This is a genomic window from Stenotrophomonas sp. STEN147, from assembly GCF_056757995.1.
The window spans coordinates 166,672-274,556 of sequence record NZ_JBRRCG010000003.1 but is presented as its reverse complement, the minus strand read 5'-3'; the positions used below and the strand labels follow the sequence as shown (position 1 = coordinate 274,556).

Here is a 107,885-nt window from a genome sequence, read left to right as displayed (position 1 = left end):
GTGGGGGGGGGGGGGGGGGGGTGGGGGGGCGGCGCCCTCCCCGCGCCCGCGGGGGCGGGGCGCCGCCCCCCCCCCCCCCCCCCCCCCCCCCCCCCCCCCCCCGCCCCACCTTCGGCAGAATGCCGCGATCTGATGGATTCACGCCACGTGTGGATGAAATCTGTCAGATATCGGAATAGATGGTGGGTCGGATCGTTCCGACAGATCGCAGGAAACTGTCGAAGGCGGGGTGGGTCCGGTGGCGGGAGTGTCCGCGGCATGGATGCCGCGGCCAAGCCCCCATGGATGGGTTTACGGCGCCTCCCGCCACCGGACCTACCCCGCCATCCCTCAGTAGTCCAGCTCTTGACGTTGACGTTGCCTCTGCAGGTGCAGGGCGGCAGCCCTGCATGGAAAACCCACCCCCTACCAAGGTAGGGCGGAACGCGCGGCAGCGCGGCACTATGCTCGAACCCATGACTTCGTCTGGGAGGGCTGCGTCATGAACTACGAGGAAACCTACCGCCGCTCGATCGACGAGCCGGAGGCGTTCTGGGGCGAGGAAGCCAAGCGCATCCATTGGCACAAGCCGCCGCAACAGGTGCTCGACTACAGCAACCCGCCGTTCCGGCGCTGGTATGTGGGCGGCGAAACCAACCTCTGTTACAACGCGGTCGATCGCCATCTGGACACTCGGCCCGACCAGCTCGCGCTGGTGGCCATTTCCACCGAAACCAACAGCACCCGCGAGATCACCTACCGGCAGCTGTACCGAGAAGTGAACGACTTCGCTGCCGTGCTCCTGCGCCTGGGCGTCGGCCATGGCGACCGCGTGGTCATCTACATGCCGAACATGGCCGAAGCCGTGTTCGCGATGCTGGCCTGCGCGCGCATCGGGGCCGTGCACTCGGTGGTGTTCGGTGGCTTCGCCGCGCACAACCTTGCCCTGCGCATCGACGATGCCAGACCCAAGCTGCTGATCGCGGCCGATGCCGGCATGCGCGGAGGCAAGCTCATTCCCTACAAGCCGATGGTGGACGCCGCCTGTGCGGAAGCCGGGCATCCACCGCCGCACGTGCTGATCGTCTCGCGCGGGCTGGATCCGGCCGAGCCGCGCATCGAGGGCCGCGACGTCGAGTACGCGACGCTGCGCGCGGAAGTCGGTGACGTCGATGTTCCGGTGCAGTGGCTGGAAGCGAGCGAGCCGAGCTATCTGCTGTATACCTCCGGCACCACCGGCAAGCCCAAGGGCGTGCAGCGTGATGTGGGCGGATACGCGGTGGCGATGGCACAGTCGATGGAGACCGTCTTCGACTGCAAGCCGGGGCAGGTGATGTTCTCCACCTCCGATGTCGGCTGGGCCGTGGGACATTCCTATAACGTGTATGGCCCGCTGATCGGCGGTTGCACATCGCTGTTGTACGAAGGCCTGCCGACCCATCCGGATCCGGGCATCTGGTGGGCCCTGTGCGAGCAGTACAACGTGCGCACGATGTTCTCCTCTCCCACCGCGATCCGCGTGCTGAAGAAGCACGACGCGGATTTCATCCATCGCCACGACCTGCGCGCGTTGAAGTACCTGTTCCTGGCCGGCGAACCGCTGGATGAGCCGACCGCGCACTGGATCAATGAAGCGCTGGGCAAACCGATCATCGACAACTACTGGCAGACCGAAACCGGCTGGCCGGCCTTGACCCTGTTGCCGGGCCTGGAGATGAAGCCGGTGCGCTTTGGTTCGCCGGGCTTCCCCAACCTCGGTTACCGCATGAAGGTGATCGACGAGAACACCGGCGAAGAAGTCGCACCCGGGCAGAAGGGAGTCCTGGTGGTCACCCCGCCATTGCCGCCGGGCTGCATGAGCACGGTGTGGAACGACGACAGCCGCTTCCTGCAGAGCTACTTCAGCCATTTCAAGGAGCTGCTGTACAGCTCGCTGGACTGGGCGATCCGCGACGATGACGGCTACACCTTCATCCTCGGCCGTACCGACGATGTCATCAACGTCGCCGGGCATCGCCTGGGGACACGTGAGATCGAGGAAGCCATCTCCAGCCACCCGCGTGTGGCGGAGGCCGCAGTGATCGGCGTCAAGGATGAACTGAAGGGACAGGTGCCGCTGGTCTTCGTCACCCTCAAGCAGGGGCTGGGGGGCGAAGACCCTGCACCGGTGGTGGCGGAGATGATGGCAACGGTGACCACCTCGCTGGGGGCGGTTGCACGGCCGGCGCACGTGCACGTGGTCAACGCATTGCCGAAGACGCGCTCGGGCAAACTGCTGCGGCGCTCGCTGCAGGCGCTGGCCGAGCAGCGCGATCCCGGCGACCTGTCGACCCTGGATGACCCGGCCGCCCTGGAGGAGATCCGCCGCGCGCTGGGACGCTAGACCGGTCCTGTATTGCCGGGGCCGCGTGCAGCGGGCCGAGGCAAGGAATGCAGCGGTGCTGCACCGCAGCGTTCACCGTACCAGCAGTGCGTTAAGCTCGATGCCGGGGAGCGCGTCCGTCAGGGCGCGCAGGCATGCGCATCATGGAACGGGGGAGCTATGGCACTGCTGCACGCCAAGACGGCCGCTGGCCGCCAGGAAATCGAGGATCGTGCGCGGCGCCTGCCGGCCGCGCTGCGCTCGATCCTGCTGATGGTCGATGGTCGCCGTGATGACACCGAACTGCGCAGCCTGCTGGAGGGACTGCGGGCGCCGTCCGATGCGCTGGAACAGCTGGCCGCAATGGAGCTGATCGAAGTGGTGGGGGGCAGCGCCGATGCGGTGCCGGTCGGCCTCAGCAATGGCCGCGAACAGGACCCGGCGCTGTATCAGCAGCTGTACGAGGCGATGAGCGAAGCCGTGCGGCGCCACCTCGGGCTGAAGGGCTACTTCATGCAGTTGAAGATCGAGCGCTGCACCGATGCCTCCGCCCTGGAGCGCCTGTGCCCGGAACTGCTGGCGGCGGTAGGCAAGGCACGCAGCCCGGCACTGGCACAGCGCTGGTGGCAGGAAACGCAGGCATCGCTGGCAGCCGGCGATCGCGGAGTCGTGCAGGCCTGACGCAGCGCGTAGAGTGGAGGGTTTCATTCCCATCAGGAGCCTCTCGTGCAGGACGACCACGACGACACCGACACCCCGGGCTGGGACGCGATCAATGCGGCGCTGGCGCCGCTGTACGCGGGCCAGGAGCCCCTGCATTTCGGAACGGCATTGCCGTACACGCTGGGCGGCCAGGATCCCCTCGATGGCATCAGTGTCTACCGTGCGGAGGCGCCGGTACCGCACTGGCACTACATCACCTATGGCCTGTCCGAGCTGTACGCCAAGGAGAGCAGTGACGCCGAAGCAAGTGGCTACGGATTCGAGCTGACCTTCCGTCTGGCAGCAGGCGAGGGCGTGCACGCCGAACAGGCACCGCCGACATGGCCGATGAACCTGCTGCAGAACCTGGCGCGCTACGTGTTCGGCAGCGGCAACGTGTTCGAGGATGGCCACCACCTTGACGCGAACGGCCCGATTGCACTCGAGTCCGACACCCGCCTGTGCCATCTGGCCTTCATCGCCGACCCGCAGTTGCCGGCGCGCGAGACCGCCAACGGTCGCCTGCAGTTCCTGCAGCTGGTCGGGCTGACGGATGGGGAAATGGCTGCAGTGAAGCGCTGGTCGACCCGCGGGGTGCTGCACGTGCTGGAGCCGGCGATGCCCCTGTGGATCACCGATCTGCATCGGGGCGACCTGCTGGATGATCCGGCACTGGCGGCGCAGGTGCAGGCGGGCAGTGCGCGGGAGGGTTCCAGCACCGGCATGTTGTTCATTGAAACGCTGGACTGGCGACAGGTCTCGGGCGTGACCACGCTGGTGCTCGGCGCCGGCCAGGTGCCGAGCGTGCGCGAGCTGCTGCCGCTGCGCCTGCACCATGGCGCATCGCTGGTGCTGGTCAGCCGTGAGCGCCAATGGGAGTTCACCCCGGCTGCGGGCGGCGGCGCCAACGACGTCGATGCCGACAGCGCGCGCTGGGCATTGGATGCACAGGGGGTCCAGGCGTGGCAGGACGTGCGTGCCGAGCGCGGGATCTACCCGTTGGGCGGCCAGCTGCAGGTGGAGGTGGTGCCGACGCTGCTGCGTGACGCCAAGGGTGCCGTGATCCGCGAGATCGGTTGAACGGTGGACACGGGGCGCCGGCGATGCCCGGCGCGGGGCCGGGACGCCGGATCGGAGCCGCCTGCGCTGCCGGCGGCTCCGTGTGAGGTCAGGCCAGGCCTTCGGCCTTCAGTGCGGCCTGCACGCCGGCATCGGCGTCCATGCGCGCCTTGTAGGCGGCCAGATGATCCAGCCCCGCCAGGTCGACCTTGGCGCCGGCTGCCCAGCGCAGGGTGATGTAGAAGTACGGATCGGCGAAGCTGCGGAATCCGGCCAGCCACGGCTTGTCCGCCAGCTGCCGGTCGGCCGTCTCGAACAGGCCACGCAGGCGCTTGCGGGCGGCCGCGCGGATCGCGTCGTACTGGCTCTCATCGCCGATGAACTTGCCCGGCGCGAACAGCGGCGAGAACGCCGGGTGCACATCGGAGTTGACGAAGGCCAGCCAGCGGGTGGCCTCGGCACGCTGGCGCGGGCTGCCGTCGCCGGCCAGGCCGGCCTGCGGGAAGCGGTCGGCGATGTAGCCCATGATGGCTGCGTTCTGCAGCAGGATGAAGTCGCCATCGACCAGCGCCGGAACCGAGCCGGCCGGGTTGATCTTGAGGAATTCCGGCCCCTTCAGGGTGTCCTTGTCGAGCAGTTCGACCTCGAACGGCTGGCCGGTCCACTGCAGGGCGATGTGGTCGGCGGTGGAGCAGGCACCGGGCTTGCTGTACAGCTTCATGGGAACTCCAGGCGGGGTGTGCGGGAATCGCCCACTATCCCAGAGCCTGCCGGCGCGCGGCAACGCTGCCGCCGGCAACAGTTCGTTACGACTGCCGGGGCTTGAGGTTCTGCACCTTATAGAAGGTGTGATCACCGATGGTGGCCACCTGGTAGGCATTGCGCCAGTTCGGGCTGGCGATGGCCAGGGCGGCGAAATGGCTGGCACCGGGAACGATCTCGCGGCGCTCGCCGGCCGGCAGCGCCCAGTTGCGCTCCGCATCGAAGGCCACGCTCATGGCCTCGCTCCAGGCCGCGTCGTTGCCCAGCTGGGTGCCGGGGGAGACGATGGTCGGGGCGAACTGCTTGCGTGCGGTCACCACCTGGCACATCGAGTCGCCCCACAGGCCGCTGTCGAGGCGGCGCAGTGCCACTTCGGCCACGGCCTGCTGGCCGCGCAGGGTCTGGTCGCGGGCTTCCAGGTACACGGTGGTGCTCAAACACAATGAATCAGCCGCCGGCTGGGGCAGCAACTGCGACAGCCAGAGAATCCAGGCCAGTTTCATATAACTCCTTGCTCCGTATGGGCCGCACCACGGGGTTCCGGCCGAAGGGAGGGCAGGAGGCGGGGTACGACTTGGCGTCATGGGGAGGCGGCCATCGGGGCCGCCCCGTGGGCGGCCCGGGAAAAGAGGATCGATGAACGATCCGGGAGGGCCGCACCGGCTCACCGGAAACTGGGTGGTGAGCGGAAAGTTGGCGCAAGGTAGGGGGGGCTGGCCGAACGCATCATGAATCGCCCGGCTTGACATTCAGCTTTGAGGTGGGTGACGGAAATCACAGTCCCGCCGCCCATTCAGGTGTGGATCAAAGGGCGGCCGCCACCCGGCTGCCCTGATCGATGGCGCGTTTGGCGTCCAGTTCGGCGGCCACATCGGCGCCGCCGATCAGCTGTGCGCTGATGCCCGCCGCCTGCAGTTCGGCCTGCAGCGCACGGTTCGGTTCCTGCCCTGCACAGATCACCACATGATCCACCGGCAGCAGCTGTTCGCTGCCCTCCACGCGGATGCGCAGCCCCTGGTCGTCCACGCCGAGATACTCGACGCCGCCCAGCATCCGCACGCCCTTGGCCTTCAGCGTGGCGCGGTGGATCCAGCCGGTGGTCTTGCCCAGGCGCGCGCCCGGCTTGCCGGGGCTGCGCTGCAGCAGCCACAGCCGGCGCGGCGAAGCGTCCACCTGCGGGCGGGCCAGCGAGCCGCGGGCCTCGAAGGTGGCGTCCACCCCCCATTCGGCCATCCAGCGCTGCGGGTCCAGCGACGGCGATGGGCCCTCGTGGCTGAGGAATTCCCCGACATCGAAGCCGATGCCGCCGGCACCGATGATGGCCGCGCTGGCGCCCACCTCGACCCGGCCCTGCAGCACGTCCAGGTAGCTGACGACCTTGGCGTGGTCCGCGCCGGGGAAGTCGACCCGACGCGGCGTGATGCCGGTCGCCAGCACGACCTCGTCGAAGCCGGCCAGGCAGGTCGCGTCTGCCCGGGTACCCAGGCGCAGCTGCACGCCCGTGTCCTGCAGCTTGTGGCGGAAATAGCGCAGCGTCTCGTGGAACTCTTCCTTGCCCGGGATGCGCTTGGCCACATTGAACTGGCCACCGATCTCGTCGCTTGCGTCGAACAGGGTGACCTGGTGACCGCGCTCGGCGGCTACCGTGGCACAGGCCAGGCCGGCCGGGCCCGCGCCCACCACCGCCACCCGCTTCGGTGTGGACGTCGGGCGGTAGACCAGTTCGGTTTCGTGCGCGGCCCGCGGATTGACCAGGCAACTGGCCAGCTTGTTCTCGAAGACGTGGTCCAGGCATGCCTGGTTGCAGGCGATGCACGTGTTGATGGTGTCGGCACGGCCGGCGCGCGCCTTGTTCGGCCACTGCGGGTCGGCCAGCAGCGGGCGCGCCAGCGACACCATGTCCGCACCGCCGTCGGCGAGAATGCGCTCGGCAACCTCGGGCATGTTGATGCGGTTGGTCGCCACCAGCGGCACCGCCACATGCGGCTTCAGCTTGGCGGTGACCCCGGCGAAGGCGGCGCGGGGCACCGAGGTGGCGATGGTGGGAATGCGCGCCTCGTGCCAGCCGATGCCGGAATTGATGATCGTCGCGCCCGCGGCCTCGATGGCCTGCGCCTGCTGCACGATTTCCTCCCAGTTGCTGCCGTCCTCAACCAGATCCACCAGTGACAGCCGGTAGATGATGATGAAATCCGGGCCGCAGGCTTCGCGGATGCGGCGCACGATCTCCACTGCGAAGCGCATGCGCTGGGAGGCATCACCGCCCCAGCGGTCCGTGCGCGTGTTGGTGCGGGGGGCGATGAACTCGTTGATGAGGTATCCCTCCGAGCCCATCACTTCGACACCGTCGTAGCCGGCTTCGCGTGCCAGCCTGGCGCTGCGTGCGTAATCGGCGATGTGCCGTTCGACGCCGCTGGCCGACAGTGCGCGCGGGGTGAACGGATTGATCGGCGCCTTGAGCTTCGAGGGCGCCACCGACAGGGGGTGGTAGGCATAGCGGCCGGCGTGCAGCAGCTGCAGACAGATCTTCGCACCATGCTGGTGGGCGGCGGCCGTCAGCTGCCGGTGCGGACGCACTTCCCAGGGCCAGGACAGCTTGCCGCCGAAGGGTTTGAGCCAGCCGACCACGTTGGGGGCGAAGCCACCGGTGACGATCAGGCCGACGCCGCCTTCGGCGCGCTCGGCGAAGTAGGCGGCCAAGCGCGGGAAATCGCGCGCGCGATCTTCCAGCCCGGTGTGCATCGAACCCATCAGCACCCGGTTGCGCAGCTGGGTGAAGCCCAGATCGAGCGGGGCGAACAGGTGGGGATAGGCGCTTTCATTGGCTGGCGACATGGTCGATACGCTTGCGTACGGAAGCGCGAAGCGTGCCGCGAAACGGCGGTCGGGGCAAGGGGCGGGCGAATCGGTAGCGCCGGGCCATGCCCGGCGACGCGGCTAGCCGTGACCGCGCTGCGCGCTCGTCGGGCGTGGCCCGGCGCTACCCGTCGGCAGGGGCCGGCCGATGCCGAACCAGCCCAGCGTCACCCCGCACAGCGGGCCGATCAGCAGCGCAAAGGCCAGGGTGCCGATGCCCACGTTGCCTCCCAGCCACCAGCCCAGCAGCAGGACGCTGCCTTCGATCAGGCTGCGCACCTTCCAGATCGGCCAGCCGGTGCGGGCATGCAGGCCGGTCATCAGCCCGTCGCGCGGGCCGGGGCCGAGCCGCGCGCCGATGTACAGGCCGGTGGCCAGTGCCACCAGCAGCATGCCGGCACAGAACATCGCCACCTGCCAGACCAGGCCGACAGCCGGCGGCAACAGCCACAGGCCGAACTGCGCGGATGGACCGATCAGCAGCACGTTGAGCACGGTGCCGACGCCCGGCTTCTGCCGCAGGGGCCACCACAGCAGCAGGACCAGCGCGCCGATCACGTTCGTGGCCAGGCCGAAGGACAGCGGGGTCTGCGCCGCGACGCCCTGCGACAGCACGTCCCAGGGCGCGACACCGATCGCAGCACGGATCATCAGTGAGGCGCCGAAGCCATACAGGAACAGGCCGACGATCAATTGCAGCAGGCGCAGGGGCAGGGCAGTGGGCATGGGAGCGCTCGGGGGGAGGGAATCTGTCTCCACCGTAATCCCGAATCGCCAGCTTCCATAGATACAGATCCCGGTGAATCCCGCGCCACAGCGCGCGCGTCAGTCGTCCCAGCCTGCCAGTGCCAGCTTGCCCAGCGTGCGGCCGCTGGCCAGCCGCTCATGCGCCGCCTGCAGGTTGGCGGCATTGATCCTGCCGAGTGTCTCGCTGAGCGTGCCACGCAGCTGGCCTGCATCGATCATGCTCGCGGCGCGGCTCAGGATGCGGTGCTGCTCGATGCGGTCGGCGGTACCGAAGCGCGATCGCGCGAACATGAATTCCCAGTGGATGCCGATGCACTTGGCCTTGTACGGGTCGCCGATGCGCAGCGCGCCGCGGGGTTCGACGATCAGCCCGACATGTCCCTGCGGCGCCAGCAGCTGGCCCAGTTCATCCCAGTAGTGATCGGTGTCGGCCAGGTTGAGCGCGATCTGCACGGCGCTGACGCCCAGTGCCTGCAGCTGCGGCTGCAATGGCTGGCGATGGTCGATCACGTGATGGGCGCCCATCTGCCGGCACCAGTCGGCCGACTGCTCGCGGGAGGCGGTGGCAATGACCGTGAAGCCGGCATGGCGGGCCAGCTGGATGGCCATCGAACCGACGCCGCCGGCGCCGCCGATCACCAACAGGTGCTGCCCGGCGTGGCGGCGGTCATCCAGATGCAGCGGCATGCGCTCGAACAGCAGCTCCCATGCGGTCAGTGTGGTCAGCGGCAGCGCCGCTGCCTCGGCAAAATCCAGCGTGGTGGGCTTGCGTGCGACCAGCCGCTCATCCACCAGCTGATACTGGGCATTGCAGCCGGAGCGGGTGACATCGCCGGCGTAGTAGACCTCGTCGCCGGAGGCGAACAGGCGGGCGTCCTCGCCGATGGCCTCGACCACGCCCGCCGCATCCCAGCCGAGCACCCGTGGCGTGTCCAGCGTGGCCGGATCGGTGGCGGCACGCTGCTTGCCGTCGACCGGATTGATCGAAACCGCCTGCACGCGGACCAGCAGATCGCGACCGGCTGGCGGCAGCGGCGGCGGCAGCCTGAGATCCTGCAGGGCGGGGGCGGATTCACGACTCAGGGCGACGGCTTTCATCTCGGCTCCGGCTCGGTTTCCCGTTTCATCATAAGGTTCCTCACGTTTCCGGGGGCGCGCTGAATCTCCTTCGCCCCGCGTTCCGCAGAATGTCGCCTGCGTTGCCTAAACACCGTCAAACCCTTATGGGGTGAGGGTCTTGCGGATTTTCATCATCCTGTATAGGGTTTCAACGTCGGACCGGTGGCCGGTCGGGCGCAACACTTCACATGTTACGGGACTGTTAACATGGCCTTCACCCGCCTGAGCATAATGTTCGCGGCGGTGGCGTGCTGAATCGGCTGTCTGAACATCGACGCAGTAGTGCTGGCCCATGCCTCTACCGGTTTCATACCCCCGAAATAGGAGCTGTACTCAATGAACAAGAAGATCCTTACTGCCGCGCTGCTGGGTGGTCTGGCTTTCGCCCAGGCTGCTTCTGCGCAGGAGTTCGATGACCGCTGGTACCTGACCGGTTCGGCCGGCTTCAACTTCCAGGACAGCGACCGTCTGACCAACGACGCTCCGTTCGTGACCCTGGGCCTGGGTAAGTTCATCAGCCCGAACTGGTCGCTGGACGGTGAGCTGAACTACCAGAACCCGAACTTCGACAGCAATCAGGACCTGAACTGGTCGCAGTACGGCATCTCGCTGGACCTGCGTCGCCACTTCATCAAGGAAGGCCGCGGCTGGAACCCGTACATCGTCGGTGGCCTGGGCTACCAGAAGTCGGAAGAAGAGTACCCGGCCAACAGCCTGAATGGTCCGCGTGAGCGCAAGGACGGCAACGTTGCCGCCAAGCTCGGCGTCGGCCTGCAGACCACCTTCGACAAGCGCGTTGCTGTCCGCGCCGAAGTGGCCTACCGCGCTGACTTCGACGACAAGAGCTACCACGCTGCCAGCGAAGACTGGTTCGGCGACGTGCTGGCTTCGGTCGGCGTCGTGATCCCGCTGGGCCCGGCTCCGGTCGCGGCTGCTCCGGCTCCGGCTCCGGTTGCCCCGAGCTGCGCCGACCTGGATGACGACGGTGACGGCGTCAACAACTGCGACGACAAGTGCCCGAACTCGCAGCCGGGTCAGACCATCGGTCCGGACGGTTGCCCGGTGCCGGTCTCGATCGACCTGAAGGGCGTGAACTTCGACTTCGACAAGTCGAACCTGCGTCCGGACGCCGTGGCCATCCTGAGCGAAGCCACCGAGATCCTGAAGCGTTACCCGGATCTGCGCGTTGAAGTCGCCGGTCACACCGACTCGAAGGGTACCGACGCTTACAACCAGAAGCTGTCGGAGCGCCGCGCCACCGCGGTGTACAACTACCTGACCAAGAACGGCGTGGACGCTTCGCGTCTGGTCGGCCCGATCGGCTACGGCGAGAGCCGTCCGATTGCTCCGAACACCAACCCGGATGGTTCGGACAATCCGGAAGGTCGTGCCAAGAACCGTCGTACCGAGCTGAACGTCCAGAACTAAGTTCTGACGTTTCGCCCGCAAGACACAGCAGGACCCGGCTTCGGCCGGGTCTTGTTGTTTCTGCGGCGGGAAAAGCCGGAACGGGCCTCGATGGACCGACCGTTTGTCGGCTTTTTGTCCAAAAAACCAATGAGTTGGCGCATTCATTGAAAGTGGCGCTTGAAAGCTGTCGCCGCATTGCTACACTCGCCGCGTCACCTTCCTTCCGTGGATGCCTCTCATGCTGCGCTCTGCATCGGCCGCCGTCCTGGCGCTGGCCCTGGTTCCTGCCGCTCACGCTGCGGTCGATTGCTCGGTCAACACCAGCGCTTCGCCGCTGCCGCTGCCGGCCACGACCATCGCGCCGGTGGCCGACGAGCTGTACATCCGTGGCAACCAGCTGGGCATGCCGGCCGGTGTGCTGAGCAGCAGCTACGATCCTTCGCAGTCGCTGGACCAGGTGCTGCAGCGCCTGCGCATCGACGGCTGCCAGAACATCGCCAAGGCGATTCCGAGCGCGCCGGCGGTGAAGCCGAACGATCCGGCGGCGTACAAGCCGCAGACCGAATTCGACAACACGCCGTGGCGCTTCGACATGAGCCAGAACGGCAAACGCATGACCGCCGAGGAGTTCGATGCCTGGATGAAGGCGCGTGGCGTCCGCGTGGTCAAGGCGCGCCCGGCACCGGTGGCCACCCCGGCCGCGGCCGAAGTACCGGCTGAGACCAAGCCGGTCGATAAGAAGTAACCGTCGCGGGGAGCAGAGGCTTGCGTACGCGCCGCCCACCTGCCGCCCCCGCCGCCCGCTCCCACGTCCTGCGTGGGCGCGCGGGTCCGGATGCATCCAAGGCTGTGCGCCATGGTCTGGCGCGTGTGCTGTCCAAGGCCGGCGTGTGCTCGCGCAGCGAAGCTGCGCGCTGGATCGCCGAGGGTCGCGTGCGCGTCTCCGGTCGTATCGTCCGTGACCCGGAGTTTCCGATCGGCAGCCCGGCACCTCCCATCGAGGTCGATGGCCTGCCGCTGGCACCGCCGCAGCGGCTTTACCTGATGCTCAACAAGCCGCGCGGGGTGGTGACCACCGCGCAGGACGAGCGCGGCCGTGACACCGTATACCGCTGCTTCGACGGCGCCCGCCTGCCCTGGATCGCGCCGGTCGGCCGGCTGGACAAGGCCAGTGAGGGCCTGTTGCTGTTCAGCAACGATCCGCAGTGGGCGGCGCGCCTGACCGATCCGCAGACCGGGCCGGACAAGACCTACCACGTGCAGATCGATCGCCTGCCCGATGCGGCCACGCTGGCGGCGCTGCAGGCCGGGGTGGACGACGAGGGTGAGTTCCTGGCCGCCCGGGCCGTGCGCGTGCTGCGCAGCGGCGACAAGACCGCGTGGCTGGAGGTGGTCCTCGACGAGGGCCGCAACCGCCACATCCGCCGCCTGCTGGCGGCCTTCGACCTGCAGGTGCTGCGCCTGGTCCGGGTCGCGATCGGCGACCTGGCGCTCGACGATCTCGGCAAGGGCCAGTGGCGGATGCTGGAGGTCAATGACCAGCAGCGGCTGGGGGCCGCTGCACCGGGCTGAGCGTCATGCCCGCGGCCGGCGGATGCCGGTCACCGTTCCAGGCGTAGGGGGCGTCTGGTCGTCGAAATCCCGAACGGAGCCTGCCCATGTACCACTTGTCCCTCAACCGAACCCTGCGCTGTGCCGGCCTGCTGCTGCCGATCGTGCTGCTGGCCGCCTGCGGTGGCCACACGAAAATGGCCAAGACGGAAACGCCTGCCGAAACCCCGGTGGTGGAAGTGAAAACCCCGGAACTGGATGGTCGCGGCAGTTACCGCTTCCTGATGAGCGACGGCGACAGGAAGATGACCGCCGACGAGTTCGATGCATGGATGAAGGCCAATGGCATCCGCGTCGCCCGTGGCAATGGCCAGGACGCTGCCGCCAAGCCGGTCGTGGTGGCCAGCAAGGATGAGCCGAAGGACAAGAAGAAAAAGAAATGACGCGCATTGCGCGTCATTCCGGTAGCGCCGGGCCGTGCCCGGCGAGCGCATGGCGCGGCTGTCGGGAAACCGCCGGGCATGGCCCGGCGCTGCCCCTCGGGGCGATCAACCCTTGATCACGCCCAGCTCGACGCCGATGCGGGAGAAGGCGTCGATCGCGCGGTCCAGCTGCTCGCGGCTGTGCGCGGCGCTGATCTGGGTGCGGATACGTGCCTGTCCCTTGGGCACCACCGGGAAGAAGAAGCCGATCGCATAGATGCCTTCCTCGAGCAGGCGCTCGGCGAACTTCTGCGCCAACGGTGCGTCGTACAGCATCACCGGGCTGATCGGATGCACGCCCGGCTTCACGTCGAAGCCGGCGGCGGTCATCTTCCCGCGGAAGTACGCGGTGTTCTCGGCCAGCCGGTCGCGCAGGTCGTCGGCGGCAGCCAGCATCTCGAAGGCCTTGATGCCGGCGGCGACCACATGCGGCGGCAGCGAGTTGGAGAACAGGTACGGGCGCGAGCGCTGGCGCAGCAGTTCGATCACTTCGGCGCTGGCGCAGGTGAAGCCGCCCAGTGCGCCCCCCATGGCCTTGCCCAGAGTGCCGGTGATGATGTCGATCTTTTCCAGCACACCCTTCACTTCGGCCGAGCCACGACCGGTGGCGCCCAGGAAACCCGTGGCATGGCATTCGTCGATGTGCACCAGCGCGTTGTACTTCTTCGCGAGCGCGGTGATCTCGTCCAGCGGGGCAATGAAGCCGTCCATCGAGAACACGCCGTCGGTGGTGATCAGCTTGGTCCTGCAGCCGGCGGCGTCTGCGGCCTGCAGCTGCGCTTCCAGTTCGGCCATGTCGCAGTTGGCGTAGCGGAAGCGCTTGGCCTTGCACAGGCGCACCCCGTCGATGATCGATGCGTGGTTCAGTGCGTCCGAGATGATCGCATCGTTCTCGCCGAGCAGCGGCTCGAACAGGCCGCCGTTGGCATCGAAGCAGGCCGCATACAGGATGGTGTCCTGCTTGCCGAAGAAATCGGCGATCTGTTTCTCGAGCTGCTTGTGCAGGTCCTGGGTGCCGCAGATGAAGCGCACCGAGGCCATGCCGAAGCCGTGGGTATCCAGAGCATCCTTGGCGGCCTGGATCAGGTCGGGATGATCGGCCAGGCCCAGGTAGTTGTTGGCGCAGAAGTTCAGCACCTTGCGGCCATCGGCCAGCGTGATCTCGGCCGATTGCGGACTGGTGATGATCCGCTCGGACTTGAACAGGCCCTGGGCGCGGATGGCGTCCAGTTCCTCGGCATAGTGGCGGGTCAGGGCGGAGGAGGCGTCGGTCATGGCGTGGGCACGGCTCAGCACGGGAAACCGACGATTCTACCGGGCATCGATGGCTGGCGACCGGCGGCAGGCAGGCCCCGCCATGGCTGGCACATGTTGCAATGCAATAGCAAACGGGTTAAAAAATCGTGAACCGGCCCGTTCTGGCTCCGGTTCCCGCAACTGCCCTGCACGCCACCGCCCCCCACCGGAGACGACCATGAAGCACGCTCGTGCCTGCCTCGCCCTTGCCGCCGCCCTGACCCTGGCCCCGTTTGCCGCCAGCGCCCAGGAAAGCGAATCGCCGTACAGCTGGAACGTTACCGCCGTGTCGGATTACCTGTTCCGTGGTGTGTCGCAGACCGATGAGGATCCCACCCTGCAGGCCGGTTTCACCTATACCAGCCCGGTCGGCCTGTATGCCGGTGTCTGGGGATCGGGCGTGGACTTCGGCCCGGGCGACCCGAGCGTCGAAGTGGATTACCAGATCGGCTACGGCGTTGACGCCACCGAGCGCGTGAACTTCGATGTGCTGCTGAACCGCTACACCTACCCCGGCGCCAGCGAGCTGAACTACAACGAGCTGATCACCACCACCACGCTGGATGACACCTACAAGCTGACGGTGGCCTACAGCAACGACGTGTGGAACAGCAGCACCGATGGCTGGTATTACGCGCTGGGGGGCGAGTGGGGCCTGCCGCAGGACTTCACGCTGAGCGCCAGCGTCGGCCGCAGCACCTTCGAAAAGGGCATTGCCAAGGATTACACCGACTGGAACGTTGGCGTGGCCCGTACCTGGGGTCTGTTCACCCTCGGCCTGGGCTACTACGGCACCGACGGCAACGGCCGCGACAACAGCGGCAAGCTGGCCGACAACCGGGTGGTGTTCACGGTGGCGGTAGGCCAGTAGCCGGCACATGACATCGAACGAAAAAGGCACCCCTGGAGGTGCCTTTTTCGTGTCTGGCGTCGGGCACTGTGTGGGCCGGCCAACGGCGCGGGGACAAGGTGAAACGCGGGGGAATTAGGCGGTCGCGCCGGAGGCGCGAGTGATCAGTTCCAGCTCAGTACCACCTTGCCGGCCTTGCCTTCTTCCATCAGGTCGAAGCCCTTCTGGAAGTCGTCGATCGGCAGCTGGTGGGTCATCACCTTGCCGAGCGGGAAGCCGGACAGCACCAGCTGCGTCATCTTGTACCAGGTCTCGTACATCTTGCGGCCGTAGATGCCCTGCACGGTCAGGCCCTTGAAGATGATCTTGTCCCAGTCGCAGCCGGCACCCTTGGGCATGATGCCGAGCATGGCGATCTTGCCGCCGTGGTACATGCAGTCGAGCATGTCGTTGAAGGCGCGCGGATTGCCGCTCATTTCCAGGCCCACGTCGAAGCCCTCCATGTGCAGTTCCTTCATCACGTCCTTCAGCGAGGTGTTGGTGACATTGACCACGCGCGTCGCGCCCATGTCGGCGGCCAGCTTCAGGCGGAAGTCGTTGACGTCGGTCACCACCACGTTGCGCGCACCGATGTGCTTGCAGATGCCCGCGGCGATGATGCCGATCGGGCCGGCGCCGGTGATCAGCACGTCCTCGCCGATCACGTCGAACTCCAGCGCGCAGTGCGCGGCGTTGCCGTACGGGTCGAAGAAGGCCGCCAGCTCGGACGGAATCTGGTCCGGGATCGGCCACAGGTTGCTGGCGGGCATCACCATGTACTCGGCGAAGGCGCCATTGACGTTCACGCCGATGCCGACGGTGTTCGGGCACAGGTGCGGGCGGCCGCCACGGCAGTTGCGGCAGTGGCCGCAGACGATGTGGCCTTCGGCCGAGACGCGCTGGCCAACCTCATAGCCGGTCACCGCCGAGCCAAGCGCGGCGATGCGACCAACGAATTCGTGGCCGATGGTCAGGCCCGGCTTGATGGTGCGCTGGCTCCACTCGTCCCACAGGTAGATGTGCAGGTCGGTACCGCAGATGGCGGTCTTTTCCAGCTTGATCAGGACCTCGTTCGGGCCCGGGGTCGGCACCGGGACCTCTTCGAGCCAGATACCCTTGGCCGCTTCGCGCTTGACCAGGGCCTTCATCGTTTGCTGCGCCATCGGGGTGGAACTCATCAGGGGGAAAGCGCGGATTATAGAGGTCTGCGCGGAATTCCAATGTTGCGCTGCGGGCGCGCTGGCGGAACGAAAGGCGTGCGCCGGCGGGCGTTTCGAACGTGACCGCCGTGCTCGCCGGGCATGGCCCGGCGCTACCGGGAAATCGGGCGGCTCGCGCTCGCGGGGCATGGTCCCGCGCCATCGGGAAATCGTGCGGGTAGCGCCGGGCCATGCCCGGCGGGCCGGGGGCCATGACTTCCGGGGTTCGGGACAGGGCAGGGGGGCGGGCTACAATCGAAGGTTCCACTACCAGGGGCCGCTCCATGCGCTCGAACCTGCTTGCATTCTCCGTCGTCGCCAGCCTTGGGCTGGTCCAGGTCGCCCATGCCGCCGAAGGCATGTGGGTACCGCAGCAGCTGCCGGAGATCGCCGGCCCGCTGCAGAAGGCCGGCCTGAAACTGTCGCCGGAACAGCTGTCCGACCTGACCGGCGACCCGATGGGCGCGGTGGTGGCGCTGGGCGGCTGCACCGCCAGCTTCGTCTCCCCGCAGGGCCTGGTGGTCACCAACCACCACTGTGCCTACGGCGCGATCCAGCTCAACTCCACCGCCGAGAAGAACCTGATCAAGGACGGTTTCAACGCGCCGACCCTGAAGGACGAACTCAGCGCCGGTCCCAACGCCCGCGTGTTCGTGCTGGACCGGATCACCGACGTCACCGACCAGGCCAAGGCCGCCATCGCCGCCGCCGGCAAGGACCCGCTGGCCCGCACCCGCGCGCTGGAAGCGTTCGACAAGGCCCAGACTGCCGCGTGTGAAGCCGACGCCGGTTTCCGCTGCCGTCTGTACAGCTTCTCCGGCGGCAATACCTACCGCCTGTTCCGCAACATGGAAATCAAGGACGTGCGCCTGGTCTATGCGCCCCCGGGCAGCGTCGGCAAGTTCGGCGGCGACGTCGACAACTGGATGTGGCCGCGCCACACCGGCGACTTCTCGTTCTATCGCGCCTACGTGGGCAAGGATGGCAAGCCGGCCGCGTTTTCGGCCGACAATGTGCCGTACCAGCCGAAGCACTTCCTGAAGTTCGCCGACCAGCCGCTGGGCGCGGACGACTTCGTGATGGTGGCCGGCTACCCGGGCCGCACCAACCGCTATGCGCTGGCCGGCGAATTCAATGAAACCGCCGAGTTCACCTACCCGACCATCGCCCGCCATTACAACGAAGTGCTGGCGCTGATCGACAAGGCCGGCAAGGCCGACGCCGACGTCAAGGTCAAGTACGCCAACACGGCGGCCAGCATGAACAACGTGGCCAAGAACTACGTCGGCCAGCTGGAAGGCTTCAAGCGCATCGACGCGGCCGGGCAGAAGCGGGCCGAAGAGGCCGCCGTGCTGGCCTGGCTGAAGCAGCAGGGCGCAGCGGGCAAGCCGGCCCTGGCCGCTCACGCCCAGCTGCTCAAGCACCTGGACACCAGCAAGAGCACCCGCGAGCGCGATCTGTTCGTCGGCCAGTTCAACAACACCTCGGCCGTGGGCGCCGCGCTGTCGCTGTACCGCCTGTCGATCGAACGCGCCAAGCCGGACGCCGAGCGTGAAGCCGGTTATCAGGAGCGCGACCTGCCGACCCTGGAAGGCAATCTGCGCCAGATGGACCGTCGCTACGTCGCCAGCATGGACCAGCAGCTGCAGCAGTACTGGCTGGACCAGTACGTCGCGCTGCCGGCGGCACAGCGCAACAACGCGGTTCTCAACCAGTGGCTGGGCGGCAGCGATGCCGGGGCCGTCAACGGCCTGGTGAAGAAGCTGGCCGGCACCGGGCTGGGCAGCCTCGATGAACGCCTGAAGTGGTTCAAGGCCGACCGTGCCGCCTTCGAGGCCAGCACCGATCCGGCCATCCAGTACGCCGTGGCCGTGATGCCGGCCCTGCTGAAGCAGGAAGAACAGAGGAAGATCCGCGAAGGTGAATCGCTGACGGCCCGTCCGCTGTACCTGCAGGCGGTGGCGGACTACAAGAAGAGCAAGGGCGAGTTCGTCTATCCCGATGCCAACCTGTCGCTGCGCATCACCTTCGGCAATGTCATGGGCTATGCCAAGGACGGTGTCCAGTACACCCCGTTCACCACGCTGGAAGGTGTGGCGGCGAAGGAAACCGGCGTCGATCCGTTCGACTCGCCGAAGGCCCTGCTGGATGCGGTCAAGGCCAAGCGGTATGGCGGCCTGGAGGACAAGCGGATCGGCTCGGTGCCGGTGAACTTCCTGTCCAATCTGGACATCACCGGTGGCAACTCCGGTTCGCCGGTGCTCGATGCGCACGGCAGGCTGGTCGGCCTGGCCTTCGACGGCAACTGGGAATCGGTCAGCTCCAACTGGGTATTCGACCCGGTGATGACCCGCATGATCGCGGTGGACAGCCGCTACATGCAGTGGATCATGCAGGAAGTGGCCCCCGCGCCGCAGCTGCTGAAGGAATTGAACCTGGCGCAGTAAGGTTCATGCTGGCGCCGCCGGGCCATGCCCGGCGGAATCCGTCTGCAGTACCGAAACCCCGCGATCCCCGTCGCGGGGTTTTTTCATGTCCCGACCGGCGCGATGCGCCGAACAGGTATCATCCCTGTTCCGCGTACTTCACAGGATGTGAACGAAACGCGGCCCTCTCCTCCCCCCAGGACTCCTTGCACGCATGCGCATCCTGCTTGCCCGCCACGGCGAAACCCCGTGGAACGCCGAAGGCCGCTACCAGGGCCAGATCGACATCCCGCTTTCGCCCATCGGCGAAGCCCAGGCCCAGGCGCTGGGCGCCCGCCTGGCATCCGTGGACATCACCCGTGCGGTGGCCTCGCCGCTGTCGCGCGCCCAGCGCACCGCCCAGCTGGCCCTCGGCGCCGACCGTGCCGGCACGCTGCAGACCGAACCGGATCTGCAGGAAATCGCCCATGGCGAGTGGGAAGGCCTGCTGGCCAGCGAGATCAACGAGAAGGACCCGTCGCGGTTGAAGGCGTGGCGTGAGGAACCCGATACCGTGCTGATGCCGGGCGGCGAGTCGCTGCGCCTGGTGCTCGAGCGCAGCTGGCGCGGCCTGGCACGCGCCAGCGAGGGCCTCGGCGAGCACGACACGCTGCTGGTGGTCGCCCACGATGCCGTCAACCGGGTGATCCTGTGCAGGGTGCTGGGCCTGCCGCTGTCGCGGCTGTGGACCTTCCGCCAGGCACCGACCACGTTGAACCTGCTTGAAGGTCCAGACCTGGAGAGCCTGGAGGTCGTGCGCCTCAACGACTGTGCCCACCACACCCCGTTCTTCGGCGAAGCCAAGCACCGCGCCCTCTGATCCCTGTCCACATCGAACCACCCTGCTGCTGCTGGAACCGCTGCCGTGATGAACCTGCCGACCACCCTGGCCGAATGGCTGGATTACATTGAACGCCAGCACCCGGCGATGATCGACATGGGCCTGGAGCGCGTCCGCGCCGTGGCCACGAGGATGGGACTGGGCGCGCCGGCCAAGCGCACCATCGTGGTCGGTGGGACCAATGGCAAGGGCTCCACGGTCGCCTTCATCGAGGCCATCGGCCGCGCTGCAGGCTGGAAGGTGGGGGCCTACACGTCGCCGCACCTGCTGCGCTACAACGAACGCGTGCGCATCGATGGGCAGGAGGCGGAGGATGCCGCTCTGGTGGCGGCATTCAACGCCGTCGAAGCTGCGCGTGGCGACATCACCCTGACCTACTTCGAGTACGGCACGCTGGCCGCCCTGCAGCTGTTCGCGGAGGCAGCGCTGGATCTGGCGGTACTGGAAGTCGGGCTGGGCGGGCGCCTGGATGCGGTCAACATCGTCGACGCCGACGTGGCCGTGATCACCACGGTGGACATCGACCATGCAGAGTGGCTGGGCGAGGACCGTGAAGCGATCGGTGCGGAAAAGGCCGGCATCATCCGCGGCTGGAAACCGGTGATCCTGGGCGAGACCGACCCGCCGTCGAGCGTGCTGGCACGGGCCTATCTGCTGGGCGCGAACGCCATCCGCGGCGGCAGCGACTACTTCTACGAGCCGATCGATGCCCAGCGCTGGCGCTGGCGCGATGTCGGCCTGCGCATGGAACTGCCGACCCCGGCGCTGGCCGGTCCGATCCAGCTGGCCAATGCCGGCGCGGCCATTGCCGCGCTGCGCGCGCTGGACCGGCCGCTGCCACGCGCGGCGTGGGCGGCTGGCATCGCCGCGGCCCGCATCAATGGTCGCCTGCAGGCATTCGATCGTGATGGCGTGCAGGTGCGGGTCGATGTGGGTCACAACCCGCAGGCGGCCGGCCAGCTGGCACGCGCGCTGAAGGCCGAAGCGGTCCCGGGCCGGACCCTGGCGGTCTATGCCGCGTTGCAGGACAAGGATGCAGAAGGCGTGGTGCAGGCGCTGCAGGATGTGGTGGATGAGTGGACGCTGGCCGGCCTGGAAGGTCCGCGCGGACAGAGCGCGCAGCAGCTGCAGGCACGCCTGCACGGCACCGCTGCGGTCACCGCACGGCTGGCCGGCACTGTCGAGCAGGCACTGACGCAGGTGCTGGCGCAGGCCCAGCCAGGCGACCGCGTGCTGGTATTCGGCTCGTTCCACACGGCCGCTGCGGCCCTGCAGTGGTTGCAGCCCGCGCCCTGATCCACGTTCAGCCAACGCCGACGCCGTCCGGTCCGGCACCCGTATAATCGACCGCAACCCCCGGACAGTTGCCTGCCTCACGTGGATACGCCTCTGAAACAGCGATTGATTGGTGCCATCGTGCTGGTGGCACTCGCCGTGATCTTCCTGCCGATGCTGGTGAAGGGGCCGGCGCCGGACAGTGGCGTCGCCAGTGTGCCGATCGCAGCGCCCAATGCGCCCGCCGACGGCCAGTTCGAGACCCGTGAGCTGCCGCTGGTCGCCCCGGCCGGGGGTGCCACCGGCCTGCAGAGTGGCCAGGCCGCACCGCTGCAGGACGCAGCCGCGCCCGCCACGCCGCCGACCGTGGACACCTCGCCGGCGGTGGCCGCCGGCAACTATGCGGTGACATTCGGCGCCTATGGCAGCAAGGCCGACGCCGATGCGGTGATCGCCTATCTGAAGCGTTCGCAGCTGCCGGGCTTTGCCGAGGCGGCGACCATCAACGGCCGGCAGGCGTGGCGCGTGCGCGTCGGACCGTATGCCGATCGCGCCCAGGCCGAGGCGGCCCGGCTGCAGGCGGTGAAGATCCGCTCCGACGTCCATGCCGAGGTGATCGCGCTGGATGCGCCCGCAGCTGCGGCTGCGCCGGCCGCCGCTGCTGCGGCGCCGCCGGCACCGTCGGCCAGCACCCCGGCGGCGGCGTCCACGCCGTCGGCCACGGGCAACCCGGTACGCAGCGAGAGCCTGCCGCCCAGCACCCCGGCCGCCAGGCCTGAAGCACCGAAGGCAACCGCGACGCCGGAGGCGACGAAGCCGGTCGCCAAGCCCGAGCCGAAGCCGCAACCGCAAACCCCGGCCGCGCCGGCGGCGGGCGGTGTCGGTTTTGCGGTCCAGCTGGGGGCGTTCGGCCAGGCCAACGACGCCAACGCGCTGCGCGACAAGGTGCGCGCTGCCGGATTCAGTGCCTTCGTCGAGCAGGTCCGCACCGAAAAGGGCACCCTGCATCGCGTGCGCGTCGGGCCGGTGGCCAACCGCGCCGATGCCGAGCAGCTGAAGGCCCAGGTGGCGGCCAAGGTCGGCGTGGCCGGCATGGTCCGACCGCACCCGTGATCACGCGCGCTGTCCGCCGCTGTCGTCGGCAGGAGCGGGCAGCGTGATCGACATCGTGCTGGGCGTGCTGATCGGTGCGTCGGTGCTGTTCGGCTTCATCCGCGGTTTCGTCGGCACGGTGGTCGCGCTGGTGTCCTGGCTGCTGGCCGGCTGGATGGCGTTCACCTTCGGCAATGAGGCATCGCACTGGTGGGCGGCGCCGCAGCCACCCGGCACGGGTCACTATCTGGCCGGCTATCTGGGGGTGTTCGTGCTCACCGTGGTGGCGGTCGGGCTGGTCGGGCTGTTGCTGAAGGCAGCGATCAAACTGACCCTGCTGGGCGGCGTGGATCGCCTGCTGGGCGGTGCCCTGGGCCTGGTCCGCGGCCTGTTCTTCGCCAGCGTGCTGTTGCTGCTGGCCGGTTTCACCGCGTTGCCGGCTGAGCCGGCATGGCAGCAGTCGCAGGTGCGGCCGTTGCTGCAGCCGGCGGTGGCCTGGATGCAGGCCCAGCTGCCGCAGCTGGACGGCATGCTGCCACAGGCGCTGCCGCTGGACGGCCTGCTGCCGGGGGCACTGCCCTTGCCCCTGCTCGAGAATGCCCCCACCTCCTCGCAGGTATTGGGCAAGCCGGCGCCGACAGGCGATAATGGCGTTCTCAACGAGGTAGTGGCGGGCGGCGGATGGCCGCGGCCCGTGGACGTGGAGCGGGAGCCCCGGCTGGCCCCCACACTGCCCAGCAACATCGAGCCGGCGCCCGCGCGTCCGGCCCGGCCCGCGCCTGCCGCGGGCGGGACCCCAGGCCAGGCACGGCCACCTTCCTTGTAACTGGGCACAGCCCAGCGGAGACCTCGCACCATGTGTGGCATCGTCGGAATCGTCGGCAACCAGAACGTCGCCGGGCAGTTGTATGACGGCTTGACCGTCCTCCAGCATCGCGGCCAGGACGCGGCAGGCATCGCCACCGCCAATGGCAGCCGCCTGCGGGTGCAGAAGGCCAACGGCCTGGTCCGCGACGTGTTCGACGCACGCACCATGTCCACCCTGGAGGGCAGCGTCGGTATCGCCCACGTGCGGTATCCCACGGCCGGTTCGGAAGGCATGGACGAGGCGCAGCCGTTCTACGTCAATTCGCCGTATGGCATCGCCCTGGCGCACAACGGCAACCTCATCAACACCGAGGCCCTGCGCCAGCAGGTGTTCGAGCAGGACCGCCGCAACGTCAACACCGATTCGGACAGCGAAGTGCTGCTGAACGTGTTCGCCTACGAACTGGAACAGCAGCGCCAGCTCAGTCCGGAAGCCGCCATCCGCGCGGTGGCCGGGGTGCATCGTCGCTGCAAGGGCGGCTACGCGGTGGTCAGCGTGGTGCTGGGCCTGGGACTGGTTGCCTTCCGCGATCCGCATGGCATCCGTCCGCTGGTGCTGGGCAAGCGCAGCCATGCCGAGGGCGACGAGTACATCGTCGCTTCCGAATCGGCCGCACTGGACGTGCTCGGCTTCCAGCGCGTGCGCGACGTGCAGCCGGGCGAAGCGCTGGTCATCACCGCGCGTGGCGAGCTGTTCTCGGAAATCTGCGCCGAACCGGCCGAGCATACGCCGTGCATCTTCGAGTACGTGTACTTCGCCCGCCCGGATTCGATGATCGACAATGTCTCGGTGCACAAGGCGCGCATGCGCATGGGCATCAAGCTGGGCGAGAAGATCCTGCGCCTGCGCCCGGACCACGACATCGACACCATCATCCCGATTCCGGACACCTCGCGCGATGCGGCGCTGGAAATCTCCAATGTGCTTGGGGTGAAGTACCGCGAAGGCTTCATCAAGAACCGCTATATCGGCCGCACCTTCATCATGCCGGGGCAGGGTGAGCGGGTGAAGTCGGTGCGGCGCAAGCTCAACCCGATCCACCTGGAGTTCCGCAACCGGGTGGTGCTGCTGGTGGACGACTCGATCGTGCGTGGCACCACCAGCCAGCAGATCGTGCAGATGGCCCGTGATGCGGGCGCACGCAAGGTCTACCTGGCCAGTGCCGCGCCGCCGGTGCGCTTCCCGAACATCTACGGCATCGACATGCCGGCTGCCGAAGAACTGGTCGCGCACAACCGCAGCGTGGAAGAAATCGAGGCCCACCTGGGCTGCGACTGGCTGATCTACCAGGATCTGGAAGACATGGAAGCGGCCGTGAGCGAGGGCAACCCCGCACTGCGCAACTTCGACTCGTCCTGCTTCAACGGCCACTATCCCACCGGCATCGAACCGGGCTATTTCGAGCGCATCCAGCAGCTGCGTTCGGACGACGCCAAGCACAAGCGCCGCGCCTGAGGCCAAGGGCGTGGTCGAGGTGGCCGACGTCGGTGGCGACCTGCTGCGTGCCGCGCAGCAGTGCCTCGCAGAAGCCGATCCGCTGCGCAAGGTGGCCCTGACCCAGGCCCATGCTGCGGCATTCCGTGCGGGGCGGCTGAAGGTGGCGGTGGATGCGCCGCCACCGGAGCCGATCCGGATGCCGGGCAGGCCGGACCGTCTGCTATTGGTCCACCCGCGCGAGGTGCCGCGGCGTGGCCTCGGTGGCGTGGAAGGGCGCGCCGCCTTCATCCATGCCATCGCCCACATCGAACTCAATGCGATCGATCTGGCCTGGGATGCCGTGTATCGCTTCCGCGGCCTGCCCGCAGCCTTCCATGCCGACTGGGTCAGTTGTGCCGATGACGAGTCGCGGCATTTCATGCTGTTGCGTGAGCGCCTGCTGGCCCATGGCCATGACTACGCCGACTTCCCTGCGCACAACGGCCTGTGGGAGATGTGCGAGAAGACCGCACATGACGGCCTGGCACGCATGGCGCTGGTGCCCCGCGTACTGGAGGCGCGCGGCCTGGACGTGACACCGGGCATGATCGACAAGCTGCGCAACGTCGGCGATGGCGAGACCGCGGATGTGCTGGAGATCATCCTGCGCGAGGAAGTGGCGCACGTCGCCGCAGGTTCGCGCTGGTACCGCTGGTACTGCGAACGTGCCGGCGTCGAACCGCGCGCACGCTTCAAGGCACTGCTGGTCGAGTTCGCAGGCGGTTACCTGCACGGTCCGTTCAACCTGGAAGCCCGCCTGCTGGCGGGTTTCGATGCCGACGAACTGGCCAACCTGGTCGAACAGGCCGGCTGACCGGCAACGCGGGAGCCCAGTCCCGCCCTGCGCGGGCGCGTCTCATGTGTTCGGCAGCACCACCCGCTTGCCATCCACGGTGGGGCGGTTGATGTAGAACAGGCCGGGACCGGGTCGATACGGCAGCTCGCTCACGCCGGCATCGGCCGCATAGGTCAGCGCGGTATCGCCCAGTGCGTCGAAATTCCAGTGTGCCGACTGCATCAGGTAGCGCCTGCGCAGCAGTGCTTCCTGGGCCGGAGTGAGGGCCTGGCCGGCCATCAGCCGGCGCGCGATCGGCAGCAGTGCGTCGGGCAGTTCCCAGCCGGTAACCGCGTTGGCATCCGCGCGCCAGCGTACGCCGGCGGCGATGGCCTGCTGCTGCATCACCTGCAGGGCCACCAACTGGTAACGCCAGTCGATGCGCCGACGCAGCACCACTGCCGCGGTGACGTACAACACCGGCGACAGCAGCACGCTGCGGCTGCCGGCGCGGCGTTGCTGCTGCCACTGGTGCCAGACATCGACCCACACCTCCTTTTCGCCCAGCCCGAGCTGCTGCCGCCAGCGTTCGGCATCCGCCTGTGCCTCGGCGTACACCGTCGTGGCCTGAAGCTGTGCAAGCGGGGGGACCTGGTAGTCGGCCACGCCTGGCCGGCGCAGCTGCTGCCGGCGTGGGCGACTGAGCAGCTTCGGTCCTTCCTCTGTCTGGTTGTAGCCACCGCCGATGTTGGCGTGCACGCCGGGCAGTGCGATCTCCACGTGCGCGGCGGCCACCCGCGTGAGCGGGTAGTGCTGGCGATGTTCGTCGCGCGCGACCAGCTGCACGACACGTCCGGCGATGTCGGCGGAGAGGGCGACGCGTGGTCGCTCATCGGCTCTGCCCCCGCTTACGGCGACGACCGTGTCGAACAGGCCGATGAAGCGCAGCAGCGGCCGTGCCGGCGCGAAGCCGGCGGCGCAGACCAGCCCCGCCTCCTGCAGCAGTTGCTGCCAGCGGGCCGTATCCCAGGCCTGCAAGCGGTTGGCGGCATCGCGCGCCGCCGCCGCCCCGCGCGAGTATCCGAACAGATCCAGCTGCACGCCCTGCACGGGCCTGTGCCAGCGCGCGGACACGCTGGTCAATGCTGCCGGCAACAGCTCGTTGAGCGCGCGCTCGACCTTGGCACGCACACCGCTGGCGCCGATGCCGAAGGCCAGTCCCAGCAGATCGTCTTCGGCATCATCGCGGGTGCCCACCCCTTCCACGTAGATGGCCAGCGAGGGGAACGGCAGCGTCTCCTGGCGGCTGTCCGGATACAACCGGTGCAGCCGTGCGACGTTGGTCAGGCCATTGTCGTAGCTGCTGGTCAGCCGGCTCTGATAGGTCGAATCATCGTCGGCGCGCAGCACGGCAGGGCGGGGTTGCGGCACCTGGACGTGTCCGCGCGCCAGGTTGTGCGCGTTGTTGCGGGTGCCATCGAAGAACAGACCAATCCGCAGCACGGCGGCATCGTCATGGGTGTCCTGCGCTGGTGCCATGTGCATTCCCCGTCGTGGCTACGTCACGGTAGCGCGAAAGCGGTGTGTTGGCGAAGTGTAGCGACGCTGTTGACCTGACTGAACGCAGATGCGGTCGATCACAGATCCAGATTCTCATTCCCACCGCCTATTGAATTCACACGACCTGCGCAGGCCAGATGGCCGAACCCGACACAACGGGTCGTGCTGCATCACTGCTGTTCTCTTCATTCAAGGAGCGACGAAATGATGTCCAGATCGATTGGCAAGACGGCGGGTGGCCTGTTGCTGGGAATGTCGGTGGTTGCGGCCGCCGGTGCTGCACCGTTGTTCGAGCCGGTGACGGTACTCAGTCGTGCATCGGCAAGCAGTGAACCTGCGCTGGGCCGGTTGCTGGCGACGCCGTCCACGGCCGCCGTGCAGGAAGTGCGGGTCGATGCCGCTGCCACCGCGCAGCCGCAGCTGGAGTTCGAGCTGCTTGGCCAGCGGGTGCAGGCGGTACGCAGCAAGGTCGAAACGCTGCCCGACGGCGCCTCTGTCTGGTACGGCCAGCTCCGCTCCGCGTCGGGCAGGCTGCAGGCGGCCACCTCCAATGGACAGGATGACCCTGGCAATTCGGTGATCCTGGTCCGCTCCGGCGACACGCTGACCGGCTCGATCCGCAAGGATGGCAAACTCTACCGGCTGCGTCCGCTCGGCAACCGCCACGTCCTTGTGGAAGTGGATGAATCGCGGATGCCGGCCGACCACCCGGCCGACTACAACCAGTTGCCGAAGATTCCGCTGCCGGCCGATGACCGCATCGGCATTGCCCAGGCGTCTTCGGGAACGCCGGCGACCATCCGCGTACTGGTGGTGGCCACCAATGCCGCCGTCGCCGCCTATGGCGGCAACATGCAGTCGCTGGTGCAGCTGGCGGTCGCCGAGTCGAACCAGGGCTACACCAACAGCAATGTCGGGCTGACGCTGCAGCTGGCCCGCTACGAGACCACCAGTTACAGCGAATCCGGCGACTTCAATACCGACCTGGCACGTTTCCGCGGCACCAGCGACGGCTACATGGACAGCATCCACAGCAGCCGCAATACCTACACGGCCGATGTCGGCGTGCTGCTGATCAACAACGCGTCGTACTGCGGCCTGGCCTCGGGCATCGGCTCAAGCGCATCCACCGCGTTCGCGGCGGTGTACTGGGACTGCGCGACCGGCTACTACTCGTTCGCCCACGAGATCGGCCACCTGCAGAGCGCGCGGCACGATCTCGCCAACGATCCGAGCACGTCGCCGTACGCCTATGGCCATGGCTATCGCTATGAGCCGTCCAGCGGTACCGGCTGGCGCACCATCATGGCGTACAACTGCACCCGCAGCTGCCCGCGCCTGAATTACTGGTCCAATCCGAACATCAGCTACAACGGCATCCCGATGGGCACAGCCAGCACCGCCGACAACCAGCGCGTGCTGGTCAATACCAAGCACACCATCGCCGGCTTCCGGTAACCGGCACCCGGGGCGCACGACTCAGTGTCGTGCGCTGCCGTGGGCGGGGCGACCCTCAGGTCAGCGAATCCAGGGTCCAGCCCTGTGGGGTCACGCGCAGTACCGAGCCCTGCTCGTACCAGTCACCCAGAACGATGCGGGTGCAGCTGCGTCCACCGGCCTGCAGCGCATGGATTGCAGGGCGGTGAGTGTGGCCGTGGATCATGGTGTCCACGCCGTGACGGATGAAGGTGGCCTCCACTTCGGCCGGGGCCACGTCGGTCACTGTCTCGAACTGCGCGCGGTCGCCCTGTTTCATTTCCGACTGCCGTGCCTGGCTCGCTTCACGGGCCTTCTGCGCAAAGGCAATGCGTGCGGCCAGCGGCTGCGAGAGGAACTGCGCCTGGAATGCCGGATCGCGCGTCTGCGCGCGGAACTGCTGGTAGGGAATGTCGTCGGTGCACAGCAGATCGCCGTGCTGCAGCAGCACCGCACGGCCGTACAGCTCGATCACGCAGGGGTCGGGCAGGATGCGCAGACCGGCACGGCGTGCGTAGTCTTCGCCAAGCAGGAAATCGCGGTTGCCGCGGATGAAGTACACCGGCACGCCGCTGTCGGCGAGCGTCCTCAACGCGTCGGCCACCGCATCGGCGGCGGGTGAGGGCGTGTCGTCGCCGATCCAGGCCTCGAACAGATCGCCCAGGATGTACAGCGCGTCCGCGCCGGGCGCCTGTTCGCGCAGGAAACGCAGGAACAGGTCGGTGATTTCCGGACGGCTCGGGTCCAGATGCAGGTCGGAAATGAACAGCGTGGTCATGCCTGCATTCTAGGTCATCGCGGATACCGGTAGCGCCGGGCCATGGCCCGCCAGCGCGGCGGCAGTGACCCTCACACCGGCAGCGGCAGCCAGGCCAGGCTGGCCGACGCCAGCAGTGCGGCGATGCCGGTGGCGGCCAGCACATCGCTGGGGTAATGCAGGCCCAGCACGACCCGCGACAGGCCCACGCCGAGGGTGAACGGCACCAGCAGCGGCGCCAGCCAGGGGTAATAGGCCAACGCCACGATGGTGAACGACACCGCGTGCAGGGTATGCCCGGACGGGAAACTGAACTCGTCCAGCGGGGCCACCCAGGCCCGGATGCGCAGATCGGCGGCATATGGGCGGGGGCGCCGGGTCCAGCGCTTGAGGCCCTTGTACAGCAGCAGCGCGGCCAGGCCGGTGGCGGCCATGTGCACCGATGCGCGCAGCCCGTCGAAGCCATCGATCGCCACCAGTACACCCATCAGCACGTACCAGAACACGCCGTCGCCGAGCCGGCTGATGATCGAGAACAGACGGCGCACGCGGCGGCGCCGGCAATAGTGGTTCGCCCGCCGGCACAGGCGCGTTTCGCTGCCGCGCAGCAGTTCAAGCGGCGTGGTGCGCATGGCCGGTCCTCCGGGTGTTCGCCAGCTCGGCCAGCAGCGCATCGAACTCGGCCACCACCTGCTGCGGATGCAGCCGCTTCATCGCCCGTGCGGCCTGGCTGCCCAGTTCGCGGCGCAGCGTGTCATCGCTGGCCAGCTGCACGGCCGCTTCGACGAACTGCTCGTCGTTGTCCACGGCGGCACCGTTCTCGCCGTTGCGCAGGTACTCACGCGCCGCGCCGTAATCGAAGGCCACCGTGGCCAGGCCGCTGGCCATGCTTTCCAGGGTCACGTTGCCGAAGGTCTCGCTGCGGCTGGGGAACAGGAACAGATCGCCGCTGGCGAAATGGCGGGCCAGCGCTTCGCCGCGCTGGATGCCGCAGAAGATGAAGTCGGGGTTCTCATGCGCCAGCTTCTCCCGTGCGGGTCCGTCGCCCACCCAGACGAAGCGCGCCTTCGGCCGTATCTGCTGCAGGCGGCGGAACGCCTTCACGGCCAGTCCGAGGTTCTTCTCGGCGGCGATGCGGCCGACGTAGATCGCTGCCAGGCCATTGCCGTCGATACCCCATTCTTCGCGCAGGGTGGGGTCACGCCGGCCCGGGTCGAACTGCTGGCTGTCGACCGCGCGGGCCAGCAGCCGGACGCGCTCGAAGCCCTGTTCGGCAAGGAACTGCTGGAGCTCGCGGGTGGGCACGAGGGTGGCGTCGGCCTGGTTGTGGAAGCGGCGCATCCAGCGCATCGCGGCGGCCTGCAGCCAGGCGACCCCGTAGTCGGGCAGATACTCGTCGAAGCGGGTGTGGAAGCCGCTGGCTACCGGGATGCCGAGGCGTCGCGCGGTACGCAGCGCCGACCAGCCCAGCGGGCCTTCGGTAGCGACATAGATCGCATCCGGGCGCTGCTGCTGCCAGTGGCGACCGAGCCGGATCGGGGCCGGCAGGCCGAACCGCAACCCGGGATAGCGGGGCAGGGCGGCGCCGGGCACCAGCAGGGTACCGGGAGCGGAATCCAGCGCTTCATTGGCCTGGCGTGGCCGGATCAGGTCGATCTCGTGCCCGGCCGCCCGCAGGCCCTGTTCCAGTCCCTGCACGGTCAGTGCGACGCCGTTGACTTCCGGCGGATACGTCTCGGTGACGATGGCATAGCGCATGGCGGGCCTCCGGTTTCCCGGCATGCTCGGGCCTGGCGATGTAGCCGACATGACGGCTTGGCGACACAGGCATGACAGGCGCGCAGGAGCGCCGGCGGCGGGGCCGGGGCCAGAAAAAAACCACGGCCCCGAAGGGCCGTGGTCGTGGAGCGTCGCAGTGCGATCGATCAGAAGCGCTGCTGGTACTTCATGTAGATGAAACGACCGATGTCGTAGCCGCCGTAATACGAGAACGCGGAGTTCGGCTTGCTGTACATGATCGGGCCGGACTTCTCGAACACGTTGTTGGCGCCGACGGCGACGGTCGCATCCCACGGCAGGTTGTAGCGGAACTGCACGTCGTGGAAGGTCACCGAACCACGCTCGTTGTAGTTGCGCGAGCCCTTGTACCACGGTGCATACACGCCCGGATCCGAGCACTCGTCCGGATACAGACCGATGTTGGAGCAGGTCTCCTTCACGCCCGAGTAGTAGCGCGCGGTCCAGGTCACGCCGAAGTCACCCAGATCGTAGCCCAGCGCCAGGTTGGAGCGGACGCGGAAGGCGCTGCCGATGCCATTGGTGACGATCGGAACGATCGAGCTGTCGTTCGAGGTGCGGTAGGTCGCACTGGACACGTAGGTGGTGGCCGAATTCACGTTGAACTTGCCGAACCGGGTGTCCAGACGGTAGCTCACATCCAGGTCGTAACCTTCGGTTTCCATGAAGCCCGCATTGCGGTTGCCGAACTTCAGGTTGGTCACGATGCCGGTCACCGGGTCACGCTGGAAGCGCGTGCAGCGCGAATCGATGCCTGCTTCGTAGCAGTCCTGCAGGATCTGGGTCGGCGTATCGGCAATGATCGTGTTGTCGATGCGGATCTTCCACCAGTCCAGCGAGGCGTTGAAGCCCTGGATGAAGCTCGGGCTCCAGACCAGGCCCAGCGTCTTGCTGGTCGAGGTTTCCGGAGTCAGCTGCGGATTGGAGCCGGAGGTGAATGGCACCGGCGTGGCATCGGTGGAGGTGTTCACCGGAGTGCCGCCCTGGCGCAGCTGGCGGAAGGTATCGGCATTGGCGATGTCACGGGCGCAACGCGCACGGACTTCGGCGCTGGAGGCCGAGGAACCGAAGCGGGTGTCGCACGGATCGCTGAACTGCGCGAAGGTCTCGGAGCCACCACCGAACAGATCGTTGATGGTCGGGGCGCGGAAGCCCTCCGCCCACGTGCCACGCACCATCAGCGAGTCGATCGGCTTCCACTTGAAGCCGAACTTGCTGTTGAGGGTGTTGCCGAAGGTGTTGTAGTCCGAGAAACGGGTAGCACCGTTGAAGCTCAGTTCCTTCGCGCCCGGCAGATCCGCCAGCACCGGAACGTTCACTTCCAGGTAGGCTTCATTGACGGTGTAATCGCCACCGGTCGGGCCAGCCGCGAGGTTGGTGGTGGCGCCGGTCTGGGCCAGGGCATCCGGGGTGTACTTGCCTTCTTCCTTGCGGCTTTCCACGCCGAAGGCGAAGCCGAGGTCACCGGCCGGCAGGGTCACGATGCTGCCCGCGATGCTGGCGAAGAAGTTCTTGGAGGTGGTGCGGCCCTTGGTGATCTCATCCGGGAACAGCCACGCCTGCAGTTCTTCGTTGCCATAGATGCCATCGGCAGCGGTGGTGCCGTACGGAACCAGCGGGTTCCACGGCTTGCAGACGTCGTAGGAGATCGGAGCAGCGGCCGTGCCGCACTGCACCTTGCCGGTGGCAGTGTTGAAGAAGGACGGACCTACGCCGGCCGCGACGCGACCCTTGTGCAGGTTGCCGGTCGCCACCGATTCCAGCTCGTTGCGGTTGTACTGGTAGCCCACTTCCCAGTCGAAGTAACGCTCGCCGATGTCGAACGAGCCGTCGAACGACGCCACCGCGCGGTAGGTCTTCAGCTCGCTGGTGGTCACGCGCGGCACTTCCCAGGTGCGGCGGTTCCAGGCCACCGCGGTGGGGGTGGCGAAGCCGTGCTGGTTGCCGAACGGGTTGAAGTAGCTGTCGATCGACATCGAGCCGACACCGGCGGTGCTCGACTGCAGCGGATAGCCCGCGATCTGGCGGGTGGACTCGCGCTGGTTGTAGCCCAGCTCGGTGCGGAAGTTGACGTTGTCGGTGATCTTGAACCGGCCGTCGAAGTAGATCGAGTCGCGCTTGACCGGGTACATCACGTGCATCTGGTCGTTGGCGTTGCTCACGTCACCGGTGAAGGGCGTGGTGCTGGTGAGGTGGTAATTGGCCGGATTGGTCGGGTCCGTGCCACGGTTGAGCGAGTAGCCACAGCCTGCCGGAGGCGTCGCATTGCAGCCGGGACCGCGCACGCCGGTGAACTGGCCGTACTGGCTGATGGTGGTCCAGTTGCTGCTGTCGTTCGGGTGGCGATCGGTCATGCCGTACTGGCTGAAGCCGCGGTCACGTGCCCACACGCCCTTCTCTTCGGCATGCTCGGCCGACAGGGTCAGCGAGATGCGGTCGTTGTTCCAGCCGGCGACCACGTCGAAGCGGTCGCGCGCGCCGTCGCCCTCGCTGTACTGGCCGTGGTAGACGTTGGCGGTCACGCCGGTGACGTTGGAGCGGGTGATGATGTTGACCACGCCAGCCATGGCATCCGAACCATAGATCGCAGAAGCGCCGTCCTTCAGCACCTCGATGCGCTCCACTGCCGACACCGGCAGGGAGGAAACGTCCTGGTAGCCGGACGTGCTGATGCCCAGGCGCTTGCCGTTGACCAGCACCAGCGTGCGCTGCGTGCCCAGGTTGCGCATGTCGATGTAGGTGCCGCCCGCGTTCTCGCCCGCGGTCAGCGCGTTGGCGCGGCTGATTGCCGGGCTGCCCATCGCGGTGACGTTCTGCAGGATGTCGGCAACCGAGCTGAAGCCCTGGCGCTCGATATCGTTGCGGCTGATCGCGAACACCGGCTGGGCGGTTTCCACGTCGACCTGGCGGATACGCGAACCGGTGATCTCGATACGGTCCAGGTTGGTCGGCGAAGCAGTGCTTTCGCTCTGGGCGAACGCGGGCAGTGCCGCCAGCGTTGCAGTGGTAGCCAGGGCATAGCGGATCGCCTGCCCCAGGGCGGTGGTGCGTGAAGTCATACGAGCTCTCTCTCTCAGGTCGTGCAACGGACGCCAAAAAGGGCGTCGAAGAAGCCGGAAGGTCGTGCGACCGGACCAGCAACCCGATAGTAGTCTCGTTGGTTAATGCTGTGTAAAGAGGGCGTGTCGAACAAATTAACGCTTTGTCACAAATCTTCACAAAACGTGAACAAAAGCAATCGCTTACGATGCCGTCGCGGATCGACCCCCAACGACGGGCTGACGCGATGCAGCAGGAAAAGCCGCCAGATTGCGCAAAGTGTCACCGAATGTAACGCCGAGGCACGCGTATTCAGGCAACGAAGGGACGGAACTGGATGCCGAGGCCGGCGATGCCGTCGGTCTCACCGATCAGGTCGGCGCGCAGCAGCGGCCGGGCGTCGATGAACGCCTGCGGCACGATCAGCGACAACCGGTTGTCATCGGCGGTCAGTTCCAGCGGCGGCAGCGGTGCGTCCTCATGGGCGCGGTTGAGCAGCACCGCCAGGCGCAGCAGCGCGGCCAGCCGCCGCGCGGTCAGCAGCAGGCGCTCGGGCAGGGCGTCGAACGCGGTCTTGCCCACGCTGCGGCGATGGCTGCGGACCAGGGCCGCCAGCATCTGCTGCTCCTGCCGCGAGAAGCCGGCGATGTCCGAGTGTTCCAGCACGTAGCTGCCATGCACGTGATAGCCGCTGTGGGCGATCATCAGCCCCAGCTCATGCAGGCGTGCCGCCCAGCCGAGCATGCGGGCATCGTCAGCGTCGAGCTTCCAGCGTTCCTGTACCTGCTCCAGCAGCGACAGGGCGGTGTCCTGCACGCGGTCGGCCTGGACGGTGTCGATGCCGTAACGGTGGGTGAGCGCAGCGACCGATTCGTCGCGCAGGTCGTTCTCGCCGGCACGGCCGACGATGTCGTAAAGGATGCCTTCGCGCATCGCGGCCTTGCTGACCAGCAGCTTCTGCAGGCCCAATGCCTGGAAGGCCGCCTCCAGCACCAGGATGCCGCCTGCGATGATCGGGCGGCGATCGCTGGACAGGCCGGGCAGCACGATGTCGTCGATCTTCTTGGCCTTGAGCAGCTCGTCGCGCAGCTGTGGCAGGGCTTCGGCGGTGATCGCCCCCTTGCTCAGCTTCATCGTCGCGCAGATCTCGCTGATCGCCTTGTGGGTGCCCGAAGAACCCAGTGCCTCCTGCCAGCCCAGCGCACGGTACTTGCTGGCGAAGGGCTGGAACTCGCGACCGATCTCGGCCAGTGCATCCTTCCAGCGCTTCTTGCTGAGCTTGCCGCCCGGAAAGAAGCGGCGGGTGCTGGCAATGCAGCCGGCCTGCAGGCTCTCGCGCTCGAGGGTCTGCATGCCCATGCCGATGATGAACTCGGTCGAGCCACCGCCGATGTCGATCACCAGCCGGCGCTCGCCCGGTTTGGGCGGCTGGGCATGGGCGACGCCCAGGTAGATCAGGCGCGCCTCCTCGCGGCCGCTCACCACTTCGATGGCATGTCCCAGCGCGGTTTCGGCGGGAACCAGGAACGACTGCGGTGAACGCAGCTGGCGCACGGTATTGGTGGCCAGTGCACGCACGCGGTGCGACGGGACATTGCGGATGCGCTGGCCGAAGCGGGCCAGGCATTCCAGTGCGCGTTGCCGTGCCGCGGCCGACAGGCCCCCCTTGCCATCCAGACCGTCGGCCATGCGCACGGTTTCGCGCAGGCGGTCGATCACCCGCAGCTGGCCGAGCGTGTAGCGCGCGATGACCATGTGGAAACTGTTGGAGCCAAGGTCGATGGCGGCCAGCAGGTCGCCATCCTGCAATGCGGGCGGAGTCGTGGTGGTATGCGGCATGGGCGAATGTTAGCCGAAGGGGCGGTGTGCTCGTCACCGCATGGCCTTCACATTTTGTCGGGGGGCGTTCGGTAGTGCCGGCCGCTGGCCGGCAAGGTCAACGTCAACGTCAACGTCAAAAGCGGGTTTTCTGAGGGATGGCGGGGCGGGTCCGGTTGAGGGGGACGCCGTAAACCCATCCATGGGGGCTTGGTCGCGGCATCCATGCCGCTCACACCCCCTCAACCGGACCCACCCCGCCTTCGAAAGTTGGCCGCGGTCTGGCGGAACGACACGGGCTCTGACCCCGGTGTTCTACATTGGACGCATTGTGCGGACCAAGGCCGGCACCTACCGGGTCAGAGACCCTGCATCAACGCCATCTGCGCCGAATGCGGGGCCTCGTCGTGGGCGGGGGCACGCTTGTGATAGATGCCATCGGCATCCAGTTCCCAGGCGTTGAGATTGTCGTCCAGGTAGTTCTGCAGGACTTCGCGGTAGACCCGCTTGGCCAGCGTCGGATCCAGAATCGGGAAGCAGGTCTCGACCCGCCGCAGCAGGTTGCGCTCCAGCCAGTCGGCGCTCGCGCAGTACAGTTCGGGCGCACCATCGTTGCCGAACCAGTAGACCCGGCTGTGTTCCAGGAAGCGGCCGACGATGGAGCGGACACGGATGTTGTCGGACACGCCCGGGACGCCGGGACGCAGGGTGCAGGCGCCACGGATGATCAGGTCGATCTGCACTCCGGCCTGCGAGGCGGCGTACAGCGCGCGGATCACCTGGGCCTCGTTGAGGGCGTTCATCTTGGCGATGATGCGTGCCGGGCGGCCGGCGGCCGCGATGCGCGTCTCGCGCTCGATCCGCGCCAGGATGCCGGTATGCAGGGTGAAGGGCGACTGCAGCAGGCGCTTGAGCTTCATCTTCGAGGCCAGCCCGGACAGCTGCTGGAACAGCAGGTGCACATCATTGCCGATGTCCGCATCGGCGGTGATCAGGCTGATGTCGGTGTACGCGCGCGCCGTACCGCTGTGGTAGTTGCCGGTGCCCAGGTGCACGTAACGGCGCAGCTTGCGGCCTTCGCGACGCACGATCAGCAGCATCTTGGCATGGGTCTTGTAGCCGACCACGCCATACACCACCTGTACGCCGGCTTCCTGCAGGCGATCGGCCAGCCCGAGGTTGGCCTCTTCATCGAAGCGTGCGCGCAGCTCGACCACCACGGTCACATCCTTGCCGGCACGTGCAGCCTGGATCAGCGCATCGACGATCAGCGAATCCTTGCCCGTGCGGTACAGGGTCTGCTTGATCGCCAGCACGTTCGGATCCAGCGCCGCCTGGCGGATCAGGTCGAGTACGGCGGCGAACGCATCGAAGGGATGGTGCAGCAGCAGGTCCTGGCGCGCCACGGTCTCGAAGATGCCATCGGTGTCGCGCAGTGTGCGCGGCGTCATCGGCGGATATTTCAGGTCTGGCTGCGCGATGAGGTCGTACAGCTGGATGATGCGGTTGAGGTTGACCGGGCCGTCGATGCGATACACCGCGTTCTCGGTCAGGCCGAAGTTCTGCAGCAGGGTACGCACGATCTCGCGCGGCATGTCATGGGCGATTTCCAGCCGCACTGCCGGCCGGTAGCCGCGGTCGACCAGTTCATCGCGCAGTGCCAGCGCCAGGTTCTCCACTTCCTCCTCGTCCACCACCAGCTCGGAATTGCGGGTCACGCGGAACTGGTAGGCGCCCTGGACTTCCATGCCCGGGAACAGTTCATCCACGAAGGTGGACAGCACCGAGGACAGGAACACGAAGTTCTGCGAGCCACCGAGTTTTTCCGGCAGCTGGATGATGCGCGGCAGCGAGCGCGGTGCGCGCACGATGGCCAGGTGGCCGGCGCGGCCGAATGCATCGGTGCCCTTCAGCACGACGACGATGTTCAGCGACTTGTTGAGGATCTTCGGGAACGGATGCACCGGATCCAGGCCCAGCGGCGACAGCACCGGCATGATCTCGTTGCGGAAGTAGGCCCGCAGCCAGCGCTTCTGCCGGTGGTTCCACGAATGGCGGCCGAGCACGCCGATGCCGGCGTCCATCAGGGCCGGGCGCAGTGTCTCGTTCCAGCAGCGGTACTGCTGGTCCACCAGTTCGGCGGCGCGTTCATGGATGGCGTTGAGGATGGCCTGCGGGCTCATCCCGTCCGGCGCCGGCGGCAGGCCGTATTCCTGCGCGTGGCGGACGGCGGCGGCCCGGATCTCGAAGAACTCGTCGAGATTGGTGCAGGAAATGCACATGAAGCGCAGGCGCTCCAGCAGGGGCACCTGCGGGTCCATGGCCTGGGCCAGCACGCGGAAGTTGAAATCCAGCTGCGACAGTTCGCGGTTGATGTACAGCGCCGGATCGCGCAGCGGATCGTTGTCCGGGCTCACGGGGAGAGGGAGGGATCCGAGGCTGCTCATGGCTTCATTCTTCGACGGAGGTCAGGGGGGCGGACTCGCGCGGGCGCACGTGGTCGGCATCGAAATGACAGGAGAACACCGATCCTTTGCCGACCTCGCTTTCGATCTCCAGCCGCGCATGGTGCAGGCCGAGGATGTGCTTGACGATGGACAGGCCGAGGCCGGTGCCGCCGCTCTCGCGCGAGCGGCTGCTGGAAACGCGGTAGAAGCGCTCGGTCAGCCGCGGCAGGTGGGTTGCCGGGATGCCATAGCCGGTATCGCGCACGGCCAGCACCGCGCCGTCGCCTTCGCGACGGAACTCTACGCTGATGCGGCCGTTGGCCGGCGTGTAGCGCACTGCATTGGTGACCAGATTGGAGAAGGCGCTGTGCAGCTCCTTGGTCGAGCCCTGCAGGTCGACGCCGGCAAGGTCCTCGATGCTGATCTGGTGGCGACCCTGGCTGTGGGCCTCGGCTTCGCGACGCAGCGTGGCCAGCATCGGCTGCATGGCCACGACTTCCTCCTCGGTGTGCTCCTGCGACTCCAGCCGCGACAGGGTCAGCAGGTCTTCCACCAGCTGGGCCATGCGCTGGCTCTGCTTGCGCATCTCTTCAAGCATCGGGCCGGTGCCGGGGAAATCCTCCGGATCCATCATGTCCAGGTAGCCGTGCACCACGGTGAGAGGGGTGCGCAGCTCATGTGAAACATTGGCGACGAAATCGCGGCGGACCTGCTCCAGGCGCAGCAGCTTGCTGACATCACGGGCGATCAGCAGCCAGTAGTCCGACGAATACGGAATCAGACGGAGGTTGAGGCGGATCGCTGGATCGACCGGCGAGGGCACGTCCAGGATCGGCTCGGCGTTGCGACCACCGGCCAGCCAGTGGGCCAGCGGCATCGGCTGCAACCGCTCGACAAGGGCCTCGCCCAGGTCGCCCGGGTGGTGCAGGCCAAGCAGGGCGGTGGCCGCTTCGTTGAACCACTGCACGCGCTGGCTGTTGCGGTCGAGCACCACCACTGCGTCGGGCAGCGCGGCGGCCGCGGCGCGGTAGCTGCGCAGCATGTCCAGCAGGCGCCGCTTGCGTACGCGCATTTCGACCTGGTTGCGGTACAGCAGGCGATCCAGTTCATTCCACACGCCCGTGCCTTCGGCGGTATCCCAGCGCTGGCGCGCGGTCAGCCGGCGCAGCACGCTGCGCAAGCGCCAGTAATGCCAGGCCAGCGTCGCCAGCGCACCCAGTGCGACGCACAACCACAGATGGCCCGTGAACCATCCCACCAGTCCGGCGAACAGCAGTACCGCGGCGACGGTAGCCAGCGTCTTCAACCAGGCAGAGCGGATGTGGCGGGGCATTGCGGTCTCGTCGATGAGGTGCGGTGGTTCACTGGAATGAACCAAGGGTTATAGCAGAGTTGCCGGCACCGGCACCCGTGGTGCGCGATGCCGGCACGACGGGACTCAGGTGGCGGTCGAGAAGCGGTAACCCGCGCCGCGCACGGTCTGCACCATGTTCTCGGCATTGAACGGTTCCAGCGTCTTGCGCAGGCGGCGGATGTGCACGTCGATGGTGCGCTCCTCCACGTACACGCTGCCGCCCCACACGTGGTCGAGCAGCTGGGCGCGGGTGTACACCCGCTCGGGGTGGGTCATGAAGAAGTGCAGCAGGCGGTACTCGGTCGGGCCGATCGGCACCGGCTGTTCGTTGGCGAACACGCGATGCGCGGCACCGTCGATGCGGATCGGACCGACCGCCACGCTGCCGTCCTCGTCGTCTTCGCGGGCGCGGCGCATGACCGCACGGATGCGGGCCAGCAGTTCCCGGGCCGAGAACGGCTTGACCACGTAATCGTCGACGCCGGCTTCCAGGCCGCCGACACGGTCGTTCTCCTCGCCACGCGCGGTCAGCATGATGATGGGCACCTCGCGAGTCAGCGTCTCCTTGCGCCAGCGGCGCGCCAGGTCCAGGCCGCTGGTGCCGGGCAGCATCCAGTCCAGCAGGATCAGGTCGGGAACACGGTCGGCGATCGCGGTCTGGGCTTCGCGGGCATCACCGGCGTGGACCGGCTCGTAGTCACCCTTGCGCAGGGCGAAGGCGACCATTTCGCGGATCGCGGGCTCGTCATCGACGATCAGGATACGTTTCTGCACGAGGGCACCGTAGGGCTCGGTTACTGGACGGGTGCCAGTAGACTACGGTTTGATGACATGTTTGTGACCATCGGGCCGGAACCGCTCCCGATTGCCACGGACCGGTCATGCAGCGCTCAGCGGCGGTCCAGGTCGGGGTCCTGCACGCCCTGCCGGCGCAGTTCCAGTACGGTCGGGGTGATCGATTCGATGCGCGCGTCGACCCGGGCCCGCCCCACGTAGTCCAGCGCGGGATTGCGCTTGAGTGCCTGCAGCTGCATCAGCGCCTGCTCCGGCCGGCCGCTGAGGAAGGCGGCCTCCGCGTAGGCCTCGCTGGCACGGACGCTGTCCCCGGCCAGTTCGCTGGCACGGGCGTAGCGCTGCTGGAACACCGGATCGTTACCACTTTGCGACAGCAGCGGCCGCAGCATGGCCTGGGCGCGCTGCCCCGCCTCGCGGTTGCCCTGTTCGTTGAGGATCTCGGCGTAGGTCAGCGCGACGGGCCGACTGTTGGGATGCTCACGCAGCAGCTGCTCGAAACGGGCATTGGCCTGCGTGGCCTGGCCCGAGCGCGATTCGGCCTCGGCCAGGGCCAGGGCTACCCACAGGCTGTCCGGATGGGCCTGCAGCAGGCCGTTCAGGGTCTGCCGCGCCTCGCCGGCACCGCTGCGTCCCCCCCGCATCACCGCCAGGGCCTGGCCGTAGCGCTGGGCATCGTTCAATCCACTCTTCTGGCGTTTGCCCAGGTCGGCGTACTCGCGCTCCACCTCGCCGGTGGAGTCGGCACTGAGCACCCGCAACCGTTCACGTGCCCAGTCGAAGTCGCCGCTGGGGCCCCGGCTGAGCTGGCCAACCGGCACCCGCAGCACACTGCTTGGCAGCAGCGGGTTGCTGCCGCGCAGCAGTGGTTCGGACAGGGTCGGGTCGGCCGGGTCCACCCGTTCCCTGCGCTCGCCGCTGGGCGTGGTGGTGGTCAGCAGCACCGTGTCCTTCTTCATCTGCTCGGCGCGGGCCTTCGCTTCGCTGATGCGCGTGATGTTGACCGGGTGCGTGCGCAGGAACTCCGGCACGCTGTAGCCGCCCTCGTTGCCGCGCATGGCCGTCGACATCCGCTCGAAGAAGCCGGCCATCGCGTCGACGTCGTAACCGCTGCGTGACAGGGTGCGTATGCCCAGCCGATCGGCTTCCGATTCGTTGGAGCGGGTGTAGTTGATCTGCCGCTGCTGCATCAGGCCCATGCCCGAGCTGATCGCGGCCATGGTCGCATTGCCCGACGAGGTGCTGTTGCTGGCCTGTGCCGCCACCACCGCCGCCAGCATGCCCAGCAGGATCGGGATCTGGTCGCGCTGGGCGCGCTCGACCCCGCGCAGCACGTGCTGCTGGGTGACGTGGGCGATTTCGTGTGACAGCACCGCGGCAACCTCGTCTTCGCGTTCGGCCGTCAGCACCAGCCCGGCGTTGACCCCGATGTAGCCGCCCAGGGTCGCGAAGGCGTTGATCTGGCGGTCCTTCATCACGAAGAAGGTGTAGGGCTGGCGCGGCTGGTCGCTGTTGGACCCCAGGCGGGTGCCCATGGTCTGCAGCCAGTCATTGACCAGCGGATCGTCCAGCAGGTAGCCATAGTTGCGCAGCTCGCGCAGCATCATCGCACCGTACTCGGCCTGGCGGGCCGGGGTCAGCAGCTCGCCGGCCGAGGAGCCGATGTCGGGCAGCTTCTCCTGGGCCTGGGCCAGCGGCATGGCCAGGGCGAAGGTGACGGCGGTCGAAAGCAGCAGGGCTCGCAAGCGGGAGGTCCTCGGGCGGGGCGCGCCAAGCGTGGCAGGGCAGGGGGCAACCATTCGTTAATCCACAGTGTTGCGGTGGTGGCGTGGAAATTCCAGCGCACCGGTACCATATGTAGACCGTCGATCCATCGTGGAGTTTCCCGTGACAGCCCAGACCGCCGGCGGTGCCCCCGCCATCACCATCTATTCCACTGCCGTCTGCCCGTACTGCGTGGCCGCCAAGAACTTCCTCAAGAGCAAGGGCCAGCAGTGGACCGAGGTCCGCATCGACCTGGACCCGGCCGAACGCGAGAAGATGATGGCGCTGACCCGCCGCACCAGCGTGCCGCAGATCTTCGTCGGCGACGTCCATGTCGGTGGCTATGACGACATGATGGCGCTGCACCGTGAAGGCAAGCTTGAGCCGCTGCTGGCCGGGCAGGGCCAGGCATGAGCGCGGCCGACGACGGCAGCAAGGACCGCATCGCCGAGTTCACCGCGTTCCGCAAGCGCATGAACGAGCGCATCCTGGGCGAGCCGAACCAGGTGGTGCGCCGGTTCTTCGCGCTGGATACGCAGACCTACCAGGCCGGCGCGCTGGATGTGAAGACCAAGGAGCTGCTGGGGCTGGTGGCCTCGATGGTGCTGCGCTGCGACGACTGCATCAGCTACCACGTGGCCCAGTGCAAGGAGGCCGGGGTGACCCGCGAGGAGTTCTTCGAGACCTTCTCGGTCGGCCTGGTGGTCGGCGGCTCGATCGTGATCCCGCACCTGCGCCGCGCGGTCGATTTCCTCGACCAGCTCGAAGGCGGTGCCGCCGCCCCGGAAGCCCACGAGCACTGAGGGTAACGCCGGGCATGGCCCGGCGCTACCGGAATACGCGGGCAATTCTGCCTGAGCCGGGGACTGGGACCATGGTCTATTTGGGACCTCGGCCCCGGCTCAGGCATAATTGCCGGTGAAACTTCCTTTGCGCCGGCGTTTCCGGGCACGTCCGGACGGCGTTTTTTCCCCCTGTTCGGAACATCGATCAATGACGCAGAAAATTACGGTCATCCGCGGCGACGGCATCGGCCCGGAGATCATGGACGCCACCCTGTACGTGCTCGACCAGCTCAATGCCGGCCTGGAGTATGAAGAGGCCGACGCCGGCCTGGCGGCGCTGGAGAAGCACGGCGACCTGATGCCGGCGGTCACCCTGGACTCGATCGCGCGCAACAAGGTTGCCCTGAAGAGCCCGCTGACCACGCCGGTCGGCGGTGGCTTCACCTCGATCAATGTCAGCCTGCGCCGCCATTTCGACCTGTACGCCAACGTGCGTCCGGCCCACACCTTCCCGAACACCAAGTCGCGTTTCGACAACGTCGACCTGATCACCGTGCGTGAGAACACCGAAGGCGCCTACCTGGCCGAAGGCCAGGAAGTGTCGGCCGACGGCGAGACTGCCTTCTCCGGCACCCGCATCACCCGCAAGGGCTCGGAGCGCATCGTGCGCTACGCCTTCGAACTGGCCCGCAGCGTCGGCCGCAAGAAGGTCACCGCCGTGCACAAGGCCAACATCATCAAGTCGACCTCGGGCCTGTTCCTGAACGTTGCCCGTGAAGTGGCCGCCCAGTATCCGGACATCGAATTCCAGGAAATGATCGTCGACAACACCTGCATGCAGCTGGTGATGCGCCCGGAACAGTTCGATGTGATCGTCACCACCAACCTGTTCGGCGACATCATTTCCGATCTCTGCGCCGGCCTGGTCGGCGGCCTGGGCCTGGCCCCGGGTGCCAACATCGGCAAGGACGCGGCGATCTTCGAAGCGGTGCACGGCACCGCGCCGGACATCGCGGGCCAGGGCAAGGCCAATCCCTGCGCGCTGCTGCTGGCGGCGGCACAGATGCTGGATCACATCGGCCAGCCGCAGAATGCCGAGCGCCTGCGCAAGGCCATCGTGGCGACCATGGAAGCCAAGGACTCGCTGACCGGCGACCTGGGCGGCACCGGCACCACCATGAGCTTCGCCAAGGCCATCGCCACGCGCCTGTAAGCGGTGGCTGGACCTTGCCTGGATTTCCAGCGGGGCGCCTTCGGGCGCCCCGTTGCGTTTGGGTGCCTGCGCATGCTCTGCGCAGCTCATGTGGTGTGGCGGCACCGAACGTGCGCGCGCTGGTCGGGTACCTTGCCACGCACTACGCTGCCCAGGCCGGCGTGGCAGCGTAGCCACGGGGTCGCAGCGAGGTGATGATGGATTCGGTGTATCTGCTGGTCGCACTTGGAGCGATCGTGGCGGGATTCGTGCAGGGACTGTCCGGCTTTGCGTTCGGAATGGTCGCCATGTCGTTCTGGGCGTGGGGGCTGGAGCCACGCCTGGCGGCGACGCTGTCGGTGTTCGGCGCGCTGGTGGGTCAGCTGGTGGCGGTGTTCACCGTGCGGCGCGGATTCAATCTGCGTCTGCTGCTGCCCTTCGTCTTCGGTGGCCTGGCGGGCATTCCGCTGGGCGTGATGGTATTGCCGCAGCTGGACATGGACTGGTTCAAGGCCTTGCTGGGAGGCTTCCTGGCACTGTGGTGCCCGGTGATGCTGATGGCCCGTTCGCTGCCGCCGATCACCACGGGCGGGCGCATCGGCGACACCGTGGCGGGCATGGCCGGTGGCGTGCTCAGCGGCATCGGCGGCTTCGCAGGTCCCGTGCCCACGCTGTGGAGCACGCTGCGTGGTTTCGGCAAGGAGGAGCAGCGCGCGGTCATCCAGAACTTCAACCTGGCGATGCTGTCGGTCACCATGGCCACCTACGTCGGCAGTGGCCTGGTCACCCGGCAGATGCTGCCGTACTTCGCTGTCGTCGCCCCGGCCATGCTGCTTCCGGCGCTGCTGGGCGCGCGGGTCTACATCGGCATCAGCGAGGCGCGGTTCCGCCAGATCGTATTGAGCCTGCTGACGCTGTCGGGCATCGCGCTGCTCGCCTCGTCGCTGCCGGCCCTGTTGGCGCGCCCGGTTGCCGGCTGAGATTCAGGCCGGCCGGAACATGCGGAAACGCTGCTCGGCACTGACGCGGAAATAGTCGGCCGGTCCACCGCCGCGCAGGATCGGGCCGGCGGCTGCAGTGTCGTAGATGCCATCGACCAGCAGTCGTGCCTCGATATGGACGGCGACCACCTCGCCGAGCACCAGCCAGCCGTTGGTGTCCAGTCCGGCGGCGTCGCACAGGCGGACGATCTGGGTGCAGCGGCATTCCATGCTGACCGGGCTTTCTGCAACACGCGGCGGCTTGACCTGCCCGGAAGCCAACGGCGTCAAGCCGGCCAGCGTGAACTCGTCGACGTCCGGCGCGACCGCCCGGCAGCTCTCGTTCATGGCTTCGGCCAGGTCGAAAGTGGCCAGGTTCCAGACGAACTCGCCGGTCGCTTCGATGTTGTGCAGCGAGTCCTTGCGGCCCTGGCTGGAGAAACCAATGATCGGCGGCGTGTAGTTGAAGGCGTTGAAGAAGCTGTAGGGCGCCAGGTTCAACGCGCCGTCGGCAGCGCAGCTGGAAATCCAGCCGATCGGGCGGGGTCCGATGATGGCGTTGAACGGGTCATGCGGCAGTCGATGGCCGTCAGCGGGGCGATAGCTGTGGAAGAGGGCAGGCATGGCGGGGTCGAAAGGGGGAGGGGAACAGAAAGGGCGCCACGGAGGCGCCCTTTGTCGTTTTCAGCCTGACCGGAATCAGCGCTGCTGGATCTTTGACAGCAGGCGGAGGAACTCGACGTACAGCCAGACCAGGGTCACCATCAGGCCGAATGCGCCATACCACTCCATGTACTTGGGCGCGCGCTGGGCCACACCGCTCTCAATGAAATCGAAATCCAGCACCAGGTTCAGCGCGGCGACCACGACCACGAACAGGCTGAAGGCGATGCCCCAGCCGCTGGAGGAGTGGATCAGCGGGACTTCGATGTTGAAGAACGACAGCACGAACGACGCCAGGTAGAGCAGGGCGATGCCACCGGTGGCGGCGACCACGCCGAGCTTGAAATTCTCGGTGGCCTTGATGACGCCGGTGCGGTAGGCCACCAGCAGGGCAGCCAGCGTGCCGAAGGTCAGCAGCACGGCCTGGAATACGATGCCCGGGAACCGCAGCTCGAACACGGCGGAAATGGCGCCGAGGAACAGGCCTTCCACCAGCGCGTACAGCGGTGCGGTGACCGGCGACCATTGCTTCTTGAACACGGTGACCAGCGCCAGCACCAGGCCGCCGATCGCGCCGCCCATGGCATACAGCTTGGCGGCCGGCAGCACCTGGCCGAAGGCCACGGTCTGGTTCCAGGCGAAGGCTGCGGTCAGCACGGTCAGCAGCAACAGGATGCCGGTCTTGTTGACGGTGCCGTTGAGGGTCATCGCCTGGTCGGGGCGGGTCACCACCGAGCCGTTGGCGAGGTCGAGGAAAGTCGACTCGGAAAGAGCCGGGTTGCCGCTGCGCATGCGCGTTCTCCGTGCGAATGAGGGATCAGGAAGGCCATCCGGCCGACGATGTCGAGCATAGCCGATGGCCACTGGCACTGCCGTGACCGCGCGCCCGGGACAGATCGCTGCGTTGACAGTTCGCCGCGTGCTTGGCGACAATGACCAACTCCCCGGGCCTGGCTCGAGGGGATTGCAAGACCGGGGTATAGCGCAGTCTGGTAGCGCGCCTGCTTTGGGAGCAGGATGTCGGGGGTTCGAATCCCTCTACCCCGACCAATCCCACGCCACGTCGGATTGGACGCCGTTCCGGTTCGGGCGCCCGTAGCTCAACTGGATAGAGCACCGGCCTTCTAAGCCGGCGGTTACAGGTTCGATTCCTGTCGGGCGCGCCATTGGAATCAATTAGTTACGTGATTCGAGTGCGCTGTCGCTCGCGCTCGGCGGCTATCGCCTTGATCCCCGGTCCCAGGTCCACGGCCAGCGCGGGCGGGGCCGCGTAGAGCAGTGTCCCGCCCGGCAGTTCCTTCGATAGCCACGCCTGCGGAATGCGGGAGCTTCCTTGATAAACATGTCCCACCGGCTCCTGTCCCGCCGGCTGGCGGGCGGCGAGGGCGGCGATAGCCGCATCCAGGACCGCGGTTCGTGCAGGGCTTCCGGCGTCCGTGAGACGCGCGCGCATCAGCGACCGCGTGGGCGTCGCTCAGCCTTCATGTCGACGACAAGACGACAAGACGACAAGATGTGGCACTGGCACAAGGATGAGCCCAAAACTGCGACGCTGATCGGAGTACACGGATCGTCCGAGCATCGATAGTGTCGCGGCCAACCCGCAGTCGATAGTCCCTGCGCTGCGGCCCAGTGCAACGGTAGCGCCGCGATACCCTAGCTGGCCTCGTGCACGCGATGAATGCGATATCGTTCATGGTGGTCCGGCCGGCCAACGGCCATACGAATCTTCGCTTGGTGGTGAGGCTGCTCAGATCAGTTCGCCTGGGCACGTCCATAACCCCTAGCGCTGTGATCGACAGTTGAACTCACCCCTTTATGGAATTCAGTGATGGCCGACAAGATCCTTCCCTCTTATCCGTCGATTTCTGGGACCTACATTGATGAAAGCGCCCATATCGTGCTGGCAACAGATTCGGTCGGGAGGGGCGGCGTGTGAGTAGCAACATTCTGAAAGCGGACGATGGCGCTGCCTTGCTTGGATTCATCCAGGATGGTCCGGGCGCGGTGCTCCAGACGCTGGGGCAAAAGTCTTGCGAACAGACCTCTCCTGAAGACTTTGGTGCCATCGGCGATGGCCAACCCCACTTCTTGTCGGAGCGCTTTTCGACGCTGCAAGAGGCCCAGGCGACCTATCCGTTTGCCACATCTCTGACGCAGAGCATCGACTGGGCAGCTATCACTGCAGCTATCTCGACTGGGCGCCAGGTGTTGGGCAATACGGCGGCCAATTACATGCTTTCTCAGTCCGTTGAGATGATCGATGCCAGCTGCCTGTTTGACGGTCGGCAATGCCAGATGACGGCAATGAGTGGCAGCTTCCCAACCTTCAGTGTGATTGCGAATTACGGTGCCCAGGTACCGGTAAGTGCGATCGAGATGTCAGTCGTTGACTACACCGAAGGGCAGGGCGGTGGGGCCACGCCGACACACTCACTGGTGGTAAACAGCACTGATGGATTCGCTGTTGGTGACATCATCAAGGTGATGTCGGACGACTTCATTCCTGGCTCTCGGGCGGCTGATCTGGAGCGACTTGGAGAGCACACCGCCGTAGGCGGAATCGACGCGAACAGGATCAATCTCTACAGCTATCTTTTTGAGAAGTACGTATCGAACATCCGCGCCGCAAGGATGAATGCTTCGGTCCTGGTCGACATCAGGAACTTCAGGTCCGACTATGTCGAGCCGGGCAACGCGTCGATTGTCTACGTGCAGGGGTGTATGGCGCCCGATGTGTCGGGCATTCGTGCGATGCGGGCAAAGTCTGAAACAGTCGAGTTCGTCTCCTGCCTCTTTGGCCGGACACACGACATCGTCACCTCGAACGGCACTACCGATTTCACAACGGGTGCCTATGCCTACGGGGTGGTTGAGTATGGATGCGAGTTCGGCATGCATAGCAATCTGTTTGGCCATCAGATCCGGCATGTGTACACGGATGGGTCACTGATTGCCCAGCCCAACGACACGAGAACCTACCGCTATGGTCGAACCAAGGGTTCTGCGGTGGTCAACTCGAAGGGTTGGCTGTGCCAGAACGCTGCTTTTGACACACACTGGAGCAGCCATGGCATTCAGTTCATAGGATGCTACGGGTATGCACCCTTCAATGGCCCGAACTCGTCGCAGAGGAACTTCCAACTGCGCGGGAGCTTCGGCTTGGTTCAGAACTGCGTCTCCTACGGTGGCACGGGAGTCAACGTGTTCCAAGGAGTTGCCCATCCGGAGGCCTGCCAAGGCAACCGGATTGAGAATCTTTCGCACTTCTTCTTGAAGGAGTCCCAGGGGCGAGCGGCTGTCCAGATCACGGGGCAGTCTGCCAACGAGCATACGATCCCGACAGTTAACGTCGACGCGCTGGTCACCAATCAGGACAACAGTGGCATCTATCCCCATGTCATCGCCACGCGCGGCATCGTGCGTATTAGCCGTCCCGCGATGGTCACAAAGCAGGGAGGCACAAACGTTGCCTGCGCATTTCTGGCCGATGAGGGTGGGCAGATCTACGTCGATCAAGGCAGTGTCGATGCTCGTGGCGCGAGTGGTACCGGCCTTCGTTTGTGCAAAATGGGCCCGGGGAGCCGGATCGAACTGAACGGTCTGCAGGTCCACGGTCAGTTCACCCACCTGTTGGACGGGCAGCAGAACAACGACATCGTGTTCGATTGCCGGGACGTGCAACTCGACCGGCCACTGGCACAGGCACAGGGCTACACGAACTCTCTGAGTTCCAACGTTCGGGTCGACTACACCGTAGGATTCCGGCGGACCACGCGCGCGGTTTTCGCTCAGACCTACGCGCAGGCGGGAGACAAGATCCTCTCGCTAGAGCGTCGAGGGGGGCGGACACTGCATTTCTCGGCAACCGTCTCTGTTGCCACCGCAGTAACGAGGATCTCATCCATTGATGCCGGTGCGATGGATGGCCAGGAGCTGGTGATTCGCAACAGCGGCGGCTCGGTGGCTTTGCTCCGAGTCGCAGCAAATGCGGTAATCGCCATCGGTGCTGACCGAGACTTGGCCCCAGGTGCAGTGCTCAGACTCATCTATTCCGACGCCGCTGGCGCATGGCTGCCAGCATGAGGCTGGTGCCCGGCATGCTATTCAAGCCCTGGGGCAGACGTATTGGTCACCGGGGAGGGTGCCTTCTTCTCGCCCGTCGACCCATGAGGAGGAGCCACAGGCTCCACGCCCTCGTGAGATTGGGACACAAGGGAGGGGGGGGGGGCATGAGCTCGCCGGGGCCAGGCAAGCAGCCGGCAATGACGTTGCCCCGCCCGGGAGATGCCCGAAAGTCACGGTTGACGGGCGGGCTTCATGAGCCGCGTGGTCGATGAATGCCAAGCTTCCCGCAGGCACCTTGCGCACCCGGTGCAGGTCCTGGGCTGCGCTCGCTCTGCTCCTGAATTGAAGTCAATCTAAGCTATTGACTACAATGCACAGTCAGCCAGCCTTCTAAGCCGGCGGTTACAGGTTCGATTCCTGTCGGGCGCGCCATTGGCGAAGCACCGGGACCGCATCGGCGGATGTGAAGAAAGGCTTGCAAAAGCGTGAGGACTCCACCAGAATATCGGACTCGCTTCGGCGGCCCGAACTCCGGTGACGGTCTCCAGGCAAGGCTTCAAAGCTCCAGCGCTGGCAGCATCGGCGATGAAGCGAATGTTTCAGTGGTGGCTGTAGCTCAGTTGGTTAGAGTACCGGATTGTGATTCCGGTGGTCGGGGGTTCGAATCCCCTCAGCCACCCCACTGATTCAACCGCATCGGCACAGCCGACACGGTGTTGCAATAAACAGAATGCACGCTATAATGTGCGTCTGAGTTTCACGGGCCGTTAGCTCAGTTGGTAGAGCAGTTGACTCTTAATCAATAGGTCCAAGGTTCGAATCCTTGACGGCCCACCAAGACAGAAGCCACCTGGTACCCCAGGTGGCTTTTTTCTTGCCTGCAGGCCGCGCAAAGGGCATGCGAAGCACCTTGGGTCGTGGCACGCATGCATCGATCAACGATGTTGAAAAAAAGCTTGCACCCCGTGTGCGCATCAGGTCATAATTCGCGCCCCGATTTCGGGCTGTTAGCTCAGTTGGTAGAGCAGTTGACTCTTAATCAATAGGTCCAAGGTTCGAATCCTTGACAGCCCACCAGACGAAAGCCACTTGGTCCTCCAGGTGGCTTTTTTCTTGGGTGTTCAGCGGCTGCCGGACGGCTCTGCGAGTGTGCCGATGGACACCAGGCGTCTTCCTGCTTCATGCACCAGCAACGGCAGGGCCCAGCTCAGCACCAGCAGGCTCGGCACCATCACCAGGGGCGATGCCAGCTGCATGAGCGCAGGCACCAGCAGCGACAGGCGGAACACCGCGGGTGACAGCGTCACCAGGTAGCTGCGCAGCATCCATCGCCGGTGCTGCTCGACGTCGCCACGCCGGATGCTGCGATAGCCGCAGAATGATGTGACCAACCACGCCAGGCCGGTCGCAGCGAACGCCATTTTCAGTGCCAGCCAGCCCTGGGTGGTGGCGATCAGGCCGGCGACAGCGGCGCTCCCCAGCAGGATGCCGGCCAGGTAGATCCGTCCCAGCCAGCGATGCAGCCGGGGACGGTGTCGCCGCAGGGGACCGATGAACTGCGTGGCGCCGGCCAGCATGGCCAGGCTGCCGCCGGCGACATGCAGCCACAGCCAGTTGCGACGCTCCCAGAACATGCCATAGGCCTCGGCGCTGACCTGCCCGTAGCGCTGTGCGGTGACCCACAGGAAGTGCAGCGCGACTGCAAGACCGAGCAGCCAGACGAGTGTGGACCAGCCGGGCATCCGGGCCTGCAGGGGCGTGCGGAGTGGGGTGCGTTCCATCGGGGCAGACCGGGTGGCGGCAACGGCACGAGTCTACGCGCACGTGCTGGCGCCTGCGCGTGGGCGCCTGGACTGCGTATTCAGGTTTGTCATGCCTTCCGCTTTGTGCACCCGCCTGCGACAATGACCGCCTGTGCCGGCCACGCGAAAGTGGCGGAATTGGTAGACGCCCTGGATTTAGGTTCCAGTGCCGCAAGGCGTGGGGGTTCGAGTCCCCCCTTTCGCACCAGTGCCGGCCTGCCTCCGCCCCCCGCCGGGCGTTCCCGAGGCGCTTGCCCGGCCTGCGCTGGCAGTGCACGCCGAATTGGGCGAAACTAAAGGGCTGCGGCAAGCAGGCGCGTCCCGGACGCCGTCACCTTACAACCGTTTCATCCATCATCGAGCCGGAGGCCAGAGCGCCACCGGTGGCAGGAGTCAACATGCAAGCTTCGATCGAATCCATCGGCAACCTGGAACGCCGCCTGAGCTTCTCGCTGCCGGAAGACCGTCTGCAGAGCCACATCAACGGCCGCCTGGGCGAAATCGCCCGTACCACCCGCATCAAGGGTTTCCGCCCGGGCAAGGTGCCGGCCAAGGTGATCGAGCAGCGCTTCGGCGCGCAGGTCCGTGGCGAGGCGCTGGACGGCCTGCTGCGCGAAACCTTCGACGCGGCCGTGCGTGAGCACGATCTGCGCATCGTCGGCAGCCCGCGCATCGACAAGGGCGACGAGGGTGAGTTCTCCTTCGTGGCCACCGTGGAAGTGGTGCCGGACTTCGGTGACATCGACGTCAGCAAGCTGACCGTGGTGCGCCACACCGCCGAGATCACCGACGCCGACATCGACCAGATGATCGAGAACCTGCAGAACCAGCGCCGCACCTGGGCACCGGTTGCGCGTGGCGCGCAGGATGGCGACCTGGTCGCGGTCGAAACCTGGTCGCAGGCCGGCGAAGAGCGCCTGCCGGCCGAAGGCACCGAGAAGGGTTCGATCGTGCTCGGCCAGGGCATGATGTTCGAGACCATCGAAAAGGGCCTGGTCGGCCTGGCCAAGGGCGAGGAAAAGACGCTGGACGTCGATTTCCCGGCCGACTGGCGCGTGCCGGTGCTGGCCGGCAAGACCGTGCAGGTCACCGTCAAGGTTGCCGAAGTGTCCGAGCCGGTGGTGCCGGCGGTCGATGAGGCCTTCATCAAGAGCTTCGGCGTGAAGGGCGGTGATGTCGAGCAGTTCCGCAGCGACATCCGCGCCAACCTGGAGCGCGAGCTCAAGGGCGCGCTGATGAACCGCCTGCGCCGTGAAGTGGGCGAGCAGCTGATCGCCGCCTATTCCTCGGTGGAAATGCCGCCGCGCCTGGTCGAGAACGAAGCCCGCGCGATGCTGGCCCAGCAGGTCGAGCAGATCCGCCGCAGCGGCCGCAACCCGGGCGAGATCCCGGCCGATGCCCACGAAGGTTTCAAGGACGCCGCCGCCAAGCGCGTGCTGGTCGGCCTGCTGGTCGGCGAAGTGGCGCGCACCAACGATCTGCGCCTGGAGCCCAAGCGCCTGAACGAAACGCTGCGTCTGATCGCCTCGACCTACGAAGAGCCGGAGCAGGTCATTGAGATGTACCGCAACGACCCCCAGCTGATGTCTGGTCTGCAGAACCGTGTGATGGAAGAGCAGGTGATCGACTGGATCGCCGAGCGCGCCCAGCACACCGAAGAGAAGCTGTCGTTCCAGGACGCGATCCGCCAGTAAGTCCGGGCGGATCACCGTATGCCCCGCGCCCCTGCCGGCGCGGGGTTGTTTCCCCCCAAGATAGGTACCTCACGTAATGGACAACCGAACCAAAGCCCTGAACCTGGTTCCGATGGTGGTCGAGCAGACCAGCCGCGGCGAGCGTGCCTACGACATCTATTCGCGCCTGTTGAAGGAGCGCCTGATCTTCCTCGTGGGCCCGATCGACGATCACATGGCCAACGTGGTGGTGGCGCAGTTGCTGTTCCTGGAATCGGAGAACCCGGAGAAGGACATCAACATCTACATCAACTCGCCGGGTGGCGTGGTCACCGCCGGTATGGCGATCTACGACACCATGCAGTACATCAAGCCGAATGTGAGCACCACCTGCATCGGCCAGGCGGCCTCGATGGGTGCCCTCCTGCTGGCCGCAGGTGAAGCCGGCAAGCGCTATGCGCTGCCCAATTCGCGCGTGATGATCCACCAGCCGCTGGGGGGTTACCAGGGCCAGGCGACGGACATCGACATCCACGCGCGCGAGATCCTGACGCTGCGTTCGCGCCTGAATGAGATCCTGGCCCGCCACACCGGCCAGTCGCTGGAAACGATCGCTCGCGATACCGAGCGCGACAACTTCAAGAGTGCGGTCGAAGCGCAGGCCTACGGCCTGGTCGACCAGGTCCTGGAGCGTCGCCCGGATGAGTCGGTCCAGGCGGGTTGAGCCGCCTTCACGGGGCCAGGCAGGCCTCGTTCCTGCAGGGTCGGGCGGGACTGGTGTCCCTCCGGCCCTGTGCTATTCTCGAATCGAACCCCCGTTCAGCGGGTGGGGTAACTGGGTAAGCGAAGCATGAGCGAAGACCGCCAAGGTCGTTCCACGGACACCGGCAAGATCCTCTACTGCTCTTTCTGCGGCAAGAGCCAGCATGAAGTGCGCAAGCTGATTGCGGGTCCGAGCGTGTTCATCTGCGATGAATGCGTGGAGCTGTGCAACGACATCATCCGCGAAGAACTTGAGGAAAAGGCGCAGTCGGCGCGCAGCTCGCTGCCGAAGCCGCGCGAGATCCTCGAGGTCCTCGACCAGTACGTGATCGGCCAGAACCGTGCCAAGCGCACCTTGGCCGTGGCCGTATACAACCATTACAAGCGCATCGAGAGCCGGCAGAAGAACGACGACGTCGAGCTGGCGAAGTCGAACATCCTGCTGGTCGGTCCGACCGGTTCGGGCAAGACCCTGCTGGCCGAAACCCTGGCCCGCCTGCTCAACGTGCCGTTCACCATGGCCGACGCCACCACGCTGACCGAAGCCGGTTACGTGGGCGAGGACGTGGAGAACATCATCCAGAAGCTGCTGCAGAAGTGCGACTACGACGTCGAGAAGGCGCAGCAGGGCATCGTCTACATCGATGAGATCGACAAGATCTCGCGCAAGAGCGAGAACCCGTCGATCACCCGCGACGTGTCCGGCGAAGGCGTACAGCAGGCCCTGCTGAAACTGATCGAAGGTACCGTGGCCAGCGTGCCGCCGCAGGGCGGTCGCAAGCATCCGCAGCAGGAGTTCCTGCAGGTGGACACCAAGAACATCCTGTTCATCTGCGGCGGCGCGTTCGCCGGCCTGGACAAGGTGATCCAGGCCCGTTCCACCGACGTGGGCAGCATCGGCTTCGGCGCCAAGGTGAAGAGTGCCGAGCGCAAGCAGGAAGTGGGCAAGCTGCTGGCGGAAGTCGAGCCGGAAGATCTGATCAAGTTCGGCCTGATTCCCGAGTTCGTCGGCCGCCTGCCGGTGGTGGCGACCCTGGAGGAGCTGGACGAGCCGGCCCTGATCAAGATCCTGACCGAACCGAAGAACGCCATCACCAAGCAGTTCAAGAAGCTGTTCGAGATGGAGAACGTCGAGCTGGAGTTCCGTCCGGACGCCCTGTCGGCCATCGCCCGCAAGGCGCTCAAGCGCAAGACCGGCGCCCGGGGCCTGCGCACCATCGTCGAATCGGTGCTGCTGGACACCATGTACGACCTGCCTTCGCAGGAAAACGTCAGCAAGGTGGTGGTGGACGAATCGGTGATCGAGCACAAGTCCGAGCCGTACCTGATCTACCAGACCCCGGCGGCCCCTGAACAGAAGGCCGCAGGCGCCGAGTGATTCTTCCAAGTTGTTGATTGGAAAGAATTTTAAAGGAATGCCTTGCATCTGAAAGCCGATGGCCCCATAACGGGGCCATCGGCTTTTTTTGTCTCCGGAAGATGTCCTCCCGGAGGCGGTTTTCCCCTTCCCTGGAGCCCCCATGGCCCGTTCCCCAAGTGAAACCCTCGACCTGCCGGTCCTGCCGCTGCGCGACGTAGTGGTGTTCCCGCACATGGTCATCCCGCTGTTCGTCGGCCGTGACAAGTCCATGCACGCGCTGGAACAGGCAATGGAGGCAGACAAGCGCATCCTGCTGCTCGCGCAGAAGTCCGCCGAGACCGACGACCCGCATGCGGCCGATCTCTACCAGGTCGGTACGCTGGCGCAGGTGCTGCAGCTGCTGAAGCTGCCCGATGGCACGATCAAGGTGCTGGTCGAAGGCCTCTCGCGCGTGCAGGTGACCCATGTCGACGAACGCAACGGTTCGCTGCACGGCCAGGCCGTGGAGATCGACGCTGCGGACGAGCGCGAGCCGCGCGAGATCGAGGCGATCGCCCGCTCGCTGATGTCGCTGTTCGAGCAGTACGTGAAAACCAACCGCAAGCTTCCGCCGGAGCTGCTGCAGACCCTGGCCGGGATCGACGAGCCTGCGCGCCTGGCTGACACCATCGCCGCCCACATCAGCGTGCGCCTGGCCGACAAGCAGCGCCTGCTGGAAACGCTGGCCGTCGGCGAGCGCCTGGAGATGCTGGTCGGCCTGGTCGACGGCGAGATCGACGTGCAGCAGATGGAAAAGCGCATCCGCGGCCGCGTGAAGTCGCAGATGGAGAAGAGCCAGCGCGAGTACTACCTCAACGAACAGATGAAGGCCATCCAGAAGGAACTGGGTGACCTCGACGACGCGCCGGGCGAGCTGGAAGAGCTGGCCCGCAAGATCGCCGAAGCGGGCATGCCGAAGGCCGTGGAAGCCAAGGCGCGCAACGAACTGAACAAGCTCAAGCAGATGTCGCCGATGTCCGCTGAGGCGGCGGTCGTGCGCAATTATCTGGAGTGGCTGCTGGGCGTGCCGTGGAAGAAGCGCACCAAGGTGCGCAAGGACCTGAAGGCCGCGCAGGACACACTCGATGCCGACCATTACGGCCTGGAGAAGGTCAAGGAGCGCATCCTTGAATACCTGGCGGTGCAGTCGCGGGTGAAGCAGATGAAGGGCCCGATCCTGTGCCTGGTCGGGCCCCCGGGCGTGGGCAAGACCTCGCTCGGCCAGTCCATCGCCAAGGCCACCAACCGCAAGTTCGTGCGCATGTCGCTGGGCGGCGTGCGTGATGAGGCCGAGATCCGTGGCCACCGTCGCACCTACGTCGGCTCCATGCCGGGCCGCATCGTGCAGAACCTCAACAAGGTCGGCAGCAAGAACCCGCTGTTCGTGCTCGACGAGATCGACAAGATGTCGATGGACTTCCGTGGTGATCCCTCCTCGGCGCTGCTGGAAGTGCTCGATCCGGAGCAGAACAACGCATTCAACGATCACTACCTGGAAGTGGACCTGGATCTGTCGGAAGTGATGTTCGTGGCCACCTCGAACTCGCTCAACATTCCGGGCCCGCTGCTGGACCGCATGGAAGTGATCCGCATCCCCGGTTACACCGAGGATGAGAAGCTCAACATCGCGACCCGCTACCTGGTGCCCAAGCAGATCAAGGCCAATGGCCTGAAGCCGGAGGAACTGGAAATCGGCAGCGATGCGATCCAGGACATCGTGCGCTACTACACCCGCGAGTCGGGCGTTCGCAATCTGGAACGCGAGATCGCCAAGATCTGCCGCAAGGTGGTGAAGGAGATCGCGCTGGCAGGCCCGCAGCCGGTGAAGGCCAGGAAGGGCGCGAAGAAGGCCAAGGCGCTGGTCACGGTGACCGGCAAGAACCTGGACAAGTACCTGGGCGTGCGCCGCTTCGATTTTGGTCGCGCCGAGGAAGAAAACGAGATCGGCCTGGTCACCGGCCTGGCCTGGACCGAAGTCGGTGGCGACCTGCTGCAGATCGAATCGACGCTGGTACCGGGCAAGGGCCAGTTGATCCTGACCGGCCAGCTCGGCAACGTGATGAAGGAATCGGCTTCGGCGGCGCTGTCGGTCGTGCGTTCGCGCGCCGATCGTTTCGGCATCGACAGCGACTTCCTGCAGAAGCACGACGTGCACCTGCACGTTCCGGACGGTGCCACGCCGAAGGACGGCCCGAGCGCCGGCGCGGCGATGGTGACGTCCCTGGTCTCGATGCTGACCAGGGTGCCGGTGCGTGCCGATGTGGCGATGACCGGCGAAATCACGCTGCGTGGGCGGGTCACCGCCATCGGTGGACTGAAGGAGAAGCTGCTGGCTGCACTGCGTGGCGGTATCCGCACGGTCATCATTCCCGAAGAGAACCGCAAGGATCTGGCCGACATCCCGGCCAACGTCACCCGTGATCTGAAGATCGTGCCGGTGAAGTACATCGAAGAAGTGCTTGATCTGGCATTGGAGCGTCCGCTGGCACCGAAGAAGGCGCGCAAGAGTGCGCAGCGCGTCACGGTACGTAGCAAGGCGAAACCGAGTGGAAACGCGCGCGTCAAGCACTGACGCGCGTTGCCGAATGGCCTGAAACCCGCGTCGTTGCTGGCTTTCCAGCTTGCGTGGGGGTAGGGCCACTGGTATAAAAGCAGCACTCGCAAATGAGTGATCGCTGTTGGCGATCTCTGAATCGGCGAACCGTTTCCACATGGCGATCGCGCGCAGATGGCGTGCGGTTGCTTCCCTGTCGAATCCGCGGAACCCACCGCCAAAGGAGTTGTAGAGAATGAACAAGACCGAATTGATCGACGCCGTTGCTGAAGCTGCCGACCTGACCAAGGCCGAGTCCAGCCGCGCTGTCGATGCCGTCGTTGCTGCCATCACCAAGGCGCTGAAGGACGGCGATGCGGTCACCCTGGTTGGCTTCGGTACCTTCCAGGTCCGCGACCGTGCAGCCCGCACCGGCCGCAACCCGAAGACCGGCGACACCATCAAGATCGCTGCTTCGAAGAATCCGTCCTTCAAGGCTGGCAAGGCCCTTAAGGATGCTGTAAACTAAGCGGCTCGCTGGGGTGCTTAGCTCAGCGGTAGAGCGTCTCCTTTACACGGAGAGGGTCGGGGGTTCGAAACCCTCAGCACCCACCACAGCACCGCGGTAAAAGTTTGAGTGTGGAGCGGTAGTTCAGCTGGTTAGAATGCTGGCCTGTCACGCCGGAGGTCGCGGGTTCGAGTCCCGTCCGCTCCGCCACTTCAACGAGGCCCCCGGCCCAAAGCTGGGGGCCTTGTCTTCTCCCCGGCCTGTCCGGGACGAAGGCAGAAGGGTTGTCGCAAGCACGGAGCGGTAGTTCAGCTGGTTAGAATGCTGGCCTGTCACGCCGGAGGTCGCGGGTTCGAGTCCCGTCCGCTCCGCCAACTTTCAAAAGCCCTCGGCAATGCCGGGGGCTTTTTCTTTGCGCGCATGTTGCCCTTGGCGTTTTTGGTCCCTGCGACGAAGCGGGTTACACTGCCGGGCTCGCCAATCAGGCCTTGTGATTCCTCACCATGCTGCAGAAACTCCGCGACAAGACCTCAGGCTGGATCGTCACCGTGATCCTGGGGCTGCTGATGATTCCGTTCCTGTTCGTGATCGACAACAGCTACCTGGGTGGCGTTGGCGCACAGAACGTGGCCAAGGTTTCCGCACCGCCGACCTGGTGGCGTTCCGCGCCGTCGTGGTGGCCGGTACGCATGCTGTGGCAGCACCATGAGATCAGCGCGCAGGATTTCCGCACCCGTTTCGAGCAGGAGCGCATGCGTGAGCGCCAGCAGCAGGGCGAGAACTTCGACCCGCGCGCGTTCGAAAGCACCGAGAACAAGCTGGCGGTCCTGGATCAGCTGATCGACGAGCAGGTTGTGCGCCTGGTCGGCGAGCAGGCAGGTGTGGTGATTGGCGATGGCGCCGTGCGCGAGTACATCACGTCCATGCCGGCGTTCCAGGGGCCGGATGGCAAGTTCAACGAGAACAGCTACCGCCTGGCGCTGGCCGGCGGCAATCCTCCGCGTACCCCGACCCAGTTCCAGGAACTGGTGCGCGAGAGCCTGCAGCAGTCGGTGATTCCGGCCGGACTGCAGAACTCCGGTTTTGTCACCCAGGCCGAGACCGAACGCCTGTTGAAGCTGCTGGGCGAAACCCGTGATGTCGAGCTGGCTGCGCTGCCGCCGGTGCCGGCTGACACGGCCCCGGTGACCGATGCGCAGATCAAGCAGTGGTACGACAGCCATGGCAAGGATTTCCGCCAGGCCGAAACCGTTTCGCTGGAGTATGTCGAGGTCAACGGTGCCAACCTGCCGGCGCCGACGCCGGCCGACGAAGCCACCCTGCGCAAGCGCTACGAGGAAGAAAAGGCCAAGTTCACCTCTCCGGAGCAGCGCCAGGCCGCCCACATCCTGATTACCGGCGACGGTGCTGAGGCCAAGGCGAACAAGCTGGCGGCCGAGGCAAAGGCGGCCGGTGCCGACTTCGCAGCCCTGGCCAAGGCCAACTCCGAGGATCCAGGCTCCAAGGACCAGGGCGGTGACCTGGGCTGGGTGGAGCGTGGCGCGATGGTCAAGCCGTTTGAAGACGCCCTGTTCGCGGCCAAGGCCGGCGACGTGATCGGTCCGGTCAAGACCGACTTCGGATACCACATCATCAAGGTGGCCGCGGTACGCGGCGGCGAAGGCAAGTCGTTCGAGGACGTGCGCGATACGCTGGCCGCCGAACAGCTCAAGGCCGACGGCGAGCGCGGTTTCAACGAGCTGGCCGGCCGTTTGGTCGATGCCATCAACAAGAGCCCGAGCGACCTGGCTGCCGCAGCCAAGGAAGTGGGGCTGCCGCTGCAGACCCTGGGACCGATCACCCGCGCTACCGCCAGCGGCATCGCCAGCGACCCGGCCGTGCTGCGCGCCGCGTTCTCGGACGTCCTGGTGCAGGACGGGACCGCCAGCGATCCGATCGCCCTGGGAGGCGCCACCAACCACAGCGTCGTGATCCGCGTCGCGGCCCACACGCCGGAGCAGGCGCTGCCGCTGGAGAAGGCCCGCGAGCAGGTGATCGCCGCGATTCGTGCCGACCGCCAGCGCCAGGCCAGCGACAAGGCGGCCGAAGCGCTGCTGGCCAAGTTGAAGGGCGGTGCCACCCTGCAGTCGCTGGCTGCCAGCGAAAAGCTGCAGCTGAGCCCGATGCCGGGCCTGCCGCGTGGCCAGCCGGTGCCGACCCCGGAAATCAACAGCGCGATCTTCAGCGCGCCGGTACCCACCGCAGGCAAGCCGACCTACGGCAAGGTCGACGTCAACGGCCGTGCGCTGGTGTTCGCGGTGAACAAGGTCAATCCGGGCGACATCAAGGACGTGACCGCCGAGCAGCAGAAGCAGCTGAAGGAACAGTTGAGCCAGATCGACGGCATGGCCGCAGCCAAGGCCTACATCGACGCGATGCGCAAGAAGTTCGTGGTGCAGACCACCGAAGCGAATCTGTAAGCCCACGGCGGGCAGAACGGAAAGGCCCGGCATTGCCGGGCCTTTTTCGTGGGCGGGTGCCCGGTAGCAGGAGGATCGCGCGGCGCTGCTGTGCGCCGGTCAGTCTTCCAGGCGAAGCACCGCGCCCGGCTTGAGCACGCTGCTGCCACTCAGGCCATTCAGCGACAGCAGCGCCTTGACCGGCATGCCGTAGCGACGGGCAATGGTCCAGGCCGACTCGCCGTTGCGCACCGTATGCCGACGGCTGCGCGGACGGTCGACAGCGGCGGCGACGGTGCGGGCAACCTGCGGCGCTGGCGAGGCAGCGGGGGCAGAGGTGGACGAAACCGAGGCCGCCAGCGCCGTCGTGCTGTCCACTACGTCGGCGGTCGCCGCTGCGACAGGGGCCAGCACCCGGGTGGTGCCCGTGGGGCGGCCACCGGCGGCCAGGGCGGGATTCAGGCGGGCGATGCGTGCCGGGTCCAGTGAGCGCTGGGCGGCCCACTGCTGGACGCTGGTGCCGGCCGGCAGGGCATGATCCTTCAGCACCGGCACGGTGCGGTCCAGCGAGGCCATGACGCCCGGCTGTTCTTCCACGTCTTCCAGCACGCAGGCCAGGGCGTGAAGCTTCTCGACGTAGGCATAGGTGACCGGCGACAGGCCGGGCAGGGCCGATGGCGTGGAGTTCTGCGCATTCATGCCCGCCTTGCGCAGCGCCTGCAGCACGCGATATTCGCCAGCGTTGTAGGCCATGGTGGCCAGCCGCCAGTCGCCGCCGAACATGCCGTGCAGGGTTTTCAGGTAGCGCACCGCGGCCTGGGTCGAATCCACCGCCGACAGGCGGCCGTCGTAGCCGTTGGCCATCGGCACGCGATGGTTGCGGGCGGTGGTGGCGATGAACTGCCACAACCCGGTCGGTCCGCTGCCATTGCGGGCATTGGGCCGGTAGCCGCTTTCCACGAAGGGAATCAGCGCGAATTCGGTCGGCAGGTTGGCCTTGCGCAGTTCTTCGACCACATAGCCGAACAGGACCAGTGCATCGTCATCCTGGTTGGCCAGGCGCGAAGGGGCGTGCGCGAACTGCTTCTGCCAGCGCGGGCTGGTGGCCTCGGCGTCGCAGGTGGGTTCAGCCAGGCCATCGCGGAAGCTGGAGAAGATCTCCTGGCCATTGCGCACCGATGCAGGTGGCAGCGAAGAGGCGTCCAGGGGCAACGCAGCAGCGGCGGTGAGATTCTGGCCGATGCCAGCGCCCAGCGACTGCGCGCCTGCGGTTCCAGCCAGCCCCAGAGCGATGCCCAGGGCCAGCGGCAGACTTCGGCGCATCATGCGCGGAAGCCGTCTTTCCAATGCCGGAGACCGGCCATGACATCGACATCGTCAACGATGTCGCGCCCCAGGTACGCCGACACCGCCGCGCGGATCGGCGCGGTGTGCACACGCAGGAACGGATTGCAGTCCAGTTCATTGGCCAGGGTTACCGGCAGGGTGGAACGGTCATCGCGGCGCATGGCCAAAGCCTCCTCTTGGCGCTGCCGCAGGGCAGCGTTGGCGGGGTCGACATGCCGCGCGAAGACGGCATTTGACACGGTGTACTCATGGGCACAACAAAGTAGCAGTCGTGCAGGCAAGGTACCCAGCGTGCGCATCGATGCCAGCAGCTGGGACGGCGTACCTTCGAACAGGCGTCCACAGCCCAGGCTGAACAACGAATCTCCGCTGAAAAGATGTTCAGCAGTGTGAAACGCGATGTGGCTGCGGGTATGCCCGGGCACGGATAGTACGTGGAACGTCCGGCCCAGTGCCTGAACGCGTTCACCTTCGCCGACGCGTTCGGTGGCGGTGGTGATGCGTTCCTCCACCGGTGCGACCACCCGCGCGCCGGGAAAACGGGCACGCAGGGCCGGCACGCCACCGATGTGGTCGTCGTGATGGTGGGTCAGCAGGATGGTATCCACGCGCAGGCCCTGTTCGGCCAGCGCGAGCACCGGCGCGGCATCACCGGGATCGACGACGATGGCAGCGCCTTCATCATCGATCAGCACCCAGATGTAGTTGTCCGCAAATGCGGGCAGGGCAGTCAGTCGCATAGAATTGGACCATGCCCGCGCTGGAGAGCACCCGTCAAGCGAGCCTGGCCCCGTGGTTCGACAGCGAGCCGGCGGCGGCCCTGCGCGTGCTGGAGCGGCAACTGCTGTTGCCACAGCTGTCGGTGCTGCCCGCACAGCCCTGGATGTGGATCGCGCCGAGCGCTGCCTGGCTGGAAGATGCGCAGCCGGGCGGGCGCGGCCTGCGCCTGTACCGCAATGGCGGCCGCTATGCCGGCGATGCGTGCTGCGGTCTGCCGCTGCCGCTGGCCACCGAAAGCGTCAATGCCATCGTGCTGCAGCACGTGACGGCCGCTGATGCCGACCAGCTGCTTGACGAGTGCGAGCGGGTGCTGATGCCCGGCGGCCATCTGTGGTTGAGCAGCCTTAATCCGTTCAGTCCGTTCCGCACCCACTGGCGCCAGCATGGCCTGACGGTGCGTACGCCGCAGCGGATCCGCCAGCTGCTGGGTCGTCACGGGCTGGACTGCGACGACATGCGCTACCTGGGCCCGCTCTGGCAGGGCGCCGGCAGTCGTGGCCGCGGGGGTTGGGCCCCGCTGCGCGCGGCCTGCCTGTTCCATGCCGAAAAACGTACGTTGGCCCTGCCCGGGCCGACACCGCTGCCGGTGCGCTGGCATGGCACCGTTGCTACCTGATTCTGGAGCTGTATTGAAAACCATCGAAATCCATACCGACGGATCCTGCCTCGGCAATCCCGGTCCCGGCGGCTGGGCCGCGTTGCTGCGCTACAAGGACCACGAGCGTGAACTGAGCGGCGGCGAAGCGCATACCACCAACAACCGGATGGAACTGATGGCGGCCATTTCCGGCCTGGAGGCGCTGACCGAGCCCTGCAACATCGTGCTGTTCACCGACTCCCAGTATGTGCGGCAGGGCCTGACCCAATGGATGCCGGGCTGGATCCGCAAGAACTGGAAGACCGCCGGAGGTGATCCGGTGAAGAACCGCGAGCTGTGGGAGCGGCTGCATGCGGCCACGCTGCGGCACCAGATCGACTGGCGCTGGGTGAAGGGGCATTCCGGCGATCCGGACAATGAACGCGTCGATACGCTGGCGCGCAATGCCGCCATCCAGATCCGCGATGCCAGCCCGGTAAACTGAGCCCATGCGTCAGATCATCCTCGATACCGAAACCACCGGCCTGGAGTGGAAGAAGGGCAACCGCATCGTCGAAATCGGCTGCGTGGAGCTGTTCAAGCGTCGCCCCACCGGCAACAACTATCACCAGTACATCAAGCCGGACTGTGAGTTCGAACAGGGCGCGCAGGAAGTCACCGGCCTGACCCTGGACTTCCTGGCCGACAAGCCCGAGTTCGCGCAGATCGCCGACGAGTTCCTGGCGTTCATCGACGGCGCCGAGCTGATCATCCACAACGCGGCATTCGACCTGGGTTTCCTCGACAACGAGCTGTCCCTGCTGGGGCCGCAGTACGGGAAGATCACCGATCGCTGCACCGTGATCGATACCCTGGCGATGGCGCGCGAGCGTTTCCCGGGCCAGCGCAACTCGCTGGATGCGCTGTGCAAGCGGCTGGGCGTGGACAATTCGCACCGTGCACTGCACGGCGGCCTGCTCGATGCGCAGATCCTGGGCGATGTCTACATCGCGCTGACGTCAGGGCAGGAAGAGATCGGCTTCGGCCTGGGCGAGGACGAAGCCGGCGCGGGTGGCGCGGTGCTGCAGGCGTTCGATGCTGCCAAGCTGCTGCCGCGTCCGCGCGTGGTCGCCACCGCATCGGAACGTGAAGCGCACGCCGCGCGACTGGAACGCCTGCGCAAGAAGGCCGGTCATGCGCTGTGGGACGGCCCGAAGGTGGAAGAGCCCGCCAGCGCGTAGACCCTCGGCGCAGGGTGCGCGTGCGGTCCGCTGGCTCAGTGGCAGCGGACCAGGATCACGCTGATGTTGTCGCGGCCGCCGCCATCCAGCGCGGCGGCGACGAGCGTATCTACGCATTCCTGTGCGCTGGCGTCGTCGAAGGCCAGCGTGCGGGCGATGCCACGATCATCGACTTCCTCGGTCAGGCCATCGCTGCACAGCAGCAGCTGCATGCCGGGACGAAGTTCGCCACGGGTGGTGGCCACGTTCAGGTGCGCCGGATCGGTTACACCCAGCGCCTGGGTGACCACATTGCGGTGCGGATGCGCGCGCGCCTGCTCCGCGGTCAGGTTGCCCTGCGTGACCAGTTCCTGCACCACGCTGTGATCCTGGCTGAGCTGGGCCAGCTGGCCGTCGCGCCACAGGTAGGCCCGGCTGTCACCGACCCAGGCCACTTCGTAGCGATTGCCCTGCACGCGCGCAGCGACCACGGTGGTGCCCATCGGCAGCGTATCGTTGCGTCGCCGCGAAGCGCGGATGATCTCTTCGTCGGCCGTGCGGATGGCCTGCTCCAGCGACGCGCCGCGGCGGATCTCGCGGACGATGGCTTCGCGCGCCAGCGCGCTGGCGACCTCGCCGCAGGCGTGCCCGCCCATGCCATCGGCCACCAGCCACACGCCCAGCTCGCTGTCACCGTAATAGGTGTCCTCGTTGAGCTCGCGGCGCAGGCCGGGATGGGTGAGATGTCCGAATTCGATCATGGTGTGCGGGGCGGAGTAGCGCGGGGGAGAGGGCATCATCACGGCGTGACCGGCATCCGGCAAGGCATGGCGGCAGGAAAATTGCGCCGCAGGCCCCAGGAGACTTGTCGGCAGCCTCACTTCCTCGTATGATGCGCGTCCCCGGTTCGCCGGGGACCACCCGGAGAGGTGGCAGAGTGGTTGAATGTACCTGACTCGAAATCAGGCAGGCGTTTATAGCGCCTCGGGGGTTCGAATCCCCCCCTCTCCGCCAGATGAAGAAGAAAGCCGCCCCCCGGGCGGCTTTTTTCGTTGTCCCGCTGGCCGCGCGCGTTGCGGGGCGGCAATGGATCTCCCCTCGGGATGCTGCGGGTTAACATGTACGCATCACCTGCTGGAGCTCCCCCATGACTGCTGAAATCCTCGTTCCCGTGTCCTTTGGCGAACTGCTCGACAAGATTTCGATCCTGCAGATCAAGTCCGAGCGGATCAGCGACGAGGGCAAGCTGGCCAACGTGCGCAAGGAGCTGTCGGCGCTGGAGCAGACCTGGATGGCGCACCCGGCCGCGGTCAAGGACATCGCCAAGCTGCGTGGTGAACTCAAGGCCGTCAACGAGCAGCTGTGGGACATCGAGGACGACATCCGCCTGAAGGAGAAGGCGCAGGCGTTCGACCAGGGCTTCATCGACCTTGCGCGCAGTGTGTATCTGCGCAACGACGAGCGCGCTCGCATCAAGAAGGCGATCAACCTGGCACTGGGCTCTGCCTACGTGGAAGAGAAGTCGTACCAGGATTACGCACAGCGCGGGTGAGATGGATCCGCCGGGCGTGGCCCGGCGCTACCGATGATCCATCGACTCAGGTGAGGTGGTCCGTCACGTAACGTTCGAAGGCGGCGATGCCGTCCTCGACCGTGATCAGTTCCATCACATCATCGAACTCGATCTTGGTGCCCCACTTGAGGTCGGCGGCCTGCTTGCCGAGATACTTGCGTGCGGCGTCGTCATAGCGGTCCACGCAGTAGCGGCGATCCGAATACGGGCCGCTGCGGTGCGGGTTGCTGGCCGCGTGCAGGCCCAGCACCTTCGCTCCCATGGCATTGGCGATATGCATCGGTCCCGAATCGGGTGTCATCACCAGATTGGCGCGTGCCAGCAGCGCAGGCAGCTGCTTGAGCGTGTCCTTGCCGACCAGGTCCAGTGCCGGCGTGTGCAGCTGGGCCTGGATCGCGTCGGCCATGCTGCGTTCCAGTTCACTGCGGCCACCGCACAGCACCACCTGCCAGCCGCGCTGCGTAGCATGGTTGGCGACGGCCGCGTAGCGGTCGGCGTACCAGTTGCGGCGGACGTGGCTGGAGCAGGGCGAAATCATCAGTACCGGCCGGCCATCATCCTGCCACTGCGCCGCGGCCCACTCGAAGGCGGACTGCGGCACGGCCAGGTCCCAGCTCACGTCGGTCTGGCGCAGGCCCAGCGGCTCGCAGAAGCTGCCGATCGCATCCAGCACATGGATGCCGGGGCGGTCCGGAATGCGTTCGTTGATGAACAACCCATGCAGGTCCTTCGAGCGGCTGCGGTCGTATCCGATGCGGCGTTCGGCCGGGATGAACGCCGACAGCAGGTTCGCGCGGAAGGCCACCTGCATCTGCAGCAGCGCCTCGAAGCGCCCCGGTGGCAGCTGCTTGCGCAGCTCCTTGACGCCGGCCATGCCGCTCTTCTTGTCGTAGCCGTGGAAGGTCACGCCCGGCAGACCCTCGAGCAGCTTCTGCCCGGCCTTGTCGATGATCCAGTGGATCGGCGTGTCCGGGCGCGCGGCCTGCAGCGTACGCACCAGGGGCACCACGTGGGTGACATCGCCAAGTGCGGACAGGCGCAGAAGGCACAAGGATGAGGACGCTGATGCCATGTGTTGTTAGACTCAAAGAAATGGTCGCATTCGACGCCAATGAAGCGCTGACGCCATGCCGCGAGGGTCGCGGCATCGGGGCCATTCTGTTCGACCGCGAGCGCCTGCGGCAAGCCGACATCGGCCTGTTCTCTCCCCAGCACTGGGGCAGCCGGGCCCGGCCGGTGGGCGAGGGGGGGCGTGGCAGCGCCTGGTTCGTCGACGCGCCGTTCGGCCCCAGCGTGCTGCGCCACTACCTGCGCGGTGGCCTGGTGGCCAGGATCAGCCACGACCAGTACCTGTGGCGGGGCGCCGACCGGACCCGCAGTTTTGCCGAGTTCCGGCTGATGCGGGCCCTGCGCGCGCTGAAGCTGCCGGTCCCCCGGCCGGTGGCGGCTTTCTACATGCGGCAGGGCATGCGCTACCGGGCGGCGATCCTGATGGAACGGATCGAGGGCGTGCGTTCGCTGGCCGACCGCGCGCTGGTTGCCGGACGTGGCGCGCCGTGGGAAGAGACCGGTCGGCTGATCGCCCGCTTCCACCGTGCCGGCCTGGACCATGCCGACCTCAACGCGCACAACATCCTGTTCGACAGCAACGGCCATGGCTGGCTGATCGACTTCGATCGTGGCGTCATCCGCATTCCGGCCACCGCCTGGCGGGAGCGCAACCTCAAGCGCCTGCTGCGCTCGTTGATCAAGCTGCGCGGCGAGCGCAGCGTAGAGGACGTGCAGAAGGACTACGCGCGGCTGCGTCGCGCCTATGACATGGCCTGGAACCGGGGCACCTGATGGACTGGTCGTTGCGTTTCCTCGGCGTCGGCAATGCGTCGGCGGTCGAGTTGGGATCACCGATGTCGGTGATCGAGCGCGAAGGTCGGCCGTGGTTGACGATCGACTGTGGCGGGGAAGGCCTGACCGCCTTCAAGGCGCACTACGGCCACATGCCGCAGGCGCTGTTCGTCACGCACGTCCACCTGGACCATGTGGCCGGTTTCGAGCGGCTGTTCGTGGATACCTACTTCAACGCGCAGCGGCGTGGGAAGGTGCGCCTGTATGTGCCGGCCACCGTGGTGCCGCTGCTGCACAGGCGCATCGGCGATTACCCCAATGTGCTGGCCGAGGGCGGTGCCAATTTCTGGGATGCGTTCCAGCTGGTCGTGGTCGGCGACGCGTTCTGGCATGAAGGCGTGCGCCTGGAAGTATTCCCGGCACGCCACCACTGGCCGGAGACCGCCTATGGGCTGCGCCTGCAGGGCGCGTTGACCTGGAGCGGTGATACCCGGCCGATTCCGGAGATGCTCGCGCGGTACGCCAGTGACAACGAGCTGATCGCCCACGACTGCGGCCTGCACGGCAATCCATCGCATACCGGGGTCGATGATCTGGAGCGCGAGTACAGTGCTGAGCTGCAGGCGCGGATGATGCTGTACCACTACGCCAGCGTGGCCGATGGTGCTGCGCTGGCCGCGCGCGGCCACCGCGTGGCACAGCCGGGCCAGTGCGTGCCGCTGGCGACCCCGACCGCGCCGCACGTGCTGGCGCAGGATCCGCCGTGAATACCTCTGGCCAGCCTGCCGACGCGGCGCTGGCGGCCGAGTTGGAACATCTGGAGCGCGCGCTGCACACCCCGCAGGTGCGTAGTGATCGCGCGCGGCTGTCGGAACTGCTGGATGAGGATTTCAGCGAAATCGGCAGCTCCGGCCAGTGCTATGGCCGTGCGGCTGCGCTGGCGGAGATTCCGCTGGAGCGGGCGCAGGTGCAGATCGAATCGGAGCAGTACGCGGTCTCGTTGCTGGCACCAGAGCTGGCCCAGGTGCGTTATCGCAGCCGCTACTACCTGGATGGCCAGCCGCAACGCTGGGTGCTGCGCAGTTCGTTGTGGCGCAGGCATGGGCAGGGATGGCGGGTGGTATTCCATCAAGGGACGCCCGAAGCACGGTAGCGCCGGGCCACGCCCGGCGAGGGCGCCAACCAGGGTTGACCTCTACCAGAGCGCGGCACTGCCAGAAAGGCGATGGCCCCGCCGGCTGACCTCGGCGCCCGCGTCGATCGATACCGTTGCTGCCTTCCGGCCCTGGCGGGGTTTTCGACCTAGCGTCGCGAGGGGCCGACGGGGCCACCATAGAGACGTTGGCCGCCCGGAGGCGGCCTGTTCACGGATCAGGGGAAGCAGCGCAGGGTGCGCCGGAGACCACAGCCGGACTGCACATCGGCTGGCCGATGGCAGGCGCGCATTCTAGCGCAGGCAGGCGTATCGACGCCAGCGCCATGCGCTGAATCTGCTGTAACCCGCGGCGCGTGTTCGCGGCCGGGCGGCGCGGGCGTTGCTAGAATCCCGGGCCAGGAGGAACGACCTCCCCCGCATCGGGAATCAATGTCCAGGACGGCCTGGCCCTGCCAAGAGGAGGGCCGTCATGGCCTGGATCTATCTGTTGTTCGCTGGCCTTCTGGAAATCGTCTGGGCCGTGTCGATGAAGCAATCGGAAGGCTTCACCAGGCTCACTCCCACCCTGGTCACCCTCGCCGGCATGATCGCCAGTTTCTGGCTGCTGGCCGTGGCCATGCGCAGCCTGCCGCTGGGAACGGCTTACACGATCTGGACAGGCATCGGCGCGGTCGGTGCCTTCGTGGTCGGCATCGTGTTCCTGGGTGAACAGGTCAGCCCGATGCGGATCGGCGCGGCGGTGTTGATCGTGTCGGGGCTGGTGCTGATGAAGCTGTCCAGCAGTTGAGGTTGGGGGCAGTTTCCTGGACAACCGACTGCCCGCCAGATAAAAAAGCCGCCCGATGGGCGGCTTTTTCATTCATCTGGCGGAGAGAGGGGGATTGTCGGGTGCATCCCTGCACCCGATCCCTGCGCGCGCTGCGCTTCGGGACCCGCCTTCGGCGGTCCGGATCTGCTCCTGCAGATCCGTCGAACCCCGGCGAGGCGTCTCACCCCGATGCTCTCCACCAGACAAATAAAAAAGCCGCCCGTTGGGCGGCTTTTTCATTCATCTGGCGGAGAGAGGGGGATTCGAACCCCCGAAGCGCGGTTTAGACGCTTACACACTTTCCAGGCGTGCTCCTTCAACCACTCGGACACCTCTCCGGATCCCTGCCATCGGCAAACGCCTCAGCAGGGGCGCAGATTCTAGCGGGCGGCGCGGCAGGACACAAGCACCCATTCAGGGCGCGTCGCAGGCGGAGGGGGATGGACAGGCGTGGCACAATGGAGCATCCGATGGAAGACGGTGGCCTGATGTCCTATCTCGTCCTTGCCCGCAAGTGGCGTCCGAAGCGTTTTGCCGAGCTGGTGGGCCAGGAACACGTGGTCCGTGCGCTCAGCAATGCGCTGGACAGTGGCCGGGTCCACCACGCGTTCCTGTTCACCGGTACCCGCGGTGTGGGCAAGACCACCATCGCGCGCATCTTCGCCAAGTCGCTGAACTGCGAGCAGGGCACCAGTGCCGATCCGTGCGGCCAGTGCCCGGCCTGCCTGGACATCGATGCCGGTCGTTACATCGACCTGCTGGAGATCGACGCCGCGTCCAATACCGGCGTGGATGACGTCCGCGAGGTGATCGAGAACGCGCAGTACATGCCCTCGCGCGGCAAGTACAAGGTCTACCTGATCGACGAAGTGCACATGCTCTCGAAGGCGGCGTTCAACGCGCTGCTGAAGACGCTGGAAGAGCCGCCGGAGCACGTCAAGTTCCTGCTGGCCACCACCGATCCGCAGAAGCTGCCGGTCACCGTGCTCAGCCGCTGCCTGCAGTTCAACCTCAAGCGCCTGGATGAGGACCAGATCCAGGGGCAGATGACCCGCATCCTGGCGGCCGAGGAGATCGAAGCCGACGGCAGTGCCATCGTGCAGCTGGCCAAGGCCGCCGACGGCAGTCTGCGCGACGGTCTGTCGCTGCTGGACCAGGCCATCGCCTACGCCGGCGGTGCGCTGCGCGACGATGTGGTGCGCACCATGCTGGGGACCGTCGATCGCACCCAGGTGGCAGCGATGCTCGATGCCCTCGCCGAAGGTGACGGTTCGCGCCTGTTGCAGGTGGTGGCGGCACTGGCGGAATTCTCGCCGGACTGGAGTGGCGTGCTGGAGGCCTTGGCCGAAGGCCTGCATCGCATCCAGGTGCAGCAGCTGGTACCGGGTGTTGCCGCTGCGGCTGAAGGCCTGGATGCGGCAGCATTCGCCGGGCGGCTGCGTCCGGAGGTGGTGCAGCTCTGGTATCAGATGGCCCTGAACGGCCGTCGCGACCTGTCGCTGGCGCCGAGCCCGCGCGCGGGCTTTGAAATGGCCGTGCTGCGCATGCTGGCGTTCCGCCCGGCAGCGTCGGTGCCGCCGGTGCCGCGTTCGGTCGATGCCGCCGGCGGTGCCGCCGGGGGGGCGATGCCCGGTGGTGGGGCGGGTGCTGGCAGCCAGGAAACGGCCCCGGTGGCCGCCGCTGCCGCGATCCCGGCCCGCGTGCCTGCGCAGGCCGCCCCACGCGAACCCGACCCGGAGCCCGAGCCGGCGCCCGAACCCGAACCTGATCCGGCGCCTGAGCCGAAGCCGGTTCCGGTCGAAGAACCGGTGTCGCCACCACCGGTCAAGGCCGACGGCATCCCGGTGCCGGTGGCCGTCGATGATCTTCCGCCGTGGGCCACGGACGAGGCCGAGGCCCGCGACCAGGCATTGGCTGCGGATGTCGCCACGCCGGACGCGGCCATGGTCGCGCCCTGGCCTGAGGCGTCGCCCCCGGTCGCTGCATCGGCCGCGCCCGAGCGTCCGTTCCGTTCCGAGGGCATCGTCATCGCTCCACCTGCGCCCGTCGCGTCGGCGGAGACGGGCGCGCGGGCTGACATCGGCGAGCTGGCGACAGCGGAAGACTGGCTGGACCTGGTCGCCAACAGCGGCCTGAGCGGGCCTTCACGGCAGCTTGCGGCCAATGCCGCCTTCATCTCCTGCCGGCAGGGGACCTTGAAACTGGGGCTTTCGCCCGGATTTGAGTACCTGCGCTCGGAACGCGCGCTGGCCGCTCTTGGCGAAATGCTGGAAAAGGCCTTGGGGCACGCGCTGAAGATCGTGGTCGAGACCGTGGAAACCGAACACGTTCCGGCCGAGACCCTGCACCAGCGCGCCGATCGCCAGCGCGGCGAGCGGCAACAGGTGGCAGAGGCTGTTTTCATGGACGATCCGGAAGTGCAGGTGCTGATCCAGCAACACGGCGCCCGGGTCGTTTCCGATTCCATCCGTTCTTTTGACGAGTAAGACACTATGCGCGGCAACATCGCCCAACTGATGCAGCAGGCCCAGAAGATGCAGGAGAACCTGCAGAAGGCCCAGGAAGAAATCGCCAGGATCGAAGTGACCGGCAGTGCCGGCGGTGGCATGGTCAGCGTGACGCTGACCGGTGCCAAGGAGTGCCGCAAGGTGCGCATTGACCCGTCGCTGGCCAGTGACCCGGAGATGCTGGAAGACCTGATCGCCGCAGCGTTCAACGATGCCTCCAACAAGATCGATGCCGAATCGAAGTCGAAGATGGGCTCGGCTACCGCCGGCATGCAGCTTCCGCCGGGCATGAAGCTGCCGTTCTGATCGTCGGCGCGGTGCCCGCGTTGCCGGGTGCCGCGCACACCCATAAAGCCAGAAGCTGCCGTGTCCGCACCCCTGCTTGAACAATTGATCGATGCGCTGCGGGTGCTGCCTGGCGTGGGCCAGAAGACCGCGCAGCGCATGGCCTACCACCTGCTGGAACGCGAACGCGACGGCGGTCAGCGTCTGGCCGAGGTGTTGGCGCTGGCCGTAGAGCGCATCGGCCACTGCGCGCAGTGCCGCGATTTCAGTGAAACCGAACTGTGCCCGACCTGCGCCAACGGCAGCCGCGAGCGCAGCCAGCTGTGCGTGGTGGAATCGCCCGCCGACCGCCTTGCCATCGAGAATGCCACCGGCTTCCGGGGTGTCTACTTCGTGCTGCAGGGGCGTCTGTCGCCGCTCGACGGCATCGGTCCGCGCGACCTGGGCCTGGAGCAGCTGGAGCAGCGCCTTGGCGAAGGCGAAGTGCAGGAGCTGATCATCGCCACCAGCGCCACCGTCGAGGGAGAGGCCACCGCGCATTATCTGGCGCAGCTGGCGCGGGCCGGCCAGATCCGGCCGAGCCGGTTGGCGCAGGGGCTGCCGCTGGGGGGCGAACTGGAGTACGTGGATCGCGGCACGCTGTCGCACGCGTTCGGCACCCGCAGCGAATTCCGCGATTGACGGCCTGGCCCTTTGAAGGGCGGGGGTTGCCTACAATGCAGGCGACATTTCACCGAGGCCGACCATGAGCAACGAAACCCTTTTCAGCAGGATCATCCGTCGCGAGATTCCGGCCACCATCGTCTATGAAGACGAGGACGTGCTGGGCTTCAAGGACATCGCGCCGCAGGCGCCGGTGCACGTGCTGTTCATTCCGAAGAATGAAATCATTCCGACCCTGGACGACCTGCAGCCTTCGCAGGCGCATCTGATCGGCAAGCTGGCCCTGGCGGCGGCCGACTATGCGCGCCGCGAGGGATTTGCCGAGCAGGGCTACCGCATCGTGATGAACTGCCGCGAGGATGCAGGGCAGACCGTGTTCCACATCCACATGCACCTGCTGGCCGGCGCGCCGCTGGGCCATTTCGGCGCGCCCGGGAAGTAGGCGCCCGCCGGCGCGATGCCGTGCAAGCAGAAGGCCGCCCGGTGGGCGGCCTTCTGCGTCATGCGTACCGGAGGGGGTTACCACCAGCCCCAGCGGCCGTAGCCCCAGTACGGGCCATACGGGCCCGGGCCCCAGGGGCCATAGGGGTAGGGCACGACGTCGACCTGGCGCTGCTCCGGCCACAGGTAGATCACATCGGCCGACAGCTTCGGCAGGCGATAGTCGTACTCGCCGATGCGGGTGTTCTGGTAGCCATCGATCTTGCCGATGAAGGTCACGTCACGGCCGGGCTCAAACACCGCCGGATCGTAGAAGCCGGAGCGGCAGGCGATGAAGCGGCCGTCACTGGCATCGGACGAGGTGGTGTTCGGGCGGCCGGAGGCGTTGAGCGGGCGCGAGATCATCTGGAAGCAGGTCTCGCCCTGGCCGGGCTTGGTTTCGATGATGCGGCCGCCCCAGCGCACGGGCGTGCCGACCTGCTGGGTGGCGACCGAGTCGCGCGGGGAGACCATGCTGAACTGTCCCTGCAGCGGCTTTGGGGCCGTGGCGCAGGCCGACAGGGCCAGCGTGGCCACAGCGGTGAGAAGGAACTTGGTGTTCATGGGGAGGCTCCGGAAGTCGGGCGATGCCTGCGCAGGTCCCGCAATAATGAAGCGAGGTCGGTGCAAGTTCCAGCGTAGCGCGCGTCGGCGAAACGCTGGCTGAGTGCCAGCAGGGCCGGATCGGGCCGGCGCGCATCGACGCGACGGGCCCAGAGCAGTGCCGGCTCGTGCGGTTCGCGGGCCAGGCCGAGCCGGGCGTAGCGCCGGCCCAGGCGGTGCCAGGCGCGCAGCAGCGGGTCGCGTTCGCGCTCGCCCCGGGCCAGCAGCCATGCCATCCACAGCACGGCTGCCAACGCGGCCATCACGAAGCCTGACAGCAACTGTCCCGGACTGATGTCGTCCAGGCCCAAGGGCTTGAACAGCTGCTGCTGGCGGCGCGCATCGAAGGACAGCACCAGGTCGTTCCAGCCACGGCGCAGCCAGTCGCCCATCTGCCCCAGCTGCAGCCAGCGCTGTTGCAGCGGATTGCCGGCGTCTGCCAGCAGGCGATCGTCGAGGGTGTCCAGGATGCGTTCGGGGGCGACGGCCGCCGTGGGGTCGACCCGCACCCAGCCCCGTTGCGGCAGCCAGACCTCGGCCCAGGCGTGGGCATCCATCCGCCGCACGACCCAGTAGTCGCCCACCCGGTTGCGCGTGCCGCCGGCGAAGCCGGTCACCACGCGGGCCGGAATGCCTGCGTTGCGCATCAGCACCACGAAGGCCGAGCTGAAGTGCTCGCAGAAGCCTGCCTTGTAGCCGAACAGGAACTCATCGATGGGGTCGCGGCCGGCCACGGGTGTGTCCAGCGTGTAGGAGAAATCGGTGGTGATCCACTGCAGGGCGCGACGTACCACGGCCTCATCGTTGCTGCCCGCCTCCTGCCGCCACTGCCGGGCGAGGGTCGCGGTGCGCGGATTGAAGCCGGCCGGCAACTGCAGCGCTGCGCGTCGCAGGTAGGGGTGGAGCGCGCTGTCGAAGTGCTGCGGCGGCGCCGAGTGCAGGCGCCACCGGCTCAGCGCCGACAGCGTGCGGTCGCTGAGCAGGCTCATGTCCGCATCCAGCGTGCTGCCTTCCGGTGCACGGGTCGGCAGATCCAGTGCCACCAGCTGGCGGCGGTCGGTCGGCTCGTAGTCGATCTGGTAGTCCCAGCCGCGCGCACCGGCATCGACGATCGCGGGTGGGCGCTGTGTGCGGGCACGGTCACGGGTCCAGCGTCGGCCATCGAAGTCGGTCAACACCGGTCCTCGCCAGTAGCGCTGGTCCGGCTCGGGTACGGCGCCGAAGAACTGCACCCGCAGCGCAGGTGTGTCGTCGGCCATCAGGTCCAGCCACTGCCCCGGCTCCATGCTGTCGGACAGGCCCGGCGTGCTGACCGCGCGTTCGGGTACGCCCCACAGCGGCGTGGACAGACGCGGAAACAGCCAGAACGACGCCAGCGCCAGTGGCAGGCCCAGCGCCAGAAGCCGGCCGACGCCCTTCAGCTGGCCGCGCAACGGCAAGGCGTCGGCGTGGCCCTCGCCCTGTGCCAGGCGCTGCAGGGCCAGCAGTGCACAAAGGCCGGCCAGCGCCGCCAGCAGCGTGGTCAGCGGGCCCTGGTCCAGCAGGAAGGCGGCGAATGGCGAGAACAGCGCAAAGCCCAGCAGGCTGCGTGCATCGCGCAGGCTACGCAGCTCGCTGGACTTGATTGCAAGCATCGCGGCGAGCAGTGCGCAGCCGGTATCGCGTCCGGGACGGACCAGGCCCATCTGCCAGACGATGGCGGCCAGCATGCCCAGCACCAGCAGCAGGCGCACCGGCATCGGCAACACGCGTCGCCACGACAGCGCGGCCGTCAGCAGCGCAGCCAGCGCGATCACTGTGGCCAGCATCGGCGGCAACTGCAGCAGCAACGGCAGCAGCGCAAGCGCAGCGCTGGCCATGGTCCAGGTGCGGGCGTTGCGGTCGAGCGTGGGCGCGGCGTCAGTCATGCGGCATCAGCGCCAGCGCGCGCAGGCAGAGATGGTGATGGCTGGCGCCCTGTCCTGGCCCCAGTGGCGGATGCGAGGGCAGCAGCAGGGTATAGCGGCGACCGCCGCGTTCGGCCATGTCGATCCAGCGCGCCAGGCGTGCGATGCGCGCTTCGGTCGGCAGTGGCGCCAGCATGTGCCAGTCCAGCACGACCTCGATGCCGACCGGCTTTTCGTACTCACGGACCAGCAGGCTGTCGCGGCGCGCGGAGTGCTTCCAGGCAATGCTGCGGGGGGCGTCTCCGGCGCGGTAGGGGCGCAGCTGGTGCAGCTCTTCGCCGCTGGCGTGGGCGCGGGTGTGCAATGGATCGTTGCCGCGCTCCGGCAGCGCGGGGGCCAACGCTTCGGCCAGGGGATACACCAGCAATGGCTGTTCCGGCCACACCCACGACCACGCACGGACCAGGCCCAGCGGTTGTGTGGTGGACAGGCGGATGCGCGACAGCTCCCGCCAGCCGCGACGTTCGCTGGGGACGTCCAGCTCCACTTCGCCGCGCCCCTGTGCGGGCAGCGAGGTCCAGGCCTGGCTGTCGCCCAGTTGCAGGTGCAGCCCCTGTCGTGGCCGCGGATCACGCAGCGACAGGTCCACGCGCAGCCGCAGCGGCTGGCCGGCAGGCACCGGCTCGGCAGAGATCGCATCGATCTGCACGCCCGACAACTGCAGGTGCGCGGCAATGGCGCTGGCGATTGCCGCCGCCGCCAGCAGCAACGCCAGCAGCAACGCGGGGTTGTTGTTGTAGTTCAGCGCACCCAGCAGCATCGCCGACAGCAGCGTGGCGACGAACAGGCCGAAGCGCGTCGGCAGCACGTAGATGCGGTGGCGGTTCAACCGCTGCGGCAGCGCTTCCGGCGCGCGCGGGCGTGCCAGCAGCTGCAGCCGCGCCCAGCGCGAGGCCACGCTCAGTCCACCGTGACGGTCTGCAGGATCGCGCGTGCCAGCGCAGGCCCGGAGCTGGACTCGGCTTCGGCCACCAGTCGATGCCCCGCCACCGCCACGAACAGCGTCTGCACGTCTTCGGGAATGACATGGCTGCGGCCGAGCAGCAGCGCATGCGCCCGGGCTGCACGCAGCAGCGCCAGTCCGGCACGAGGCGACAGCCCCACGCGCACGCCTGCATGCTGGCGGCTGCGGGTCAGCAGGGCCTGCACGTAGTCGACCAGCGCGTCGCTGGCGTGGACCTGCCCTACGGCCTCACGCAATGCCCGCACCTGCACTTCGTCCAGTATCGGCATCGCACGTGCGATCAGGTCGCGGCGATCGGTGCCGCGCAGCAGCTCGCGCTCGGCCTGCGGGCTGGGATAGCCCATCGCCAGCCGCAGCAGGAAACGGTCCAGCTGCGAGTCGGGCAAGGGGAACGTGCCCGACAGGTCCACCGGATTCTGGGTGGCGATCACGAAGAAGGGGTCCGGCAGCGCATGCGTCTGTCCATCCAGTGTCACCTGCTGTTCGGCCATGGCCTCCAGCAGCGCGCTCTGCGTGCGTGGTGGCGCGCGGTTGATTTCATCGGCCAGCAGCACATGGGTGAACACCGGGCCGGGATGGAACTGGAACTGGCGACTGCCTGCCTCATACACCGATACGCCAAGCACATCGGCCGGCAACAGGTCCGAGGTGAACTGCACGCGCTGGAAGCCCAGGCCCAGACTGCTGGCCAGCGCGTGGGCCAGCGTGGTCTTGCCCAGGCCGGGCAGGTCCTCGATCAGCAGATGTCCACCGGACAGCAGAGCGACGAAGGCGAGCCGCACTTCCGGAACCTTGCCCAGCACCAGCGCGTTGACCTGATCCTGGGCCTCCCGCAGGGACTGGCGCAGTTGATCGGTTAGCATGCTGGGACTGGGGGACGAAGCTGGCATGATCGTCTCTGATCTGGAATCTCCTCGATTATCCATAGAGCAATGCAGGGCGAACAGCGCGCACGGACGATTTTTCTCTGGTTATGGACGCTGGTCACAGCGGCCAAGCTGGTGGTGGCCGCGCGCCTGCCACTGTTCGTCGATGAAGCGTTCTACTGGCAGGAAGGCCAGCACCTGGCGGCGGCCTATTCCGATCTGCCGGGCCTGACCGCGTGGATGGCGCGGCTGGGCGTGGAGATCGGCGGTCATCACGTGCTGGCCCTGCGCCTGCCGTTCCTGGCGATCGGTGCGTTGCTGCCCTGGCTGGTTTCGCGCATCGCCACGCGCTGGTTCGGTGCGGTGGCCGGTTGGCAGGCAGGCAGCCTTACTCTGCTGATGCCACTGTCGGCCACGCTGGGGCTGCTGGCGGTGCCGGACGTGCCCATGGCGCTGGCGGCCGTGCTGTGCCTGCACGCGGGTGCGCGCCTGCTGCACAACGTGGACGCATCATCGGCGATGAAGCTGGCGTTGGGCCTGCTGATCGGTGCGCTCAGCCACTATCGCTTCATCGGTGTGATCGGCGTCGGCTTCATCGCGTTGCTGGCGTTGCCGCAGGGCCGGCGCATGCTGGCCGATCCGCGGGTCTGGGTCGCGCTGGCCATCGGTGTGCTGGCCTGGTTGCCGTTGCTGGCGTGGAATGCGGACAACCACGATGCCGGGCTGAGGTTCCAGGTGGTCGAGCGCCATCCCTGGGCGTTCGAGTGGGGTGGGCTGTGGTTCCTGGTGATCCAGCCGATGCTGGTCACCCCCATCCTGTGCATCGCGATGTGGAAGGTGGCGCTGGCCGGCACGCGCAGCGGTGGTGGTGCGCGCGTGCAGTGGCGCTACTTCGGGCTGGTGGGCGGCGTATCGACGCTGGGCATCTTCCTGCTGGGCTTCTTCACCGATGTCGAGCGCATCAGTTTCCACTGGCCGCTGCCGGGCTACCTGGCGCTGCTGGTCGCGGTACCGGTGGTGCTCAATGGATGGCCGCGCTGGCTGCGCAGGACAGGGTGGTGGCTGGCAGGGCTGGGCATGGTGCTGGCGTTCGGCTACTACCTGATGGCCTCCACGCCGGCACTGCGCGAGCAGATGGCCGGAAGCAAGTACTACCCGCGCAATTTCGCCGGCTGGGAGCCGTTGGCCGCGGCGGTCCGCGAGGAACTGCAGCAGATGCCCGAAGGCACGCGTGTCCTGGCCGGCAACTTCAAGGTGGGGGCCGAGCTGGGCTTCCAGCTGGGCGATGGCGATATCGAAGTGTTGCCGCACCCGCTCAACGACAAGCATGGCCGCACGGCGCAGCTGGCGCAGTGGAACCTGGTACATGCCGGTGAACGCACCGCGCCCATGCTGCTGGTGCTGTCACCCAGCGACCAGCGATACCGCGAGCTGCTGGACCGCTATCACGCGGTCTGCGAACAGGTGGGGCCGCTGCCGGCACCACGGATTGTCAGCAGTGATCACGGTTTCCAGCGCTTCCTGCTGTTCCGCCTGCCGGCGCAGCGCGCGCCGGGGCCCTGCGTGACGCCGGCGATGGCGTGGCTGGATGCGCCGTCCAATGGCGAGAAGGTGTCCGGCACGCTGGCGATCCGGGGCTGGGCCTTCAAGGACGGCGTCGGCCTGGCGCGCGTGGAGGTGCTGGTCGATGGCCGTTCGATCGGCGATGCGCGCTACGGTCGCGAGTTCGACCTGCGCCCGGCCTGGCCGGACAGCACCGATCCGCAGCATCCGGCCGTGGGCTTCGATGCCAGCCTCGATACCTCCGTGCTGGCATCGGGCAAGCACTGGCTGGGTCTGCGCCTGTACGGCCACGACGGCAGCGTGGAAGCATGGCAGGAGCAGCCGTTCGTGGTGGAGAAGCGCTGAAGGCGCTACCCCGGGGCTCAGGGCACCCGGAATCCGGCCCTGCGCAGCAGGCTGCACAGGGCGATCAGGGGCAGGCCGACCAGCGCAGTGGGATCGCGGCTGTCGATGGCGTCGAACAGGCTGATGCCCAGTCCTTCGCATTTGAAGCTGCCGGCACAGTCAAGGGGCTGCTCGGCAGCCACATAACGGGCGATTTCCGCGGCATCAAGATGACGGAAGCGCACTTCGGTCAGATCCAGTGCCGCGAACGATTCTCCGTCCCGCGTGAGATTCAGGGCGGTGTGGAAGCGTACGGTGCGTCCGGCCATGGCCGCCAACTGCGCACAGGCGGCATCGACCGTGCCTGGTTTGCCCAGCGGCCGCCCCTCCAGGTCGGCGACCTGGTCCGAGCCGATCACCCAGGCGCCCGGGTGGCGGGCGCCCACATCGGCCGCCTTGGCCGCGGCCAGGCGTACCGCCAGATCCAGCGGGGCTTCACCGCTCAACGGCGTTTCATCCACCTCCGGGCGCGCGCACTCGAACGGCAGGGCCAGCCGCTGCAGCAGTTCGCGGCGGTAACGGGAGGTGGAGGCCAGGACCAGGGTCATGCAACAATACCGGGGCAGGGTGCGGCAGTCTGGCCCGGCCTGACTGCCAGCGGCAAGCCTCATGTGGCGGGCATTTGACAGCCGCCGCCCGGATCCTTAGTATTCAGCGGCTTATGTCCGCGAACGTGCCCGAAACGCTGGATGCCTGGCGGATGGTTGTAGCGCGAAGGCGCTTCGACGGTCAGGTCTCCCTGGCTGAATTGACCCGCCTGCAGGGGTTGGTCGCAGATACCGACGGCGAGTGCGTGTACTCGCTTGAGTTCGGTCGCGACGACGTCTTGCGGGTATCCTATGTGGAACTGACCATCGACACCGCGCTGCCGCTGACCTGTCAGCGCAGCATGCAGCGATTCCTGTTGCCGGTGAAGGTGACCCAGAGGCTTGGCCTGATCCGCGACGAGGACGAGGAATCGTCCCTGCCGGAGGAATACGAGGCGTTGCTGGTGCCGGAAGATGGCCAGCTGCGTCCGCTGGACCTGGTCGAGGACGAACTGGTGCTGGCGGTGCCGGTGGTACCGCTGTCACCCGACGGTGAAGCAGTCGACAAGGACTGGGCACCGAGCGAAGAAGAAACGAAGAAGGCCAACCCGTTCGCGGCGTTGGCGGCGTTGAAGAAACAATAGCAGCCGGTTGTCGTCGGCGGCTGCGGCGAAAGCGAAAAGTGTGCTGGGCGCTGGCGTCCTGTGCGACGAAACGACGAAGCAAAACGAACCGAGTTTGGAGCAATCCCATGGCTGTCCAGAAATCCCGTGTTACCCCGTCCCGTCGCGGCCAGCGTCGTTCGCATGACGCCCTGAGCGCCAAGCAGCTGTCGACCGACCCGACCACCGGTGAAGTGCATCTGCGTCACCACATCACTGCCGACGGTTTCTACCGTGGCAAGAAGGTCATCCAGACCAAGACCTCGGCCGTCGAAGAAGATTGATGTGCCGGGAAGGCCGCTGCCCGACGGGCAGCGGCCTTTGCCTTCTTTCCCCGGGCGTGCCGGTGATCGGCGGCCCGCGCAACAGGAAACATGATGAGCAAGCGGATCTACTCGAGGATCGCGGGCACCGGCAGCTATTTGCCGGAAAAAGTCCTGACCAACGCCGACCTGGAAAAAATGGTCGAAACCTCGGACGAGTGGATCCAGACGCGCACCGGTATCCGTGAGCGGCACATTGCGGCCGAAGGCGAGACCACCAGCGATCTCGGCTACCAAGCTGCGCTGCGTGCGCTTGAAGCGGCGGGCATCGACGCTTCCCAGCTCGACATGATCGTGGTCGGCACGACCACGCCTGATCTGATTTTCCCGTCCACCGCGTGCCTCATCCAGGCCAAGCTCGGTGTGGCCGGTTGCCCCGCCTTCGACGTCAACGCGGCCTGCTCGGGCTTCGTGTTCGCGCTGAGCGTGGCCGACAAGTTCATCCGTTCCGGCGACTGCAGGCACGTGCTGGTGATCGGCGCGGAAACCCTGACCCGCATCGTCGACTGGAACGACCGCACCACCTGCGTGCTGTTCGGTGATGGTGCTGGCGCCGTCGTGCTCAAGGCCGACGAGGAAACCGGCATCCTCAGCACGCATCTGCACTCTGATGGCAGCAAGAAGGAACTGCTGTGGAATCCGGTTGGCGTTTCGGCCGGTTTCAAGGACGGCGCCAATGGCGGCGGCACCATCAACATGAAGGGCAACGACGTGTTCAAGTACGCCGTCAAGGCGCTGGACTCGGTCGTGGACGAGACCCTGGCCGCCAATGGCCTGGACAAGTCGGACCTGGACTGGCTGATCCCGCACCAGGCCAACCTGCGCATCATCGAAGCCACCGCCAAGCGGCTGGAAATGTCGATGGACCAGGTCGTGGTCACCGTCGACCAGCATGGCAACACCTCGTCCGGCTCGGTGCCGCTGGCGCTGGATGCTGCGGTCCGCTCGGGCCGCGTCGAGCGCGGTCAGCTGCTGCTGCTGGAAGCCTTTGGTGGCGGCTTCACGTGGGGTTCGGCCCTGTTGCGCTATTGATAGTGCAAGTTACGACAACGTGAAGTCTGTCGTTGCGGCCCTCAGGGGCCGTAACGCGTTTAAGGAGGTCCTGTCATGGTTGAGCCCATCGTCATCGACGGGCAGCGCGCCTGGCTGAAGCAGTACGGCAAGGGAAGCCGAGCCATGGCCCTGGGCCTGCTCAATTTCGTCGCCCGCCGGTTCCAGCTGGACGCGCTGCGCCCGCCGCCGCACCGGGGCGGAGACGCCGCACGCGAGGTCGAGGCCCGCCGCCTGGGCGAACTGCAGGCACAAGGAGTGAACGTGCCCGACGTGATCGGCAGCGGCCATGCCGCGCTGGTGATCGGGGACAACGGCAGCTCGTTCAACACCTGCCTGCGCGAGGCCGACGATGCCGGGCGGGACCGGCTGGTGATGGCCGCAATGCGGGCACTTGCCGAAGCACACAGCCGTGGCGCCTATTTCGGCCAGCCGCTGCCGCGCAACCTCACCTGGGATGGCGAGCGGGTCGGTTTCATCGACTTCGAGGAAGATCCGCTGGAAGTGATGGATCTGGCCGAAGCCCAGGCGCGCGACTGGCTGATGTTCGGCTATGGCGTGGCCAAGTACTACGCCGACCGGCCTGACTGCCTGCAGGCAATGATGGCCGAGGCGATCGGCACCGTGCAGGCGCCGGTACGCGAGCACGTGCACGCCGTGAGCGGCCGCCTGCAGCGCCTGGCCCGGGTCTGCATGAAGCTCGGACGCTCGGCGCGCACGCTGGCCCATTCGATCTTCATCGCGCACGGCGCCACGACCATGGGGGTGCTGATGGTGGTCGGGCTGTGCATGGATTTCTTTGCCGATGGCGAGCTGGACATTCTGCAGTTGTTCTGCTGATTGCATCCGCCGGGCATGGCCCGGCGCTACCGGAATCGTTCGCCGGACGTGGACAGGCATTGCCGGCGCGCTCCATACGCCCTGCATACGCGCACGTACAGACGACACGGCGGATTCACCCTTATCATGGCCCGCTTCGATTGCAACAAGCGGATGACCGCGTGACCGTATCCACCCTCGCTTTTGTCTTCCCCGGCCAGGGCTCGCAGTCTGTGGGCATGGTGGCCGAGCTGGCCGAGCTGCACCCGCAGGTGCGTGAGGCCTTCACCGAGGCATCCGATGGTGCTGGCGTCGACCTGTGGGCGCTGTCCCAGGGTGGCCCGGAGGAAATGCTCAACCGTACCGAATACACGCAGCCGGCCCTGCTGGCGGCGAGCATCGGCGTGTGGCGCGCCTGGAACGCCGTGGGTGGTCCGCGCCCGTCGGTGCTGGCCGGCCACAGCCTGGGCGAGTACACGGCGCTGGTCGCCGCTGGCGCGCTGAGCCTGCATGACGGTGCGCACCTGGTGCGCCTGCGCGGCCAGCTGATGCAGGACGCGGCTCCGGCCGGCGTGGGCGCCATGGCCGCCGTGCTCGGCGCCGAAGACCAGCTGGTGCTGGACGTCTGCGCCGAAGCAGCGGGCAGCCAGGTGGTGGTACCGGCCAACTTCAACTCGCCCGGCCAGATCGTGATCGGTGGCGATGCGGCAGCAGTCGACCGCGCGCTGGCGTTGCTGGCCGAAAAGGGCGTGCGCAAGGCAGTGAAGCTGGCCGTCAGCGTGCCCTCGCATACCCCGTTGATGCGCGAGGCCGCCAACCGTCTGGCCGAAGTGATGGCCGGGCTGTCCTGGCAGGCTCCGCAGCTGCCGGTGGTACAGAACGTCGATGCCCGGGTGCACGACGGCGTGGATGCCATCCGCACCGCGCTGGTCCAGCAGCTGTACCAGCCGGTGCAGTGGACCGGTTGCGTGCAGGCCCTGGCCGCCCGTGGCATCACCCAGGTTGCCGAATGTGGCCCGGGCAAGGTGCTGACCGGTCTGGTCAAGCGCATCGACAAGGCCATCGACGGCCGTTCGCTGGCCACCCCGGGCGACTTTGAAAGCGCCCGCGAGGCATGGTCGGCCTGATCGCCCCTGTTCCTGCCGACCCTGCCAGTGGCCGCTGCACGCGGCGCGGGTGGGGCGGCTGCCCCCGTCTGAGGAAACCATCATGAGCAAGCCCCTGCAGGGTGAAATCGCACTGGTCACCGGTGCCAGCCGTGGCATCGGTGCCGCCATTGCCGATCTGCTGGCCGCCCAGGGCGCCACCGTCATCGGCACCGCCACCACCGAGTCCGGCGCTGCTGCGATCGGCGAGCGCCTGGCGGCCCACGGTGGTCACGGCCGCGCGCTGAACGTCACCGATGCCGCCGCACTGGACAGCGTGCTGGATGGCATCGCCAAGGAATTCGGCCCGATCTCGATCCTGGTCAACAACGCCGGCATCACCCGCGACAATCTGCTGATGCGCATGAAGGACGATGACTGGGCGTCGATCATCGACACCAACCTGACCAGCGTGTTCCGCACCAGCAAGGCGGTCATGCGCGGCATGATGAAGGCACGCAAGGGCCGCATCATCAACATCGCCTCGGTGGTGGGCGTGACCGGCAATGCCGGCCAGGCCAACTACGCGGCCGCCAAGGCCGGCATCATCGGCTTCAGCAAGTCGCTGGCCAAGGAGATCGGCTCGCGTGGCGTCACCGTCAACGTGGTCGCGCCGGGCTTCATCGACACCGACATGACCAAGGCACTGCCGGAAGAAGCGCGCACCGCGCTGATCAACGACATCGCCCTCGAACGCCTGGGTTCGCCGGAAGACATCGCCCATGCGGTGGCCTTCCTGGCCAGCCCGGCTGCCGGCTACATCACCGGCGAAACCCTCCATGTGAACGGCGGCATGTACATGCCGTAAGCAAGGGGCGCACGGATTGCGCCGCAAGTGGTTGATCTGCGTGGATTTTTGCTGCAATGCAAGGGCGCGCCGGTTTCCACTACACTATCCCACGGCCATCGCCCTTGATGGCGACCACTTTTGAACCACAACTCCATCTGGAGCGAGATCCCATGAGCACCATCGAAGAACGCGTCAAGAAAATCGTCGTCGAACAGCTTGGCGTCAAGGAAGAAGAAGTCACCACCAGCGCATCGTTCGTCGATGACCTGGGCGCTGACTCGCTGGACACCGTCGAGCTGGTGATGGCGCTGGAAGAAGAATTCGAGTGCGAAATCCCGGACGAAGAAGCCGAGAAGATCAGCACCGTGCAGGCCGCCATCGACTACATCAAGGCCCACGTCAAGGCCTGATGTCAGACGGCAGTGCGCGTGCGGGCATCCGCCCGGCGCGCACCGCACCCCATGGGGCCGCTGTTGCGGCCCCGTGTGTTTGCGCATCACACCGAAGCAAACCGCGTTGCCCGAAAGCATCTTCGGGTCAGGAGAATCAGCAATGAAGCGTCGCGTCGTCGTAACCGGCCTGGGTATCGTCTCGCCGTTGGGCAATGATCTGGCCAGCAGCTGGGAAGGCATCACCCATGGTCGTTCGGGCATCGGTCCGCTGACCAACGTCGCCGATTCCTACCTGGAACGGTTCACCACCAAGATTGCAGGTGAGGTCAAGGGCTTCGACATCACCGCCGACAATGCACTGTTCGGCAAGTACCGGGTCAGCGGCAAGGATGCCAAGAAGATGGACCCGTTCATCCATTACGGCCTCGGTGCCTCGTTCATGGCCCTGCATGATTCGGGCCTGGAGATCACCGACGCCAATGCCGAGCGCATCGGCGCCATCGTCGGCGCCGGCATCGGCGGCCTGCTCGGCATCGAAGAGCAGACCATCGAATTCCACGAGGGCAAGAAGATCTCGCCCTTCTACGTGCCCAAGACCATCATCAACATGCTGCCGGGCCAGCTGAGCATCATCACCGGCCTGAAGGGCCCGTCGTTCTCGGCGGTTTCGGCCTGCGCCACGTCGAACCACTCGATCGGCACCGCCATGCGCATGATCCAGTACGGCGATGCGGACGTGATGGTGGTGGGCGGCGCCGAGCGCGGCTCCTCGCCGACCGCCGTGGGCGGCTTCTGCGCGATGAAGGCCATGTCCACCCGCAACGACGCACCGGAACAGGCCTCGCGCCCCTGGGACAAGGACCGCGACGGCTTCGTGCTGGGCGACGGTGCCGGCATCCTGATCCTGGAAGAGTACGAGCACGCCAAGGCCCGTGGCGCGAAGATCTACTGCGAGCTGGCCGGCTTCGGCGCCAGCTCCGACGCGTACCACATGACCGCGCCGAGCGAGAACGGCGAAGGCGCTGCCCGCTGCATGACCATGGCGTTGAAGGACGCTGGCGTGAATCCGGAACAGGTGGGTTACCTCAACGCACATGGCACCTCCACGCCGCTGGGCGACCTGGGCGAAACCATGGCGATGAAGACCGCCTTCGGCGACCACGCCTACAAGATGATGGTCAGCTCCACCAAGTCGATGACCGGCCACCTGCTCGGTGCGGCCGGCGGTGTGGAGGCGATCTTCTCGGTGATGGCGCTGCAGGACAACGTCATCCCGCCGACCATCAACCTGCAGGAGCCGGGCGAAGGCTGTGACCTGGACTACGTCCCCAATGAAGCGCGCCAGGCCAAGGTCGACGTGGTGATGTCCAATGGCTTCGGCTTCGGCGGCACCAACGGCACGCTGATCTTCAAGCGCGTCTGACCGGGTTGTCGCGTCGGGCCATGCTCGACCGGACGTGCTCCACGCACCAGGAAGCCGCCGCAAGGCGGCTTCCGTGTATCTGAATTCCCCTGCAGGCCACCATGACCCACGCCCCGCTGATCCACCCGCTGCCGCATCCGATCGATCTGCTGGCCCTGCAGCAGCAGGCGCCGGAACGTTTCCCGCTGCTGATGGAGTCCACCGCTTCCGGCACCGCGCAGGGCCGCTGGAGCCTGCTGTTGGCTGCACAGGGCGACACGCTGCGCCTGGATGCCGATGGTTGCGTGCGCGACCAGCAGGATACGGTGCAGCCCGGCAGCTTCCTGCAGGCGCTGGACCGCGCCTGGCAGCAGGCACGGCTGCCGCACGATGGCAGTCACAGCCTGCCGTTCCGCGGCGGCTGGGCCTTGATGCTCGACTACGAAGTGGCCAGCCAGATCGAGCCGGTGCTGCCGGCGCGTGCGCGCGATGATGGCCGGCCGACGGCACTGGCGCTGCGCTGCCCGGCGGCCGTGCTGCACGACCACCAGAACCACGCCAGCTTCGTCATCGCCGAAGCGGGCGAGCAGGCGCTGCTGGACTCGCTGGTGGCGCTGGCCGCGCAGGCGCTGCCGGAGGCGGGGCAGGGCTGGCAGCCGCCGCAGTCGGTCGGCGAAGACGTGCCGCAGCGCTTCACCGACGGCGTGCGCCGGGTGATCGACTACCTGCGCGCCGGCGATGTGTTCCAGGTGAACCTGTCGCGGCGCTGGAGCGCGCAGTTCGCCACGCCGGTCAGCCCGCAGGCCCTGTACGCACAGCTGCGCCGCGCCAACCCCGCACCGTTTGCCGGCCTGTTCAGTGCGTTTGGGCGGCACGTGGTCAGCTCCTCGCCGGAGCGGCTGGTATCGGTGCATGCCGGCCACGCGCAGACCCGGCCGATCGCGGGCACGCGCCCGCGTTTCGAGGGTGACGATGATGCCGCGCGCATCCAAGAGCTGGTCGGGCACCCGAAGGAGCGCGCCGAGCACGTGATGCTGATCGACCTGGAGCGCAACGATCTGGGCCGCATCTGCCTGCCCGGCACCGTGGTGGTCGATGAACTGATGACGGTGGAGAGCTACGCCCATGTGCACCACATCGTCAGCAACGTCAGCGGCCATCTGCGCCCGGAGGTCACCCCCGGCGAAGTGATCGCCGCAACGTTCCCCGGCGGCACCATCACCGGCTGCCCGAAGGTGCGCTGCATGCAGATCATCAGCGAGCTGGAGCAGGTGCCGCGCGGTGCCTATACCGGTGCGTTCGGCTGGCTGAACCGCGATGGCGACCTGGACCTGAACATCCTGATCCGTACTGCCGAGGTGGACGGCTATGAGGTCAGTTTCCGCACCGGCGCCGGCATTGTGGTCGATTCGGACCCGGACAAGGAGCTGGACGAGACCCGCGCCAAAGCGCGTGGCCTGCTGCGCGCCTTGGGCCAGCAGGGGTAGGCGATCGCCCCCCGCCGGGCATGGCCCGGCGCTACCGATGCATCACCGCCGGGCCATGCCCGGCGAGCGAAGCGGGGTTGGGTGCCACCCCGGCCATGACCCCACTCCACCGGCACGGTATCCTGCACGACGGAATCGAGTTCTGAGGTAATCCATGGCGGGAGCCAAGCGCGGGTGTCTGTTCGTGGTAACGCTGCTGGTGGTGCTGGTCGCGGTCGTGGCCGGCGCGGGCGCGTGGTTCTTCTACAAGCAGACCCAGTTCGCCGATGCCCGGATCTCCCCCTCCGCAGAGACCGTGGTGATCGCCAGCGGCGATGGCCTGAACACCGTGCTGCGCAAGCTGCGCGAGGCGGGCGTGGACGAAGGCCAGGACGCACAGTGGCAGCTGCTGGCACGCCAGCTCGACGCCGCCGGCAAGCTGAAGGTGGGTGAGTACGCGCTGGACAACCAGCTGACCCCGCGCGAGCTGCTGCTGCGCATGCGCGCCGGCAAGGTGCTGCAGCACCGCGTCACCATCATCGAAGGCTGGAACATCCGCCAGCTGCGCGCGGCGCTGAAGCGTGCCGATCCACTGCTGCACACCACCGATGATCTTGATGATGCGGCACTGATGCAGCGCCTGGGCTTCGGCGGCCAGCATCCGGAAGGCCGGTTCCTGCCGGAGACCTACATCTACCAGCGCGGTGACAGCGACGTGGATGTGCTCAAGCGTGCGCATGCGGCGATGGAAAAGGCGCTGGACGAGGCCTGGCAGAGCCGTGCACCGGACCTGCCGATCAACACGCCGTACGAGCTGCTGACGCTGGCATCGATCATCGAGAAGGAAACCGCGCTGGCCAGCGAGCGCCCGCAGATTGCCGGCGTGTTCATGCGCCGCCTGCAGATCGGCATGCGCCTGCAGACCGATCCCACCGTGATCTATGGCATCGGCGCGGCCTATGACGGCAACATCCGCCGCCGCGACCTGACCACCGATACGCCTTACAACACCTATACCCGTGCGGGCCTGACCCCGACCCCCATCGCCATGCCCAGCCGCGACGCCCTGATGGCCGCGGCACAGCCGGCAGCGGGGGATGCACTGTATTTCGTCGCCGTTGGCGATGGCAGTGGCGCGCACGTGTTCTCTTCCAGCCTGGACCAGCACAACGCTGCGGTAGCGCGCTACCTGCAGCAGCTGCGCCAGCAACGCACCCAGGAGACCCCGGCGCAATGAGTCCCGCGCTGCTACGCCACCCGCGTTTCGTCAGCCTGGAAGGCGGCGAGGGCGCCGGCAAGACCACTGCGATCAATGCCATCCGCGCGTGCCTGCGCCAGCATGGCCATGAAGTCGTGCTGACCCGCGAACCGGGCGGCACGCCGCTGGCCGAGCGCATCCGCAGCCTGATACTGAAGCCCGATGCCGAGATCGCCGCCGAGCCGCTCAGTGCCGAGGCCGAACTGCTGCTGGTGTTCGCCGCCCGCGCGCAGCACGTGCGGGAGGTGATCCAGCCGGCCCTGCAGCGCGGTGCCTACGTGCTGAGTGATCGCTTCACCGATTCCAGCTACGCCTACCAGGGAGGGGGCCGTGGCCTGGACCCGCAGTGGATTGCCGAGCTGGAGCGCCGTGCCGTTGGCCTGTTGCCGGGCCTGACCCTGCTGCTGGATGTGGACGTGGCGGTCGGTCGTGCGCGCGCCAATGGCCGCGACCTGTGGCCGGACCGCATCGAGAGCGAGCAGGACGATTTCTTCCAGCGCGTGCGTGAAGTGTTCCGCAGCCGCGCCCAGCAGGACCCACAGCGTTTCGCCGTGATCGACGCGGGCCAGGTGCAGGAACGCGTGGCCGCCGACGTGATCGCGCAGGTCGAGCGCTGGCTGCAGGAAGGAAAGGGCGCATGAGCACCTTCTCGCCTTGGCAGCAGCGCGCATTCGATCAGACCGTGGCCGCGCTCGACGCGGGCCGGCTGGGGCATGGCCTGTTGATCTGCGGCCCGGCCGGGCTGGGCAAGCGCGAGGTTGCGCTGGCGTTGGCCGACCACGTGCTGGCGCAGGGCGATGCCGCGCACGCCACGCGCACCCGCCACCTGATCGCTGCCGGTACCCACCCGGACCTGCAGCTGGTGAGCTTCATTCCGAACAAGAGCGGCGACAAGCTGCGTACCGAGATCGTCATCGAGCAGGTGCGCGAGATCACCGACAAACTGGCATTGACCCCGCAGTACGGCGTGGCCCAGGTGGTGATCGTCGATCCGGCCGATGCGATCAACCGCTCCGCGGCCAATGCATTGCTCAAGACGCTGGAAGAGCCGCAGCCCGGCCGCTACCTGTGGCTGATCAGCAGCGACCCGGCACGCCTGCCGCAGACCATCCGCAGCCGGTGCCAGCGCCTGGAGTTCAAGCTGCCGCCGCACGAGGAAGCGCTGGCCTGGTTGCAGCAGCAGGGCCACAGCGACGCCTCCGCACGCGAAGCGCTGGACGCCGCGCGCGGCCATCCCGGCCAGGCCGACAACTGGCTGCGCGAGGACGGGCTGAGCCTGCGCCGTGAGGTGGCCCGCGACCTGGAGCAGCTGGCCGCCGGCAAGACCGGCGCGGTGGAGCTGGCGCAGAAGTGGTGCGGTGACGACAATGCGGCGCTGCGCCTGCGCTTCGCCGCCGACCTGGCGCTGGCCCAGGCCAGCACGGACGCCTTGACCGCGCCGGAGCGATTGCACAAGCTGGCAGCCTGGTTCGACGCTGCCAACCGCACCCGCGACCTGCTGCGCACCACGGTGCGTACAGACCTTGCGGTGGTCGAGTTGCTGCTGGCCTGGAACAAGGTGAACGAGCGGCCTGCCGCAAGGGGAAATCGATGAGTGCCAGCAACGCCCGCCAGGGCATCCTGTCCCTGGCCGTGAAGGACAAAGCCGCGCTGTACAGCGCGTACATGCCGTTCGTGAAGAACGGCGGCATCTTCGTGCCCACGCCCAAGCGCTACTTCCTCGGCGACGAGGTCTTCCTGCTGCTGACCCTGCCCGATTCCAGCGAGCGCCTGCCGGTGGCCGGCAAGGTGATCTGGGTGACCCCGGCAGGGGCGCAGGGCAACCGTACCGCGGGCATCGGCGTGCAGCTGGCCGACGGCGCCGAAGGCGAGGGCGTGCGGCACAAGATCGAGACCCAGCTGGCCGGCCTGACCAGCTCGGACAAGCCTACCCACACGATGTGAGGCAGCGCCGGGCCACGCCCGGCGGCACGCCTCGAAAACACACGTGAAGACGGATGTGAAAACTGTTGACGGCCTCTGAAAAGTTCCTATAATGAGCGGCTCAGCAACACACCGGGCGGTTAGCTCAGCGGTAGAGCATTGCCTTCACACGGCAAGGGTCACAGGTTCGATCCCTGTACCGCCCACCATGTTGCAGAACGAAAAAAGCCTCCAGCAATGGGGGCTTTTTTGTTGTCTGATGATGCGTGCCAGCGTCACTGCTGCGGCTGCCATCAGCCGTGCTGATCCAGCAGATCCCGCGCGATCATCGCCGTCGCATCCAACAGGTCGTGGCCGCTACCGGCCTGCACTACAACCGCCAGCAGATTGCGGCCCACCTCGGCATTGCCGCTGGTCAGTTCCATCTCGCCTTCAAAGCACAGATCGGCCAGCCATTCGTGGGCCTGTTGAAGCCCGCGCTTGCGGATGCGGCGAAATTCCGCCAGCAGCTTCGCCTGGCCGGCCTCCTGCTCACCCTCGGCCAGCAGGCCGATGGCACCGCCGTGCGCTGCGCGCCAGATGGCCGGCAGCGGGCGGCCGTTCGCGTCCACCACGTCCGCCGAGAACTGGGCGCAGTACATTTCGTAGCGTTTGCCCGCCGTACTGCGGGGCACGATGCCGGCCTCGGCGAGCAGGCACTCGGCTTCATCCAGTTTTCTGAACTTCAACCGCAGCAGTGCAGGGCGGCTCATCTGTTGGGACAGCGCGTGCTGGTTGGCGGCAAACCATACGTTCCAACCCACGGTTGCGCGGCCTTCCAGTGCGGCCTTGAAGTACTCCAGGTGTTCGGCGTCCATTGCGGCCTCCTGCGATCCCTGCGCGATTGTAGCGGGAGGGCATCCGCGCCGGTCAGTCAGCGCCGGAGAGGCAATGATTCGCCTCACGCACCAGTTGTCGCGCGGCCACGATCAGTCCGTCGGTGTGGAAAGCGCCCAGCTGTTCGTCCGGGCTGCCCTCGTTGCGCGCACGGTCGGCAGCCTGCAGCAGATCGAGCAGTGCGCTGAGCCCGGACAGCGAGCGGCGCAGCGAGGCGTGATTGCTGGCAACGAGGGTGAGGCTGTTGCACGGCTGTCCGTCATCGCCGTCGGCGCGGCTGATGGCATTGAGGTACGTGAAGAAGGCAGGCGACTGCACGGGCAGACTCTGTTCGTGCAAGGCGCACTCGATCTCGCGTGCGAGGTCCTCGGGCACGTCGGCGGCGATGTCGCCGATCAGGGCGTGCAGACGGGGATGGACAGCGGTGCGGTTGGTCATGGCGAAACCCTCACTGGCGTGGGGCCACCTTCCGAAGCGAAGGTGGCGGACGGTGCGGGTTGGCGTACCAAGGCAAACGAACTTCCACCGAGAGGAAGGCCTGGCGGATCTTGCGATCCCCACGCACCGGCCGCCATTGAAGGCAATCGATGCATTCTCTCTGCTGCGGCGTGAACCGCAGCGGTGGAAGTTCGTTCGTTTATTCGAGACGCCAATCCCGGCCAAGGCACTTTGCCTCGGCGGGGCCATCATCGAACTGCCCGAATGGACAAGTCAGTAAGGAAATTTGCATTGAAACGGCGACAACGCAGGTGGTTCCAGTTATGTGAGCCAGTACCGCACTCGAGTGTACGCTGGGGCAAGCCGGGCACTATCGATCTGTGTACGTGACGAGGCTCGCTGATCCGGCTGAGGCAAATGCGTCAACGTGCGATGGTTCACCCTCCCGAGGGAGGGTGATGTTGCGCTACAAGCTGGATGTGCTCTCGTTCAACATAAGATGCGCAAACGATGCGTACCAGTCGATATCAACACGGCTGTAGACGTGCGCATCGCATTCATTCAGTGCTGTGGAGTGATAGGTGTCGAGCAGAATGAAGTCATCGCCCATCTGAGGCGTGCCGCTTACCTGAATGGCGCGGTCCAGGTGGTATTCGAACGCTTCCACCACCGGATCTACAACCAACTCCCGACGAATCTGCACGATCTCCTCGTTGTCCTGCCCAAACGGTCGGATCAACTCGACGGGCAACAGGATGTCGATGAAGCGTCCTGGCATCGCGAAGCCATTGCTGACCTTCAGGAAATCGCGATAGCTCTTTGGCAATCTGACGCCAAGGCGATTTTCAGCATCAACGATGGCCTTTTCACTGGCACCGGGCACACCACACCAATCGAGGGTTCCGGTCAGCGCGCGTCGGGCGACATCTGCCATGGGACTGTCCGGGTACTGCTCTGCGAAGGGTTGCATGCCCATGTCAATTTCTGGCGCGGCGAGCCGTTCTTCCAGTGTGGATAGAACGCCTTGATTGAGGCGGGTGAGAAGGTCGAGCCACGCAGCTGCGCCCGAAGGCACGGGAGGTTGTTTGGTTGATGTGTTCACAGGAGGATCATCCAAAGGGAAGGGTAGCTGGATGTGAGCAGAGCATTGCTACTTGCTGGCGTACTCAGGCGTGCCGTTGCAGATAGGCCAGTGCATTCCTCATCTCCGCATCCATACCGAACGGGTCCGACGGGCCGATGTGCCCCAGGTTGAACATCGACGGTTCAACGCCTTCACTTCCCGCACGGTCATCAAGCAGGATGAAATCCCACCTGTCGTTGGGCGGTCCGGAGATCTGCAGGGTGTTCTCAAGCCGGCCTTCCAGCAGATCGGGGACTTCATTCTCCAGCCCGTCCAGCATTTTTTTCCAGAATGCGGCCACGTCCGGATAGTTCACGCCGAGCGGTTGCACCAGCTCAATCGGAAGGTAGGAGGTGATTGCCCTGCCCGGGAGCAGGAAGCCGTTGGATACTTCAAGGAAGCGTCGATACTCAGCGGGGAGCTGGATGCCCAATCGATGTTCCGCCCGTTCAATCTGAGCGGGCGTTGCAGGTGGAAGTCCGAGCCACTCAGCTTTGCGTGCCATTGCATCGGTGGCGAGAGCGGATATCGGATGCTCTGGATATCGGTCGACCAACTGGCTCAGTCCAAACCCAAACGGCGATGGGTCGCTGTCATGTGGGATGGACGCGAGGCAGGCCCGGTTGATCTCGCGGAGCAGTTCGTTCCATTCATCATGCGTCATGACATCACTCTTTGATGGATAACCAGAATGATTCGCCGTCCAGAATCCTGGCGTGGGTGCAGTAGAAGCCCTTGAGAAGGCCGCCGACGCGCTTGTTGTCCGAGGCGTCGATGTACTTCACCGACACGTTCTCCGCCGGGCTCTGTGCGGCGCCCTGCCGGGTTGCCGCGAAGGGGTATTCATCGCAGTTCAGGCCGGGAGCAGCTGAGCCTGGGAATCGTTGCCGACACAGTTCAACCGAGGCGGCGCGATTCTTCTCGATTTCTGTGATGGCAACCTGCCGTGTCAGCGCTGAGCCTCGAAGCGCCGGATCGGGATTCCACCTTCCGGGGTTGCCCGGCAGGCTGTCCAGGGCGCTCTTGATATGCTGGGCCGACTCATCAACGTCCGGATTGCTTGTCTGCAATTCGAAGACTGCGGGATACGTTGAGAATCGACAACCAGAGTACTGCTTTGTGGCCAGCCTTTCACACCGCAGTTCCGGTGCCGACATCTCGATCGGCGTCTGGTCCACATTGAAACGCGTCAGGATCAGCTGGGTGTTCTGGCTGGTGCGTCCATCCTCGGTGTCCATACCGAGCGTCGCAGCAAAGTCATAGGCACCTTGCCCGCCGATGGTGATCGTCTGGAACTGTTGCTTCTCGGTACAGCTGCCGCAGTACAGGAAGGGCGCCATCGTCAGCCCCTTGGATGCCTCACCCACAACATCCCGGATGTCCACACGTACGCGATGCGTCCAGGTGGTGCCGGTGCGTGGAAGGTAAGCGTAGTCGTACATCGTGATGTCCGAATACTCCTCTGCGCCGATGTCGGTGTTGTAGGACACGTAGCGCGCAGTTCGCTTGACGCAGTAGTGCCGCCGCGACCCTGCCGCCTCCTCCTCGTCCTTGTCGGTGGCATCTTTGCAGAGCTCCTCGAACGAAGGCTCTTCGTTGCGCATGTCCGCTTCGTACCGATCAAGTTCGGCGAAGGACATGGTGGCGATCATCTGCGCGTCGCTGGGGCAGTCATCGTCCTGCTGCGCGTGTGCGGTGAACGCGCACAGCGTCGCAGCCAGGGCCAGTGGTGTCAGTTTCATCCGGATCTCCTTGGGTTGGACAGGTCGCCGGCAGAAGGTGCCGGTGGCCCTTGATGCGCTTGCCCACAGGAGAAGGAGGGTAGGAATACCCCGGCCGTCGGTCGGGGCGTGATACCGGGCACGGCCCGTATGTGGCTTCGATCACTGGCGCGCGGGTGGTCAGTCACGTTGGCCTGCTCACGCCAGACCCGATGCGACAGCCGCGCACCCTTGCGGAGTGCCCTGCAGCGTGCTCCCATCGGCCGGGACACTTCGCCGCGTCTCCGGAGCCCCACCATGCCGCTCGCCCGCATCGATCTCCGCAAAGGCCAATCCGCCGACTACCTGCAGCGCGTCGGCGAGGCCATCTACCAGGCCATGCGCGCTGTCGGCGTGCCCGAGAACGACCGCTTCCAGATCTTCCAGGAGCACGACGCCGCCACCCTGGTCTACGACCCCAGCTATCTGGGTGTGCAGCGCTCCGACGATTTCATCTGCATCCAGATCACCTGGAACGAGGGCCGCACCCTGGAGCAGAAGAAGGCGCTGTACGCGGGCATCGCTGACGGCCTGCATGCGGCAGTGGGCATCCGCCGCGAGGACGTGTTCATCAATCTGGTGGAAGTGAAGAAGGAGAACTGGTCGTTCGGACATGGCGTTGCCCAGTACGCGACGTGAGGCGCCTGCGTCACCCTGTCGCAGGGGCAAAACCCTGAACGTGGTCCAAGGTTGCGGCGCCGCGCCGTAGAATGCCCGGGTGCACCGCCCCCGATTCCACCGCCGGTTCCAGGCCCTGGCATGGCTTGCCCTGCTGCTGGTGCTGCTTGCCCCGCTGGTGAGCCGCTGGGTGGCGCATGGCCGCGTGGCAGCGGCGGTGCCGGTGGCGGCGATGGATCATTCGCTGCATGCGCAGCACACGATGGAAGGCCATCACGACCATCATGCGATGGCGACGCCGCACGGTGAGGCCGCGAAGAATCCGCCCGCCGATCCACACGCCGATCATGAAATGGGCGTGGATTGCGATTACTGCCTGATCGCTGCGCGGTTGATCACCCTGCTGGTGGCGGCATTCCTGCTGCTGGTGCCCTTGGCGCCGGTCTGCCGGGCGCGGCTGGGCGCTGTGCTGGCAGTGCCCGCGCGCCTGGCGGGAACCCTCGGGGCGCGGGGACCACCGGCGGCATCGGTGGGCTGAGCCGCGCACGCGGCCGTGCATTCCCTCTGATGGAAGCCGCCAGGCATGGCCTGGCGCTACCGCGTGCGCTTTCCTTCCTGCTGCCCCGCAGTGCGGGGTGGCATTGCATGCCGTGAAAAAATGAAAAGACATCCGAAGCGCGTTGCCCTGTGTTGGGCGACGCTGCCGGCGCTGTGCGCCTGCGCCCTCCCTGTTGCACCTGCCCGTGCCGAAGCGGCGGGCCCGACCACCCTCGACACCGTACGCGTGGTCGATACCCGGCACGGTGCGCTGTCGGCCACCCCCGGCGCAGGTTCCGCGCTGGGCCTGAACGTGTTGCAGACACCCGCGGCGCTCACCGTGATCGACCGCGACCAGCTGGAGCAGCGCGGTGATTCCAGCCTCAACGATGCGATCAGCCGCGCGGGTGCGATCAGCGCGATGCCGCATCCGGGCAATGGCCTCAGCGCGCTGTCCAGCCGGGGTTTCACCGATGGGGCGTCGGTGATGCGCCTGTACGATGGCCTGCGCCAGTACGGCGGCGTGGGCATCACCTTCCCGTTCGATACCTGGTCCATCGAGCGCATCGAAGTGCTGCGCGGGCCGGCCTCGGTGATCCACGGCGACGGTGCGATCGGCGGTGTGATCAACATCGTGCCGAAGAAGCCTTCGCGCGGTGCCGTCGAGAACGAGATCAGCGTGACGGTGGGCAGCGAGGACACCGCGCGCTTGGGCTTCGGCAGCGGTGGCGCGCTGACGCCCGAGCTGGCCTACCGGCTGGATGTGAGCGGCAACTACAGCGGCGGCTGGGTGGACCGTGGTCGCAACAGTGACGCGACTTTCTCCGGGGCATTGCTGTGGCAGCCGCGTACCGACCTGCAGCTGACGCTCACCCATGCGCAGGGCTACCAGCAGCCGACGCGCTACTTCGGCACGCCGCTGGTGGATGGCCGGCAGTGGGGCGCACTGCGCCACCGCAACTACAACGTGGAAGACAGTGACATCCGCTTCCGTGACCGCTGGACCCAGCTCGATGCACTGTGGACGCCGAACGCGAAGGTGGAGTGGCGCACCCGCGTCTACCAGATCGACAGCCAGCGCGATTGGCGCAACGCCGAGGCCTATGTCTACAACCCGCGTACCGGCCTGATTGACCGCTCGGGCAACACCCAGATCACCCACAACCAGGACCAGACCGGGCTGACCTCGACGCTGCGCGTGCAGGGTGAGGTGGGCGGTCTTGCCAACAGTTTCGCGGTCGGAATGGATGCCAACCGTGCGCATTTCAAGCACACCAACAATACCTATGCCGGCAGTTCCGGTCCGGTCGATCCGTTCCATCCGGTGCCGGGGCAGTTTGCCAGCGATGCGCCGAACCTGCCGCGCTACCGCAACAGTGCCGAGCAGTACGCACTGTTCGTGGAAGACCGGCTGGCCCTGAGCGAGCGCTGGTCGGTACTGGGCGGGCTGCGCCACGACCGCGCGCGCATCGATCTTACCGATCTGATCAGCGGCCAGAGGGCATTCTCGAAGACCTACAGCAGCACCGGCTGGCGAGCAGGCACGGTATTCGCGCTGCAGCCGACGCTGAGCCTGTACGCGCAGTATTCGCAGGCGGCCGACCCGGTCAGCGGCCTGTTGATGATCAGTCCGGCCAACGGTGCCTTCGACCTGGCCAAGGGGCGTCAGGTCGAAGTCGGCCTGAAGCAGGCCTTCGACGGTGGCGAGTGGACGCTGGCGGCGTACCGGATCCGCAAGACCGGGCTGCTCAGCCGTGATCCGCTGCTCCCGGATCGTCGGGTGCAGGTGGGCGCGCAGACTTCGCGCGGAATCGAGGCGTCCTTGAACTGGAATTTCGCGCCGCAGTGGACGCTCGATGCCAACGCGACGGTGCTGAAGGCCGAGTTCGAGGACTTCCTGGAAGCCACCGGTTCGCCGGCCGTGCTGGTCTCGCGCGATGGCAACGTGCCGCCGAACGTGGCCGAGCGGCTGGCCAATGTGTGGCTGAGCTGGCAGTTCCTGCCGTACTGGACCGTGGCCGGCGGTGCGCGTTACGTCGGCAAGCGCTACGCCGACAACGCCAATACCCTGGAGCTGCCGGGCTACAGCACCACCGATCTGGCGCTGACCTGGCAGGCGGCACCGCGCACGCGGGTGAGCGCGCGCCTGTTCAACGTGTTCGACAAGGCGTACTACGCGACGGCGTACTACACCAGCACGCAGTGGCTGCTGGGCGCGGACCGCCGCGTCGAATTCACCCTCGATCACCGCTTCTGAGGACGCACGCCATGTCGCTGCGATCCACTGCCAAGCGCTGGACCTACCTGGTGCACCGTTGGCTGGGCATCGGCGGATGCCTGCTGATGCTGCTGTGGTTTGTCAGCGGCATGGTGATGCTGTTCGTCGGCTACCCGAAGCTGACGCCCGGCGAGCGGCTGGCGGCGTTGCCGGTGCTGGGCGAGGCGCATGGGCTGCTTGGACTGTCGGCGTTGCCAGCGGCCGTGCAGGCTGAGCCGGAAAGCGTGGCGCTGACCACGCTGCGTGGCGAGCCCGCCTATGTGGTGCGTAGTGGCAACCACGTGGGAGCCTGGTCGGCGCGTACCGGGCAGGTCCTGCTGCCGGTATCGGCACAGCGCGCCGAAGCCTCGGCGGCGCAGTTTGCCGGCGGCCCGGCATTCGTGGGTGCGATGCGCGTGGATGAGGACCGCTGGACGCATTCGCGTGCGCTGGATGCGCATCGGCCGCTGTACCGGGTCGAGGTGGGCGGTGCGCGGCCGGGTGACCTGTACGTGTCTTCGCGCACCGGCGAGGTGGTGCTGGATGCACCGCATGCGCAGCAGCGCTGGAACTATGTGGGCGCTTGGCTGCACTGGCTGTACTTCCTGCGCATGCAGTCGGTGGACCCGGTGTGGACGTGGGTGGTGATCGTGCTGTCAGCACTGTGCACGGTGGCGGCGGTGAGCGGCATCGTGGTGGGTCTGTTGCGCTGGCGCTTCCGTGGCACCTATCGTTCGGGCGCGAAGACGCCGTACGTCGAGCCGTGGATGCGCTGGCATCATCTGATCGGTCTGACGGCTGCGGCGTTCGTGTTCACCTGGATCTTCAGCGGGCTGATGTCGATGAATCCGCTGGGCGTGTTCAGCAGTACGCGCGTGGCGATCGACACGGCGCAGTATCGCGGCGGTGCGGTGGTAGTGAATGGCCCACTGGGCGAACCGGCAGCGCTGCTGGCTGCGGCCCATGGTGGGCTGTTCATGCCGGTGGAGATCCAGTGGCGGCGCATCGGCGGTGAGCTGTTCGCGCTGTTGCTGGACGGGCAGGGCGATACGCGCATCGTATCCGCAGACGAAGGGCATCTCCGGATGATGCCGCTGCTGCCGGTGGCATGGCTGCAGCAGAAGGCGCAGGCGATGTCTGCCGCGCCGATGCATCGGTTCGCACTACTGCATGCAGCGGATGCCTATTTCTATCCACGTGCGCCGGAGGCGATGAACGGCGCGGCGGTGCGCCGCTTCCCGGTGGCGGTGGCGGACTTCGGTGATGCCGAGGCGACGCGCGTCTACTTCGATCTGGCCAGCGGCGATCCACTGCTGATCCTGGGGCATCGTGAGCGCGTCGGGCGCTGGCTGTTCTACTTCCTGCACAGCTGGGACCTGCCGGCAATGCTGCGGCAGGAGACGGCCCGGTTGGGCGTGCTGCTGCTGTTGAGCACCGCCGGCACCGCGCTGTGCGCGACGGCTACGGTGATCGGTTATCGACGATTGCGGATGAAGGTCCGGCGTCGGCGCCGTTGATGCCGCGCGCTACACCCGCAGCCAGCGCGTGGACACCGCCACCAGCAGCAGCGCGATGGCCACACCGATGAATGCAGCGATCAGGCCGAAATGACTGGCGGCGAAGCCGATGAGTGCCGGGCCGGCAAGAATGCCGGCAAAGCCCAGCGTGGACACGGCGGTGATCGCCAGCGCGCCGGGCATGCGGGTCTGGTGGCCGGCCAGCGAGAACAGCGCCGGCGCGATGTTGGCGCAGCCGAGGCCGACCAGCACATAACCGGCCAGTGAGACCTGCCAGGGCGTGACAAGCGTCAGCACCAGCACGCCACTGGCCGCGAGCAGGCCACCGAACACGATGGCGCGTTCGCGTCCCACCCGCGCCACCAGTGCATCGCCGAGCAGGCGGGCCACGGTCATGGTCAGGGTGAAGATCACATAGCCGATGCCTGCCATGCGCGCATCGACGTTGCGCACGTCACTGAGAAAGACCGCGCTCCAGTCCAGCATCGCGCCTTCGCCGAGGAACGCGACGAAGGCCAGCACGCCGATGAACAGCACGATGCCGTGCGGCATGGCCAGCATCGGCGTGTCGTGCGGCATGCGCTCGCGGTGCCAGTACGACGCCGACAGCAGCATCGCCAGCAGCATCGCGGCCACGCCGATCAGCACCGACGCCAGCGGTGGCAGCTGCAGGGACAGCAGTACGGTCATCATCGCCGCACCCAGGAAGCCGCCGATGCTGAAGAAGGCATGGAAGCCGGACATCATCACACGCCGCGCTTCGCGCTCGACTACCACGGCCTGCACGTTCATCGTGCAGTCCATCGCGCCTACCGCGGCACCGAACACGAACAGCACCAGGCCCAGCAGCCACGGTGAACCGGCCAGGGCCAGGCCCGGCACGGTGAGGCAGATCAACAGCGTACTGGCAACCATCACCCGGCGGCAGCCCAGCCGTGCTGCCAGAACGCCCGCCACTGGCATTGCCAGCAGCGAACCGGCACCCAGGCAGAGCAGCACCAGGCCGAGCGTGGCGTCGTTGAGGTCCGCGCGTGCCTTGGCGAACGGTACCAGCGTCGCCCACAGTGCGGTGGCGAAGCCGGGAATGAAGAATGCAGCGCGGGTCGCGTGCTGTTCGGCACGCGCGCGGTAGGCAACGGACATGGGCGGTTCGGTCAGGGCGGGGTGGGGTGCACCGCAATACCGGCAGCGAGGAAGCGCGCTGCCAGTGCGGGCGGGGCTGATGTGGTCAGCACCAGGTCGTCGATCTCGTCGAGGCCGGCGATCTGCCAGTGGCCACGGGCACCGAGCTTTTCGGTGGTGGCCGCGATAATGACGCGGCTGCTGCAGGCCACCATGGCGCGCTTCAATGTGGCTTCTTCGGCGTCCATCGCCCACACACCAGTGTCGCCGTCCACCGCGCACGGGCCGGGCAGGTACACGTCGGCGCGCAGGCGCTGCACCTGGGCCAGTGCTTCGGCACCGACCGCCCCGCCGCCACTGGCCAGGCGTCCGCCGATCAGCTGCACGGAAGTGCCTTCATGCACGCTGGCGGCGGTGGCGATCTGCGGCGCGTTGGTAATCACCGTCAGTGCCAGTTCGGGCGGCAACTGCTGGGCGATGGCCAGGTTGGTCGAACCGGCATCGAGCAGCACCACCTGGCCAGGTTGCAGCAGGGCACAGACGCGCGCGGCCAGTTCGGCCTTGTCGCCACGATCGCGGGTGAGCCGCTCGCGCAGCGGGCGCTCCTTCGGCGGCGGCAGCACGGCGCCGCCGTAGACGCGCTGGCACAGGCCTTGGGCGGCCAGTTCACGCAGGTCGCGGCGGATCGAATCTTCGGAGACGCCATAGCGGCGCGCCAGTTCCGCAGCGATCACGCGGCCCTGCTGGCGCAGTTCCTCGAGGATCTGCCGGGTACGTTCGGCGGGGAGGGGGCTGGAATCGGCGTTCATGGGGAAAGTGTGCATATTCGTGCATGAACATGCAACAACATGCATCCGGGTCGACGCGCGGGAGCCCCTTCTCCCGGGCGGCCCTGGAAAAGTGCGAGGTGCGGGGCCGGCCGGGCGAGCGCCGGCTCTGCAGGTTCATCACGCCGCGTAGGCGACCCAGCCCTTGAAGATGAATCCGGCGTAGAACAGCTCGATGTCCTTGAAGCCTGCCTCCTGCAGCACGTCCACCTCCTGTTCCGGCGACAGCAGCGGCAGGCGCTCGGCGATGGCGGTGATCGCGCGCTGTGCATCCGCACGGGCAATGCCGGAGGCCTCGCCGAAGGCCGCATAGCGCCTCAACCAGCGCAGCTTCGCCTCCGGCTCCTGCGGGACGCTGTGGTGGGCCACCACCAACGGCGCGCCCGGACGCAGCCGCCTGCGCAGTTCGCGCAGGGTATGCCGGCGCTGGTCGATATCGAGGAAGTGCAGGGTCAGCAGGCAGCTGGCGCCATCGAAGATCGTGGCCGGGGCATCCTCGATGTAGCCCTCCAGCAGCTCCACGTGGTTCATCCGTGTGCCGAGCGTTTCGCGGGCCAGCGCCAGCATCGGGCCAGCCGGATCGACGCCGAGCATGCGCCAGTGGGGGTGGGCGTCAGCGAAGGCCTTCAGCTCCAGGCCGCCACCGGCGCCGAGCACCAGCACGTGGCCGTGCTCGGGCACGTGCTCGGCCAGCAGCAGGTGGGCCATCTGTTGCAGACCGAGGAATCCAGGTACCTGCCGCAGCGGGCCCTCGTGATAGCGGGCCGCAGCCTGGGGATCGGAGAACGAAGGCATCCGGAGGCGACCTGCAGCAGGAGGGGAATTATCACTGTAGCGCAGGCGTCAAGAGGTGCCGTCCAGTCCGCGATGCGGCTGCGGCGTGGTGCGCGCGCACGCCTTCGCAGCCTGTCATCGTGGCGTCGTCGATGCCTCACGCCGGCTATGCAGGCCAGCGTCCACGCTTGATCGTCCCCGCCCCCACGGACACCGACCATGTGGCTGCTTGATCATCTCTGGCCTGTACGCCGGCCCGCGCCTCCGCCGCGCCCCGTTCAAGCAGAGTCCGCGCCACGCCGGCCCTGGCGCAAACGCCCCGCGCGGGCCGGCCGCAGCGGCATGGCGCCCTGGCAGAAGGTCGCCGCGCCGTCACGCCGTACCCGGCACTAGGCGGGGCGGTCGGCCGGATGGTTCACGCCATCGCTGACCGGGATCACGCCCAGCGCGAAGGGATCGATGCCCTCCAGGCAGGCGACGTTGTAGCCGTACTGGTCGGGGTTCGAACGCCGGCGGTGGTGGGTGTAGATGCCGCACACATCGCAGAAGTAATGCTCGGCCACATGCGTGTTGAACTGGTACAGCCGCAGATGGTCCCGCCCTCGCACCACCTGCAGCCCGGCGAGGGCGACGCTGGCGGCGATGGCGCCGCGGCGGCGGCACATCGAACAGTCGCAGCGGCGCGGGTCGACGATGCCGTCCGGCAGGTCCAGGAGCAGTTCGACCGTACCGCAATGACAGCGGGCGCTGTGCTGGGGTTGGACCGCAACACCGGCCACGGAAGTAATGCCCATCGATGCTCCTGGAAGAGGGAACGGTATGCAGAAAACGGCGTTGCAGACGGTGCACCCACCAGCCTGAACGGGCCGTAGATGCCAGGGCGAACCCGCTTGTGGCTAACTATGCGCCCCCGGGACCGCGACAGGATGCCAGTGAAAGCCGCAGGACGTTGGATGACAGGAAGTGTGATGGTGCTGCTGGCACTGTGGGTGGCTGGCCTGCTGCTCTATCAGCTGCCGGGGCCGGGCTGGCTGGCGTCGGCCGTGGCGGCATTGTGGTTGCTGTCCGCCCTGTGGGCGTCCTGGCGGGTCGTCCGTGGCCATGGGACGCGACGGCTCGGTATGGCCTTCGGTGTTGCGCTGGCCCTGGCGCTGGGGTGGTGGATGCTGCTGACCCCGCGCCAGGACCGCGAGTGGGCCGATGACGTGGCGCAACGCCTGCACGTGGTCTCCTTCGATGGGCGGCATGTGGTGCTGGACAACGTGCGCGATTTCACCTGGCGCAGCGAAACCGACTATGACGCGCGCTGGGTGCGCCGCACGTACGACCTGGACCAGCTGCGTTCGGCCGACCTGGTGCTTTCGTACTGGATGGGGCCGGCGATCGCCCACACCCTGATTTCGTTCGGCTTCGACGATGGCCGCCATGTCGTGTTCTCGCTGGAGATCCGCAAGGAACGCGGGGAATCGTTCTCGGCACTGGGGGGATTCTTCCGCAAGTTCGAGATGACCCTGGTGGCCTCCGAAGAGACCGACATCATCCGCACGCGTACCAACGCGCGTGGCGAGGATGTCTATCTGTACCGCCTGCATGGCATGGACCGCGCACAGTTGAAGGAACTGTTCGCTGCCTACATCGCGCAGGCACGCGAGCTGGATGCGAAGCCCGGCTTCTACAACACGCTGACCAGCAACTGCACCACCATCGTCTTCGATCTGGCCAGGCATATCGCGCCGCGGTTGCCGCTGGACTACCGCCTGCTGCTGTCCGGCTATCTGGCCGAGTACGCGCAGGAGGTCGGCGCATTGACGCCGGGGGTGCCGTACGCAGTGCTGCATGCCAAGGGCCGGATCACCCAGCGCGCGCTGGACCTGGGTGACGGCGGCAACTTTTCCACCGTGATCCGCCAGGGCGTGCCCGGCACCGAGCAGGACCCGCAGTGATGCTCATGTCCGTACTTTCCCGCTGGCAGCGCGTGCTGCCGGCGTCGCTGGCGATCCTGATGCTGCTGGCCGGCAGCGGCTGCGCGATGGTCACCGTCAAGCAGGTGAAATCCAGTGACTCGCTGGTCAACAAGCGTGCCGATGTGCTCAACACCGGCAGGCTCAGCCCGGCGGCCCGCGAAACGCTGAGTGCAGCCGGGCTGGATGAGTCGCAGTGCGAGAAGGACTTCGTGGTCTGTCGCAGCACGCTGTTGATGACCGACGATCTCAACGTCGAACAGCGGCTGTCCGCGTTGTCGGAGCTGTGGGTGAAGGCAGCGCTGGCGCTGACTCCGAAGAAGACGGCGGCGGGCGACCCACCGATGAGCGATGCGGCACTGGATGCATGGCTGGAAGCGGCGCGCTATGCCTACGCCTACCTGTTCTACAGCGGCCGTTCGCCGTCCGATCGGGCGTTCGAGGACCGGCAGACGCAGGTGCGCGACTACTACAACTATGCAGCCGAGAAGGCCGCGGTGGTTCTGTTCGTGCGGGCGCGCGCCGCCGCGCTCGCCGGCGAGGACTATACGAAGCCGATCACGGTCGGCAGCTGGTCGCTGGCCTCCAACTACCAGCAGCTGGCCCTGAAGAGCATTCCCGCGCAGCTGGTACCCGCCGGTACGGTCAGCTTCGTCGGCCTGCGCAGTACCTATCGACGCGACGGTTTCGGTGCGGAGCTGGTGATGGTGATGGACCCGCCGAAGCTGGTCACTCCGGCGGTCTCCGCAGATGGCCCGAAGGCGGACGGCGGGCAGGACGACGACAGCGATGCGCGTCGTGGTCGCCGCCATCGCCACGATGATGCGGTGCCGGAGTTCAGCGAGATGTCCTCGATCAACGTCACCGCGCTGCTGCGCTTCGAGGGCAGCACGCTGGAGGACGTGATGCGCACCCGCCGGGTCGAGCTGGACGCCTATTCGCCCGAAGCGACCGAGCGCATCACCCTGCACGGCGAGCAGGTGCCGCTGGCCGGCAACTTCACTGCCGCCTACGGCCTGTGGCTGGCGCAGAGTGGCTTTGCCCGGCAATCGCTGCGCACGCTGTTCGGCATGAGCGAGGGTATCGGTGAGCCGCATATCTACCTGATGCAGCCGTGGGATCCGAACCGCCGCATCATCTTCATGCTGCATGGCCTGGCCAGCAGCCCGGAAGCGTGGGTGAACCTGGCCAACGAGATCATGGGCGATCCCGAGCTGCGCCAGCAGTTCCAGGTGTGGCAGGTGTACTACCCGACCAACGCGCCGATCGCGCTGAACCGCTATGAGATCGCCACTGCATTCAACGATACGCTGAAGCATTTCGACCCGGATGGCAGCACGCGCGCCTCGAAGGACATGGTCTACATCGGTCACAGCATGGGCGGCGTGTTGGCCCGCCTGCTGGTGAGCGACTCGGGCGATGTGCTGTGGAACGACCTGCTGGCCAACTATGACCTGAAGGGTGAACGACTGAAGCGGGTGCAGAACAAGCTGGGACCGCTGCTGCACTTCAAGGCGCAGCCGAATGTGGAACGAGCGATCTTCATCGCCGCTCCGCATCAGGGCACCGACATCGCCGGCAACAGGGTCGGCCGCCTGATCGGCCGCCTGGTGCGCCTGCCCCTGACCATCCTGGGCAAGTTCGAGGATGTGTTCCTGGCGCTGGCGCAGGCCGAGCAGCAGGTTGACGGTACCGCCAAGCCGAAGATTCCCAACAGCATCGACAACCTCAAGGCCAGCGATCCGTTCGTGAAGGCGGCCGCGCAGCTGCCGATCGAAGCGGGCCTGAAGTACCACTCGATCATCGCCCAGCGCAAACCGGAACTGCCGTTGGAGAAATCCGACGATGGGCTGGTGCCGTACTGGAGCGCGCACCTGCCGGGTGCGCTGTCGGAGAAGGTCATCATCTCCGGTCACAGCGTGCAGGAATCGCCGCAGGCCGT

97 protein-coding genes, 12 tRNA genes and 1 other RNA gene (1 of these 110 running past the window's edge) are annotated in these 107,885 nt (G+C 66.6%); 70 read left to right on the top strand and 40 right to left on the bottom strand.

Annotated elements, in window-relative coordinates; genetic code table 11:
* Positions 1 to 481: 481 nt before the first annotated feature.
* The 3 genes from prpE (at position 482) to ACVOKU_RS06195 (ending at position 4,123) form a co-directional block, all read left to right on the top strand.
* Positions 482 to 2,362: a propionate--CoA ligase gene (prpE, locus tag ACVOKU_RS06205; RefSeq protein ID WP_481559398.1), complete on the top strand. Its 1,881-nt coding sequence runs from the start codon at positions 482 to 484 to the stop codon at positions 2,360 to 2,362.
* 159 nt (positions 2,363 to 2,521) lie between these two features.
* The gene (locus ACVOKU_RS06200) at positions 2,522 to 3,022 is read left to right on the top strand and encodes a hypothetical protein (RefSeq protein WP_481559397.1); all 501 of its coding nucleotides are present in this window, start codon (positions 2,522 to 2,524) and stop codon (positions 3,020 to 3,022) included.
* A 45-nt stretch (positions 3,023 to 3,067) separates the two neighbouring features.
* Positions 3,068 to 4,123, top strand: a complete 1,056-nt coding sequence (locus ACVOKU_RS06195; RefSeq protein ID WP_481559396.1) for a suppressor of fused domain protein — start codon at positions 3,068 to 3,070, stop codon at positions 4,121 to 4,123.
* An 88-nt stretch (positions 4,124 to 4,211) separates the two neighbouring features.
* Here ACVOKU_RS06195 and ACVOKU_RS06190 read toward each other — a convergent pair whose 3' ends face one another.
* The 5 genes from ACVOKU_RS06190 to ACVOKU_RS06170 all read right to left on the bottom strand — a co-directional run bounded on the left by ACVOKU_RS06190 (position 4,212) and on the right by ACVOKU_RS06170 (position 9,565).
* The gene (locus tag ACVOKU_RS06190) at positions 4,212 to 4,823 is read right to left on the bottom strand and encodes a glutathione S-transferase N-terminal domain-containing protein (RefSeq protein ID WP_065182874.1); all 612 of its coding nucleotides are present in this window, start codon (positions 4,821 to 4,823) and stop codon (positions 4,212 to 4,214) included.
* Between the two features lie 85 nt (positions 4,824 to 4,908).
* Positions 4,909 to 5,367 carry a cell wall hydrolase gene (locus ACVOKU_RS06185; protein WP_053520031.1) on the bottom strand — a complete coding sequence of 153 codons (459 nt, stop codon included), beginning with the start codon at positions 5,365 to 5,367 and terminating at the stop codon, positions 4,909 to 4,911.
* A 301-nt stretch (positions 5,368 to 5,668) separates the two neighbouring features.
* On the bottom strand, positions 5,669 to 7,699 hold the full coding sequence (locus tag ACVOKU_RS06180) for an NADPH-dependent 2,4-dienoyl-CoA reductase (protein WP_065182875.1): 2,031 nt from the start codon (positions 7,697 to 7,699) through the stop codon (positions 5,669 to 5,671).
* A gap of 102 nt (positions 7,700 to 7,801) precedes the next feature.
* A complete protein-coding gene (gene yczE, locus ACVOKU_RS06175) occupies positions 7,802 to 8,446 on the bottom strand; it encodes a membrane protein YczE (protein WP_481559395.1) in 645 nt (214 codons plus the stop codon).
* Positions 8,447 to 8,545: 99 nt separating this feature from the next.
* Entirely contained in the window at positions 8,546 to 9,565 is a 1,020-nt protein-coding gene (locus ACVOKU_RS06170) for a zinc-binding alcohol dehydrogenase family protein (protein ID WP_481559394.1), read from the bottom strand.
* Between the two features lie 357 nt (positions 9,566 to 9,922).
* On the opposite strand from ACVOKU_RS06170, the gene ACVOKU_RS06165 reads away from it, so the two are divergent.
* The 4 genes from ACVOKU_RS06165 (at position 9,923) to ACVOKU_RS06150 (ending at position 12,990) form a co-directional block, all read left to right on the top strand.
* Positions 9,923 to 11,014 carry an OmpA family protein gene (locus ACVOKU_RS06165; protein ID WP_164153140.1) on the top strand — a complete coding sequence of 364 codons (1,092 nt, stop codon included), beginning with the start codon at positions 9,923 to 9,925 and terminating at the stop codon, positions 11,012 to 11,014.
* 220 nt (positions 11,015 to 11,234) lie between these two features.
* A complete protein-coding gene (locus tag ACVOKU_RS06160; protein ID WP_053520026.1) occupies positions 11,235 to 11,741 on the top strand; it encodes a hypothetical protein in 507 nt (168 codons plus the stop codon).
* 20 nt (positions 11,742 to 11,761) lie between these two features.
* Positions 11,762 to 12,568, top strand: coding sequence for a pseudouridine synthase (locus ACVOKU_RS06155; protein ID WP_481559393.1), 807 nt, complete (start codon positions 11,762 to 11,764; stop codon positions 12,566 to 12,568).
* Positions 12,569 to 12,654: 86 nt separating this feature from the next.
* Positions 12,655 to 12,990 carry a hypothetical protein gene (locus ACVOKU_RS06150; RefSeq protein ID WP_481559392.1) on the top strand — a complete coding sequence of 112 codons (336 nt, stop codon included), beginning with the start codon at positions 12,655 to 12,657 and terminating at the stop codon, positions 12,988 to 12,990.
* 105 nt (positions 12,991 to 13,095) lie between these two features.
* Here ACVOKU_RS06150 and kbl read toward each other — a convergent pair whose 3' ends face one another.
* On the bottom strand, positions 13,096 to 14,304 hold the full coding sequence (kbl, locus tag ACVOKU_RS06145; protein WP_340044547.1) for a glycine C-acetyltransferase: 1,209 nt from the start codon (positions 14,302 to 14,304) through the stop codon (positions 13,096 to 13,098).
* A 199-nt stretch (positions 14,305 to 14,503) separates the two neighbouring features.
* On the opposite strand from kbl, the gene ACVOKU_RS06140 reads away from it, so the two are divergent.
* Positions 14,504 to 15,196 carry a TorF family putative porin gene (locus ACVOKU_RS06140; RefSeq protein ID WP_128989467.1) on the top strand — a complete coding sequence of 231 codons (693 nt, stop codon included), beginning with the start codon at positions 14,504 to 14,506 and terminating at the stop codon, positions 15,194 to 15,196.
* Between the two features lie 143 nt (positions 15,197 to 15,339).
* Here the strand turns inward: ACVOKU_RS06140 and tdh are convergent, their stop codons facing one another.
* Positions 15,340 to 16,362, bottom strand: coding sequence for an L-threonine 3-dehydrogenase (tdh, locus tag ACVOKU_RS06135; RefSeq protein ID WP_053520036.1), 1,023 nt, complete (start codon positions 16,360 to 16,362; stop codon positions 15,340 to 15,342).
* Between the two features lie 335 nt (positions 16,363 to 16,697).
* On the opposite strand from tdh, the gene ACVOKU_RS06130 reads away from it, so the two are divergent.
* The 7 genes from ACVOKU_RS06130 to ACVOKU_RS06100 all read left to right on the top strand — a co-directional run bounded on the left by ACVOKU_RS06130 (position 16,698) and on the right by ACVOKU_RS06100 (position 25,244).
* Positions 16,698 to 18,860 carry a S46 family peptidase gene (locus tag ACVOKU_RS06130; protein WP_481559391.1) on the top strand — a complete coding sequence of 721 codons (2,163 nt, stop codon included), beginning with the start codon at positions 16,698 to 16,700 and terminating at the stop codon, positions 18,858 to 18,860.
* Positions 18,861 to 19,053: 193 nt separating this feature from the next.
* A complete protein-coding gene (locus ACVOKU_RS06125; protein ID WP_053519451.1) occupies positions 19,054 to 19,698 on the top strand; it encodes a histidine phosphatase family protein in 645 nt (214 codons plus the stop codon).
* 45 nt (positions 19,699 to 19,743) lie between these two features.
* The gene (gene folC / locus ACVOKU_RS06120) at positions 19,744 to 21,015 is read left to right on the top strand and encodes a bifunctional tetrahydrofolate synthase/dihydrofolate synthase (protein WP_481559390.1); all 1,272 of its coding nucleotides are present in this window, start codon (positions 19,744 to 19,746) and stop codon (positions 21,013 to 21,015) included.
* 81 nt (positions 21,016 to 21,096) lie between these two features.
* Positions 21,097 to 22,107, top strand: coding sequence for an SPOR domain-containing protein (locus ACVOKU_RS06115; protein WP_481559389.1), 1,011 nt, complete (start codon positions 21,097 to 21,099; stop codon positions 22,105 to 22,107).
* A 43-nt stretch (positions 22,108 to 22,150) separates the two neighbouring features.
* Complete coding sequence (locus tag ACVOKU_RS06110) at positions 22,151 to 22,912, top strand: CvpA family protein (protein WP_481559388.1); 762 nt, start codon at positions 22,151 to 22,153, stop codon at positions 22,910 to 22,912.
* Positions 22,913 to 22,942: 30 nt separating this feature from the next.
* Entirely contained in the window at positions 22,943 to 24,409 is a 1,467-nt protein-coding gene (gene purF, locus ACVOKU_RS06105; protein WP_065175938.1) for an amidophosphoribosyltransferase, read from the top strand.
* A 10-nt stretch (positions 24,410 to 24,419) separates the two neighbouring features.
* A complete protein-coding gene (locus tag ACVOKU_RS06100) occupies positions 24,420 to 25,244 on the top strand; it encodes a ferritin-like domain-containing protein (protein ID WP_481559387.1) in 825 nt (274 codons plus the stop codon).
* 42 nt (positions 25,245 to 25,286) lie between these two features.
* Here the strand turns inward: ACVOKU_RS06100 and ACVOKU_RS06095 are convergent, their stop codons facing one another.
* The gene (locus ACVOKU_RS06095; RefSeq protein ID WP_481559386.1) at positions 25,287 to 26,744 is read right to left on the bottom strand and encodes a DUF2235 domain-containing protein; all 1,458 of its coding nucleotides are present in this window, start codon (positions 26,742 to 26,744) and stop codon (positions 25,287 to 25,289) included.
* A gap of 225 nt (positions 26,745 to 26,969) precedes the next feature.
* Between ACVOKU_RS06095 and ACVOKU_RS06090 the strand changes: the two genes are divergently transcribed.
* Positions 26,970 to 28,223, top strand: coding sequence for a M12 family metallo-peptidase (locus ACVOKU_RS06090; RefSeq protein WP_481559385.1), 1,254 nt, complete (start codon positions 26,970 to 26,972; stop codon positions 28,221 to 28,223).
* 55 nt (positions 28,224 to 28,278) lie between these two features.
* Here ACVOKU_RS06090 and lpxH read toward each other — a convergent pair whose 3' ends face one another.
* The 9 genes from lpxH to ACVOKU_RS06045 form a co-directional block, all read right to left on the bottom strand.
* Entirely contained in the window at positions 28,279 to 29,019 is a 741-nt protein-coding gene (lpxH, locus tag ACVOKU_RS06085; protein ID WP_053519443.1) for a UDP-2,3-diacylglucosamine diphosphatase, read from the bottom strand.
* Between the two features lie 71 nt (positions 29,020 to 29,090).
* Positions 29,091 to 29,630 carry a phosphatase PAP2 family protein gene (locus ACVOKU_RS06080; RefSeq protein ID WP_053519442.1) on the bottom strand — a complete coding sequence of 180 codons (540 nt, stop codon included), beginning with the start codon at positions 29,628 to 29,630 and terminating at the stop codon, positions 29,091 to 29,093.
* Positions 29,611 to 30,756 (bottom strand): glycosyltransferase family 4 protein, encoded by a 1,146-nt coding sequence (locus ACVOKU_RS06075; protein ID WP_053519441.1) that lies wholly within the window; start codon positions 30,754 to 30,756, stop codon positions 29,611 to 29,613. The genes ACVOKU_RS06080 and ACVOKU_RS06075 overlap by 20 nt, the downstream gene beginning before the upstream one ends.
* Positions 30,757 to 30,923: 167 nt before the next feature.
* Complete coding sequence (locus tag ACVOKU_RS06070; protein WP_481559384.1) at positions 30,924 to 33,854, bottom strand: TonB-dependent receptor domain-containing protein; 2,931 nt, start codon at positions 33,852 to 33,854, stop codon at positions 30,924 to 30,926.
* A gap of 292 nt (positions 33,855 to 34,146) precedes the next feature.
* Positions 34,147 to 35,673, bottom strand: a complete 1,527-nt coding sequence (ppx, locus tag ACVOKU_RS06065) for an exopolyphosphatase (RefSeq protein WP_053519439.1) — start codon at positions 35,671 to 35,673, stop codon at positions 34,147 to 34,149.
* Positions 35,674 to 36,011: 338 nt separating this feature from the next.
* On the bottom strand, positions 36,012 to 38,099 hold the full coding sequence (gene ppk1, locus ACVOKU_RS06060) for a polyphosphate kinase 1 (RefSeq protein ID WP_053519438.1): 2,088 nt from the start codon (positions 38,097 to 38,099) through the stop codon (positions 36,012 to 36,014).
* Positions 38,100 to 38,103: 4 nt separating this feature from the next.
* Entirely contained in the window at positions 38,104 to 39,432 is a 1,329-nt protein-coding gene (gene phoR, locus ACVOKU_RS06055; protein WP_481559383.1) for a phosphate regulon sensor histidine kinase PhoR, read from the bottom strand.
* 105 nt (positions 39,433 to 39,537) lie between these two features.
* Positions 39,538 to 40,227: a phosphate regulon transcriptional regulator PhoB gene (phoB, locus tag ACVOKU_RS06050; protein ID WP_053519436.1), complete on the bottom strand. Its 690-nt coding sequence runs from the start codon at positions 40,225 to 40,227 to the stop codon at positions 39,538 to 39,540.
* A gap of 116 nt (positions 40,228 to 40,343) precedes the next feature.
* Complete coding sequence (locus ACVOKU_RS06045; RefSeq protein WP_053519435.1) at positions 40,344 to 41,990, bottom strand: M48 family metalloprotease; 1,647 nt, start codon at positions 41,988 to 41,990, stop codon at positions 40,344 to 40,346.
* A 142-nt stretch (positions 41,991 to 42,132) separates the two neighbouring features.
* Here ACVOKU_RS06045 and grxC point away from each other — a divergent pair, with 142 nt between their 5' ends.
* From grxC to ACVOKU_RS06025, 4 genes are all read left to right on the top strand, one after another.
* Positions 42,133 to 42,423 carry a glutaredoxin 3 gene (gene grxC / locus ACVOKU_RS06040; RefSeq protein WP_004154541.1) on the top strand — a complete coding sequence of 97 codons (291 nt, stop codon included), beginning with the start codon at positions 42,133 to 42,135 and terminating at the stop codon, positions 42,421 to 42,423.
* Positions 42,420 to 42,812, top strand: a complete 393-nt coding sequence (locus ACVOKU_RS06035; RefSeq protein WP_053519434.1) for a carboxymuconolactone decarboxylase family protein — start codon at positions 42,420 to 42,422, stop codon at positions 42,810 to 42,812. The genes grxC and ACVOKU_RS06035 overlap by 4 nt, the downstream gene beginning before the upstream one ends.
* A 190-nt stretch (positions 42,813 to 43,002) precedes the next feature.
* On the top strand, positions 43,003 to 44,007 hold the full coding sequence (locus ACVOKU_RS06030; protein ID WP_053520418.1) for an isocitrate dehydrogenase: 1,005 nt from the start codon (positions 43,003 to 43,005) through the stop codon (positions 44,005 to 44,007).
* Between the two features lie 197 nt (positions 44,008 to 44,204).
* Positions 44,205 to 44,966, top strand: coding sequence for a sulfite exporter TauE/SafE family protein (locus ACVOKU_RS06025; protein WP_263178339.1), 762 nt, complete (start codon positions 44,205 to 44,207; stop codon positions 44,964 to 44,966).
* A gap of 3 nt (positions 44,967 to 44,969) precedes the next feature.
* Here the strand turns inward: ACVOKU_RS06025 and ACVOKU_RS06020 are convergent, their stop codons facing one another.
* Positions 44,970 to 45,590 carry a flavin reductase family protein gene (locus ACVOKU_RS06020; RefSeq protein ID WP_481559382.1) on the bottom strand — a complete coding sequence of 207 codons (621 nt, stop codon included), beginning with the start codon at positions 45,588 to 45,590 and terminating at the stop codon, positions 44,970 to 44,972.
* A gap of 75 nt (positions 45,591 to 45,665) precedes the next feature.
* Positions 45,666 to 46,421, bottom strand: a complete 756-nt coding sequence (locus ACVOKU_RS06015) for a Bax inhibitor-1/YccA family protein (protein WP_053520416.1) — start codon at positions 46,419 to 46,421, stop codon at positions 45,666 to 45,668.
* Positions 46,422 to 46,602: 181 nt separating this feature from the next.
* On the opposite strand from ACVOKU_RS06015, the gene ACVOKU_RS06010 reads away from it, so the two are divergent.
* From ACVOKU_RS06010 to ACVOKU_RS05985, 6 genes are all read left to right on the top strand, one after another.
* Positions 46,603 to 46,679 (top strand) — tRNA-Pro (locus ACVOKU_RS06010).
* A gap of 39 nt (positions 46,680 to 46,718) precedes the next feature.
* Positions 46,719 to 46,795: transfer RNA gene (locus ACVOKU_RS06005), tRNA-Arg, on the top strand.
* A gap of 769 nt (positions 46,796 to 47,564) precedes the next feature.
* On the top strand, positions 47,565 to 49,715 hold the full coding sequence (locus tag ACVOKU_RS06000; RefSeq protein WP_481559381.1) for a hypothetical protein: 2,151 nt from the start codon (positions 47,565 to 47,567) through the stop codon (positions 49,713 to 49,715).
* Between the two features lie 587 nt (positions 49,716 to 50,302).
* A tRNA-His gene (locus ACVOKU_RS05995) sits at positions 50,303 to 50,379 on the top strand.
* Positions 50,380 to 50,458: 79 nt separating this feature from the next.
* Positions 50,459 to 50,534, top strand: a tRNA-Lys gene (locus ACVOKU_RS05990).
* Positions 50,535 to 50,698: 164 nt separating this feature from the next.
* A tRNA-Lys gene (locus ACVOKU_RS05985) sits at positions 50,699 to 50,774 on the top strand.
* Between the two features lie 44 nt (positions 50,775 to 50,818).
* On the opposite strand, the gene ACVOKU_RS05980 is transcribed toward ACVOKU_RS05985, so the two are convergent.
* The gene (locus ACVOKU_RS05980) at positions 50,819 to 51,478 is read right to left on the bottom strand and encodes a DUF2306 domain-containing protein (RefSeq protein WP_081279789.1); all 660 of its coding nucleotides are present in this window, start codon (positions 51,476 to 51,478) and stop codon (positions 50,819 to 50,821) included.
* 144 nt (positions 51,479 to 51,622) lie between these two features.
* On the opposite strand from ACVOKU_RS05980, the gene ACVOKU_RS05975 reads away from it, so the two are divergent.
* The 10 genes from ACVOKU_RS05975 to ACVOKU_RS05930 all read left to right on the top strand — a co-directional run bounded on the left by ACVOKU_RS05975 (position 51,623) and on the right by ACVOKU_RS05930 (position 60,833).
* Positions 51,623 to 51,707, top strand: a tRNA-Leu gene (locus ACVOKU_RS05975).
* 190 nt (positions 51,708 to 51,897) lie between these two features.
* A complete protein-coding gene (tig, locus tag ACVOKU_RS05970; protein WP_053520350.1) occupies positions 51,898 to 53,193 on the top strand; it encodes a trigger factor in 1,296 nt (431 codons plus the stop codon).
* A gap of 76 nt (positions 53,194 to 53,269) precedes the next feature.
* Positions 53,270 to 53,896 carry an ATP-dependent Clp endopeptidase proteolytic subunit ClpP gene (clpP, locus tag ACVOKU_RS05965; RefSeq protein WP_053520351.1) on the top strand — a complete coding sequence of 209 codons (627 nt, stop codon included), beginning with the start codon at positions 53,270 to 53,272 and terminating at the stop codon, positions 53,894 to 53,896.
* Positions 53,897 to 54,022: 126 nt separating this feature from the next.
* Complete coding sequence (gene clpX / locus ACVOKU_RS05960; protein ID WP_053520352.1) at positions 54,023 to 55,312, top strand: ATP-dependent Clp protease ATP-binding subunit ClpX; 1,290 nt, start codon at positions 54,023 to 54,025, stop codon at positions 55,310 to 55,312.
* A gap of 142 nt (positions 55,313 to 55,454) precedes the next feature.
* Positions 55,455 to 57,905: an endopeptidase La gene (lon, locus tag ACVOKU_RS05955; protein WP_053520353.1), complete on the top strand. Its 2,451-nt coding sequence runs from the start codon at positions 55,455 to 55,457 to the stop codon at positions 57,903 to 57,905.
* A 217-nt stretch (positions 57,906 to 58,122) separates the two neighbouring features.
* Positions 58,123 to 58,395, top strand: coding sequence for an HU family DNA-binding protein (locus tag ACVOKU_RS05950; RefSeq protein ID WP_005408270.1), 273 nt, complete (start codon positions 58,123 to 58,125; stop codon positions 58,393 to 58,395).
* Positions 58,396 to 58,406: 11 nt separating this feature from the next.
* Positions 58,407 to 58,481 (top strand) — tRNA-Val (locus ACVOKU_RS05945).
* 26 nt (positions 58,482 to 58,507) lie between these two features.
* A tRNA-Asp gene (locus ACVOKU_RS05940) sits at positions 58,508 to 58,584 on the top strand.
* Between the two features lie 87 nt (positions 58,585 to 58,671).
* Positions 58,672 to 58,748, top strand: a tRNA-Asp gene (locus tag ACVOKU_RS05935).
* Between the two features lie 129 nt (positions 58,749 to 58,877).
* A complete protein-coding gene (locus ACVOKU_RS05930; protein ID WP_053519048.1) occupies positions 58,878 to 60,833 on the top strand; it encodes a peptidyl-prolyl cis-trans isomerase in 1,956 nt (651 codons plus the stop codon).
* Between the two features lie 99 nt (positions 60,834 to 60,932).
* On the opposite strand, the gene ACVOKU_RS05925 is transcribed toward ACVOKU_RS05930, so the two are convergent.
* The gene (locus ACVOKU_RS05925) at positions 60,933 to 62,138 is read right to left on the bottom strand and encodes a lytic transglycosylase domain-containing protein (protein ID WP_481559380.1); all 1,206 of its coding nucleotides are present in this window, start codon (positions 62,136 to 62,138) and stop codon (positions 60,933 to 60,935) included.
* Positions 62,135 to 62,899 (bottom strand): hydroxyacylglutathione hydrolase, encoded by a 765-nt coding sequence (gene gloB / locus ACVOKU_RS05920; protein WP_279941662.1) that lies wholly within the window; start codon positions 62,897 to 62,899, stop codon positions 62,135 to 62,137. The genes ACVOKU_RS05925 and gloB overlap by 4 nt, the downstream gene beginning before the upstream one ends.
* Positions 62,900 to 62,910: 11 nt before the next feature.
* On the opposite strand from gloB, the gene ACVOKU_RS05915 reads away from it, so the two are divergent.
* The 3 genes from ACVOKU_RS05915 to dnaQ are packed head-to-tail and all read left to right on the top strand — an operon-like array spanning position 62,911 to position 64,757.
* Complete coding sequence (locus tag ACVOKU_RS05915; protein WP_481559379.1) at positions 62,911 to 63,555, top strand: methyltransferase domain-containing protein; 645 nt, start codon at positions 62,911 to 62,913, stop codon at positions 63,553 to 63,555.
* A 13-nt stretch (positions 63,556 to 63,568) separates the two neighbouring features.
* Positions 63,569 to 64,021, top strand: a complete 453-nt coding sequence (gene rnhA, locus ACVOKU_RS05910) for a ribonuclease HI (RefSeq protein WP_053519056.1) — start codon at positions 63,569 to 63,571, stop codon at positions 64,019 to 64,021.
* A 4-nt stretch (positions 64,022 to 64,025) separates the two neighbouring features.
* A complete protein-coding gene (gene dnaQ, locus ACVOKU_RS05905) occupies positions 64,026 to 64,757 on the top strand; it encodes a DNA polymerase III subunit epsilon (RefSeq protein ID WP_053519058.1) in 732 nt (243 codons plus the stop codon).
* A 35-nt stretch (positions 64,758 to 64,792) separates the two neighbouring features.
* Here dnaQ and ACVOKU_RS05900 read toward each other — a convergent pair whose 3' ends face one another.
* Positions 64,793 to 65,497: a PP2C family protein-serine/threonine phosphatase gene (locus tag ACVOKU_RS05900; RefSeq protein WP_053519060.1), complete on the bottom strand. Its 705-nt coding sequence runs from the start codon at positions 65,495 to 65,497 to the stop codon at positions 64,793 to 64,795.
* A gap of 162 nt (positions 65,498 to 65,659) precedes the next feature.
* On the opposite strand from ACVOKU_RS05900, the gene ACVOKU_RS05895 reads away from it, so the two are divergent.
* Positions 65,660 to 65,750: transfer RNA gene (locus ACVOKU_RS05895), tRNA-Ser, on the top strand.
* 133 nt (positions 65,751 to 65,883) lie between these two features.
* A complete protein-coding gene (locus ACVOKU_RS05890; RefSeq protein ID WP_053519062.1) occupies positions 65,884 to 66,288 on the top strand; it encodes a DUF6165 family protein in 405 nt (134 codons plus the stop codon).
* Positions 66,289 to 66,334: 46 nt separating this feature from the next.
* On the opposite strand, the gene ACVOKU_RS05885 is transcribed toward ACVOKU_RS05890, so the two are convergent.
* On the bottom strand, positions 66,335 to 67,381 hold the full coding sequence (locus tag ACVOKU_RS05885; RefSeq protein ID WP_481559378.1) for a glycosyltransferase family 9 protein: 1,047 nt from the start codon (positions 67,379 to 67,381) through the stop codon (positions 66,335 to 66,337).
* 20 nt (positions 67,382 to 67,401) lie between these two features.
* Between ACVOKU_RS05885 and ACVOKU_RS05880 the strand changes: the two genes are divergently transcribed.
* The 3 genes from ACVOKU_RS05880 to ACVOKU_RS05870 are packed head-to-tail and all read left to right on the top strand — an operon-like array spanning position 67,402 to position 69,304.
* Positions 67,402 to 68,151 (top strand): 3-deoxy-D-manno-octulosonic acid kinase, encoded by a 750-nt coding sequence (locus ACVOKU_RS05880; RefSeq protein ID WP_053519066.1) that lies wholly within the window; start codon positions 67,402 to 67,404, stop codon positions 68,149 to 68,151.
* Positions 68,151 to 68,918 (top strand): MBL fold metallo-hydrolase, encoded by a 768-nt coding sequence (locus ACVOKU_RS05875; RefSeq protein ID WP_164152169.1) that lies wholly within the window; start codon positions 68,151 to 68,153, stop codon positions 68,916 to 68,918. The genes ACVOKU_RS05880 and ACVOKU_RS05875 overlap by 1 nt, the downstream gene beginning before the upstream one ends.
* Positions 68,915 to 69,304: a nuclear transport factor 2 family protein gene (locus tag ACVOKU_RS05870; protein WP_481559377.1), complete on the top strand. Its 390-nt coding sequence runs from the start codon at positions 68,915 to 68,917 to the stop codon at positions 69,302 to 69,304. The genes ACVOKU_RS05875 and ACVOKU_RS05870 overlap by 4 nt, the downstream gene beginning before the upstream one ends.
* Before the next feature lie 75 nt (positions 69,305 to 69,379).
* Here the strand turns inward: ACVOKU_RS05870 and ffs are convergent.
* Positions 69,380 to 69,476: signal recognition particle sRNA small type (gene ffs, locus ACVOKU_RS05865), an RNA gene on the bottom strand.
* 300 nt (positions 69,477 to 69,776) lie between these two features.
* On the opposite strand from ffs, the gene ACVOKU_RS05860 reads away from it, so the two are divergent.
* Positions 69,777 to 70,094 carry a DMT family transporter gene (locus ACVOKU_RS05860; protein ID WP_053519073.1) on the top strand — a complete coding sequence of 106 codons (318 nt, stop codon included), beginning with the start codon at positions 69,777 to 69,779 and terminating at the stop codon, positions 70,092 to 70,094.
* Positions 70,095 to 70,360: 266 nt separating this feature from the next.
* On the opposite strand, the gene ACVOKU_RS05855 is transcribed toward ACVOKU_RS05860, so the two are convergent.
* A tRNA-Ser gene (locus ACVOKU_RS05855) sits at positions 70,361 to 70,453 on the bottom strand.
* A gap of 132 nt (positions 70,454 to 70,585) precedes the next feature.
* Here ACVOKU_RS05855 and dnaX point away from each other — a divergent pair.
* From dnaX to ACVOKU_RS05835, 4 genes are all read left to right on the top strand, one after another.
* Positions 70,586 to 72,601 (top strand): DNA polymerase III subunit gamma/tau, encoded by a 2,016-nt coding sequence (dnaX, locus tag ACVOKU_RS05850; RefSeq protein WP_481559376.1) that lies wholly within the window; start codon positions 70,586 to 70,588, stop codon positions 72,599 to 72,601.
* A 6-nt stretch (positions 72,602 to 72,607) separates the two neighbouring features.
* Positions 72,608 to 72,928, top strand: a complete 321-nt coding sequence (locus ACVOKU_RS05845; RefSeq protein ID WP_010483846.1) for a YbaB/EbfC family nucleoid-associated protein — start codon at positions 72,608 to 72,610, stop codon at positions 72,926 to 72,928.
* A 60-nt stretch (positions 72,929 to 72,988) separates the two neighbouring features.
* Positions 72,989 to 73,588: a recombination mediator RecR gene (gene recR / locus ACVOKU_RS05840; protein WP_481559375.1), complete on the top strand. Its 600-nt coding sequence runs from the start codon at positions 72,989 to 72,991 to the stop codon at positions 73,586 to 73,588.
* A gap of 64 nt (positions 73,589 to 73,652) precedes the next feature.
* Positions 73,653 to 74,012 (top strand): histidine triad nucleotide-binding protein, encoded by a 360-nt coding sequence (locus ACVOKU_RS05835; RefSeq protein WP_053519079.1) that lies wholly within the window; start codon positions 73,653 to 73,655, stop codon positions 74,010 to 74,012.
* Between the two features lie 77 nt (positions 74,013 to 74,089).
* Here the strand turns inward: ACVOKU_RS05835 and ACVOKU_RS05830 are convergent, their stop codons facing one another.
* From ACVOKU_RS05830 to ACVOKU_RS05815, 4 genes are read right to left on the bottom strand one after another with little or no spacing between them, the layout of a single operon-like run.
* Entirely contained in the window at positions 74,090 to 74,614 is a 525-nt protein-coding gene (locus ACVOKU_RS05830; RefSeq protein WP_053519081.1) for a Slp family lipoprotein, read from the bottom strand.
* A complete protein-coding gene (locus tag ACVOKU_RS05825; RefSeq protein ID WP_481559374.1) occupies positions 74,611 to 76,560 on the bottom strand; it encodes a transglutaminase TgpA family protein in 1,950 nt (649 codons plus the stop codon). Before ACVOKU_RS05825 ends, ACVOKU_RS05830 begins: the two co-directional genes overlap by 4 nt.
* On the bottom strand, positions 76,553 to 77,497 hold the full coding sequence (locus ACVOKU_RS05820) for a DUF58 domain-containing protein (protein ID WP_481559373.1): 945 nt from the start codon (positions 77,495 to 77,497) through the stop codon (positions 76,553 to 76,555). Before ACVOKU_RS05820 ends, ACVOKU_RS05825 begins: the two co-directional genes overlap by 8 nt.
* A 2-nt stretch (positions 77,498 to 77,499) precedes the next feature.
* Positions 77,500 to 78,453, bottom strand: coding sequence for an AAA family ATPase (locus ACVOKU_RS05815; protein WP_481559372.1), 954 nt, complete (start codon positions 78,451 to 78,453; stop codon positions 77,500 to 77,502).
* Positions 78,454 to 78,495: 42 nt separating this feature from the next.
* Between ACVOKU_RS05815 and ACVOKU_RS05810 the strand changes: the two genes are divergently transcribed.
* Positions 78,496 to 80,337, top strand: a complete 1,842-nt coding sequence (locus tag ACVOKU_RS05810; RefSeq protein WP_481559371.1) for a glycosyltransferase family 39 protein — start codon at positions 78,496 to 78,498, stop codon at positions 80,335 to 80,337.
* Positions 80,338 to 80,354: 17 nt separating this feature from the next.
* Here the strand turns inward: ACVOKU_RS05810 and ACVOKU_RS05805 are convergent, their stop codons facing one another.
* Positions 80,355 to 80,924 carry a Maf family protein gene (locus ACVOKU_RS05805; RefSeq protein ID WP_481559370.1) on the bottom strand — a complete coding sequence of 190 codons (570 nt, stop codon included), beginning with the start codon at positions 80,922 to 80,924 and terminating at the stop codon, positions 80,355 to 80,357.
* 113 nt (positions 80,925 to 81,037) lie between these two features.
* Here ACVOKU_RS05805 and ACVOKU_RS05800 point away from each other — a divergent pair, with 113 nt between their 5' ends.
* The 14 genes from ACVOKU_RS05800 to ACVOKU_RS05735 all read left to right on the top strand — a co-directional run bounded on the left by ACVOKU_RS05800 (position 81,038) and on the right by ACVOKU_RS05735 (position 92,342).
* Positions 81,038 to 81,547, top strand: coding sequence for a YceD family protein (locus ACVOKU_RS05800; protein WP_049404889.1), 510 nt, complete (start codon positions 81,038 to 81,040; stop codon positions 81,545 to 81,547).
* Between the two features lie 107 nt (positions 81,548 to 81,654).
* On the top strand, positions 81,655 to 81,849 hold the full coding sequence (gene rpmF, locus ACVOKU_RS05795) for a 50S ribosomal protein L32 (protein WP_005408308.1): 195 nt from the start codon (positions 81,655 to 81,657) through the stop codon (positions 81,847 to 81,849).
* 93 nt (positions 81,850 to 81,942) lie between these two features.
* The gene (locus tag ACVOKU_RS05790) at positions 81,943 to 82,920 is read left to right on the top strand and encodes a beta-ketoacyl-ACP synthase III (protein ID WP_053519093.1); all 978 of its coding nucleotides are present in this window, start codon (positions 81,943 to 81,945) and stop codon (positions 82,918 to 82,920) included.
* Between the two features lie 75 nt (positions 82,921 to 82,995).
* Positions 82,996 to 83,778: a BUD32 family EKC/KEOPS complex subunit gene (locus ACVOKU_RS05785; RefSeq protein WP_065182460.1), complete on the top strand. Its 783-nt coding sequence runs from the start codon at positions 82,996 to 82,998 to the stop codon at positions 83,776 to 83,778.
* Positions 83,779 to 83,939: 161 nt separating this feature from the next.
* Entirely contained in the window at positions 83,940 to 84,884 is a 945-nt protein-coding gene (gene fabD, locus ACVOKU_RS05780) for an ACP S-malonyltransferase (RefSeq protein ID WP_481559369.1), read from the top strand.
* 82 nt (positions 84,885 to 84,966) lie between these two features.
* Complete coding sequence (gene fabG / locus ACVOKU_RS05775) at positions 84,967 to 85,710, top strand: 3-oxoacyl-ACP reductase FabG (RefSeq protein WP_053519099.1); 744 nt, start codon at positions 84,967 to 84,969, stop codon at positions 85,708 to 85,710.
* A gap of 152 nt (positions 85,711 to 85,862) precedes the next feature.
* Entirely contained in the window at positions 85,863 to 86,102 is a 240-nt protein-coding gene (acpP, locus tag ACVOKU_RS05770; RefSeq protein ID WP_053519101.1) for an acyl carrier protein, read from the top strand.
* 142 nt (positions 86,103 to 86,244) lie between these two features.
* Positions 86,245 to 87,507, top strand: coding sequence for a beta-ketoacyl-ACP synthase II (gene fabF, locus ACVOKU_RS05765; RefSeq protein ID WP_481559368.1), 1,263 nt, complete (start codon positions 86,245 to 86,247; stop codon positions 87,505 to 87,507).
* A 101-nt stretch (positions 87,508 to 87,608) separates the two neighbouring features.
* Complete coding sequence (locus ACVOKU_RS05760) at positions 87,609 to 88,973, top strand: aminodeoxychorismate synthase component I (RefSeq protein WP_481559367.1); 1,365 nt, start codon at positions 87,609 to 87,611, stop codon at positions 88,971 to 88,973.
* 154 nt (positions 88,974 to 89,127) lie between these two features.
* Positions 89,128 to 90,189 (top strand): endolytic transglycosylase MltG, encoded by a 1,062-nt coding sequence (mltG, locus tag ACVOKU_RS05755; protein ID WP_164152176.1) that lies wholly within the window; start codon positions 89,128 to 89,130, stop codon positions 90,187 to 90,189.
* Positions 90,186 to 90,851, top strand: a complete 666-nt coding sequence (gene tmk, locus ACVOKU_RS05750) for a dTMP kinase (RefSeq protein ID WP_065182455.1) — start codon at positions 90,186 to 90,188, stop codon at positions 90,849 to 90,851. Before mltG ends, tmk begins: the two co-directional genes overlap by 4 nt.
* Complete coding sequence (locus ACVOKU_RS05745) at positions 90,848 to 91,804, top strand: DNA polymerase III subunit delta' (RefSeq protein ID WP_481559366.1); 957 nt, start codon at positions 90,848 to 90,850, stop codon at positions 91,802 to 91,804. Before tmk ends, ACVOKU_RS05745 begins: the two co-directional genes overlap by 4 nt.
* Positions 91,801 to 92,154, top strand: coding sequence for a PilZ domain-containing protein (locus ACVOKU_RS05740; protein WP_053520428.1), 354 nt, complete (start codon positions 91,801 to 91,803; stop codon positions 92,152 to 92,154). The genes ACVOKU_RS05745 and ACVOKU_RS05740 overlap by 4 nt, the downstream gene beginning before the upstream one ends.
* Before the next feature lie 113 nt (positions 92,155 to 92,267).
* A tRNA-Val gene (locus tag ACVOKU_RS05735) sits at positions 92,268 to 92,342 on the top strand.
* An 84-nt stretch (positions 92,343 to 92,426) separates the two neighbouring features.
* Here ACVOKU_RS05735 and ACVOKU_RS05730 read toward each other — a convergent pair.
* The 5 genes from ACVOKU_RS05730 to ACVOKU_RS05710 all read right to left on the bottom strand — a co-directional run bounded on the left by ACVOKU_RS05730 (position 92,427) and on the right by ACVOKU_RS05710 (position 96,312).
* Complete coding sequence (locus ACVOKU_RS05730) at positions 92,427 to 92,990, bottom strand: hypothetical protein (RefSeq protein ID WP_481559365.1); 564 nt, start codon at positions 92,988 to 92,990, stop codon at positions 92,427 to 92,429.
* A gap of 52 nt (positions 92,991 to 93,042) precedes the next feature.
* Complete coding sequence (locus ACVOKU_RS05725) at positions 93,043 to 93,447, bottom strand: hypothetical protein (RefSeq protein WP_481559364.1); 405 nt, start codon at positions 93,445 to 93,447, stop codon at positions 93,043 to 93,045.
* 466 nt (positions 93,448 to 93,913) lie between these two features.
* Positions 93,914 to 94,549, bottom strand: a complete 636-nt coding sequence (locus ACVOKU_RS05720; RefSeq protein ID WP_481559363.1) for an SMI1/KNR4 family protein — start codon at positions 94,547 to 94,549, stop codon at positions 93,914 to 93,916.
* A 64-nt stretch (positions 94,550 to 94,613) separates the two neighbouring features.
* Positions 94,614 to 95,234, bottom strand: a complete 621-nt coding sequence (locus ACVOKU_RS05715; protein ID WP_081279791.1) for an SMI1/KNR4 family protein — start codon at positions 95,232 to 95,234, stop codon at positions 94,614 to 94,616.
* Positions 95,235 to 95,238: 4 nt separating this feature from the next.
* Positions 95,239 to 96,312 (bottom strand): NucA/NucB deoxyribonuclease domain-containing protein, encoded by a 1,074-nt coding sequence (locus tag ACVOKU_RS05710; protein ID WP_065175965.1) that lies wholly within the window; start codon positions 96,310 to 96,312, stop codon positions 95,239 to 95,241.
* A 276-nt stretch (positions 96,313 to 96,588) separates the two neighbouring features.
* Between ACVOKU_RS05710 and ACVOKU_RS05705 the strand changes: the two genes are divergently transcribed.
* The 4 genes from ACVOKU_RS05705 (at position 96,589) to ACVOKU_RS05690 (ending at position 101,259) form a co-directional block, all read left to right on the top strand.
* Positions 96,589 to 96,969 carry a tautomerase family protein gene (locus ACVOKU_RS05705; protein ID WP_053519221.1) on the top strand — a complete coding sequence of 127 codons (381 nt, stop codon included), beginning with the start codon at positions 96,589 to 96,591 and terminating at the stop codon, positions 96,967 to 96,969.
* A gap of 130 nt (positions 96,970 to 97,099) precedes the next feature.
* Positions 97,100 to 97,486, top strand: coding sequence for a DUF2946 family protein (locus ACVOKU_RS05700; protein ID WP_481559402.1), 387 nt, complete (start codon positions 97,100 to 97,102; stop codon positions 97,484 to 97,486).
* Positions 97,487 to 97,606: 120 nt separating this feature from the next.
* On the top strand, positions 97,607 to 99,742 hold the full coding sequence (locus tag ACVOKU_RS05695) for a TonB-dependent receptor (protein WP_481559362.1): 2,136 nt from the start codon (positions 97,607 to 97,609) through the stop codon (positions 99,740 to 99,742).
* Between the two features lie 11 nt (positions 99,743 to 99,753).
* Positions 99,754 to 101,259 (top strand): PepSY domain-containing protein, encoded by a 1,506-nt coding sequence (locus ACVOKU_RS05690; RefSeq protein ID WP_481559361.1) that lies wholly within the window; start codon positions 99,754 to 99,756, stop codon positions 101,257 to 101,259.
* 9 nt (positions 101,260 to 101,268) lie between these two features.
* On the opposite strand, the gene ACVOKU_RS05685 is transcribed toward ACVOKU_RS05690, so the two are convergent.
* The 4 genes from ACVOKU_RS05685 to ACVOKU_RS05670 all read right to left on the bottom strand — a co-directional run bounded on the left by ACVOKU_RS05685 (position 101,269) and on the right by ACVOKU_RS05670 (position 104,776).
* Complete coding sequence (locus tag ACVOKU_RS05685; RefSeq protein WP_481559360.1) at positions 101,269 to 102,402, bottom strand: MFS transporter; 1,134 nt, start codon at positions 102,400 to 102,402, stop codon at positions 101,269 to 101,271.
* Positions 102,403 to 102,413: 11 nt separating this feature from the next.
* The gene (locus tag ACVOKU_RS05680; protein WP_481559359.1) at positions 102,414 to 103,190 is read right to left on the bottom strand and encodes a DeoR/GlpR family DNA-binding transcription regulator; all 777 of its coding nucleotides are present in this window, start codon (positions 103,188 to 103,190) and stop codon (positions 102,414 to 102,416) included.
* Between the two features lie 138 nt (positions 103,191 to 103,328).
* Positions 103,329 to 104,003 (bottom strand): methyltransferase domain-containing protein, encoded by a 675-nt coding sequence (locus ACVOKU_RS05675; RefSeq protein ID WP_481559358.1) that lies wholly within the window; start codon positions 104,001 to 104,003, stop codon positions 103,329 to 103,331.
* A gap of 368 nt (positions 104,004 to 104,371) precedes the next feature.
* Positions 104,372 to 104,776, bottom strand: coding sequence for a GFA family protein (locus ACVOKU_RS05670; protein WP_053519241.1), 405 nt, complete (start codon positions 104,774 to 104,776; stop codon positions 104,372 to 104,374).
* A 174-nt stretch (positions 104,777 to 104,950) separates the two neighbouring features.
* Here ACVOKU_RS05670 and ACVOKU_RS05665 point away from each other — a divergent pair, with 174 nt between their 5' ends.
* Together ACVOKU_RS05665 and ACVOKU_RS05660 are read left to right on the top strand one after the other, a co-directional pair.
* On the top strand, positions 104,951 to 105,925 hold the full coding sequence (locus tag ACVOKU_RS05665) for an Lnb N-terminal periplasmic domain-containing protein (protein ID WP_481559401.1): 975 nt from the start codon (positions 104,951 to 104,953) through the stop codon (positions 105,923 to 105,925).
* Positions 105,925 to 107,885 carry the 5' portion of an esterase/lipase family protein gene (locus ACVOKU_RS05660; protein ID WP_481559357.1) on the top strand. 64 nt of this gene lie beyond the right edge of the window, so only the first 1,961 of its 2,025 coding nucleotides appear in the window; it begins with the start codon at positions 105,925 to 105,927; its stop codon lies beyond the right edge, outside the window. Before ACVOKU_RS05665 ends, ACVOKU_RS05660 begins: the two co-directional genes overlap by 1 nt.

Bases quoted from the DNA above. Each gene is read 5' to 3' on its own strand.
- prpE (WP_481559398.1), top strand. From the start codon at position 482: ATGAACTACGAGGAAACCTACCGCCGCTCGATCGACGAGCCGGAGGCG.
- ACVOKU_RS06200 (WP_481559397.1), top strand. From the start codon at position 2,522: ATGGCACTGCTGCACGCCAAGACGGCCGCTGGCCGCCAGGAAATCGAG.
- ACVOKU_RS06190 (WP_065182874.1), bottom strand. From the start codon at position 4,823: ATGAAGCTGTACAGCAAGCCCGGTGCCTGCTCCACCGCCGACCACATC.
- ACVOKU_RS06185 (WP_053520031.1), bottom strand. From the start codon at position 5,367: ATGAAACTGGCCTGGATTCTCTGGCTGTCGCAGTTGCTGCCCCAGCCG.
- ACVOKU_RS06180 (WP_065182875.1), bottom strand. From the start codon at position 7,699: ATGTCGCCAGCCAATGAAAGCGCCTATCCCCACCTGTTCGCCCCGCTC.
- yczE (WP_481559395.1), bottom strand. From the start codon at position 8,446: ATGCCCACTGCCCTGCCCCTGCGCCTGCTGCAATTGATCGTCGGCCTG.
- ACVOKU_RS06170 (WP_481559394.1), bottom strand. From the start codon at position 9,565: ATGAAAGCCGTCGCCCTGAGTCGTGAATCCGCCCCCGCCCTGCAGGAT.
- ACVOKU_RS06165 (WP_164153140.1), top strand. From the start codon at position 9,923: ATGAACAAGAAGATCCTTACTGCCGCGCTGCTGGGTGGTCTGGCTTTC.
- ACVOKU_RS06160 (WP_053520026.1), top strand. From the start codon at position 11,235: ATGCTGCGCTCTGCATCGGCCGCCGTCCTGGCGCTGGCCCTGGTTCCT.
- ACVOKU_RS06150 (WP_481559392.1), top strand. From the start codon at position 12,655: ATGTACCACTTGTCCCTCAACCGAACCCTGCGCTGTGCCGGCCTGCTG.
- kbl (WP_340044547.1), bottom strand. From the start codon at position 14,304: ATGACCGACGCCTCCTCCGCCCTGACCCGCCACTATGCCGAGGAACTG.
- ACVOKU_RS06140 (WP_128989467.1), top strand. From the start codon at position 14,504: ATGAAGCACGCTCGTGCCTGCCTCGCCCTTGCCGCCGCCCTGACCCTG.
- tdh (WP_053520036.1), bottom strand. From the start codon at position 16,362: ATGAAGGCCCTGGTCAAGCGCGAAGCGGCCAAGGGTATCTGGCTCGAA.
- ACVOKU_RS06130 (WP_481559391.1), top strand. From the start codon at position 16,698: ATGCGCTCGAACCTGCTTGCATTCTCCGTCGTCGCCAGCCTTGGGCTG.
- ACVOKU_RS06125 (WP_053519451.1), top strand. From the start codon at position 19,054: ATGCGCATCCTGCTTGCCCGCCACGGCGAAACCCCGTGGAACGCCGAA.
- purF (WP_065175938.1), top strand. From the start codon at position 22,943: ATGTGTGGCATCGTCGGAATCGTCGGCAACCAGAACGTCGCCGGGCAG.
- ACVOKU_RS06095 (WP_481559386.1), bottom strand. From the start codon at position 26,744: ATGGCACCAGCGCAGGACACCCATGACGATGCCGCCGTGCTGCGGATT.
- ACVOKU_RS06090 (WP_481559385.1), top strand. From the start codon at position 26,970: ATGATGTCCAGATCGATTGGCAAGACGGCGGGTGGCCTGTTGCTGGGA.
- lpxH (WP_053519443.1), bottom strand. From the start codon at position 29,019: ATGACCACGCTGTTCATTTCCGACCTGCATCTGGACCCGAGCCGTCCG.
- ACVOKU_RS06080 (WP_053519442.1), bottom strand. From the start codon at position 29,630: ATGCGCACCACGCCGCTTGAACTGCTGCGCGGCAGCGAAACGCGCCTG.
- ACVOKU_RS06075 (WP_053519441.1), bottom strand. From the start codon at position 30,756: ATGCGCTATGCCATCGTCACCGAGACGTATCCGCCGGAAGTCAACGGC.
- ACVOKU_RS06070 (WP_481559384.1), bottom strand. From the start codon at position 33,854: ATGACTTCACGCACCACCGCCCTGGGGCAGGCGATCCGCTATGCCCTG.
- ppx (WP_053519439.1), bottom strand. From the start codon at position 35,673: ATGCCGCATACCACCACGACTCCGCCCGCATTGCAGGATGGCGACCTG.
- ppk1 (WP_053519438.1), bottom strand. From the start codon at position 38,099: ATGAGCAGCCTCGGATCCCTCCCTCTCCCCGTGAGCCCGGACAACGAT.
- phoR (WP_481559383.1), bottom strand. From the start codon at position 39,432: ATGCCCCGCCACATCCGCTCTGCCTGGTTGAAGACGCTGGCTACCGTC.
- ACVOKU_RS06035 (WP_053519434.1), top strand. From the start codon at position 42,420: ATGAGCGCGGCCGACGACGGCAGCAAGGACCGCATCGCCGAGTTCACC.
- ACVOKU_RS06030 (WP_053520418.1), top strand. From the start codon at position 43,003: ATGACGCAGAAAATTACGGTCATCCGCGGCGACGGCATCGGCCCGGAG.
- ACVOKU_RS06025 (WP_263178339.1), top strand. From the start codon at position 44,205: ATGGATTCGGTGTATCTGCTGGTCGCACTTGGAGCGATCGTGGCGGGA.
- ACVOKU_RS06020 (WP_481559382.1), bottom strand. From the start codon at position 45,590: ATGCCTGCCCTCTTCCACAGCTATCGCCCCGCTGACGGCCATCGACTG.
- ACVOKU_RS06015 (WP_053520416.1), bottom strand. From the start codon at position 46,421: ATGCGCAGCGGCAACCCGGCTCTTTCCGAGTCGACTTTCCTCGACCTC.
- ACVOKU_RS05980 (WP_081279789.1), bottom strand. From the start codon at position 51,478: ATGGAACGCACCCCACTCCGCACGCCCCTGCAGGCCCGGATGCCCGGC.
- tig (WP_053520350.1), top strand. From the start codon at position 51,898: ATGCAAGCTTCGATCGAATCCATCGGCAACCTGGAACGCCGCCTGAGC.
- clpP (WP_053520351.1), top strand. From the start codon at position 53,270: ATGGACAACCGAACCAAAGCCCTGAACCTGGTTCCGATGGTGGTCGAG.
- clpX (WP_053520352.1), top strand. From the start codon at position 54,023: ATGAGCGAAGACCGCCAAGGTCGTTCCACGGACACCGGCAAGATCCTC.
- lon (WP_053520353.1), top strand. From the start codon at position 55,455: ATGGCCCGTTCCCCAAGTGAAACCCTCGACCTGCCGGTCCTGCCGCTG.
- ACVOKU_RS05950 (WP_005408270.1), top strand. From the start codon at position 58,123: ATGAACAAGACCGAATTGATCGACGCCGTTGCTGAAGCTGCCGACCTG.
- ACVOKU_RS05930 (WP_053519048.1), top strand. From the start codon at position 58,878: ATGCTGCAGAAACTCCGCGACAAGACCTCAGGCTGGATCGTCACCGTG.
- ACVOKU_RS05925 (WP_481559380.1), bottom strand. From the start codon at position 62,138: ATGATGCGCCGAAGTCTGCCGCTGGCCCTGGGCATCGCTCTGGGGCTG.
- gloB (WP_279941662.1), bottom strand. From the start codon at position 62,899: ATGCGACTGACTGCCCTGCCCGCATTTGCGGACAACTACATCTGGGTG.
- ACVOKU_RS05915 (WP_481559379.1), top strand. From the start codon at position 62,911: ATGCCCGCGCTGGAGAGCACCCGTCAAGCGAGCCTGGCCCCGTGGTTC.
- dnaQ (WP_053519058.1), top strand. From the start codon at position 64,026: ATGCGTCAGATCATCCTCGATACCGAAACCACCGGCCTGGAGTGGAAG.
- ACVOKU_RS05900 (WP_053519060.1), bottom strand. From the start codon at position 65,497: ATGATCGAATTCGGACATCTCACCCATCCCGGCCTGCGCCGCGAGCTC.
- ACVOKU_RS05890 (WP_053519062.1), top strand. From the start codon at position 65,884: ATGACTGCTGAAATCCTCGTTCCCGTGTCCTTTGGCGAACTGCTCGAC.
- ACVOKU_RS05885 (WP_481559378.1), bottom strand. From the start codon at position 67,381: ATGGCATCAGCGTCCTCATCCTTGTGCCTTCTGCGCCTGTCCGCACTT.
- ACVOKU_RS05880 (WP_053519066.1), top strand. From the start codon at position 67,402: ATGGTCGCATTCGACGCCAATGAAGCGCTGACGCCATGCCGCGAGGGT.
- ACVOKU_RS05875 (WP_164152169.1), top strand. From the start codon at position 68,151: ATGGACTGGTCGTTGCGTTTCCTCGGCGTCGGCAATGCGTCGGCGGTC.
- ACVOKU_RS05860 (WP_053519073.1), top strand. From the start codon at position 69,777: ATGGCCTGGATCTATCTGTTGTTCGCTGGCCTTCTGGAAATCGTCTGG.
- dnaX (WP_481559376.1), top strand. From the start codon at position 70,586: ATGGAAGACGGTGGCCTGATGTCCTATCTCGTCCTTGCCCGCAAGTGG.
- ACVOKU_RS05845 (WP_010483846.1), top strand. From the start codon at position 72,608: ATGCGCGGCAACATCGCCCAACTGATGCAGCAGGCCCAGAAGATGCAG.
- ACVOKU_RS05835 (WP_053519079.1), top strand. From the start codon at position 73,653: ATGAGCAACGAAACCCTTTTCAGCAGGATCATCCGTCGCGAGATTCCG.
- ACVOKU_RS05830 (WP_053519081.1), bottom strand. From the start codon at position 74,614: ATGAACACCAAGTTCCTTCTCACCGCTGTGGCCACGCTGGCCCTGTCG.
- ACVOKU_RS05825 (WP_481559374.1), bottom strand. From the start codon at position 76,560: ATGACTGACGCCGCGCCCACGCTCGACCGCAACGCCCGCACCTGGACC.
- ACVOKU_RS05815 (WP_481559372.1), bottom strand. From the start codon at position 78,453: ATGCCAGCTTCGTCCCCCAGTCCCAGCATGCTAACCGATCAACTGCGC.
- ACVOKU_RS05810 (WP_481559371.1), top strand. From the start codon at position 78,496: ATGCAGGGCGAACAGCGCGCACGGACGATTTTTCTCTGGTTATGGACG.
- ACVOKU_RS05805 (WP_481559370.1), bottom strand. From the start codon at position 80,924: ATGACCCTGGTCCTGGCCTCCACCTCCCGTTACCGCCGCGAACTGCTG.
- ACVOKU_RS05800 (WP_049404889.1), top strand. From the start codon at position 81,038: ATGTCCGCGAACGTGCCCGAAACGCTGGATGCCTGGCGGATGGTTGTA.
- rpmF (WP_005408308.1), top strand. From the start codon at position 81,655: ATGGCTGTCCAGAAATCCCGTGTTACCCCGTCCCGTCGCGGCCAGCGT.
- ACVOKU_RS05790 (WP_053519093.1), top strand. From the start codon at position 81,943: ATGAGCAAGCGGATCTACTCGAGGATCGCGGGCACCGGCAGCTATTTG.
- ACVOKU_RS05785 (WP_065182460.1), top strand. From the start codon at position 82,996: ATGGTTGAGCCCATCGTCATCGACGGGCAGCGCGCCTGGCTGAAGCAG.
- fabG (WP_053519099.1), top strand. From the start codon at position 84,967: ATGAGCAAGCCCCTGCAGGGTGAAATCGCACTGGTCACCGGTGCCAGC.
- acpP (WP_053519101.1), top strand. From the start codon at position 85,863: ATGAGCACCATCGAAGAACGCGTCAAGAAAATCGTCGTCGAACAGCTT.
- fabF (WP_481559368.1), top strand. From the start codon at position 86,245: ATGAAGCGTCGCGTCGTCGTAACCGGCCTGGGTATCGTCTCGCCGTTG.
- ACVOKU_RS05760 (WP_481559367.1), top strand. From the start codon at position 87,609: ATGACCCACGCCCCGCTGATCCACCCGCTGCCGCATCCGATCGATCTG.
- mltG (WP_164152176.1), top strand. From the start codon at position 89,128: ATGGCGGGAGCCAAGCGCGGGTGTCTGTTCGTGGTAACGCTGCTGGTG.
- tmk (WP_065182455.1), top strand. From the start codon at position 90,186: ATGAGTCCCGCGCTGCTACGCCACCCGCGTTTCGTCAGCCTGGAAGGC.
- ACVOKU_RS05745 (WP_481559366.1), top strand. From the start codon at position 90,848: ATGAGCACCTTCTCGCCTTGGCAGCAGCGCGCATTCGATCAGACCGTG.
- ACVOKU_RS05740 (WP_053520428.1), top strand. From the start codon at position 91,801: ATGAGTGCCAGCAACGCCCGCCAGGGCATCCTGTCCCTGGCCGTGAAG.
- ACVOKU_RS05730 (WP_481559365.1), bottom strand. From the start codon at position 92,990: ATGGACGCCGAACACCTGGAGTACTTCAAGGCCGCACTGGAAGGCCGC.
- ACVOKU_RS05725 (WP_481559364.1), bottom strand. From the start codon at position 93,447: ATGACCAACCGCACCGCTGTCCATCCCCGTCTGCACGCCCTGATCGGC.
- ACVOKU_RS05715 (WP_081279791.1), bottom strand. From the start codon at position 95,234: ATGACGCATGATGAATGGAACGAACTGCTCCGCGAGATCAACCGGGCC.
- ACVOKU_RS05710 (WP_065175965.1), bottom strand. From the start codon at position 96,312: ATGAAACTGACACCACTGGCCCTGGCTGCGACGCTGTGCGCGTTCACC.
- ACVOKU_RS05705 (WP_053519221.1), top strand. From the start codon at position 96,589: ATGCCGCTCGCCCGCATCGATCTCCGCAAAGGCCAATCCGCCGACTAC.
- ACVOKU_RS05695 (WP_481559362.1), top strand. From the start codon at position 97,607: ATGAAAAGACATCCGAAGCGCGTTGCCCTGTGTTGGGCGACGCTGCCG.
- ACVOKU_RS05690 (WP_481559361.1), top strand. From the start codon at position 99,754: ATGTCGCTGCGATCCACTGCCAAGCGCTGGACCTACCTGGTGCACCGT.
- ACVOKU_RS05685 (WP_481559360.1), bottom strand. From the start codon at position 102,402: ATGTCCGTTGCCTACCGCGCGCGTGCCGAACAGCACGCGACCCGCGCT.
- ACVOKU_RS05680 (WP_481559359.1), bottom strand. From the start codon at position 103,190: ATGAACGCCGATTCCAGCCCCCTCCCCGCCGAACGTACCCGGCAGATC.
- ACVOKU_RS05675 (WP_481559358.1), bottom strand. From the start codon at position 104,003: ATGCCTTCGTTCTCCGATCCCCAGGCTGCGGCCCGCTATCACGAGGGC.
- ACVOKU_RS05670 (WP_053519241.1), bottom strand. From the start codon at position 104,776: ATGGGCATTACTTCCGTGGCCGGTGTTGCGGTCCAACCCCAGCACAGC.
- ACVOKU_RS05665 (WP_481559401.1), top strand. From the start codon at position 104,951: ATGGTGCTGCTGGCACTGTGGGTGGCTGGCCTGCTGCTCTATCAGCTG.